The sequence below is a fragment of the Parvibaculum sp. genome (assembly GCF_019635935.1).
Taxonomy (GTDB): Bacteria; Pseudomonadota; Alphaproteobacteria; order Parvibaculales; family Parvibaculaceae; genus Parvibaculum.
The window spans coordinates 1,660,144-1,770,749 of sequence record NZ_JAHBYN010000001.1 but is presented as its reverse complement, the minus strand read 5'-3'; the positions used below and the strand labels follow the sequence as shown (position 1 = coordinate 1,770,749).

General features: G+C 64.4%; 113 protein-coding genes and 1 tRNA gene (2 of these 114 only partly in view). 50 read left to right on the top strand and 64 right to left on the bottom strand.

Features of this window, described 5'->3' with window-relative positions:
* A protein-coding gene (locus KF719_RS08845; protein WP_293508351.1) for a nodulation protein NfeD crosses the window boundary here: on the bottom strand, positions 1–976 show its 5' portion. Its footprint begins 461 nt before the window's first position; only the first 976 of its 1,437 coding nucleotides appear in the window; it begins with the start codon at positions 974–976; the stop codon falls past the left edge of the window.
* A 192-nt stretch (positions 977–1,168) separates the two neighbouring features.
* Between KF719_RS08845 and KF719_RS08840 the strand changes: the two genes are divergently transcribed.
* Positions 1,169–1,375 carry a dodecin gene (locus KF719_RS08840; RefSeq protein ID WP_293508350.1) on the top strand — a complete coding sequence of 69 codons (207 nt, stop codon included), beginning with the start codon at positions 1,169–1,171 and terminating at the stop codon, positions 1,373–1,375.
* Positions 1,376–1,399: 24 nt separating this feature from the next.
* Here KF719_RS08840 and KF719_RS08835 read toward each other — a convergent pair whose 3' ends face one another.
* Positions 1,400–1,627 (bottom strand): hypothetical protein, encoded by a 228-nt coding sequence (locus KF719_RS08835; RefSeq protein WP_293508349.1) that lies wholly within the window; start codon positions 1,625–1,627, stop codon positions 1,400–1,402.
* A gap of 193 nt (positions 1,628–1,820) precedes the next feature.
* On the opposite strand from KF719_RS08835, the gene KF719_RS08830 reads away from it, so the two are divergent.
* On the top strand, positions 1,821–2,600 hold the full coding sequence (locus tag KF719_RS08830; RefSeq protein ID WP_293508348.1) for an SDR family NAD(P)-dependent oxidoreductase: 780 nt from the start codon (positions 1,821–1,823) through the stop codon (positions 2,598–2,600).
* A gap of 142 nt (positions 2,601–2,742) precedes the next feature.
* On the opposite strand, the gene KF719_RS08825 is transcribed toward KF719_RS08830, so the two are convergent.
* On the bottom strand, positions 2,743–3,993 hold the full coding sequence (locus KF719_RS08825; RefSeq protein WP_293508347.1) for a TIGR03862 family flavoprotein: 1,251 nt from the start codon (positions 3,991–3,993) through the stop codon (positions 2,743–2,745).
* 52 nt (positions 3,994–4,045) lie between these two features.
* Here KF719_RS08825 and KF719_RS08820 point away from each other — a divergent pair, with 52 nt between their 5' ends.
* Positions 4,046–4,504 carry a YaiI/YqxD family protein gene (locus tag KF719_RS08820; protein WP_293508346.1) on the top strand — a complete coding sequence of 153 codons (459 nt, stop codon included), beginning with the start codon at positions 4,046–4,048 and terminating at the stop codon, positions 4,502–4,504.
* On the opposite strand, the gene msrB is transcribed toward KF719_RS08820, so the two are convergent.
* Together msrB and msrA are read right to left on the bottom strand one after the other, a co-directional pair.
* Positions 4,482–4,988 carry a peptide-methionine (R)-S-oxide reductase MsrB gene (gene msrB / locus KF719_RS08815; protein ID WP_293510618.1) on the bottom strand — a complete coding sequence of 169 codons (507 nt, stop codon included), beginning with the start codon at positions 4,986–4,988 and terminating at the stop codon, positions 4,482–4,484. The genes KF719_RS08820 and msrB overlap by 23 nt on opposite strands.
* Before the next feature lie 12 nt (positions 4,989–5,000).
* The gene (msrA, locus tag KF719_RS08810) at positions 5,001–5,600 is read right to left on the bottom strand and encodes a peptide-methionine (S)-S-oxide reductase MsrA (RefSeq protein ID WP_293508345.1); all 600 of its coding nucleotides are present in this window, start codon (positions 5,598–5,600) and stop codon (positions 5,001–5,003) included.
* 160 nt (positions 5,601–5,760) lie between these two features.
* Here msrA and KF719_RS08805 point away from each other — a divergent pair, with 160 nt between their 5' ends.
* On the top strand, positions 5,761–6,549 hold the full coding sequence (locus KF719_RS08805) for a DUF2189 domain-containing protein (protein WP_293508344.1): 789 nt from the start codon (positions 5,761–5,763) through the stop codon (positions 6,547–6,549).
* Between the two features lie 4 nt (positions 6,550–6,553).
* Here the strand turns inward: KF719_RS08805 and ccoS are convergent, their stop codons facing one another.
* The 8 genes from ccoS to ccoN are packed head-to-tail and all read right to left on the bottom strand — an operon-like array spanning position 6,554 to position 14,548.
* On the bottom strand, positions 6,554–6,757 hold the full coding sequence (gene ccoS, locus KF719_RS08800) for a cbb3-type cytochrome oxidase assembly protein CcoS (RefSeq protein ID WP_293508343.1): 204 nt from the start codon (positions 6,755–6,757) through the stop codon (positions 6,554–6,556).
* Positions 6,754–8,979, bottom strand: a complete 2,226-nt coding sequence (locus KF719_RS08795) for a heavy metal translocating P-type ATPase (RefSeq protein WP_293508342.1) — start codon at positions 8,977–8,979, stop codon at positions 6,754–6,756. The genes ccoS and KF719_RS08795 overlap by 4 nt, the downstream gene beginning before the upstream one ends.
* Positions 8,976–9,500 carry a FixH family protein gene (locus tag KF719_RS08790; protein ID WP_293508341.1) on the bottom strand — a complete coding sequence of 175 codons (525 nt, stop codon included), beginning with the start codon at positions 9,498–9,500 and terminating at the stop codon, positions 8,976–8,978. The genes KF719_RS08795 and KF719_RS08790 overlap by 4 nt, the downstream gene beginning before the upstream one ends.
* Positions 9,497–11,029 carry a cytochrome c oxidase accessory protein CcoG gene (gene ccoG, locus KF719_RS08785; protein WP_293508340.1) on the bottom strand — a complete coding sequence of 511 codons (1,533 nt, stop codon included), beginning with the start codon at positions 11,027–11,029 and terminating at the stop codon, positions 9,497–9,499. Before ccoG ends, KF719_RS08790 begins: the two co-directional genes overlap by 4 nt.
* A 40-nt stretch (positions 11,030–11,069) precedes the next feature.
* Complete coding sequence (gene ccoP / locus KF719_RS08780; protein ID WP_293508339.1) at positions 11,070–11,960, bottom strand: cytochrome-c oxidase, cbb3-type subunit III; 891 nt, start codon at positions 11,958–11,960, stop codon at positions 11,070–11,072.
* Positions 11,957–12,163, bottom strand: coding sequence for a cbb3-type cytochrome c oxidase subunit 3 (locus KF719_RS08775; protein ID WP_293508338.1), 207 nt, complete (start codon positions 12,161–12,163; stop codon positions 11,957–11,959). The genes ccoP and KF719_RS08775 overlap by 4 nt, the downstream gene beginning before the upstream one ends.
* Positions 12,164–12,171: 8 nt before the next feature.
* Complete coding sequence (gene ccoO, locus KF719_RS08770) at positions 12,172–12,903, bottom strand: cytochrome-c oxidase, cbb3-type subunit II (protein WP_293508337.1); 732 nt, start codon at positions 12,901–12,903, stop codon at positions 12,172–12,174.
* Positions 12,904–12,913: 10 nt separating this feature from the next.
* Positions 12,914–14,548: a cytochrome-c oxidase, cbb3-type subunit I gene (ccoN, locus tag KF719_RS08765; protein WP_293510616.1), complete on the bottom strand. Its 1,635-nt coding sequence runs from the start codon at positions 14,546–14,548 to the stop codon at positions 12,914–12,916.
* A 630-nt stretch (positions 14,549–15,178) separates the two neighbouring features.
* On the opposite strand from ccoN, the gene KF719_RS08760 reads away from it, so the two are divergent.
* From KF719_RS08760 to KF719_RS08730, 7 genes are all read left to right on the top strand, one after another.
* Positions 15,179–17,542 carry an efflux RND transporter permease subunit gene (locus KF719_RS08760; protein ID WP_293508336.1) on the top strand — a complete coding sequence of 788 codons (2,364 nt, stop codon included), beginning with the start codon at positions 15,179–15,181 and terminating at the stop codon, positions 17,540–17,542.
* Between the two features lie 158 nt (positions 17,543–17,700).
* Entirely contained in the window at positions 17,701–18,372 is a 672-nt protein-coding gene (locus KF719_RS08755; protein ID WP_293508335.1) for a helix-turn-helix domain-containing protein, read from the top strand.
* Between the two features lie 10 nt (positions 18,373–18,382).
* Complete coding sequence (locus KF719_RS08750) at positions 18,383–19,303, top strand: VOC family protein (RefSeq protein ID WP_293508334.1); 921 nt, start codon at positions 18,383–18,385, stop codon at positions 19,301–19,303.
* A gap of 27 nt (positions 19,304–19,330) precedes the next feature.
* On the top strand, positions 19,331–20,206 hold the full coding sequence (locus tag KF719_RS08745; RefSeq protein WP_293508333.1) for a fumarylacetoacetate hydrolase family protein: 876 nt from the start codon (positions 19,331–19,333) through the stop codon (positions 20,204–20,206).
* Positions 20,207–20,228: 22 nt separating this feature from the next.
* The gene (locus tag KF719_RS08740) at positions 20,229–21,722 is read left to right on the top strand and encodes a bifunctional 3-(3-hydroxy-phenyl)propionate/3-hydroxycinnamic acid hydroxylase (protein WP_293508332.1); all 1,494 of its coding nucleotides are present in this window, start codon (positions 20,229–20,231) and stop codon (positions 21,720–21,722) included.
* A 72-nt stretch (positions 21,723–21,794) separates the two neighbouring features.
* Positions 21,795–22,586, top strand: a complete 792-nt coding sequence (locus KF719_RS08735) for a DUF2189 domain-containing protein (RefSeq protein WP_293508331.1) — start codon at positions 21,795–21,797, stop codon at positions 22,584–22,586.
* A gap of 163 nt (positions 22,587–22,749) precedes the next feature.
* Positions 22,750–24,258, top strand: a complete 1,509-nt coding sequence (locus KF719_RS08730; protein WP_293508330.1) for an NAD(P)/FAD-dependent oxidoreductase — start codon at positions 22,750–22,752, stop codon at positions 24,256–24,258.
* Between the two features lie 70 nt (positions 24,259–24,328).
* On the opposite strand, the gene KF719_RS08725 is transcribed toward KF719_RS08730, so the two are convergent.
* Positions 24,329–25,585: a cytochrome P450 gene (locus KF719_RS08725; RefSeq protein WP_293508329.1), complete on the bottom strand. Its 1,257-nt coding sequence runs from the start codon at positions 25,583–25,585 to the stop codon at positions 24,329–24,331.
* 282 nt (positions 25,586–25,867) lie between these two features.
* On the opposite strand from KF719_RS08725, the gene KF719_RS08720 reads away from it, so the two are divergent.
* The 3 genes from KF719_RS08720 to KF719_RS08710 all read left to right on the top strand — a co-directional run bounded on the left by KF719_RS08720 (position 25,868) and on the right by KF719_RS08710 (position 28,763).
* On the top strand, positions 25,868–27,040 hold the full coding sequence (locus KF719_RS08720) for an acetyl-CoA C-acetyltransferase (protein WP_293508328.1): 1,173 nt from the start codon (positions 25,868–25,870) through the stop codon (positions 27,038–27,040).
* A 114-nt stretch (positions 27,041–27,154) separates the two neighbouring features.
* Positions 27,155–27,892 (top strand): DUF1003 domain-containing protein, encoded by a 738-nt coding sequence (locus KF719_RS08715; RefSeq protein ID WP_293508327.1) that lies wholly within the window; start codon positions 27,155–27,157, stop codon positions 27,890–27,892.
* Between the two features lie 142 nt (positions 27,893–28,034).
* Positions 28,035–28,763: a MerR family transcriptional regulator gene (locus KF719_RS08710; RefSeq protein WP_293508326.1), complete on the top strand. Its 729-nt coding sequence runs from the start codon at positions 28,035–28,037 to the stop codon at positions 28,761–28,763.
* Between the two features lie 6 nt (positions 28,764–28,769).
* Here KF719_RS08710 and KF719_RS08705 read toward each other — a convergent pair whose 3' ends face one another.
* The 4 genes from KF719_RS08705 to KF719_RS08690 all read right to left on the bottom strand — a co-directional run bounded on the left by KF719_RS08705 (position 28,770) and on the right by KF719_RS08690 (position 32,916).
* Positions 28,770–29,858 carry an ABC transporter ATP-binding protein gene (locus KF719_RS08705; RefSeq protein ID WP_293508325.1) on the bottom strand — a complete coding sequence of 363 codons (1,089 nt, stop codon included), beginning with the start codon at positions 29,856–29,858 and terminating at the stop codon, positions 28,770–28,772.
* 27 nt (positions 29,859–29,885) lie between these two features.
* Positions 29,886–30,740 carry an ABC transporter permease gene (locus KF719_RS08700; RefSeq protein WP_293508324.1) on the bottom strand — a complete coding sequence of 285 codons (855 nt, stop codon included), beginning with the start codon at positions 30,738–30,740 and terminating at the stop codon, positions 29,886–29,888.
* Positions 30,737–31,654: an ABC transporter permease gene (locus KF719_RS08695; RefSeq protein ID WP_293508323.1), complete on the bottom strand. Its 918-nt coding sequence runs from the start codon at positions 31,652–31,654 to the stop codon at positions 30,737–30,739. Before KF719_RS08695 ends, KF719_RS08700 begins: the two co-directional genes overlap by 4 nt.
* A 170-nt stretch (positions 31,655–31,824) precedes the next feature.
* Positions 31,825–32,916, bottom strand: a complete 1,092-nt coding sequence (locus KF719_RS08690; protein ID WP_293508322.1) for a spermidine/putrescine ABC transporter substrate-binding protein — start codon at positions 32,914–32,916, stop codon at positions 31,825–31,827.
* A gap of 383 nt (positions 32,917–33,299) precedes the next feature.
* Here KF719_RS08690 and KF719_RS08685 point away from each other — a divergent pair, with 383 nt between their 5' ends.
* Positions 33,300–33,986, top strand: coding sequence for a glutathione S-transferase N-terminal domain-containing protein (locus tag KF719_RS08685; RefSeq protein ID WP_293508321.1), 687 nt, complete (start codon positions 33,300–33,302; stop codon positions 33,984–33,986).
* A gap of 69 nt (positions 33,987–34,055) precedes the next feature.
* Positions 34,056–34,409 carry an endonuclease domain-containing protein gene (locus KF719_RS08680; protein WP_293508320.1) on the top strand — a complete coding sequence of 118 codons (354 nt, stop codon included), beginning with the start codon at positions 34,056–34,058 and terminating at the stop codon, positions 34,407–34,409.
* A gap of 165 nt (positions 34,410–34,574) precedes the next feature.
* Here the strand turns inward: KF719_RS08680 and KF719_RS08675 are convergent, their stop codons facing one another.
* On the bottom strand, positions 34,575–34,823 hold the full coding sequence (locus tag KF719_RS08675) for a plasmid stabilization protein (RefSeq protein WP_293508319.1): 249 nt from the start codon (positions 34,821–34,823) through the stop codon (positions 34,575–34,577).
* Between the two features lie 365 nt (positions 34,824–35,188).
* Here KF719_RS08675 and KF719_RS08670 point away from each other — a divergent pair, with 365 nt between their 5' ends.
* The gene (locus KF719_RS08670) at positions 35,189–35,413 is read left to right on the top strand and encodes a DUF2061 domain-containing protein (protein WP_293508318.1); all 225 of its coding nucleotides are present in this window, start codon (positions 35,189–35,191) and stop codon (positions 35,411–35,413) included.
* Positions 35,414–35,416: 3 nt separating this feature from the next.
* Here KF719_RS08670 and KF719_RS08665 read toward each other — a convergent pair whose 3' ends face one another.
* On the bottom strand, positions 35,417–36,037 hold the full coding sequence (locus KF719_RS08665; protein ID WP_293508317.1) for a CoA pyrophosphatase: 621 nt from the start codon (positions 36,035–36,037) through the stop codon (positions 35,417–35,419).
* Between the two features lie 271 nt (positions 36,038–36,308).
* Here KF719_RS08665 and ald point away from each other — a divergent pair, with 271 nt between their 5' ends.
* The 3 genes from ald to rpmF all read left to right on the top strand — a co-directional run bounded on the left by ald (position 36,309) and on the right by rpmF (position 38,559).
* Positions 36,309–37,427: an alanine dehydrogenase gene (gene ald / locus KF719_RS08660; protein WP_293508316.1), complete on the top strand. Its 1,119-nt coding sequence runs from the start codon at positions 36,309–36,311 to the stop codon at positions 37,425–37,427.
* Positions 37,428–37,580: 153 nt separating this feature from the next.
* On the top strand, positions 37,581–38,195 hold the full coding sequence (locus KF719_RS08655; protein ID WP_293508315.1) for an SPOR domain-containing protein: 615 nt from the start codon (positions 37,581–37,583) through the stop codon (positions 38,193–38,195).
* A gap of 181 nt (positions 38,196–38,376) precedes the next feature.
* A complete protein-coding gene (gene rpmF / locus KF719_RS08650) occupies positions 38,377–38,559 on the top strand; it encodes a 50S ribosomal protein L32 (protein ID WP_293508314.1) in 183 nt (60 codons plus the stop codon).
* A 62-nt stretch (positions 38,560–38,621) separates the two neighbouring features.
* Here the strand turns inward: rpmF and KF719_RS08645 are convergent, their stop codons facing one another.
* The 6 genes from KF719_RS08645 to KF719_RS08620 all read right to left on the bottom strand — a co-directional run bounded on the left by KF719_RS08645 (position 38,622) and on the right by KF719_RS08620 (position 44,246).
* On the bottom strand, positions 38,622–39,704 hold the full coding sequence (locus KF719_RS08645; protein ID WP_293508313.1) for a M14 family metallopeptidase: 1,083 nt from the start codon (positions 39,702–39,704) through the stop codon (positions 38,622–38,624).
* Between the two features lie 14 nt (positions 39,705–39,718).
* Positions 39,719–40,150 carry a hypothetical protein gene (locus tag KF719_RS08640; protein ID WP_293508312.1) on the bottom strand — a complete coding sequence of 144 codons (432 nt, stop codon included), beginning with the start codon at positions 40,148–40,150 and terminating at the stop codon, positions 39,719–39,721.
* Positions 40,151–40,300: 150 nt separating this feature from the next.
* A complete protein-coding gene (locus KF719_RS08635) occupies positions 40,301–41,152 on the bottom strand; it encodes an aminotransferase class IV (protein WP_293508311.1) in 852 nt (283 codons plus the stop codon).
* Positions 41,149–41,745, bottom strand: coding sequence for an aminodeoxychorismate/anthranilate synthase component II (locus KF719_RS08630; protein ID WP_293508310.1), 597 nt, complete (start codon positions 41,743–41,745; stop codon positions 41,149–41,151). Before KF719_RS08630 ends, KF719_RS08635 begins: the two co-directional genes overlap by 4 nt.
* Complete coding sequence (gene pabB, locus KF719_RS08625; protein ID WP_293508309.1) at positions 41,742–43,139, bottom strand: aminodeoxychorismate synthase component I; 1,398 nt, start codon at positions 43,137–43,139, stop codon at positions 41,742–41,744. The genes KF719_RS08630 and pabB overlap by 4 nt, the downstream gene beginning before the upstream one ends.
* Before the next feature lie 30 nt (positions 43,140–43,169).
* Positions 43,170–44,246 carry an alpha/beta fold hydrolase gene (locus KF719_RS08620; RefSeq protein WP_293508308.1) on the bottom strand — a complete coding sequence of 359 codons (1,077 nt, stop codon included), beginning with the start codon at positions 44,244–44,246 and terminating at the stop codon, positions 43,170–43,172.
* Between the two features lie 195 nt (positions 44,247–44,441).
* Between KF719_RS08620 and KF719_RS08615 the strand changes: the two genes are divergently transcribed.
* The 3 genes from KF719_RS08615 to KF719_RS08605 are packed head-to-tail and all read left to right on the top strand — an operon-like array spanning position 44,442 to position 46,467.
* Positions 44,442–45,245 carry an SDR family oxidoreductase gene (locus KF719_RS08615; protein WP_293508307.1) on the top strand — a complete coding sequence of 268 codons (804 nt, stop codon included), beginning with the start codon at positions 44,442–44,444 and terminating at the stop codon, positions 45,243–45,245.
* 34 nt (positions 45,246–45,279) lie between these two features.
* A complete protein-coding gene (locus KF719_RS08610; RefSeq protein WP_293508306.1) occupies positions 45,280–46,101 on the top strand; it encodes an enoyl-CoA hydratase-related protein in 822 nt (273 codons plus the stop codon).
* A gap of 15 nt (positions 46,102–46,116) precedes the next feature.
* A complete protein-coding gene (locus tag KF719_RS08605; protein ID WP_293508305.1) occupies positions 46,117–46,467 on the top strand; it encodes a helix-turn-helix transcriptional regulator in 351 nt (116 codons plus the stop codon).
* A 3-nt stretch (positions 46,468–46,470) separates the two neighbouring features.
* Here KF719_RS08605 and KF719_RS08600 read toward each other — a convergent pair whose 3' ends face one another.
* Complete coding sequence (locus tag KF719_RS08600; RefSeq protein ID WP_293508304.1) at positions 46,471–46,815, bottom strand: hypothetical protein; 345 nt, start codon at positions 46,813–46,815, stop codon at positions 46,471–46,473.
* Positions 46,816–47,120: 305 nt separating this feature from the next.
* Here KF719_RS08600 and KF719_RS08595 point away from each other — a divergent pair, with 305 nt between their 5' ends.
* The gene (locus KF719_RS08595) at positions 47,121–48,887 is read left to right on the top strand and encodes a GGDEF and EAL domain-containing protein (protein WP_293508303.1); all 1,767 of its coding nucleotides are present in this window, start codon (positions 47,121–47,123) and stop codon (positions 48,885–48,887) included.
* Here KF719_RS08595 and phaR read toward each other — a convergent pair.
* Positions 48,850–49,467, bottom strand: a complete 618-nt coding sequence (gene phaR, locus KF719_RS08590; RefSeq protein WP_293508302.1) for a polyhydroxyalkanoate synthesis repressor PhaR — start codon at positions 49,465–49,467, stop codon at positions 48,850–48,852. The two genes, KF719_RS08595 and phaR, sit on opposite strands and share 38 nt — an antisense overlap.
* A 260-nt stretch (positions 49,468–49,727) precedes the next feature.
* Between phaR and KF719_RS08585 the strand changes: the two genes are divergently transcribed.
* Positions 49,728–50,918: an acetyl-CoA C-acetyltransferase gene (locus tag KF719_RS08585; RefSeq protein ID WP_293508301.1), complete on the top strand. Its 1,191-nt coding sequence runs from the start codon at positions 49,728–49,730 to the stop codon at positions 50,916–50,918.
* A 55-nt stretch (positions 50,919–50,973) separates the two neighbouring features.
* Entirely contained in the window at positions 50,974–51,699 is a 726-nt protein-coding gene (phbB, locus tag KF719_RS08580; RefSeq protein ID WP_293508300.1) for an acetoacetyl-CoA reductase, read from the top strand.
* A 57-nt stretch (positions 51,700–51,756) separates the two neighbouring features.
* Here phbB and KF719_RS08575 read toward each other — a convergent pair whose 3' ends face one another.
* The 4 genes from KF719_RS08575 to gloB all read right to left on the bottom strand — a co-directional run bounded on the left by KF719_RS08575 (position 51,757) and on the right by gloB (position 54,622).
* Positions 51,757–52,389 carry a DUF882 domain-containing protein gene (locus KF719_RS08575; RefSeq protein WP_293508299.1) on the bottom strand — a complete coding sequence of 211 codons (633 nt, stop codon included), beginning with the start codon at positions 52,387–52,389 and terminating at the stop codon, positions 51,757–51,759.
* Between the two features lie 12 nt (positions 52,390–52,401).
* On the bottom strand, positions 52,402–53,310 hold the full coding sequence (locus tag KF719_RS08570) for a polysaccharide deacetylase family protein (RefSeq protein ID WP_293508298.1): 909 nt from the start codon (positions 53,308–53,310) through the stop codon (positions 52,402–52,404).
* A gap of 99 nt (positions 53,311–53,409) precedes the next feature.
* A complete protein-coding gene (locus KF719_RS08565) occupies positions 53,410–53,829 on the bottom strand; it encodes a cupin domain-containing protein (RefSeq protein WP_293510615.1) in 420 nt (139 codons plus the stop codon).
* Positions 53,830–53,851: 22 nt separating this feature from the next.
* Complete coding sequence (gloB, locus tag KF719_RS08560) at positions 53,852–54,622, bottom strand: hydroxyacylglutathione hydrolase (RefSeq protein WP_293508297.1); 771 nt, start codon at positions 54,620–54,622, stop codon at positions 53,852–53,854.
* 148 nt (positions 54,623–54,770) lie between these two features.
* Here gloB and KF719_RS08555 point away from each other — a divergent pair, with 148 nt between their 5' ends.
* Complete coding sequence (locus KF719_RS08555) at positions 54,771–55,526, top strand: class I SAM-dependent methyltransferase (RefSeq protein WP_293508296.1); 756 nt, start codon at positions 54,771–54,773, stop codon at positions 55,524–55,526.
* Here KF719_RS08555 and metW read toward each other — a convergent pair.
* Together metW and KF719_RS08545 are read right to left on the bottom strand one after the other, a co-directional pair.
* Complete coding sequence (gene metW / locus KF719_RS08550) at positions 55,523–56,161, bottom strand: methionine biosynthesis protein MetW (protein WP_293508295.1); 639 nt, start codon at positions 56,159–56,161, stop codon at positions 55,523–55,525. The genes KF719_RS08555 and metW overlap by 4 nt on opposite strands.
* Positions 56,158–57,342 carry a homoserine O-acetyltransferase gene (locus tag KF719_RS08545; protein WP_293508294.1) on the bottom strand — a complete coding sequence of 395 codons (1,185 nt, stop codon included), beginning with the start codon at positions 57,340–57,342 and terminating at the stop codon, positions 56,158–56,160. The genes metW and KF719_RS08545 overlap by 4 nt, the downstream gene beginning before the upstream one ends.
* Positions 57,343–57,539: 197 nt before the next feature.
* Here KF719_RS08545 and KF719_RS08540 point away from each other — a divergent pair, with 197 nt between their 5' ends.
* From KF719_RS08540 to KF719_RS08530, 3 genes are read left to right on the top strand one after another with little or no spacing between them, the layout of a single operon-like run.
* Positions 57,540–58,439 carry a chorismate mutase gene (locus KF719_RS08540; RefSeq protein ID WP_293508293.1) on the top strand — a complete coding sequence of 300 codons (900 nt, stop codon included), beginning with the start codon at positions 57,540–57,542 and terminating at the stop codon, positions 58,437–58,439.
* 7 nt (positions 58,440–58,446) lie between these two features.
* Positions 58,447–59,553 carry a histidinol-phosphate transaminase gene (gene hisC, locus KF719_RS08535; RefSeq protein WP_293508292.1) on the top strand — a complete coding sequence of 369 codons (1,107 nt, stop codon included), beginning with the start codon at positions 58,447–58,449 and terminating at the stop codon, positions 59,551–59,553.
* Positions 59,550–60,500, top strand: coding sequence for a prephenate/arogenate dehydrogenase family protein (locus KF719_RS08530; RefSeq protein WP_293508291.1), 951 nt, complete (start codon positions 59,550–59,552; stop codon positions 60,498–60,500). Before hisC ends, KF719_RS08530 begins: the two co-directional genes overlap by 4 nt.
* Here KF719_RS08530 and KF719_RS08525 read toward each other — a convergent pair.
* Positions 60,494–61,585: a DUF2125 domain-containing protein gene (locus KF719_RS08525; RefSeq protein WP_293508290.1), complete on the bottom strand. Its 1,092-nt coding sequence runs from the start codon at positions 61,583–61,585 to the stop codon at positions 60,494–60,496. The genes KF719_RS08530 and KF719_RS08525 overlap by 7 nt on opposite strands.
* A 41-nt stretch (positions 61,586–61,626) precedes the next feature.
* Between KF719_RS08525 and KF719_RS08520 the strand changes: the two genes are divergently transcribed.
* Positions 61,627–62,172 carry a gamma-glutamylcyclotransferase gene (locus KF719_RS08520; RefSeq protein ID WP_293508289.1) on the top strand — a complete coding sequence of 182 codons (546 nt, stop codon included), beginning with the start codon at positions 61,627–61,629 and terminating at the stop codon, positions 62,170–62,172.
* Here the strand turns inward: KF719_RS08520 and KF719_RS08515 are convergent.
* From KF719_RS08515 to ftsE, 7 genes are all read right to left on the bottom strand, one after another.
* A complete protein-coding gene (locus KF719_RS08515; RefSeq protein WP_293508288.1) occupies positions 62,114–63,325 on the bottom strand; it encodes a crosslink repair DNA glycosylase YcaQ family protein in 1,212 nt (403 codons plus the stop codon). The two genes, KF719_RS08520 and KF719_RS08515, sit on opposite strands and share 59 nt — an antisense overlap.
* Positions 63,325–63,762 carry a VOC family protein gene (locus tag KF719_RS08510; RefSeq protein ID WP_293510613.1) on the bottom strand — a complete coding sequence of 146 codons (438 nt, stop codon included), beginning with the start codon at positions 63,760–63,762 and terminating at the stop codon, positions 63,325–63,327. The genes KF719_RS08515 and KF719_RS08510 overlap by 1 nt, the downstream gene beginning before the upstream one ends.
* A gap of 13 nt (positions 63,763–63,775) precedes the next feature.
* A complete protein-coding gene (locus KF719_RS08505) occupies positions 63,776–66,109 on the bottom strand; it encodes an adenosylcobalamin-dependent ribonucleoside-diphosphate reductase (RefSeq protein ID WP_293508287.1) in 2,334 nt (777 codons plus the stop codon).
* 120 nt (positions 66,110–66,229) lie between these two features.
* Complete coding sequence (locus KF719_RS08500; RefSeq protein WP_293508286.1) at positions 66,230–66,979, bottom strand: lysophospholipid acyltransferase family protein; 750 nt, start codon at positions 66,977–66,979, stop codon at positions 66,230–66,232.
* 28 nt (positions 66,980–67,007) lie between these two features.
* The gene (locus tag KF719_RS08495) at positions 67,008–67,631 is read right to left on the bottom strand and encodes a YdcF family protein (protein ID WP_293508285.1); all 624 of its coding nucleotides are present in this window, start codon (positions 67,629–67,631) and stop codon (positions 67,008–67,010) included.
* A 144-nt stretch (positions 67,632–67,775) separates the two neighbouring features.
* Positions 67,776–68,735, bottom strand: coding sequence for an FtsX-like permease family protein (locus KF719_RS08490; protein ID WP_293508284.1), 960 nt, complete (start codon positions 68,733–68,735; stop codon positions 67,776–67,778).
* Complete coding sequence (ftsE, locus tag KF719_RS08485; protein ID WP_293508283.1) at positions 68,728–69,387, bottom strand: cell division ATP-binding protein FtsE; 660 nt, start codon at positions 69,385–69,387, stop codon at positions 68,728–68,730. Before ftsE ends, KF719_RS08490 begins: the two co-directional genes overlap by 8 nt.
* Positions 69,388–69,593: 206 nt before the next feature.
* On the opposite strand from ftsE, the gene KF719_RS08480 reads away from it, so the two are divergent.
* The 3 genes from KF719_RS08480 to KF719_RS08470 are packed head-to-tail and all read left to right on the top strand — an operon-like array spanning position 69,594 to position 71,414.
* Entirely contained in the window at positions 69,594–70,481 is an 888-nt protein-coding gene (locus tag KF719_RS08480) for an MJ0042-type zinc finger domain-containing protein (RefSeq protein WP_293508282.1), read from the top strand.
* 4 nt (positions 70,482–70,485) lie between these two features.
* Positions 70,486–71,031 (top strand): hypoxanthine phosphoribosyltransferase, encoded by a 546-nt coding sequence (hpt, locus tag KF719_RS08475; RefSeq protein WP_293508281.1) that lies wholly within the window; start codon positions 70,486–70,488, stop codon positions 71,029–71,031.
* A 2-nt stretch (positions 71,032–71,033) separates the two neighbouring features.
* Positions 71,034–71,414, top strand: coding sequence for a response regulator (locus KF719_RS08470; RefSeq protein ID WP_293508280.1), 381 nt, complete (start codon positions 71,034–71,036; stop codon positions 71,412–71,414).
* Between the two features lie 98 nt (positions 71,415–71,512).
* Here the strand turns inward: KF719_RS08470 and KF719_RS08465 are convergent, their stop codons facing one another.
* Genes KF719_RS08465 through argH form a run of 4 tightly spaced genes read right to left on the bottom strand, consistent with a single transcriptional unit; the run spans position 71,513 to position 77,005 of the window.
* Complete coding sequence (locus KF719_RS08465; protein ID WP_293508279.1) at positions 71,513–74,059, bottom strand: TIGR02302 family protein; 2,547 nt, start codon at positions 74,057–74,059, stop codon at positions 71,513–71,515.
* Positions 74,060–74,095: 36 nt separating this feature from the next.
* Positions 74,096–75,364, bottom strand: a complete 1,269-nt coding sequence (gene lysA / locus KF719_RS08460; protein WP_293508278.1) for a diaminopimelate decarboxylase — start codon at positions 75,362–75,364, stop codon at positions 74,096–74,098.
* A 10-nt stretch (positions 75,365–75,374) separates the two neighbouring features.
* Positions 75,375–75,599, bottom strand: a complete 225-nt coding sequence (locus KF719_RS08455; RefSeq protein ID WP_293508277.1) for a lipoprotein — start codon at positions 75,597–75,599, stop codon at positions 75,375–75,377.
* A 23-nt stretch (positions 75,600–75,622) separates the two neighbouring features.
* On the bottom strand, positions 75,623–77,005 hold the full coding sequence (argH, locus tag KF719_RS08450; RefSeq protein ID WP_293508276.1) for an argininosuccinate lyase: 1,383 nt from the start codon (positions 77,003–77,005) through the stop codon (positions 75,623–75,625).
* A 53-nt stretch (positions 77,006–77,058) separates the two neighbouring features.
* Here argH and KF719_RS08445 point away from each other — a divergent pair, with 53 nt between their 5' ends.
* Positions 77,059–77,676 (top strand): TlpA disulfide reductase family protein, encoded by a 618-nt coding sequence (locus tag KF719_RS08445; RefSeq protein WP_293508275.1) that lies wholly within the window; start codon positions 77,059–77,061, stop codon positions 77,674–77,676.
* Between the two features lie 37 nt (positions 77,677–77,713).
* Here KF719_RS08445 and KF719_RS08440 read toward each other — a convergent pair whose 3' ends face one another.
* From KF719_RS08440 to KF719_RS08395, 10 genes are all read right to left on the bottom strand, one after another.
* Positions 77,714–78,262: a PAS domain-containing protein gene (locus KF719_RS08440; RefSeq protein WP_293508274.1), complete on the bottom strand. Its 549-nt coding sequence runs from the start codon at positions 78,260–78,262 to the stop codon at positions 77,714–77,716.
* A gap of 68 nt (positions 78,263–78,330) precedes the next feature.
* Complete coding sequence (locus KF719_RS08435) at positions 78,331–79,206, bottom strand: 3-hydroxybutyryl-CoA dehydrogenase (protein WP_293508273.1); 876 nt, start codon at positions 79,204–79,206, stop codon at positions 78,331–78,333.
* A 157-nt stretch (positions 79,207–79,363) separates the two neighbouring features.
* Complete coding sequence (locus KF719_RS08430; protein WP_293508272.1) at positions 79,364–80,305, bottom strand: FAD-binding protein; 942 nt, start codon at positions 80,303–80,305, stop codon at positions 79,364–79,366.
* Positions 80,302–81,051 (bottom strand): electron transfer flavoprotein subunit beta/FixA family protein, encoded by a 750-nt coding sequence (locus tag KF719_RS08425; protein ID WP_293508271.1) that lies wholly within the window; start codon positions 81,049–81,051, stop codon positions 80,302–80,304. Before KF719_RS08425 ends, KF719_RS08430 begins: the two co-directional genes overlap by 4 nt.
* A 244-nt stretch (positions 81,052–81,295) precedes the next feature.
* Positions 81,296–81,886, bottom strand: a complete 591-nt coding sequence (locus KF719_RS08420; protein WP_293508270.1) for a cob(I)yrinic acid a,c-diamide adenosyltransferase — start codon at positions 81,884–81,886, stop codon at positions 81,296–81,298.
* Position 81,887: 1 nt separating this feature from the next.
* Positions 81,888–82,397: a cytochrome b gene (locus tag KF719_RS08415; protein WP_293508269.1), complete on the bottom strand. Its 510-nt coding sequence runs from the start codon at positions 82,395–82,397 to the stop codon at positions 81,888–81,890.
* A gap of 77 nt (positions 82,398–82,474) precedes the next feature.
* Positions 82,475–83,368 (bottom strand): haloalkane dehalogenase, encoded by an 894-nt coding sequence (locus tag KF719_RS08410; RefSeq protein WP_293508268.1) that lies wholly within the window; start codon positions 83,366–83,368, stop codon positions 82,475–82,477.
* A 112-nt stretch (positions 83,369–83,480) separates the two neighbouring features.
* Positions 83,481–84,026 (bottom strand): acyloxyacyl hydrolase, encoded by a 546-nt coding sequence (locus KF719_RS08405; protein ID WP_293508267.1) that lies wholly within the window; start codon positions 84,024–84,026, stop codon positions 83,481–83,483.
* 144 nt (positions 84,027–84,170) lie between these two features.
* Positions 84,171–84,365, bottom strand: coding sequence for a twin transmembrane helix small protein (locus KF719_RS08400; RefSeq protein ID WP_293508266.1), 195 nt, complete (start codon positions 84,363–84,365; stop codon positions 84,171–84,173).
* A gap of 72 nt (positions 84,366–84,437) precedes the next feature.
* On the bottom strand, positions 84,438–86,147 hold the full coding sequence (locus tag KF719_RS08395; RefSeq protein ID WP_293508265.1) for an acyl-CoA dehydrogenase family protein: 1,710 nt from the start codon (positions 86,145–86,147) through the stop codon (positions 84,438–84,440).
* A 162-nt stretch (positions 86,148–86,309) separates the two neighbouring features.
* Here KF719_RS08395 and KF719_RS08390 point away from each other — a divergent pair, with 162 nt between their 5' ends.
* From KF719_RS08390 to KF719_RS08380, 3 genes are all read left to right on the top strand, one after another.
* A complete protein-coding gene (locus KF719_RS08390) occupies positions 86,310–87,758 on the top strand; it encodes a TrkH family potassium uptake protein (protein ID WP_293508264.1) in 1,449 nt (482 codons plus the stop codon).
* Positions 87,759–87,844: 86 nt separating this feature from the next.
* The gene (locus KF719_RS08385; protein ID WP_293508263.1) at positions 87,845–89,581 is read left to right on the top strand and encodes an alpha/beta fold hydrolase; all 1,737 of its coding nucleotides are present in this window, start codon (positions 87,845–87,847) and stop codon (positions 89,579–89,581) included.
* 141 nt (positions 89,582–89,722) lie between these two features.
* Positions 89,723–93,034, top strand: a complete 3,312-nt coding sequence (locus KF719_RS08380; protein WP_293508262.1) for an autotransporter domain-containing protein — start codon at positions 89,723–89,725, stop codon at positions 93,032–93,034.
* A gap of 37 nt (positions 93,035–93,071) precedes the next feature.
* Here the strand turns inward: KF719_RS08380 and KF719_RS08375 are convergent, their stop codons facing one another.
* Positions 93,072–93,962: an MBL fold metallo-hydrolase gene (locus KF719_RS08375; protein ID WP_293508261.1), complete on the bottom strand. Its 891-nt coding sequence runs from the start codon at positions 93,960–93,962 to the stop codon at positions 93,072–93,074.
* A 122-nt stretch (positions 93,963–94,084) separates the two neighbouring features.
* Here KF719_RS08375 and KF719_RS08370 point away from each other — a divergent pair, with 122 nt between their 5' ends.
* The 3 genes from KF719_RS08370 to KF719_RS08360 are packed head-to-tail and all read left to right on the top strand — an operon-like array spanning position 94,085 to position 95,749.
* On the top strand, positions 94,085–94,396 hold the full coding sequence (locus KF719_RS08370; RefSeq protein ID WP_363318011.1) for a metalloregulator ArsR/SmtB family transcription factor: 312 nt from the start codon (positions 94,085–94,087) through the stop codon (positions 94,394–94,396).
* A 20-nt stretch (positions 94,397–94,416) separates the two neighbouring features.
* Complete coding sequence (locus tag KF719_RS08365; protein WP_293508260.1) at positions 94,417–94,938, top strand: rhodanese family protein; 522 nt, start codon at positions 94,417–94,419, stop codon at positions 94,936–94,938.
* Positions 94,939–94,954: 16 nt separating this feature from the next.
* The gene (locus KF719_RS08360; RefSeq protein ID WP_293508259.1) at positions 94,955–95,749 is read left to right on the top strand and encodes a sulfite exporter TauE/SafE family protein; all 795 of its coding nucleotides are present in this window, start codon (positions 94,955–94,957) and stop codon (positions 95,747–95,749) included.
* A gap of 206 nt (positions 95,750–95,955) precedes the next feature.
* Here KF719_RS08360 and ccrA read toward each other — a convergent pair whose 3' ends face one another.
* Positions 95,956–97,221 (bottom strand): crotonyl-CoA carboxylase/reductase, encoded by a 1,266-nt coding sequence (gene ccrA / locus KF719_RS08355; protein ID WP_293508258.1) that lies wholly within the window; start codon positions 97,219–97,221, stop codon positions 95,956–95,958.
* A 202-nt stretch (positions 97,222–97,423) separates the two neighbouring features.
* Between ccrA and KF719_RS08350 the strand changes: the two genes are divergently transcribed.
* Positions 97,424–98,515, top strand: coding sequence for a ferritin-like domain-containing protein (locus KF719_RS08350; protein ID WP_293508257.1), 1,092 nt, complete (start codon positions 97,424–97,426; stop codon positions 98,513–98,515).
* Positions 98,516–98,607: 92 nt separating this feature from the next.
* Here KF719_RS08350 and KF719_RS08345 read toward each other — a convergent pair whose 3' ends face one another.
* On the bottom strand, positions 98,608–99,855 hold the full coding sequence (locus KF719_RS08345; RefSeq protein WP_293508256.1) for an acyl-CoA dehydrogenase family protein: 1,248 nt from the start codon (positions 99,853–99,855) through the stop codon (positions 98,608–98,610).
* Positions 99,856–100,040: 185 nt separating this feature from the next.
* On the opposite strand from KF719_RS08345, the gene KF719_RS08340 reads away from it, so the two are divergent.
* The 5 genes from KF719_RS08340 to KF719_RS08320 all read left to right on the top strand — a co-directional run bounded on the left by KF719_RS08340 (position 100,041) and on the right by KF719_RS08320 (position 105,350).
* Positions 100,041–102,044, top strand: coding sequence for a protein meaA (locus KF719_RS08340; protein ID WP_293508255.1), 2,004 nt, complete (start codon positions 100,041–100,043; stop codon positions 102,042–102,044).
* Positions 102,045–102,257: 213 nt separating this feature from the next.
* The gene (locus KF719_RS08335) at positions 102,258–102,548 is read left to right on the top strand and encodes a hypothetical protein (RefSeq protein WP_293508254.1); all 291 of its coding nucleotides are present in this window, start codon (positions 102,258–102,260) and stop codon (positions 102,546–102,548) included.
* Positions 102,545–103,636 carry a hypothetical protein gene (locus KF719_RS08330; protein WP_293508253.1) on the top strand — a complete coding sequence of 364 codons (1,092 nt, stop codon included), beginning with the start codon at positions 102,545–102,547 and terminating at the stop codon, positions 103,634–103,636. The genes KF719_RS08335 and KF719_RS08330 overlap by 4 nt, the downstream gene beginning before the upstream one ends.
* Positions 103,637–103,641: 5 nt before the next feature.
* Entirely contained in the window at positions 103,642–104,322 is a 681-nt protein-coding gene (locus KF719_RS08325; RefSeq protein WP_293508252.1) for a hypothetical protein, read from the top strand.
* A 74-nt stretch (positions 104,323–104,396) separates the two neighbouring features.
* Positions 104,397–105,350, top strand: a complete 954-nt coding sequence (locus KF719_RS08320) for an AEC family transporter (protein ID WP_293508251.1) — start codon at positions 104,397–104,399, stop codon at positions 105,348–105,350.
* Here KF719_RS08320 and KF719_RS08315 read toward each other — a convergent pair.
* Together KF719_RS08315 and gluQRS are read right to left on the bottom strand one after the other, a co-directional pair.
* Positions 105,347–106,399, bottom strand: coding sequence for an acyltransferase family protein (locus KF719_RS08315; protein ID WP_293508250.1), 1,053 nt, complete (start codon positions 106,397–106,399; stop codon positions 105,347–105,349). The two genes, KF719_RS08320 and KF719_RS08315, sit on opposite strands and share 4 nt — an antisense overlap.
* 112 nt (positions 106,400–106,511) lie before the next feature.
* Entirely contained in the window at positions 106,512–107,414 is a 903-nt protein-coding gene (gene gluQRS / locus KF719_RS08310) for a tRNA glutamyl-Q(34) synthetase GluQRS (protein WP_293508249.1), read from the bottom strand.
* A 76-nt stretch (positions 107,415–107,490) separates the two neighbouring features.
* On the opposite strand from gluQRS, the gene KF719_RS08305 reads away from it, so the two are divergent.
* Positions 107,491–108,168 carry a dienelactone hydrolase family protein gene (locus KF719_RS08305; protein ID WP_293508248.1) on the top strand — a complete coding sequence of 226 codons (678 nt, stop codon included), beginning with the start codon at positions 107,491–107,493 and terminating at the stop codon, positions 108,166–108,168.
* A gap of 106 nt (positions 108,169–108,274) precedes the next feature.
* On the top strand, positions 108,275–108,835 hold the full coding sequence (locus tag KF719_RS08300; RefSeq protein WP_293508247.1) for an HNH endonuclease: 561 nt from the start codon (positions 108,275–108,277) through the stop codon (positions 108,833–108,835).
* Positions 108,836–108,840: 5 nt separating this feature from the next.
* Here the strand turns inward: KF719_RS08300 and KF719_RS08295 are convergent, their stop codons facing one another.
* Both KF719_RS08295 and KF719_RS08290 read right to left on the bottom strand, forming a co-directional pair.
* Entirely contained in the window at positions 108,841–109,437 is a 597-nt protein-coding gene (locus KF719_RS08295; RefSeq protein WP_293508246.1) for a demethoxyubiquinone hydroxylase family protein, read from the bottom strand.
* Positions 109,437–109,958: a disulfide bond formation protein B gene (locus KF719_RS08290; RefSeq protein ID WP_293508245.1), complete on the bottom strand. Its 522-nt coding sequence runs from the start codon at positions 109,956–109,958 to the stop codon at positions 109,437–109,439. Before KF719_RS08290 ends, KF719_RS08295 begins: the two co-directional genes overlap by 1 nt.
* Positions 109,959–110,089: 131 nt before the next feature.
* On the opposite strand from KF719_RS08290, the gene KF719_RS08285 reads away from it, so the two are divergent.
* Positions 110,090–110,175, top strand: a tRNA-Leu gene (locus KF719_RS08285).
* Positions 110,176–110,220: 45 nt separating this feature from the next.
* Here the strand turns inward: KF719_RS08285 and KF719_RS08280 are convergent.
* A protein-coding gene (locus tag KF719_RS08280; RefSeq protein WP_293510611.1) for a GNAT family N-acetyltransferase crosses the window boundary here: on the bottom strand, positions 110,221–110,606 show its 3' portion. Its footprint extends 106 nt past the window's final position; only the last 386 of its 492 coding nucleotides appear in the window; the start codon falls outside the window, past its right edge; it ends in the stop codon at positions 110,221–110,223.

Below are 110,606 nucleotides of genomic sequence, written 5' to 3'. Positions count from 1 at the left end.
TGAGCGCATAAAGTCCGAGCAGCAGGCAGATGGCGCCGATGACGCCGGGGCCGATCGTGCCGGGGTTCGAGAATTCGAAGATCAATCCGTAAATGCCGATCAGCATCAGGATGAAGGCGACGTTCGGGTTGCTGAGGATGGCCAGCACCTTGGTCATCGCGCCGGGCTCGATCTCGACGATGGCCGCGCCCTCGGTGTTGAGCACGCGCTTGCCTGCTGCGGTCGCGACCTCGCGGCCATGGATCAGGCGCAGCAACTCGCCCATGTCGGCGGCAATGAACTCGACGACGCCTTCCTCCACCGCGGCCCGCGCCGAAAGGCTCGCGCCTTCGCGCACCGCCTTTTCGGCCCAGTCGGCGTTGCGGCCGTGCATTTCGGCAAGGCTCCTGATATGCGCCACCGCGTCATTGGTCGCCTTCGCGGCCATCGCGTCCTCGTTGGAGCGTTGGGGGGCGCGCGCCGGCGCTTCGTCCTCGCCGCCTTCCTTTTTGGGTGCCGCGTCTTCCGGCGAAGGCAGCCCCGGCATCCCGCCGCCGATCGTCACCGGCGTCGCCGCACCGATATTGGTGCCGGGCGCCATCGCGGCGATCGCGGTTGCATAGATGATGTAGGTGCCGGCGCTGGCCGCATGTCCGCCGGCCGGGGCGACATAGCCCGCCACCGGCACCTGCGATTCCAGGATCGAGGAAATGATTTCGCGGGTCGAGGTCACAAGCCCGCCCGGCGTGTCGATTTTCAGGATCAGCACATCGGCGCGCCGCGTTTCCGCTTCCTCCACCGCATCCGCCACCTGCTTTGCCGTGGCCGGGCCGATTGCGCCCGCGATCACCGTCAGCATCGCCAGCGGCGGCGCCTTCGCCGTTTCGGCGGGCGTTTCCGGTGTGGCCGTCTCCTGGGCCGTGCCGGCCGCGCCGAACAGCGCGGCGCCTGAAACCGCCAAAATGGCGTAGATCGTTTGACGCAGTCGAAGGGTCACGGGGGGCGTCCTCCTTCTTCGCGGGCTTCTTCGCGGGCCGTCGTTTTTCTCGTTCCCGACAGTCTGCCAAACCGGGGCGGCCAAAGCCAGTTTTTGCGGCGGCTTTTATGTCGCGCCGCGGTCCTTGCCGCATGGCACAATCGCTCCACCTTCCTTGCGGAGCAAACTGACACGCCAACGGAGGAACATCCGATGTCCGAGCATGTCTACAAGGTCGTCGAAATCGTCGGCTCCTCGCCGAAAAGCATCGAAGATGCGATTTCCGCCGCCGTCGAAAAGGCGTCCAAAAGCCTGCGCGAGCTGCGCTGGTTCGAAGTCGTCGAAACGCGCGGCCATATCGAAAACGGCAAGGTCGGTCACTACCAGGTCAAGCTCAAGATCGCCTTCACGCTGGAGTGAGGGTGCCCGCGCGCGTCTTCGTCATCACGGACAGGAGATGCGCAATTCCTTGCGGTTGAAGCCAGCATCTTCGGACAGCGTCGTATAGCCGTTCGGGCAGGTTTCGTTGGCTTGATTGTAGCAGATGTTCCAGCCGACGGCTGCGCCGCAAGCGATGATGTACTCATCCGGTCCGTCCGGCCGCTGGACTTTCTGGGTTGTTGTGCAGGCTGCGAGAATCAGGCCAGCCGAAACGGCGATCGTGATCGTCATGCGCATAGTGTCATTCCCCCCTGTAAAGCCCGCCGACTTTGCGTCCCGGCGCTTCCTCTGCTCCCGAGTTTACGCATGGGTAGCGGCGCCTGTCGCTCCTTTTTGCGGTCCGCGGCGGACTGGCCGCTCGCACCCTGGCTGTTTCCTTTGTTAGTCTCTCCGCCAACGAAATCAAAACGGGGAGACGCAATCCATGGAACCGATCAGGAAACTCAGCCGCTCGATCAGAGGCAAGGTGGCGCTCATTACAGGCGCGGCGAGCGGCATGGGGCGGGCGACCGCGCATGTCTTTGCGGGCGAGGGCGCGAAGGTCGCGGTGCTCGATCTCCGGCAGGAGCGCGTCGATGCGGTGGTCGCCGAAATCAAGGCCGAGGGCGGCGAGGCGCATGGCTGGGCGCTCGATGTCGCGGATGCCGAAGGGATCATCCGTGTCGTCAAGGAAATCGAGGCGCGGTTCGGCGGGCTCGACATTCTCGTCAACAATGCGGGGCTTTCGACCTTTTGCGGCATTGCCGAAGAAGGCTACGAGGAAAGCTGGGCCCGCGCCCTCGATGTGATGCTGACGGCGCATATGCGTTTCGCGCGCGCGGCGCTTCCGTCGTTGAAAAAATCCGGCGAGGGGCGCATCGTCAATGTGGCATCGACGGAAGGCTTCGGCGCGACGCCCGGCAATTCGACCTATGTGGCGGCCAAGCATGGCGTCATCGGCCTCACCCGCGCGCTCGCCGTCGAGCTCGGCCGCGAGGGCGTCACCTGCAACTGCATCTGCCCCGGCCCGATCCGCACCGGCATCACCGCCGACATTCCCGACGAGCACAAGGAAATCTTCGCCAAACGCCGCGTCCCGCTCAGGCGCTATGGCGAACCCGAAGAAGTCGCGCATGTGACGCTCAGCGTCGTGCTGCCGGCGTCGTCCTATCTCAACGGCGTCGCCATTCCGGTCGATGGCGGCATGCTGGTCAAGAATGCGTGAGGCGCGACGCAAAACAAAAAATGATCGAATCATGCCGCGGCCTTTGCAGGCGGGGACAAGTCGCGATGTTTTGCGGGACAAGTTGCGGGATAAACCCGGGGACAAGCGGGCTTGAGACAGATTTTTGACAGTCCGGTGACAGTCAGCGCTTTTCGGCCAGCCATTCCCGCGCGCCGTCGCCCGCGGCGCGGCCGGTGCCGAGGCAGGCGGTGATCAGATAGCCGCCGGTCGGCGCTTCCCAGTCGAGCATCTCACCTGCACAAAAGATGCCCGGCAGTTTCCGCAACATGAATTTTTCATCGAGCTCGTCGAGCGCGATACCGCCGGCGCTGCTGATCGCCTCTGCAATCGGCCGTGGACGGATCAATGTCAGCGGCAGCGCCTTGATCGCAACGGCGAGCAGCGCCGCATCGTCGAAGACCAGACTGTCGATGCATTCGCGCAGCAGCGCGGCCCTTGCGCCGTCGATGCCGGCTGCCTTGCGCAGATGATTGGCCAGCGAATTTTTTCCGCGCGGGCGGGAAAGTTCGCGCGTCAGTCTTTCGATGTCGCGGTCGGGCGCGAGGTCGAGCGTCAGCACCGCCCGGCCGTCGCGCTCGGCGGCCTCGCGCAGTTCCGCCGACAGCGCATAGATCGCGCTGCCCTCGACACCGTATTTCGTCACCACGAAGTCGCCGCGCAACGCGCGTTCGCCGAATGACAGCGTCACCGATTTCACGGGCACACCGGCAAAGCGCGCCGCCATGTGCGGGCTCCAGGCAACGTCGAAGCCGCAATTGGAAGGCCGCAACGGGTTGACGGTCACACCATGTGCGCGCAGCAATTGCGTCCATGCGCCGTCGCCGCCGAGCCGCGGCCAGCTCGCGCCGCCCAGCGCCAGCACGGCTGCGTCGGCACGGAAAGGCAGTTCGCCGTCCGGCGTTTCGAACTTCAATTCGCCTTCGGAGGTCCAGCCGTTCCATTTGTGACGCCGATGAAAGGTCACGCCGGCGTCCGCCAGCCGCCGCAGCCAGGCGCGCAGGAGCGGCGATGCCTTCATCGCTTTCGGGAAGATGCGGCCCGAGCTCCCGGCAAAAGTTTCGACGCCGAGTTCCGCCGCCCATTGCCTTATGTCGCCGGGCGTGAAGCCGCGCAGCGCCGGTTCGAGTTTTTCGCGCGCGGCGCCGAACCGCGTCAGGAAGGTTTCGAAGTCTTCGCCATGCGTGATGTTGAGGCCGCTCTTGCCGGCGAGCAGGAACTTGCGCCCGAGCGAAGGCATCGCGTCGAAGACATGCACCTCCGCGATGTCCGCCAGACGTTCGGCCGCGGCAAGGCCCGCCGGCCCGCCGCCGACAATGGCCACGACGGGCGCGGCGGCCGGTTGTGCCGGATTGCTTTTTGCGCTTGTGTTCACCGGCGGCACGCTATCATCGTGCGGCGATGAAATCATCCGGCGAAAAGAAGCGATGACCGAAATCTATGTCGATGCCGATGCCTGCCCCGTAAAGGACGAAGTGGTGCGGGTCGCCGAACGCCACGGCCTCACGGTTCATATCGTTTCGAACAGCGGCATGCGGCCGACCGGCCATCCGCTGGTGCGGCCGGTCGTCGTCGCCGCCGGTCCCGATGCCGCCGACGACTGGATCGCCGAACGCGCCGGCATCGGCGATATCGTGGTCACCGGCGACATTCCGCTGGCGGCCCGGGCGCTGGAGAAGGGCGCTGCCGCGATCGGCCACAATGGCAATCCGTTCACGCAATCGAGCATCGGCATGGCGCTTGCGATGCGCGACCTGATGCGCGAGCTGCGCGAGACCGGGGATGCGAAAGGCGGTGGGCCGCCCTTCTCGCGCGCCGACCGCTCGCGCTTCCTGCAGGCGCTTGAGGATGCGGTTCAGGCGGTCAAGCGGGCGACGAAGGCCTGAAAGTCATCGCGACGCCGTTCATGCAATAGCGCAGGCCCGTCGGCGGCGGCCCATCCTCGAAGACGTGGCCCAGATGTCCGCCGCAGCGGCGGCAATGCACTTCCGTCCGCACCGTGAAGAAGCTTTTGTCTTCCGATGTGCCGATGGCATTGTCGAGGGGCGCGTAGAAACTCGGCCAACCGGTGCGGCTGTCGTATTTCGTTGCAGAGGCAAAGAGCGGCAGGTCGCAACCGGCGCAATGATAGGTGCCGATGCGCTTTTCCTGGTCGAGCGGGCTTGTGCCGGCGCGTTCGGTGCCGTGGTCGCGCAGCACGCGATATTGCACCGGTGTCAGTTGCGCGCGCCATTCGGCTTCGCTCTTCGTCACCTCGAAAACCGTCGACGCCGCTTCGTCGGCTTCGGCGCTCTTGCCGCGTAGCGTCAGGCCGGCCGCCGCCAGCGCCGCGGCGACCGCCGTTCCACCCAGAAAATTTCGTCTGGACATCATGCTCATCTCCTAATGCCCGCCCGCTTCGTCGCCCCAGATTTCCTTCAGCCGCTGGTCGCGTCCGCAACCCCAGCGGTAATAGGCGTAGCGCGCGGGATTTTTCAGATAGTAGTCCTGATGATAGCTTTCGGCGGGATAAAAGGGAGCGGCTTCAAGAATCTCGGTGGCGATGGGCAGATGAAGCCGGCCCGACGCTTCGAGTTCAGCTTTCGAGGCTTCGGCGCGTTCGCGCTCGCTTTCATTTCCATAAAAGATGGCGCTGCGATATTGCGGACCCACGTCGCAGAATTGCGCGTTCGCGCGCACCGGGTCGATGTTGCGCCAGAAGACGTGGAGCAGTTTCTCATAGCTCACGACCGCCGGATCGTAGACGACCTCGACCACCTCGATGTGGCCGCTCCTGCCGGACGAGACTTCCTTGTAGGTCGGGTTCGGCTTCTCGCCGCCGCTATAGCCCGATGTCGTGCGGATCACGCCGTCGAGCTTGTCGTAGGGCGGTTCCATGCACCAGAAGCAGCCGCCGGCGAAAATCGCCATGGCTTCTTCGGCCGCGGCGGCGGGCGCGATCAGCACGGTCCAGAGGCCGAGCAGGACGGCGAAGCGTTTCAATCGATGTCTCCCTTGAATTTCATATGCAGCTTACGCCGCTCCTCCAACCGGCGGATTCAACTCTCTGTCACGACTTCGCGAGCATAAACCACATGGACGGCGTGGGTATTCACGGCTAGCATCGGCCCGTTGGGCGGTTTGATCGGGAGGAGAGGCTGCCATGAGCGATGTGTCGTCGGCGACGAACGGCGGTATGCGCTTTCCGCCGGTGCGGAAGGTGCGGTCCGATGCGCCATGGGTCTGGCTTGCGCGCGGCTGGGCCGACATGTGCGCCGTTCCGGCGGTCAGCTTCACCTATGGCATTTTCTTTTTCGTGCTGTCGCTGTTGCTGGTCAGCACGCTCTTTCTTTTCGATCTCGGCGCGCTGGTGCCGGTCATTGCGTCGGGCTTTTTGCTTGTCGGACCGCTGCTTGCCGTCGGCATGTACGAGGCGAGCCGGCGGCTCGAAGCCGGACTGCCGGTGCGGCTTGCCGATGTTGCCCTGGTATCGGCGCAAAGCCCCGCGCAGCTTGCCTTTCTCGGCGCGATGCTGATGGGCGCCATGCTGATCTGGGTGCGGATCGCGACCTTGCTGTTTGCGTTGTTCTTCGGTTCGCAGACGATGCCGCAGCTCGGCGAATTCGTGCCGGCGCTGCTGTTGACGCCGCACGGGCTCGGCCTGCTCGTCGTCGGCACGGCGACGGGCGGCGTGCTGGCGCTGATCTGTTTTTCGATTTCGGTCGTGTCGGTGCCGATGCTGATGGCGCGCGATATCGATGCGGTGACGGCGGTGCTGACCAGCATCGAGACGGTGCGGCGCAATTTCTGGCCGATGATGATCTGGGGCTGGATCATCGCCTTCCTGACCGCCTTCGGCATAGCGACGCTGTTTGTCGGGCTCGTCTTCGTCTTCCCGCTGCTCGGCCATGCGACGTGGCATGCCTATCGGGATCTCGTATCCGGAACCTGATGGCTCACGAAGCGGTTCTGTCGTCGTCCGGCCCGCCATCATCCGGCCTGCCTTCATCCGGCCTGTCATCCTCATCGTCGAAAAGGATGCGCTCGGCGGCGCCTTCGAGATCGTCATACTGTCCGCTCTTCAGCGACCAGAGAAAGGCGCCAAGTCCGAGCAGCCCGAGCAGCAGCGCCGCCGGTATCAGGAACACCAGAATGTTCATCGGTTTGCCGCGGCGGCGTTCCGCCGGCTCAGACGCATCGCATTGGCGATGACGGTGATCGAAGAACTCGACATTGCGATGGCCGCGATGAGCGGCGTCACGAAGCCCGCGACCGCCAGCGGAACGGCGACCGCGTTGTAGGCGAGCGCCAGGCCGAAATTCTGGAACACGAGGCGGCGCGACTTCATCGCGACATCGACCGTTTCGACAAGCGGGGCAAGACGCGCGCCCTGAAAAATGAAATCGGCGGCCGTCTGACTGACATCGGCGGCGTCCGCCGGCGAGATCGAGACATGCGCGGCGCGCAACGCCGGTGCATCGTTGAGCCCGTCGCCCACCATCAGCACCTTGCGGCCTTCGCGCGCCAGCTCTTCCAGCCGGGCGATTTTTTCGGCGGGCCGGGCGGCGGCGCGCCATTCGGCAATGCCCAGCGCCTCGGCGGCGGCGCGCACCGCCGGTTCGCGGTCGCCCGACAGAAGCTCGACCGCAAAGCCCCTTTGCCGCAATGCCTCGATCGTTTCGCGCGCGTCGGGCCGCAGCGTGTCGGCGAAGCGCAGGCAGATCGTCTCGCCGCTTGCGCGGCGAAGCCAGAGTTCAGGTCCGGCATGTTGCGTCTTGTCCGCGCGGTCACGGACACCGGCGAAATCCGCATTGCCGAGACGGACCGTGCCGGATTCGAACCGCGCTTCAAGCCCCATGCCGGGCACTTCGGCTGCGTCCGTTGCTTTCGGTGTGGCGATGGCGGTATCCGCTTCGGCAAGCGCGCGCGCCAGCGGGTGACGGCTCAGCCGCGCCAGCGCAACGGCATGCGCGAAGTCGCCGGGCGCGATTTCGGCGCCATTGACGAGTTGCGGCCGGCCGAGCGTCAGTGTGCCCGTTTTGTCGAAGACGATGGTGTCGGCCTGCGCCAGCCGTTCCAGCGCATCCGCCGACTTCACGAACACGCCCTGACCGATCAGACGTCCCGTCGCTACCACCTGCACCACGGGAACCGCGAGGCCGAGCGCGCAAGGGCAGGTGATGATCAGCACGGCAATCGCATGCGTCAGCGCGGTTTCCCAATGGGCGCCAAGCCAGAACCAGAGGATCATGGTCGAAAACGCCATGACATGGACGGCCGGCGAATAAAAACGTGCGGCGCGGTCGGCGATCCGCACATAGCGCGCGCGCCCCTGCTCGGCCGATTCCATCAGCCGCACGATTTCGGCGAGCAGCGAATCGTCGTCGCGTTTCGTCACGCGCATGGTCAACGGCGCGCCGATGTTGAGCGTGCCGGCATAGACGGCCGAGCCGGGCTTCACGGGCTCGGGCAGGCTTTCGCCGGTGACAAGACTGGTGTCGACATCGCTGATGCCGGTCAGGATTTCGCCGTCGGCCGGAATGCGCGCGCCGGCGGCGATCGCCAGCCGCATGCCGGGCTCGACGTTTTCGACCGCGACCGAACGCTGCATGCCGTCGGGTCCGATCACAGTTGCCGCCGTCGCGCGAAGGCCGAGGAGGTTTTGCGCCGCCGAGCAGGCGCGGGCGCGCGCCTGCATGTCGAGATAGCGGCCGATCAACAGGAAGAAAAGCAATGTCACGCTGGCGTCGAAATAAACGTGCCGCGCGTTGACGATGGTCTGCACCAGGCTCATCGCCGTCGCGAGGATCACGGCAAGCGCGATCGGCACATCCATGTTCATGGTGCGGGATTTCAGCGCCTTCAGCGCCGAACGAAAGAAGGGCTGCCCGGCATAGGCGACCGCCGGCAGTGCGATCAGCGCCGATACCCAATGGAAGAAGGCGCGCGTCGTCTCGTCCATATCGGTCACGAGGCCGGACCAGACCGACACCGAGACCAGCATCACATTGGCGGCGGCAAAGCCCGCGACACCCATCGCCCGCAACAGCGATTTCATTTCATTGTCGTCGAGGGCGGATGCGAGGCGGGAATCGAAGGGCACGGCGGCGAAACCCACCTCGGCAAGCCGCGCGACGATTGCGCCGGCCTTGAGCTTTTCGGGGTCCCAGCGCACGGCGACGCGTTTGGTCGACAGATTGGCGCGCGCATATTCGACGCCGGGCAGTTCGTGCAAGCCCCGTTCGACCTTGCGCAGGCAGCCGGCGCAATGCATGTCCTGCACGACGAGGTCGAGACGCGCGTGGCCGCCGGGCGCCTCGCGGACGAAAAGGCCGGGGTCAGGCCTTGCGGGATCGAGCGTCGTGGCGGCGGTGTCGTTCATCGGCCTGCGCTTACGATGACGCGTTCTTCCTGCACGAAGGTTTCGCCGTCCGGTCCCGCCGCCGCGATGCGCACCAGCCAGTTGCCGTCATGGGCGAGATCGAAAACCGATTCGTAGATGCCGGGCGCCGTCTCGGCGAGCGGCAAGCGCATGTCCGCGCCGGCGGCGACCGGACGCCAGAATGTGCCCTCGACATTGAGGCCGGTCAGGGCCGCGCCGTCGGCCTTTGCGAAGGTCACGCGCAGGCGCGTGCCGGCCGGCGCCTTGCCGGTTGCGATTGTCGCCTGCCAGCCGAGGCGGCGCTGTTCTTCCATGCGTTCGAGAAGATGATTATAGGCGCGCCCCTTCTGGTAGGCGCCGTCGACCTCCACGCCGTCGAACGTCGAAAGCGCCTTGTAGATGAAGAAGCCGTTGACCGCGAAGACGACGCCGAAAAAGCCGACAAAGGCAAAGAGAACGCGGCGGCCGGTCAGCGCGCCGAAGCGGTTTGTGGGGCGATAGTCGCCGTTACCGATGGTCATTGTGCCGGGCCTCTGAAGCTTGCCGTTCTCTCGGCTCTCGTGCCGTCCTCGAGATCTGTCGCGACGAAAGTCAGCATACCCTCGCCGCCGCGAAGCCTGTCCAGCTTGTCGGCCGGCAGGCTGACGAAGAACTTCACCGTCCGCAGCGTATCGATGCCGACGATCACCGTCGAGCCCTCCTCGCCCGCAAGCGCCGGCCGCGTCAGCGCGGCGCCTTCGAGCCCTTCGATGTCGATGCGGAAAATGCGCTCGCGATGCTCCTTGTTGAGGATCTTCAACTCGTAGCCGTTGCGGATGCTGCCGTCGGCGAGGGTGACGAAAAGCGGATTTCGGTCGGGCAGGGCGCTGATTTCGAGGGTTGAGCGGTTGACGAGCGCGACCAGCATGATCAGCGCAACCAGCGCGATTGCGGCCATATAGACGATCGTACGCGGGCGCAGGATGCTGAGGCGCTGCGGCTCACCGGCCTTGCGGCGCTGCTGGTTGCTCAGCGTGTCGTAGGCGATCAACCCGCGCGGCCGCTCGACGCGGTCCATGATGGCATCGCAAGCGTCGATGCAGAGCGCGCACTGGATGCACTCAAGCTGCATGCCGTCGCGAATGTCGATGCCCATCGGGCAGACGGCGACGCATTGGCCGCAATCGATGCAGTCGCCGCGACCTTCCCAGCTCGTGCCTTTTTTGTGCGGTCCGCGCTTTTCGCCACGATCGTCCTTGTAGGAGACCAGCAGCGATTCCTCATCGAACATCGCGCCCTGGATGCGCGGCCAGGGACACATATAGATGCAGACCTGCTCGCGGGCGATGCCGCCCAGCAGATATGTCGTCGAGGCGAAAACGGCAATCGAGATATAGGCGATGGCGGGCGCGTCGAAGCGCATGAGGTCGGCGGCGAGCGTCGGCGCGTCGGCGAAATAGAAGACCCAGGCGCCGCCGGTCGCCAGAGCAATCAAAATCCAGACCGCGTGTTTCGCCGCCTTGCGCGCCAGCTTGGCGATCCCCCAGGGCGAACGGTCGAGACGGATGCGCGCCGAACGTTCACCTTCGAAAAAGCGTTCGACGTGAATGAAGAGATCGGTCCACACCGTTTGCGGGCAGGTATAGCCGCACCAGACGCGGCCGGCGACGCTCGTCACGAGGAAAAGACCGAGCGATGCGAGGATCAGCAACCCGGTGATGTAGTAGAATTCCTGCGGCCAGATTTCGAGGAAGAAGAAATAAAAACGCCGCGCCGGGAAATCGAGCAGCACCGCCTGGTCCGGCAGGCTCGGGCCGCGATCCCAGCGCAGCCAGGGCGTGACGTAGTAGATCGTCAGCGTCAGCGCCATGACGATCCATTTCAGGCGCCGGAACGTGCCCCCGACGAGCTTCGGGTAGACCTTGACGCGGCTCGCATAGAGCGGCCGGTTCTTCTCCGAATTGACGGCGGTCACCCGTTCGCCGTCGGCCCCGTGCGGATCGGCGGCTGCGCGAACATTGCCCGCCGCTTCCGCGGCGAGGCGCTCAAGGCTGGTGGCGCTATCGGCCATTATTTCACTCACATGACGCGCGGGCTCGGGAAGCGCGCGTCTACTCGCCGCCTCCGAGAGAATGCACATAAAGTGTCAAGGCGTTGATTGTGCTCGCATCGAGCCTCTCGCCCCAAGCCGGCATGACGCCGCTGCGTCCGTTTGACACGGATTCGATGATCGAGGCGCGGTCGCCGCCATAGAGCCAGACGGCGTCGGTCAGGTTCGGCGCGCCGAGCTCGCGGTTGCCTTTGCCGTCGGCGCCGTGGCAGGTGACGCATTGCTCGCCGAAGGTTTCGGCGCCGCGCGTCGCCGCATCGGCATCGTGGTCCCGGCCCGATAGCGCCAGCACGAATTCGGCAACGTCGGCCACCTCGCGGCGCGTCAGGATGCCGTCCCGGCCGTAAGCCATCATGACGTTCTGGCGGGTATCGCTGTCGGCTTCCCAGCGGATGCCGTGCGCCAGCGTGGTGCGGATGTCTTCAAGCGTGCCGCCCCAGAGCCACACGTCGTCGTTGAGGTTCGGAAACCCCCACGAGCCTTGTGCGCCGGAGCCGTGGCAGGGCGCGCAATTGTCGCCGAAGGCGGCCTTGCCGGCTGCGAGCGCCACTTCCATCAGCGCGGCGTCGGCCGCGACGTCCTCAAGCGCCAGCGTGGCGATTTGCTTCATCTCGTCGGCACGCCCTTCGGCGACGGCGCCGAGCTCCCGCGCCACGACTTCGCGCTGGTCATAACCGATCACGCCCTTCGTATAGGTCCATCCCTCCGTCGTGAGGTAAGGCCAGGCAGGCATCACGATCCAATAGGCGAATGACCAGATGATGCAGGCGTAGAAGGTGTAGAGCCACCATTTGGGCATCGGGTTGTCGAGTTCGCGGATGCCGTCCCATTCGTGTCCGGTGGTTTCGACGCCCGTGACGTCGTCAATTTCGTTTTTCGGGCTATCGGTCATTTCCTTGCCTCCATGCGGTCACCCGCCTTGTCGTCGGGGCCGTCGCCGTCCTGGAGCGGCAAGCGCGCCAGACGGTCGAATTTCTGCTTGTTGCCGGGCCGCAATGCGTAGACCAGCGCCAGAGCGAAGAGCACCATCATCAGCACCAGGCCGCCGGCGCCCGCCCATGTCCGTACCAGTGAATAGGTTGTTTCGGGTTCCATCTGGCGGCCTATTGCTTGAAGTCGGAGGTTTCGTAGGCGTTGAAATCGACCAGCGTGCCCAGCATCTGCAGATAGGCGACCAGCGCATCGAGTTCGGAAATCATCGCGGGATTGCCGTCGAAGTCGCGGGCGATGGCCTTCGGGTAACGCTGCATCAGGCCGTCGGTGTCGGCGAAGGGCGTGGCCTGGGCTTCGAGATCGGCCTTGGCGTTCTCGATTGCCTCGGCGTCATAGGGAACGCCGGCGATCGAAAGGGCCCTCAAGGCGCCCTCGATGTTGCGGTAATCGAGCGGCGTCCTTTCGAGGAAGGGATAGCCGGGCATCACGGATTCAGGCACCACGGAACGCGGATCCGCCATGTGCAACCGGTGCCACTCGTCGGAATACTTGCCGCCGACGCGCGCCAGATCGGGGCCTGTGCGCTTCGATCCCCACTGGAAGGGATGATCGTATTTGCTCTCCGCCGCCAGCGAGTAATGTCCGTAGCGTTCGACTTCGGCGCGCAGCGAGCGAATCATCTTGCTGTGGCAGGCGTAGCAACCTTCGCGGATATAGATGTTGCGGCCGGCAAGCTCGAGCGGACTGTAGGGGCGAACGCCCTTGACGTCTTCGATGGTGCTCTTGATCAGGAAGGTCGGCACGATTTCAACGAGACCGCCGATGGCGACGACGACCAGAGTCAGCACCAGCAGCAGCATCGGGCTCTTTTCGATCGTGGCGTGTGTGAACTTCTTTTTCATCGGATCCCCCTCACTCGGCCGGTTGCGCGGCGGCGCGGACGGGAACCGGCAAGGGCTCGCTCTCGCGGACGCGGCCTTTTGCGGTCATCCAGCAGTTGTAGACCATGATCAGCGCCCCGGTCAGGAAGAGCACGCCGCCCAGTGCGCGGATCACATAGAAGGGATGCATCGCCTCGACGGTTTCGACGAAGGAATATTCGAGGAAGCCCTGCGCGTCATAGGCGCGCCACATCAATCCCTGCAGGATGCCCGACACCCACATCGAGGTGATGTAGAGCACGATGCCAAGCGTCGCGATCCAGAAATGCCAGCTCACCAGCGCCAGCGAGTAGAGCCGTTCGCGCTTCCAGAGCCACGGCACCAGGCAATAGACCGCGCCGAACGACACGAAGCCGACCCAGCCCAGCGCGCCGGAATGCACATGGCCGACGGTCCAGTCGGTATAGTGCGACAGCGAGTTGACGGCCTTGATCGACATGACCGGACCTTCGAAGGTCGACATGCCGTAGAAGGCGACGGAGACCACGAGCATGCGGATCACCGGATCGGTGCGCAGCTTGTCCCAGGCGCCCGAGAGCGTCATCAAGCCGTTGATCATGCCGCCCCATGAAGGCATCCACAGCATGATCGAGAAGGTCATGCCGAGCGTCTGTGCCCAGTCGGGCAGCGCGGTGAAGTGGAGATGGTGCGGGCCCGCCCAGATGTAGAGAAAGATCAGCGACCAGAAATGGATGATCGACAGGCGGTAGGAATAGACCGGCCGCTCGGCGCGTTTCGGGATGAAGTAGTACATCATGCCGAGGAAGCCGGCGGTCAGGAAGAAGCCGACCGCGTTGTGGCCGTACCACCACTGGATCAGCGCGTCCTGCACGCCGGGGAAGAGCGCGTAGCTCTTCGACGAGGTCCATGTCTCCGGGATCGCCAGATTGTTGCCGATATGCAGCATCGCGATGGTGACGATGAAGGCGAGGTAGAACCAGTTGGCGACATAGATATGCGGTTCGCGGCGGCGCGCCAGCGTTGCGAGGAAGACCAGCAAATAGACCACCCAGACGATGGTCAGCCAGATGTCGGCATACCATTCGGGTTCGGCATATTCCTTGGACTGGGTGACGCCCATCAGGTAGCCGGTCGCGGCGACGACGATGAAAAGCTGGTAGCCCCAGAAGACGAACCAGGGCGCGATGTCGCCGGCGAGGCGCGCGCGGCTGGTGCGCTGCACGACATAGAACGAGGTCGCGATCAGCGCGTTGCCGCCGAAGGCGAAAATCACCGCCGATGTGTGAACGGGGCGCAGGCGGCCGAAATTGACGAAGGCGGTGTCCAGATTGAGCGCCGGAAAGGCGAGCTGCAAGGCGATGACGACGCCGACCAGAAAGCCGGCAATGCCCCAGAAAAGGGTGGCGATCACGCCGGCCTTGACGACCCCGTCATTATAGGAGGCCCCGGCATCCGCGGCGGCCGGTCCGCGCTCGAGCGCATTGAAATGGCGTTGTCCGATGGCCAGCGCGCCGGCGGCAAAGGCCAGCGCGAAGAGCCAGGAATGGGCTGCCATGGGCGCGTCCTGTGCCTTTGCGGCAACGACGATGAAGAGAAGTGTGCCCGCGATCAGCGCTGCGACGACCCCCCAGGCCGCCGTCGTCATCGTGCCGGGAATATGTTGCCCCGGCGCCCCAGTTGCCGCCATTTCCGATGCCCCTCGTTCGTTGCCTCCGGCCCGCCCGACGCGCTCGGATGCGCCGGGTGCCGAACCTCAGAAACCATAGCATTACTGAGGACTTTTTTCGAATGCGCGTTTGCGCCGCTGCATCACCGTGTCGCATCGCGGCGTCGCGGCGGGTTGCAGGCGATGCGCGGGCGGGTGCGCCGGGCGCCGGATCGTTAACCATGGCAGGCATCGCCGGCCGGGTTCCGGATTGCGGAGCGGGGATACGAACATTTGAAAAAAGCGCGAATTGCATGCATCCGTTTTCGGTTGCGGTTCTTCGCAACGCATATTTATGACTGTGCCAATCCCGACCGGCGTGATAGATAGTGCGGCCTGTGCGCCCGGCGTTTCGACGATGCCGGATGCAGGGGGGACAGCCTGGCCGGGTCATCGCGATACCGGTCCGCGGCCGGTTTTGTCCGGACATCCGTCCAGATCAAGCCCACCGCAAAGACCCTTCCGAAGGGCGCGGTCGCCAAGACAAAAATAGCGGGAAATTCCGCAATATCCTGAGCACTCCGATGCAGTCTCCGCAAAAAGACTGCACGTCCTGAAGGGGAGGTTATTTTGCAGCGTCTTGAAAATCTCGTATTCGGTTTGCGTTTGCCGATACTTGTTATTCTTTTCTTCTTCACCCTGGTCATGGGTTACTTCGCCGCCCAGCTCAAGATGGACGCCGGCTTCACCAAGATGTTGCCGATCGGCCATTCCTACATCGAAACCTTTTTCGAATATTCGGAAAGCTTCGGCGGCGGCAACCGCGTGCTTGTGGTGCTGGAGAACAAGGAAGGCGACATCTTCCAGCGGGACTTTCTCTACACGCTCAACGATGCAACCCAGGATCTCTTCTACATTCCGGGCATCGCGCGTCACACGGTGACATCGCTCTGGACGCCGAACACGCGATTCATCGCCGTAACCGAGGAAGGCCTCGAAGCCGGCGACGTGATCCCGGCCGATTTTGCGGGCACCGATGCCGACATCAACACGGTAATGCAGAACACGTTGCGCGCCGAACTTGTCGGCCGCCTCGTTTCGAGAGATTTCAAGGCCGCGATGATCCGCGCCGAGCTGCAGGACTTCAATCCCGAAACGCGCCAACGGCTCGACTATTTCGAAGTGGCGCGCAAGCTTGAAGCCGACCTGCGCGACAAATATGTTTCCGACACGGTCGATGTGAAGATCGTCGGATTCGCCAAGCTGACCGGCGACATCGCCGACGGCGCCGGTTCGGTCGTCCGGTTCTTCACCGTGGCGTTCGTGCTCACCTGCTTCATGATGTGGCTCTATTGCCGCTCGTGGATCCTGACCATGGTGACGGTCGGCGCCTCGCTCTGTTCGCTCGTCTGGCAATTCGGATTGCTGCACATTCTGGGTTTCGGCCTCGATCCGCTCGGTGTGCTGGTGCCGTTCCTCGTTTTTGCCATCGGCGTCAGTCACGGCGTTCAACAAATCAACATGGTCGGCGCCGAAATGGCCGCCGGCCTCGACAAGATGAAGGCCGCCCGCGCGACCTTCACCTTCCTGTTCCGGCCGGGCGTTGTCGCGCTGCTGACCACGCTCACAGGCTTCGCCACGCTCTACATCATTCCGATCGGCATGATCCAGGAACTGGCGATCACGGCTTCGATCGGTCTTGCCTTCAAGATCATTTCCAACCTCGTCATGTTGCCGCTGCTCGTCTCCTATGTCGCGCCGCCGGAAGATGAATACGGCGCCAAGGTTCGCCGCGCGATGGAAACGCGTGCCAAGCTCTGGCCGGGGCTGTCGAAGCTGGCGAAGCCGGGCCTTGCATTTCCGTTTGTCATCGTTTGCTTCTGCATCGCCATGGCCGCCATCTACGGCGCGCGCGACAAGCAGATTGGCGACGTGCATGCGGGCGCCGGCGAGTTGTGGCCGGACTCGCGCTACAACCAGGACAGCCGCTATATCGCCGAGGCCTTCAATCTCGGTCTCAACGTGCTGACGGTGATCGTCGAATCGGACAGCATTGTCTGCATCGACTACGAGAAGATGCACCATCTCGAAAACTTCAGCTGGTACATGCGCAATGTCGACGGTGTGCAATCGGTGATCAGCCTGCCGATCCTGGCGCGCGCCATCAACAGCATGTGGCAGGAAGGCAATCCGAAATGGCGAAACCTGCCGCGCAATTCGTCGGCGCTCGCGCAGGCGACGTCGAGCATCTCCAGCGCATCGGGCATCGTGAATACCGATTGCTCCACGGCGGCGGTCGCCATTTTCATCGCCGATACCAAGGCAAAGACCGTCAACCATGTGCGGCACGAGCTTGAAACATGGATGGCGGCGCCCGAAAATCAGTATGACGGCCTCGTTCTGCGCGTCGGCACCGGCAACGTGCCGATCGTGGCGGCGACAAACGAAATCGTGCACAAGTCCGAGCTTCCGATGCTCCTCTATGTGTATGCGGTCGTGATGACGCTGGTGATCATTACCTACCGCGAATGGCGCGGCGCGCTGTGCTGCGTGTTGCCGCTCGTTCTCGCCACGCTGATCGGCGACTGGTTCCTGACCGCCTTCGGCATCGGCCTCAAGATATCGACGCTGCCGGTGCTCGCCATCGCGGTCGGCATCGGCGTCGACTACGGCATCTACGAGTACAACCGGATGCAGCGCTACATGCGCATGGGCAAGACGCCGCACGAGGCCTATCTGCAGGCGCTCTACGACGTCGGCTCGGCGACGATGTTCACCGGCTTCACACTCGCCATCGGCGTGTCGACCTGGGCGTTCTCGGCGCTGAAGTTCCAGGCCGACATGGGCCTGCTGCTGACCTTCATGTTCATGGTCAACATGCTGGGTGCCGTGACGCTGCTGCCGGCGCTGGTCGCGGTCTTCGAGTACATCTGGCCGCTGAAGCGCAAGCCGCTTTCGGAGGAAGAAGCCCGCGCCGTGATGCGCGGCCACTGAGTTTCGTCTCATCGCGAACGCCGAAAGGGCGGCCCTCCCATGGAGGTGCCGCCCTTTCTTTTTGGCGGATTTCTGCGGGTTTTCGGTGTCTCTCGATCTGATATTGACTAATCGGTCATTTTATGACCAGATAGTCAGATCAGGATCGGGAGGGTCTTTTGGCCGGCAGGGCAGCAACGGATAAATCGGAAGACGCGGGGTCGCGCCGGCGGGCGCAGATGCGCGCGGTGCTGGTCGAGGCGGCGATGCAGCTCTTTGCGCGGCAGGGTGTCGACGCCACCACCATCGACGAGATCGTCGTGCTGGCCGGCGTGGCCAAGGGCACCTTCTACAATTACTTCACCGACCGGACCGAAATTGCGCGCGCCGTCGCTTCCGCCATCCGTCACGAATTCAACGCCGCCGTTGCCGAACTCAATGAAGGCATCGACGACCCGGCGATCCGCGTGTCGCGCGGCGTCCGGCTGTTCATGGCGCTGGTGGCGCGCGATCCCGTCAAGGCGTCGATGCTGGCGCGCATCTACGAAAGCGGTGCCGCGGTCGACGCGCAAGGCAACGAACATCTGCTCGGCGACATTCGCGACGGCGTCGCCAAGGGCCGCTTCGTCATTCCGGGCGAGGCGGCGGCCGTGCATCTTGTCGTCGGGCTCGGCACGACAGCCATGCGTCATCTGCTCGATGCCGGTGCGGACGCCCGGATTCTCAAGGGCGAGGGCTATGCGCGCGACATCGTCATCGTGATGCTGCGGGGGCTCGGCGTTCCGGAAGCCGACATCGCCGCCGTTCTCGCACATCCGTTCGACGTGTCGCAGATTTCCGTTTTCAAATGAGGACAGTGTCATGATCAAGGTCACCGACATCGCCTATGTGCGCTTTCGCGCGCCCGATCTCGACGCGATGGAAAAATTCCTGATCGAGTTCGGTCTGGTGCGCGCGGCGCGCCTCGGCACGCAACTTTTCATGCGTGGCACCGACCCGCTCGCCTTCGCGCATGTGACGGAGGAGGGCGAGCCCGGCTTTGCCGGTCTCGGCTTCTATGCCGACAGCGTCGCCGATCTCGAAAAGCTTGCCGCGGCTTACGGTCTGCCGGTCGAGGAGAGCGACGCGCCGGGTGGCGGCAGGATCGTGCGCTTCACCGATCCGAACGGCTTTCCCGTCGATGTCGTCGCCGGCCAAAAGGCGCCGCCCGCGCTCCCGGTTACGCGCCACCTCGTTCACAATGATGGCGAGGCGCGACCGCGGCGCGGCGAGACGCTCCGTGTTGAGCCCGGTCCCTCGCAGGTGAAGCGCCTCGGCCATTGCGTCATCAACGTGAAAGACTTCCGCGAGACGGAAGCCTGGTACAAGGAGCGCTTCGGCCTCGTCACGTCCGACGAGATCGAAATCGCGCCCGGCGCGCCCATCGGCGCCTTTCTGCGCTGCGATCGGGGTGCTGCCCATGTCGATCATCACACGCTCTTTCCCGTCGGCACCGGCACGCCCGGCTTCAATCATGCCGCCTTCGAGGTCGCGAATTTCGACGACCTGATGGCCGGCCGCGAAGTGCTCGTCGAGGCCGGACGCCGGCATGAATGGGGCGTCGGCCGCCACATCCTCGGCAGTCAGATCTTCGACTACTGGCGCGACCCCTGGGGGCACACGGTCGAACACTGGACCGATGGCGATCTCTTCAACAATGAAACGCCGCCCAATGTGGTCGGCATCGACCAACTGATGGGCAATCAATGGGGCCCGCCCGCGCCGCCGAATATGGGCTCCTGAGAAGAACTTGGAAGAAGGAAACGGACCATGAAGCTTGCAACCTTCACGGAAGGCAATTCGACGCGCGTGGGCGTTGTCCGCGACGACGGCATTGTCGATCTCTCGGCGGCGGCGCCTGACCTGCCGCGCGACATGGTGGCGCTCATTTCGAGCGATACGGCGATGGCCAAGGCGCGCGCGGCGGCCGCAAAGGGCGCGGCGCTTCCGCTTTCAGGTGTGACGCTCGAGGCACCCGTGCCGCATCCCGGCAAGGTGCTCGCCATCGGCCTCAACTACCGCGACCATGTGGAAGAGTCCGGCCAGCCGATGCCCGAGCATCAGGTCTGGTTCAACAAGCAGCACAATTGCATCACCGGGCCTTACGCCGATGTGGCACTGCCCTCCGTCTCGGCCTTTCTCGATTACGAAGCCGAGATGTGCTTCGTCATCGGCAAGCGCTGCAAGCATGTGCCAGCGGACCGCGCGCATGAGGTGATCGCCGGCTATTTCGTCGGCAACGATGTCAGCGTGCGCGACTGGCAACTTCGCACCAATACCTGGCAGATCGGCAAGTCGTTCGACACGCATGGACCCATCGGTCCGTGGATCGTGACGCCCGACGAAGTCGGCGATCCGCATGCGCTCGACATCAAATGCTGGGTCAATGGCGACCTTCGGCAGAACTCCAACACGAAGCACCTGATCTTCAACTGCTTCGAACAGATCGCGCATCTGACGCAGGCCTTCACGCTCGATCCGGGCGACGTGATCTTCACCGGCACGTCCTCGGGCGTCGGCGGCGCGATGAAGCCGATGCAGTTCCTGAAGGAAGGCGATGTCGTCAAGGTCGAGGTCGAGAAGCTCGGATATATCGAAAACCGTGTCGTGCCCGAAAAGGCCGAGACGGTGATCGAGGCCGCCTGAGGCTCAAGAAAGCGGGGGGAAGATGAAACGCGAGGAAACGGAAGTCCTGATCGTCGGGCTTGGGCCTGTCGGCGCGGCGCTTGGCGTCTATCTCGGGCGCATGGGCGTTTCGGCCATCGCCATCGAGCGCGATGCCGAGGTCTACCCCTTGCCGCGTGCCGCGCATCTCGATCACGAGACGATGCGGCTGCTGCATCTTGCCGGCGGGGCGGAGGCGGTCGCGCGGGCGAGCCAGCCGCTTTCCTCCTACGAGTTCCGCAATGCGGCGGGCGAACTGCTGCTGGGCTTCAAGCCGACCGGCGATCTCGCGCCGACCGGCTGGCCTTACTCATCCATGTTCCACCAGCCGACGCTCGAACATGCGCTGCGGGCGCGTCTGGCGGAGATGCCGACGGTCTCGATGCACCTTTGTCACGCGCTCAAGACTTATGAAACGGTGGGCGGCGGCATCGTCGCGCAGGTCGAAAGCGGCGACGGCGTTTACGAAATCGCCGCGCGCTTCATTGTCGGCTGCGACGGCGGCAACAGCACCGTGCGCCGCAAGGCCGGCATCGCGCTCGACGATATGGGTTTCGACGAACCCTGGCTCGTCATCGACACGATGTTGAAGAACGGCGTGACGCGTCTTTCGACCATCGGCTTCCAGCATTGCGATCCCGCGCGCCCCGTCACCTCGATGCCGATGGCGCCCGGCCGCCATCGTTTCGAAATCATGCTGCGGCCCGGCGAGAAGCCGGAAGACGTCGTATCTGATGAAGCGATCTCGGCGATGATCGCGCCCTATGCCGACGCATCGGCGCTCGACATCGAACGCCGCGCCGTCTACCGCTTCCACGCCGTCATCGCAAAGACGTGGCGCGCGGGGCCGGTCATCCTCGCGGGCGATGCCGCGCATCAGATGCCGCCTTTCTTGGGGCAGGGCCTCTGTTCGGGAACGCGCGATGCGGCCAACCTCGCCTTCAAGATCGAAGCCGTGCTGCGCGGGCGCGCGAATGAATGCCTCCTCGACAGCTATCAGGCCGAGCGCGAACCGCATGTGCGCATGATCACCGAAATGGCGGTCGCGATGGGCCGGGTCGTCTGCACGCAGGATGCCGAAGCCGCGCGCCAGCGCGACGAACAGATGCTGGCGGCGCCCGAGGCGTCGCGCATGAGCCCCCTGCTTTCGCTCGACGGCATCCGGTCCGGCATTCTCGAAAGCGGCGGCGGCATCGCGCCCGATCCCGGCTTCGATGACGGCCGCCTTGACGACGCGGCGGGCTATGTGGCCCTCCTGATCGTCCGCGCCGAGGACGACGCCTCGCGCGCTTTCGCGGGCGCCGGCGGCTTCGTTGCCCGGCTCGATGCGCTGCCGGACAGCGCCGGTCATCTCGCCGCCGCGCTCGGCGACCGGCCGGCCATCCTGATCCGGCCCGACCGCTATGTCTTCGGCACCGGCGAAGCGGCGGCGCTCACCGGGGCCTGGGCGGCCTATCTCGCGAGCGGCAAGGCGGCGGCGTCCGCCGCTGCGGCATGACGCCACGGGTGGCGCGCGCCGGCTTCCGGTCATAATCTTCCCCATCGGTCTCGACGGGAGGGGAGAGGCAGGATGTCGGAAGCACCGTTTGATCCATCCGCACCGGGCGGCGGGGCCCCACGTATTCACACCATCGGGGTGGGCGATCTCGCGGCGGCGCTGAAAGCGGGGCTTCGCGATTTCCTGCGCGCACCGCTTTTCGGGCTGGTCATCGGCGGGGTCTTCGCGCTGATCGGCGCGGTCATCGTGCTGTCGCTGACGATCTGGGAATTGCCCTGGCTGATCTATCCCTTCGCCATCGGCTTTCCGCTGGTCGGGCCCTTTGCCGCCGTCGGCCTCTACGAAGTAAGCCGGCGTCTCGCCGAGGGCGCGCGCCCCTCATGGCGCGACGTCTTTGCCGTCATCTGGGCGCAGCGCCGCCGCGAAGTGTCGTGGATGGCCTTTGTGATGCTCTTCGTCTTCTGGGTCTGGATGTATCAGGTGCGGCTCCTGATCGCGCTCTTTCTTGGCCTCGTCTCCTTTGCCTCTTTCGCGCAGTTCCTCACCGTCGTCTTCACGACGCAGCACGGGCTGATCTTCCTTGCCGTCGGCCATGTCGTCGGCGGGGTGCTGGCGCTGGTGCTGTTCTCGATCACGGTCTTTTCGATCCCGATGCTGCTTGAGCGCGAGGTCGACATCGTCACCGCCATGATCACCTCGGTGAAGGCCGTGTTTCAGAGCCCGGTCGCGATGCTCGGCTGGGGCGTCTTCGTGACGCTGTCGGTGCTGGCGGCCTCGCTGCCGCTTTTCCTTGGATTGCTGGTCGTGCTGCCGGTTTTCGGCCATGCGACCTGGCATCTTTACCGCCGCGCGCTGCCGCAATAGGCCCCCGGCCGCCTTTCCCGGCATTTCGGCCCCTGCGTCAATTTGATCGGCGCCGGACGGAATTAGGGCGTTGACCCTAGATTTCGGAGGGCCAGAATAGAAAGATCGAAATAGGGAAAATCCGGCGCCATCCAGAAGCGCCGGCCAGGGAAAGAGACGGGAAATGCCAGACACAGCAACGCTTACCAGACCGGCTCCGGCCGCCTCGCAACACGCCGAGCATTTCGATGTGCTGATCGTCGGTGCGGGCATCTCGGGCATCGGCTCGGCCTATCATCTCCAGCAGCAGAGCCCGGACAAGAGCTTCGTCATTCTCGAAACGCTCGAGACCTTCGGCGGTACTTGGCACACGCATCGCTATCCGGGCATCCGCTCCGACAGCGACCTCTATACGTTCGGCTACCGCTTCAAGCCCTGGACGGGCGACCCCATCGCGTCGGCCGACAAGATTCTGAAATACATGGAAGAGGTGATCGAGGAGAACGATCTCAACCGCCACATCCGCTACGGCCACAAAATCGTCTCGGCCGACTGGTCGGCGAAGGATGCGCTCTGGACCGTCCATGCGGTGCGCGTCGACACCGGCGAGGAGCGCCGCTTCACCACCAGCTTCCTCTGGATGTGCCAGGGCTATTACCGCCACGATCAGGGCTACACGCCCGAATGGCCGGACATGGAGAAGTTCAAGGGCCGGATCGTCCATCCGCAAACCTGGCCCGAAGACCTCGATCTCAAGGGCAAGAACGTTCTGGTCATCGGCTCCGGGGCGACGGCCGCGACGCTGGTTCCCGCCATCGCCGGCGATTGCGCGCATGTGACGCTCTTGCAGCGTTCGCCGACCTATTTCATTCCCGGCCGCAACGCCAACGAGCTTGCCGACCGTCTGCGCGAGCTTCATATCGACGAGGAATGGATCCACGAGATCACGCGCAAGGAAATCCTGCACAATCAGGCCGAGTTCACCCGGCGTTCCTTCGAGGAGCCGGAAGAGGTGCGCAAGGAACTGCTCGACGCCGTGAAGCTCTTCCTGCCGGAAGATTTCGTCGAGAAGCACTTCACGCCGCGCTACCGCCCGTGGCGGCAACGCATCGCCTTCGTGCCGGACGGCGACATCTTTCAGGGCATCGCATCGGGCAAGGCCTCGGTCGAAACGGACGAGATCGAACGCTTCACCGAAAAGGGCATCCTGCTCAAATCCGGCAAGGAACTTGAAGCCGACATCATCATCACGGCGACGGGCTTTCATCTCTCCGTTCTCGGCGACATCGCGTTCAGCAAGGAGGGCGAGCCCATCGACTTCGCCGACACCGTCACCTGGCGCGGCATGATGTTCACCGGCGTGCCGAACATGGCCTGGGTTTTCGGCTATTTCCGCGCGAGCTGGACGCTCCGTGTCGATCTGATGGGCGATTTCGTCTGCCGCTTGCTCAACCACATGGGCAGCCATCAGGCGAAGTCCGTGACGGTCGAAATCCCGGAGAAGGACAAGAACATGAAGCTCCTGCCCTGGATCGACCCGGAAAACTTCAATCCGGGCTATCTGATGCGCAGCATGCATCTCCTGCCGAAGCGCGGCGACAAATACGAGTGGCAGCACACGCAGGATTACTGGCGCGAAAAGGATGAACTTCCGGCCATCGACCTCGACGGCGACGAATTCGTCTACGCGTAAGGCGCGGCCTCACGGCAAACAAAAAAGGCGGCTCTCGCGAGCCGCCTTTTTCTTTCTCTTGTTTGCTCCCTCACGCCGCCTTGCGCTTCATCGAATAGCGCACGGGAAGCCGCTTCAGCCCGGAAACGAAGCTTGCCTCCACCCAGGCCGGGTCGCCCGCGAGTTCGATATGGTCGAGCCGCGCGAGCAGCTCCTTGTAGAGGGCGCGGATTTCCATTTTCGCCAGATGCTGGCCGAGGCAGAGATGCGCGCCATAGCCGAAGGCGAGATGCTTGTTGGGTGAGCGTTCGATCTTGAAGGCGAAGGGATCGTCGAAGGCGTCCTCGTCTCGATTGGCCGACCAGTAGCACATCAGCAGGTTGTCGCCCGCCTTGATCTTCTGCCCGCGCAATTCGTAGTCGACGGCGGCGGTGCGGAAGAAATGTTTCACCGGCGTCGTCCAGCGGATCATTTCGTCGATGGCGCCGTTCAGCAGTCCTTCTGGATTGGCGCGCAGCTTGGCGAATTCTTCCGGGTTCTGCATCAGCGCCAGCAGCCCGCCGGCCGCCGTCGAGCTTGTCGTGTCGTGGCCGGCGGTGGCGACGATGATGTAATAGGAAATCGCTTCCAGATGGCCGATGGGCTGACCGTCGATGGTCGCATTGGCGATCACGGTCGCCACATCGTCTTTCGGGTTCTTGCGGCGGTCCTCGGTCATCGCGGTGAAGTAGTTGAAGAACTCGGTCACCGTGTTCACCGTCTCGGTCGCGTCCGGCCGCTTCATGTCGGGGTCGGTCGAGCCGAACAGCTCCTGCGTCAGCTTCAGCATGATCGGTTCGTCTTCCGCCGGCACGCCAAGCACCGTCATGATGACGCGAAGCGGATACCAGACCGCGACGTCGGCGACGAAGTCGCATTCGCCGCCTTTCGCTTCCAGGCGGTCGACATATTTTTCCGCCAGCGCATCGACGCGGGCCGAAATCGCCTTCAGGTTCGGCGGCATGAACCAGGCCTGCGTCAGCCCGCGATAATTGCGGTGATCGGGATTGTCCATGTCGACCAGCGAGCGGATCAGCTTCGAATTGCCGCCGGTGAACTTCCGTACCTCTTCCTCAAGCTCGATCGACTGCAGCGTCAGGCGCGGATCGTTGAGGAATTTGTCGTTCTGCCGCTCGACTTCCATGATGTCGGCATGTTTCGACACGGTCCAGAAGGGGCGAAAGCCGTCCGGCTCCGTCCAGCGCACCGGCTCTTCCTTGCGCAGTTGCGTGAACAGCCTGTGGAACGCGTCGACATGCGCATAGGTCTTCGGGTTGACGATCGCATTGTCGATGCTCTTGTCGGTCATGTCCGTCCTCCTCCGCCGTCTCCGGCCTGTTCCTTTTTCGCGGCTCGCGGTGCGTTTCCGCTCAGCGCCGCCGAATGCCGCCGTGACGTTGCGTAAAGCGCTAAATCGTTGCGGCACAAGGCTTTCCGCTAACTCTGCGCGGAGTTTTGGCGGCTTGCAAGCGCCGCGTTTCCGGCTGGACAAGGCCCATTGCATGGTCAAGATGGCGGCCAGATATATGTGTCATCGGCAATCGGGACCGCGCGCGTCGCGCGGGGCCCGCATGTTTCAAGGAGAATTCTCATGGCGGAAGCCTATATCGTTGCCGCGGCGCGCACCGCGGGCGGCCGCAAGGGCGGCAGGTTGAAGGACTGGCACCCGGCCGATCTCGGCGGCAAGGTCATCGACGACCTGATCGCGCGCACCGGCGCCGATCCGGAACTGGTCGAAGACGTGATCGTCGGCTGCGTCGATCAGGCGGGCGAGCAGGGCATGAACATCGCGCGCAATGCGGTGCTGGCCTCGAAGTTGCCTGAAAGCGTTCCGGCGACCTCGGTCGACCGTCAGTGCGGTTCCTCGCAGCAGGCGCTGCATTTCGGCGCGCAGGCCGTCATGTCGGGCGCGATGGATGTGGTCATTGCGGCCGGCATCGAAAGCATGACGCGCGTGCCGATGGGCATGCCGATCTCGCTGCCGTTCAAGAACGGCTTCGGCATCTACAAGAGCCCCAACATCGAGGCGCGCTATCCGAACATCCAGTTCAGCCAGTTCGCCGGCGCCGAAATGATGGCGAAGAAATACGGTCTGACGAAGGACCAGCTCGACGAATATGCCTACAACAGCCACCAGAAGGCGATTGCCGCCACACAGGCCGGCCTTTTCGATGCCGAAATCGTACCGCTCGAAGTGACGCTGGAAGACGGCACCAAGGAAATGCACAAGGTCGACGAGGGCATCCGCTTCGACGCCAATCTCGACGCCATCAAGAGCGTCAAGCTGCTGGTCGAAGGCGGCGCGATCACGGCGGCGTCCTCCTCGCAGATCTGCGACGGCGCGTCGGGCGTCATGATCGTCAACGAAAAGGGCCTGAAGGCGCTCGGCGTCGAGCCGCTCGCCCGCATCCACCACATGACCGTCGTCGGCGGCGATCCCGTCATCATGCTGGAAGCGCCGCTTCCCGGCACCGAGCGGGCGCTGAAAAAGGCCGGCATGAAGATCGACGACATCGACCTCTACGAAGTCAACGAAGCCTTCGCCTCGGTGCCGACCGCCTGGTTGCAGGTGCTGGGCGCCGATCCCGACAGGCTCAACGTGCATGGCGGCGCGATCTCGCTCGGCCATCCGCTCGGCGCGTCGGGCACCAAGCTGATGACGACGCTGGTCCATGCGCTGAAGGCGAAGAGCAAGCGTTACGGCTTGCAGACCATGTGCGAAGGCGGCGGGCTGGCCAACGTGACCATCGTCGAGCGCCTCTGAGCCTCGACCGGGTCGATATGGGGGGCGGCGCATCGATGCGCCGCCCCTTTTTTCATGCACCTTTTCCCGCGCGGCTTTGCTTATAATCCGGCCGGAAGGGCAAGGAGAAAAGCCATGTCGATCTCACACGAGGCGGAGCGGAACGGGCGCCATGTCTGCATCATTTGCGGGCCGTCGCACCGGCGCAGCAATCTCGTGCCGCTGTCCTCGATCCGGGAACCGATCCTTGCGCTGATCCGTGCCGATCGCGGCGAATTTCCGGCGGATGCGCGGATCTGCCGCGACCATCTCAACACCTATCGCGATCTCTATATCCGCCGCGCCATTGAGGCCGACAAGGGCCAGCTTGACGAACTCGAAACCGAAGTGCTCCGCAGCTTGAAGGAGAACGACATTCTTGCCGAGAATGCCGAAGAGGTTTTCGAGGGCGGGTTGACCTTCGGCGAACGGCTGTCGGACACGATTGCAAGTTTCGGCGGCAGCTGGAGATTCATCATCGCTTTCGGCGTTGTCCTCGCATGCTGGATCGCGCTCAATATCGTTGGTCTCCTTGCCCGGCCTTTCGATCCTTACCCCTTCATCCTGCTCAATCTGGTTCTTTCCTGCCTCGCGGCGCTGCAGGCGCCCATCATCATGATGAGCCAGAACCGCCAGGAGGCGCGCGATCGCATCCGCTCCAAGAACGACTACAAGGTCAATCTCAAGGCCGAACTCGAGATCCGCCACCTGCACGAGAAGCTCGATCACCTGCTGATCCATCAGTGGCAGCGGCTGATGGAAATCCAGCAGATTCAGGTCGAGCTGATGAACGAAATCGCCCGTGGCGGGCCGTCGCGGCGCGGGGATGGCTGACGCGCGCGGCGGGATCGGCGCTTCCGGTCCCGAATTCGTGCCGCGTATTCGTGCTACGTATTTTTGGAACGACTCTGCTAGACTTGATTCCAAGCCGTGACGCAATCGGGGCGAACGGCGCCATGACAACGAAGCCGAATCCATGAAGATGAAGGAACTCGAGGCCGCGACGGGCATCGGCCGCGAAACCATCCGCTACTACATCCGCGAAGGCCTGCTGCCCGAGCCGGTGCGGCCGAAGCGCAATGTCGCCACCTATGGGCGCGAGCACGTCAAGCGGCTCAACCTGATCCGCCGCTTGCAGCATGAGCGGCATTTGCCTTTGTCGGTCATCAAGGCCGTCGTGACGTCGGAAACCGGCGAGCCGGCGGGCGGATTCGAATCGCTGATCGGGCTCGAAGTGGCAATGGGGCCGCTCCTCAATGACGGCCGCAATCTTGCGCCGAAAACGCTTGCCGGCGTGGCGCGCGACACCGGCCTCACCGCCGACGAAATCCGGAAGTTCGCCGAAATCGGCCTCATCCATATCGACAGTCGCGACGGGGCTGAGTGGCTCAACCAGCGCAATGTTCGCATCATGGAAATCATCGCGCAGACCCGCGCCGAAGGCTTCACGCCCGAGATCGGCTACACGGCCGAGAGCTACGGCATCTATCCGCAGATGATCGAGCTCCTGGCGCGGCGCGCCGTTGTCGGCTTCTATTCGCGCCTCGGCGACAAGCTCGACCAGCCGGCCGCCGCCAAACTCGCGGTCAACGGCATCCGCACCTTGAGCGAAATGGTGCCGCTGATGCTGATTGAAAAGATCGTCCGCGAAGTCGAGAAGATCAGCGCCAGCGGCGTCCTGCCGACAGCCGAAGACGATGTGTGAGGGGGTTCAGTCCCCGAGCACCAGCGTGTCGGCCTTGCGCCAGTAGATCCAGTATTCCTCGCCGGCCTTGAAGGTGAACTCCTCGACATCGCTGGTGACGTTGGAGATGTCGGCCTGCAATGGTGCGGGCAGGCCGATGTCGAAGAAGACGTTCGAGTAGCTGCCGAAATAGGCCACTTCGCCGACCTTGCCCCTGATGGCGATGACGCCGGGATCGGTCGGCTGCTTGTCGGCGACGAAAATCTTTTCCGGCCTGACCGCCAGCGCCACCTTGCCTTCCGCCGTTCCCTTCAGCGTCACCTCGCCGATCTTCGGCGCGCTGACCTTTACCTCGCCTTCGCCGGCGCGCGTCGCGGTTGCGTCGATCAGGTTGATCTTGCCAATGAAGTCGGCGACGAAGCGGCTGGCCGGGGCTTCGTAGAGGCCGGTCGGCGGCGCCACCTGCTGCACCTTGCCCTGGTTCATCACCGCGATGCGGTTGGCCATCGACAGGGCTTCCGACTGGTCATGCGTCACGATGACGAAGGTGATGCCGACGGTCTTTTGCAGCCGCACCAGTTCGAGCTGCATCGCCTCGCGCAGTTTCGCGTCGAGCGCCGACAGCGGTTCGTCGAGCAGCAGCACCGAGGGGCGCTTCACAAGCGCGCGGGCGAGCGCGACGCGCTGGCGCTGGCCGCCCGACATTTCGTCGGGCATGCGCTTGCCGAGGCCGCCGAGCTTCACCAGCTCCAGCGCTTCAGCGACGCGCTTTTTTATTTCGCCGGACGGACGGCGGTCCATCTTCAAGCCATAGGCGACGTTCTGTTCGACCGACATATGCGGAAACACCGCATAGGACTGGAACACCATGTTGACCGGGCGCTTGTTGGGCTGGACCTTGGCCATGTCGTGACCGTCGATAATCACCTGGCCGCCGGTCGGGACTTCGAAACCGGCCAGCATCCGCAACAGCGTGGTCTTGCCGCAGCCCGACGGTCCCAGCAGCGCGAAGAACTCGCCGCGATGAACCTCGAGGTCCACCTCGTCGACCGCCTTGACGCTGCCGCCATAGACTTTCGAGACGTTCTTGATCTGGATGATGGGTGCTTCGGACATATACTTTTCCGGTTTCGGGAAAGGGCGTTAATGGGCGGACTTGCCGATCATGTTGTTGCGGTTCTGCAGCCACAGCGCGATGGTGGTCACGACGAGCGTCAGCAGGATCAGGATGGTCGAGGCGGCGTTCACTTCCGGCGTCACCGAGAAGCGTACCATCGAGTAGATCTTGACCGGGAAGGTCACGGTGTCGGGCCCGGCGGTGAAGAAGGTGATGACGAAGTCGTCGAGCGACAGCGTGAAGGCGAGCAGCGCGCCGGCGATCAGGCCGGGCTTCATATGCGGCACCACGATGTCTCGGAAGACGCGGTACTCGCTGGCGCCGAGGTCGCGCGCGCATTCGGCGAGTTCGCGGTTGAAGTTCTCGAGCCGCGCCCGGATCACGATGGCGGCGAAGGGAAAGGCGAAGGCGATGTGGGCAATCGTGATCGAGCCGAGATTGATCGGCCAGGGCAGGCCCACCGGCCAGCCGATGCGGGCGAAGAACACCATCATCGCCACACCCATGCAGATTTCGGGAATGACGATCGGCAGCGCCATGCCGCCTTCATAGATCGCCTTGCCCGGAAAGCGGTAGCGCCACAGCACATAGGCGGTCAGCGCGCCGAGGAACGTGGCCACCACCGTCGTCATCAGCGCGATGGTCAGCGAGTTGCCGAAGGCCAGCATCAGCGAATCGTTGTTGAAGAAGCGCACGTAATAGTCGGTCGTGAAGCCGCGCCACACCACGTTGCGGCGGCTGTCGTTGAAGCTGAAGGCGATAAGGCCGAGGATCGGCGCATAGAGGAAGAACAGGGTCAGCGTGACGATAGCGCGCAGCCAGAAGCGCCGCGCATAGTCGAGCGGGCCCATCGGGTCGGGGTTGCGGCGGAAGAGCCTCATCTTTTGTCTCCCCGGCCTTCCTTGCGCATCAGCACGGCGCGGAGCGCCAGCGCAAAGAATGTTGCATACATCAAGAGGAAGCTCAGCGCCGCGCCGAAGGGCCAGTTGTTGGCCTGCTTGAACTGGCTGGCGATCACATTGGCGATCATGTAGCTGTCGGTGCCGCCCAGAAGGTCGGGCGTCAGGTACGAGCCCATCGCCGGAATGAAGGTGATGACGACACCGCTCGCGATGCCCGGCAGCGCCAGCGGCACGACGATCGAAAAGAAAGTGCGCGTATGGCCGGCGCCGAGGTCGAGGCTCGCTTCCAGATAGGAGCGGTCGAGCCGGTCGAGCGCGGCGTAGAGCGGCAGCACCATGAAAGGCAGATGCACATAGACAAGGCCGATCACGACGGCGGTGTTGTTGTAGAGCAGCTGCAAGGGCGTGAAGGGACCGATCAGCATGTTGTCGCCGAGGCCGACAAGGGAGAGCGCCCAGTCGGCATGATCGACCAGCCATTCAAGGCCCCAATTGACGAAGCCGTTGGTGCGCAAGACCGCGATCAGCGCATAGGTGCGGATCAGGAGGTTGGTCCAGAAGGGCAGGATCACCAGCAGCAGCAGCCACATCCGCATCGTCGGCTTTGCGAAGACGATGGCGATGGCGACGGGGAAGGAAACAACCAGACAGACGAAGGTCGTCGCCGCCGCCATCCAGATCGACTTCCAGAAGATGCCGAGATAGACCGGCTCCAGCGCGCGCATATATTGCTGCAGGTTCCAGTCCAGCGTGATGTCGACGACGCCGGTCTTGGTGCTGAAGCTGTAGAGCCAGATCAGCGAAAGCGGAATGATGAAGAACGTGACCAGCCAGAAGGTCGGCGGCACGATGACGGTCCAGAAGGTCCGAACCGAGTTCTTCCAGTTTTCCATATAGCCAGCCCCCCGACGGGCGAACGAATATCGAAACGCATTGGTCACACGGGCCGCGACGCCCATCCGCCGAAAATATCATGCGCCGCAATCGGCCGGAAATACAGATGTCATGCGCGATGCGGATAAGAAAAAGGGCGGGCAGTTTCCTGCCCGCCCCGGCGCCGCCCTCAGGCGGCGTTGATCTTGGTGCAGAGGTCTTCGCGCATCTGCGTGACGTCCTCGCCCAGATATTCGGCAAATTCCGACACGGCGATCACGTCGTCCGGCGGGAAGATGTCCTCGTTCGACTTGTAGTCGTCGTCCATCAGCTCGAAACCGGCCTTGTTGGCGGTCGCGTACTGGATGTAGTCGGTGATCAGCTGGTTGGGCTCGGCCTCATGGATGTAGTTGATCAGCGCATGGGCGTTGTCGACATTCGCCGCGTTGGCGGGGATCGCCATCACGTCTTCCCACAGGATGCCGCCTTCCTTCGGAATGACGTAGTCGACATCGTCGTCTTCCGTCATCAGCTGCACGATGTCGCCGTTATATTCCATCGTCAGGTCGACTTCGCCGGCCGCCAGCAGGTCCTGGCCGTTATCCTCGGCAAAGGCCTTGATGTGCTTCTTCTGCTTGATGATCAGCTCGGCCGCCGCCTCGTTCTCGGCCTTGTCGGTCGAGTTCAGCGAGTAGCCGAGATATTTCAGCGCGCAGCCGAGCATCGTGCCGCAATCGGAAAGCAGCGCGATCTTGTTGGAATATTCGTCGCTGTCATAGAGATATTTCCAGCTGTTCGGCTCGCTGCTGACCGCCGACTTGCGGTAGCCGATGCCGACCGTGCCCCACATATAGGGCAGCGAATATTTGCGGCCCGGATCGAAGGGCTCGTCCATGAAGCGCGGGAAGATGTTCGAAATGTTCGGGATCTTCGAATGGTCGAGTTCCTGCAACATGTTGGCCGCGACCATGCGGGGCAGCCAGTCGTTCGACGGCATGATGACGTCATAGGCGACATTGCCGCCGCGCATCTTTGCGAACAGCTCCGACACGTCGGCAAAGGTGTCGACCGTCACGCGAATGCCGGTTTCGGCGGAGAAGTCGTCCAGCGTCGTTTCGCCGATATAGGTGTCCCAATTGGCGAACACCACGTTGCCCGCGCCCTGGGCGCGCGCGAATTTGGGCATCGCGGTCAGGCTGATGCCGACCGCGGCCGTTCCCGTCATGAACTGCCGGCGCGAAAGCGCCTTGATCAGTCCGGCCATGCCTTTTCTGCGATTCATGCTTGTCGTCCTCCGGTTTTCCATTGCTGGCGGTTGCCGCATCTGGCGTCGTGCCGCTCTTTCGGTGTCTGGACCCCTCCCCGCCGGATTGGCGCGGGGGTCCCGCGTCCGTTGGGTTAATCAGTGTTCATCGGTTTTCCGGCCAGTGCAAGCAAAGCCGGGTCATTTCGCACCGGCCCAAGTGCCGGTGTCGAGAATCCTAAACAGTGGATCGTGGCCGGATCGTGGCGGCTTTCGGCGGTGCAAGATGAAAAATCGGTCATGTTCGCGCCGCCGCCCTTGCGCCCGGCCCGCCGCCACCCAAGATAGCGGTGGCTGCATCAAATGGCATATGCCATGCCGTAACTTCATCAAGCCGGCATTTCAGTGAAAGCGGAAAATCCATGATCGACCTTTACACCGCCTCGACGCCCAATGGCTGGAAAGCCTCCGTCACGCTCGAGGAGCTCGGCCTTCCTTACAATGTCCATGCCATCGCACTGCAAAAGAACGAGCAGAAGGAACCGGCTTTCCTGAAAATCAATCCCAACGGGCGCATTCCGGCGATTGTCGATCGCGACGAAGGCGATTTCGCGGTCTTCGAGTCGGGCGCGATCATGCTCTACCTTGCCGAGAAAACGGGCAGGCTGATGCCGGCCGATGCAAAGGGCCGCTCGCGCGTCGTGCAATGGCTGATGTTCCAGATGGGCGGCGTCGGTCCGATGATGGGCCAGGCCAATGTCTTCTTCCGCTACTTCCCCGAAAAAATCCAGCCCGCCATCGACCGCTACCAGAACGAATCGAAACGTCTCTTCACCGTTCTCGACGGCCACCTCGCGGACAATGAATATCTCGCCGGCGACTATTCGATCGCCGACATCGCCAACTGGTGCTGGGTGCGCACACATAAATGGTCGGGCGTCGAGATCGACGACCTGCCGCATCTCCAGCGCTGGCTCGACGCCATCGCCGCACGGCCCGCCGCGCAAAAAGGCATCGCGGTCCCCGTCGACCTCGCGGCGTTGCAGAAAGGCGATGGCGAGGAAGCGAAGAAGTTCGCGGAAGAGGCGCGGAAGATGGTGCAGCGGTAGAATTCCCTCTCCCCGTCGGGGAGAGGGAGGGAGCGCCGAAGGCGCGGAAGGGTGAGGGGGAGCCACACATTGAAGCGCCAGAACATCCCCCGCGCGCGCTCCCTGCGCGTCAGTCAGACAGACGCCGAAGCGCGCTTATGGTCGAGGCTGCGCAACCGCATGCTCGGCAACGCCAAATTCAGACGTCAGGTTCCCGTCGGTCCCTATATCGCCGACTTTCTCTGTGCCGGGCACATGCTGATCGTCGAACTCGATGGCGGTCAGCATGCGGACAATCCGGCCGATATGCGCCGTACACGTTTTCTGGAATCGAAGGGCTATCGCATCATCCGCTTCTGGAACCCCGATGTGCTGGCGAATACGGAGGGTGTGCTGGAGATGATCCTCCTCGAACTGGACAAGACCCCTCACCCTTCCCGTTGACACGGCTGACGCCGCATCAACGGGCCCCTTCCCTCTCCCCGGAGGGGAGAGGGAAAGAAAGGTCGCACTTCAATTCCCTCTCCCCAACGGGGAGAGGGAGGGAGACGCCGCAGGCGTCGGAAGGGTGAGGGGGTGTCCGGGTTCCACCACTTCCATTTGCTCAGTCTACGAATTAATCCCGGCCGACCCCCCGAATTCCCGCGACCCGCCCAGCGCCTCCAGCCGGTCGAGCAGCGCCTCGAACAGCAACGGCGGCACGTCGTAGAACTCGACGCGGTTGCGGCTCAGCACGGCCAGCGTATCGCCCTTTGCGCCGGCCAGATGGCGGACGGGGTTCTTGCGGAAATCGGTCACCGAAATGGTGCGCCGGGCGCGCATCGGCGAGATCGGGCGCGCGGTCGGATTTGGGAGCATGGGCGGTCTCCTTGCGGGGTGCGACGATGAGAGACGGCGGCGTACCGCTTCGGCGGTTTCGTGCAGGTGGTTGCACATCCGCCGTCTTCTCGCCTGTCATCTTCGCTGCCTCCCGGCCCCCGGGGACAAGTCGGGAAGGGCCGCACTTTCTTGCGTGACAGTTTTTTGACAGTTCGATGACAGTCGCGCGGTCCCGGGCCGAAACCCGCGGGAATCCGCCGATTTTCGTTTTATGACAGTTGAATGACAGTTCGATGACAGCGCCGCCCGGAAAACGGCGGAAAGCCTCGGCTTCTTGACAAGTGCCGATCTTTTCCTTAAATAAGAATAAGTCGCAAGAGCGACTGGAAACAGGAACCACGATCATGCGCGATCTCGCCAAGACCATCAGCTACGGGACGCTCCACTTCACGGTCGGCTTCGGCGTCGTCTATGCGCTGACCGGCGAAGTGACGATCGCGGCCGGCGTGGCGCTGATCGAGCCCGCGGTCAACACGGTGGTTTTCTATTTCCATGAAAAGGCATGGGCGCGCTATCCGGCGCACGCACTCAGCCGCTTCGGTCTTCGCGCGCCGCGGCAGATGGCGTAAGGACTAGCGCCAGGCCCAGACCGGCTGTTCGAGATGGGCGACGCGGGTCGTCCGTCCACGGAGCGCCACCTCGCCGAACTGCCAGAGCAGCGCCGCCGTCGGCGCGTGAATGTGATCGTCACCGATGTGAAGGCGGATCACCGGCTGGTCGCTTTCGGGGATCGACAGGAATTCCGGCGAGCCCTCGCGCGTCAGCTCGGCAAGCGCAAACGAATGGATCGAAGCAACCTCGGCCGGGTTCGGCGTCATGGCGCTTGTGTCTTCGACCCAGGTCACGACCGGCGTGATCAGATAGCCCGAACGCGTCGGGTAGTCGTCGAGTATTCCAATGACTTCCGAGGGCCTGAGCTTCAGCGCCACTTCTTCCTCGAGCTCGCGCAGCGCCGCTTCCACCGGCGTTTCGCCGGCGTCCATCCGCCCGCCCGGCAGCGCCCACTGGCCGCCATGCGCGTTGAGGCGGGCGACGCGCCGCGTCAGCAGGAAGGCGGCTTCATCCTTATGCGGTGCAATGGCGATGGCGACCGCGGCGCGCTTCAGGCCCGCGTCGTCTCGCGTCTCGCGCGGGAAGGCGGCGAGCCTTGCGGTCAGCCGCGATCTCAACGCGTCGTCGAAGCGGTGTGTCATGGCCCCGCGTTTCTAGCATGGGCGCCGGGGTATCCGGGTGTTTAAAATCCGGTGTCGGCACGCGGGCCGGCGGATTTGTTCCCGCCGCCGGAGAAGCGCAATTATCAATGAGACCAAGGCCTTGGGCGCATTTCGGGGGCCGCGCGTCCCGCGCGGCCGGTGTTTACGATCCTCGACACCCGTCCCCGATTGGCCCCCCGCCTCAGCTTGGAGTTGGCCCCGCGCGAGGCTACAATTTTTGCAAGCCCCCTCCCGCCCCCAAGAGGCCATCATGCGCATCGGCGTTCCCAAGGAAATCAAGGTCCACGAATACCGCGTCGGCATGACGCCGTCCGCCGTGCGCGAGGCGGTTCATCACGGCCACGAGGTTCTGGTGCAGCAGGGCGCGGGCGACGGCATCGGCCTTTCCGATCTGCAATACGAGGCGGCGGGCGCGAAGATCGTTGCGACGGCGCCGGAGATTTTTGCCGCCGCCGACATGATCGTGAAGGTCAAGGAGCCGCAGCCGGTGGAATGGAAGATGCTGCGCGAGGGCCAGATTCTCTTCACCTATCTGCATCTCGCACCCGATCCCGAGCAGGCGCGCGGATTGATGGAATCCGGTTGCGTCGCCATCGCCTACGAGACGGTGACGGATGCGCGCGGCGGTCTGCCGCTGCTCGCGCCGATGTCGGAGGTTGCGGGCCGCATGTCGATCCAGGCCGGCGCGCATTGCCTCGAAATCGCGCAGGGCGGGCGCGGCATGCTGCTCGGCGGCGTGCCGGGCGTGCCGGCCGCCAAGGTCGTCATTCTCGGCGGCGGCGTCGCCGGCACCAATGCGGCGCGCATGGCGATGGGGCTTGAAGCGCATGTCACCGTCATCGACATCAACCTGCACCGCCTCTACGAGCTCGACATGCAGTTCGGTCCGAGCCTCAACACGATCTATTCGACGGTCGACGCAATCGAGCAACATGTTCTGGGCGCGGATCTTGTGATCGGCGCGGTGCTGGTGCCGGGCGCCGCCGCGCCGAAGCTCGTGACCGAAGACATGGTCAAGCATATGCAGAAGGGTTCGGTGCTGGTCGATATTGCGATCGACCAGGGCGGTTGTTTCGCGACCTCGCATGCAACGACCCATGCCGATCCGACCTATGTGGCGCACGATGTCGTTCACTATTGCGTCGCCAACATGCCGGGCGCCGTGGCGCGCACCTCGACCTTCGCGCTCAACAACGCGACGCTGCCCTTCACGCTGGCGCTGGCGGACAAGGGCTACCGAAAAGCGCTTGCCGACAATCCGCATCTGATGGCCGGCCTCAATGTCCATCGCGGGCAACTGACCTACCGCGCGGTCTCCGACGCGCTGGGCGAGCCCTATCACGAGGCCGGAAGCGTGTTGGCGGCCTGATTTCAAGCCTTTGAAATTGCAGGGATATTTCCGCGGCCGGGGATAAATGTGCCAATCCGGGGCGGATTTTAAACTGCAATTAACCACGACCGGGCGAGTCTCCTCACGTGCCGGTGCGGCTGCGCGCTTCGGTGATCGAGGGGGAAGACGTCCATGTTCGACAGGGTTCAACGCGACCGTTTCTGGCTGCTGCTCGGGGCAATTCTGATTGCCCTGTTTGTGATTCAGACCGAGCGGGGCATTGCCGAACCGCACCAGGCCTCGCAATACGACCGGAGCGGCATGACGCGGCTGGTCGAGAAAACCATCGAGATTCCGGTGCATGCGGCGCAACCCGCCGCGCGGCCGCCGCTGCCGCGCCCGCAGGTCGTGCAGACCGCCTGGAACGATCCCCATGCCGATCTGATCACCGGCTCGCTTCGCGCCTCGGCGCCGCGTCCGCTCGCCCGTCCGGGCAGCAGCAGCGCCGTCACCACGGCCTCGCTCGCGGCGCCGGCCACACTGCGGCCTTCGGGCGGCCAGCGCTATTACGTGCAGCTTGGCACCTACACCGCCATCGACCGCGCCAGCCGCCGCTATTTCGACATTCTGGGCCGTGAGCCCGACCTCAGGGGCGAGGAGCGCGTTTCGATCGACAGCGCCACGGTCGGCGGCGAACAGGTCCACCGGGTCCGTATGGGCGCCTTCGACAGCGAGGCCTCCGCGCGCGCGGCTTGCGCCCGGGCCGCCGTTCCGGCCGATGAATGCGCGGTTATCCTGCTCAATTGAGGCTGGCCGATCGGGAATCCCGGCTCCTTATGGACTTTCGCGCCGGTTTCACTGTATAAGGCCCGCCAAAGGCCGTGCCCCACGGACCCCGTGTCCAAGCCGGGAGCGGCCAATCTTTTGTTTTCAAAGCCTTTTTCGTAAGGCGAGGGCCCGTTGAGGTCCCAACCGGAGCGTGAAGCCCATGGCCGTCCCCAAGAGGAAAACCACCCCGTCGAAGCGCGGCATGCGCCGTTCGGCCGATGCGCTGAAGCAGCCGGCCTATGTCGAGAACCCGGATTCGGGCGAGCTGCACCGTCCCCATCATGTCGACCTGAAGTCCGGCATGTATCGCGGCAAGCAGATCCTGAAGCCGAAGGCCGACTAAGCCTTTCACGGCACATCGAATTCGAGACGCCGCCTTTCGGGCGGCGTTTTCGTTTGCGGGGATCAGTCCTTGAGGCCGCGCAGCGCCGCCGCACAGACATCGCGCGTCTGCGCCGTCACCATGTTCTTCCAGTCGTCGGCATCGACGTAAAACGCATCGCGGATCAGCTTGCCGACTTCGCGCGCCTTCGGATTTTTGTGGCCACCGTTCTGATGCAGCCAGTTGTCGGCCTGCAGCGCCACCGTCACTTCGCGGATCGGCACGGTGCCGAATTCGAGGCCGCCGGCGGTCACTTCGCGGCCTTTCAGCTCCTCGGCGAAACAGACCGGGATCGAGCCCGGCACGTTCGATGAAATGGAATCGCCATCGACCGTCGAGCGGACGATCCCGCCCCACCATTCGCGCATCCGCTTGAAGCTGCCGCTTGCCTCGGAATCCGTGCAGATCATCTCGCCGGCGCCCCGCGCGCCGAGGCCGGAATGGATGTCGACGAAGATAACGCGGTCGGCCCGGCCCATCTCGTCGCGGATGATCGCGCGCAGTGTGCGGTTCGACCACACAGGCTCCAATCCGCCAAATTGCACCCCGTTCGGATGCGTGTACTGGCCGGCGCTCAGCGCATGCTGCATGGCGCCAGCCCCGTGCTTGTCCGCATAGGCTTTCAGCTTTTCCCGGCTTTCGGCCAGTGCCCTGGCCGAGATGTCGGGCGGGTTGATGGCGTCGAAGAGCTCTTCATAGCCGGGGTTTTCGGGATGCGGCTTTGTGTGATCGAGGAAATTGCGGTTGAGATCGACATTGTCCTCGTTGACGCGGCGGTCGAAGGCAAAGCCGTAGGGATTGATCGCATGAATGAAAACGACCGCGGTGTCGTCGGGCCGTTCGCGCGCGAAGCCTTCGCTCAGGAGTGCCGTCTGGACGCCCGAGCCGCAATAACCCTCGACGCCATGCGTACCCGAGCCGATGCCGAGGATGCGGGTCGCGCCGGCCGGTCCGAGGCGGGCGATGTCGGTCGCCAGCGTTTCGCCCGATGGTCCTTTCAGCGGATGCTCGCGGGCGCTCAGCGTCGCGCCCGCCGCGCGCGCCGCCTCGAGAAATCGGCGGCGCGCTTCGGCGTAGCTCTGCGAGAAATGTTCCGCCGCCGGCATCGGTGCCTCGCGGCCTATTTCATGATCACCATGTCGCTGGCGAGCTTGTTGAGCTTCAGGCCCATCCAGGTGTTGATCACCACATCGGAAACCGCAACGGCACCGAAGAGCCAGAGAATGCCGGCCAGATGATAGGGAAGTTCGCTGGCTCCGTTGATATGCTGGACTGCGGCATAAGCGACCAGCGCCAGCGGAACCAGTGACAACATGATGTCGACCAGAAAACGGGTTTCCTGTCCGACCGGCTGATTGACGACCGCCAGTGCCTGCAACGAAAGGTAGCCAATCGCAATCAGTCCGGCGAGGACCGCCAGATTGAAAGTCTGTTCGGGCGTTTCGAGCGCCGGCGCATATCCGCCCCAGAAGACAAACCAGATCAAGGCTGCAAAAATCAGCGACGAACCCTCGCGAATGAGCAATGCGAAGGTTCCAAATATCCGCGCCATGGCCGTAACTCCCCGAGTTTTTACGGCCATGCCCGGCCGCGTCTTCCGGACCCGCCCCCCGGTGGGCCGCTACTCGGCAAAGCATCGTGCCATTCCGGGAAAAAGTCCAGAAGTCAGAAATTGCTTCGATTATGCGTGGTTAACGGCAGGTCAGCCGTTCCGGTCGGCGGAATCCAGCAACAATTCGTAAGCGGCCGCGAGCCGGGCGGTCAGTGGATGCGCCGCCGGCAGCGCGCGTTCGCCGATGCGCGTCAGCGGCACGACGCCGATCAGACTGTTGGTCAGGAACGCGCCTTCGATGCGGGACAAGCGCGACGCCGCGATCCGATCCTCGAGCGTCTCGACACCCAGACCCGGCGCCAGTTCGAGGATCGCGGCGCGGACAATGCCCGGCAGGATGCCGCAATCGGCAGACGGCGTCAGCAACCGGCCGTTCTCCCAGATGAAGATGTTGGCGGCGCTTGCACAGGCCAGATGCCCGTCATTGTCGAGCATCAGCGCTTCCTCGGCGCCGCGCGCGCGCGCTTCCTCTTTGGCCAGAACATTGTCGAGATAGGCAATCGCCTTCAATTGTGCCGAGGGCGAGCGATTGTTGCGGCGTGGCGTCGCCACGATCGCCGTGAGACCTGCGGGTGGCGGGGCCGCCGATGCCGCCGCGATCATCAGTGTCGGCGCGGGTTCGGGCGGCAATGCGAGGCCGCGCGGGCCGGGTCCGCGCGTCAGCGTCAGGCGCAAGGCTGCGCGCGGCGCATCGGCCAGTCCGTTCGCTTCGAGGAGCTTCACGCAGGCGGTGGCGATCCGTGCCGGATCGAGCGGCAGCGCGAGACCGATTGCCTCGGCACCGCGCGCGAGCCTCAACAGATGCGCGTCAAGAAAGGCCACCCGTCCGTGCCGCGCCATCATGGTTTCGAAAAGCCCGTCGCCCAGCAAAAAGCCGCGATCGGCAGGGTCGATCCGTGCTTGCGATGCGGGGACAAGTTCGCCGTTGAGCCACAGGATCATGCGCGCATCTTCTCGCGAGGTTTTGCGTCCGCCAGTGCGAGGAAATTCGCCAGCAGCGCATGGCCGTATTCGGTCAATACCGACTCGGGGTGAAACTGCACGCCGAAAACCGGCAGCGTTTCATGCGCCAGCGCCATCAGCGTGCCGTCATCGGCGAAGGCAGTGGCGTGCAGGGGTCCGCCTTGCGGCAGTTCGGCGATCAGCGAGTGATAGCGCGCGGCTGTGAAGGGCGACGGCAAACCTTCAAACAGGCCGGTGCCGTCATGGGAAATGCGGGAAGGCTTGCCATGCACCGGCTTTGCGGCACGCACGATGTTGCCGCCGAATGCCGCCGCGACCGCCTGATGACCGAGGCAGACGCCGAGCAGTGGAATACCGCGCTCGGCCGCGGCCTTGACCAGCGGCACCGAAATCCCGGCCTTGTCGGGCCCGCAAGGCCCCGGCGAGAGGACGATCGCTTGCGGCTCCAGCGCGAGGGCATCGGCGACCGTGATCGCATCGGTGCGGATGGTGCGGCGTTCATGGCCAAGTTCGCCGATATAGCGGGCGAGGTTGTGAACGAAGCTGTCGAAATTGTCGATGACGAGGATCATGCGCGTGCTCCGGCCGCGGCAGATGTCGCGACGTCCGCAGCGCCTTCAAGTACATGCCGCATGTCGCGCGCCTTGGCGAGCGTCTCGTCGTATTCGGCGGCCGGATCGGAATCCGCGACGATGCCGCCACCGGCCTGAAACGTCACGCGACGGCCCTTGACGACCATGGTGCGAATGGCAATCGACGTGTCCATCGCACCGTCGGCGCCGAGATAGCCGATGGCGCCGCAATAGGGCCCGCGCGCCGCAGGCTCCAGTTCGGCGATGATTTCCATCGCGCGCAGCTTCGGTGCGCCGGTGATCGAACCGCCGGGGAAGCAGGCGGCCAGCAGTTCGGCGGGGGTTGCGCCCGGCCGCAATTCTCCGCGAACCGTCGACACCAGATGGTGGACATTGGCGAAGCTCTCAAGCGCGCAGAGCTTTTCGACCGTCACCGATCCGTCGGCGCAGACGCGCGAAATGTCGTTGCGCAATAGATCGACGATCATCACGTTTTCGGCGCGGTCTTTTTCGGATGCCATCAGTTCGGCGGCGAGACGGCGATCTTCTTCCGGGGACGACCCGCGCGGTCTTGTGCCCTTGATCGGCCGCGTTTCGACCGCGCCGTCGCGGCAGGCGAGGAAGCGTTCGGGCGAAGAAGAGAGGATCGCACCCGCGCCGAAATTGAAAAAGGCGCCGAAGGGCGCGGGGCTTGCGTCGCGCAGCCGCAGGTAGAGTGCGTAGGGCGTGTCGCCGTCTGCAAGCTGTGCCTCGAAGCGCTGCGCGAGATTGGCCTGGAAGATATCCCCGGCATGAATGTATTCGATCACACGCGCGACGGCCGCTTCATAGGCAGCGCGTGTGAAGTTCGATGTAATTGCCGCGGACGCAATATGCGGCGTTTGCGGCAACCGCGTCGCCGCTTCATATCGCGCACGCAAGCGGGCGGCACGTTCGGAGGTGTGTGTCGCGATGAGCAGGGCGCGGCGTTCGACCATGTCGAAGGCCAGTACCGCATCGTAGAAACCGAGCGCCATGTCGGGAAGGTTCTGGTCGTCGGTGGCGAAAGGCGGCGCTTCGGCAGGCAGGCGTTCCAGCGTTCGGCCGAGCCCATAGGCAAAAAATCCGGCCGCGCCGCCGATAAAGGGCGGTAGGCCGGGCGACGGGGCGACGGCGGGCCATGCCGCCAGTTTGGCCTTCAAGGTCGCGAATGGCGCGGGATCGTCCGCGATGCGCAAGCTGAGCCTGTCGAGAGGATCGGTGGCGATGAAGCTCCAGCGGCCATGCAACGCCGGGTCACGATCCGGCCTCGCCGTCGCGCTGTCGAGAAAAAGCGCGAAGGGTTCGTCCGCAAAGGCGTGGAATGCCTCGTGCGGCGCATGCCACGCCAGTTCCTGAACGAGCGGTTCGGTCACGTCGACTTCGCTTTCATCAGATGGCCCTTGTCAGGGCAGTGTCGGTTCGGACGGGCCCTCGTCGCCGGGGCCGCAACTTGCGCATTGACGCGCCTCCATGCGGGCAAGCGGTCCGCGCGGCTTGCCGGCGGCGCCGCCCGATGTAACGCGCGTACCCTGCACAGCCAGAAAATCGGTCAGCAGGCGGCTCACCAGCGGCGCCTGGGCGAAGGTAATGTTGTGCCCCATGCCGGGATAGGAGCGAAGCTGCGCCTGCGGCATCAGTTCGATCAGTTGCGTTGCATGAGAAAAAGGCACGGTGTCATCCGCCTCGCCCCAGATGACGAGAACCGGGCGCGGCGAGCGGCCGGCGGCCGCGAATGCCTCATGCGCGGCGCCGAGCGGATAGTGGCGCAGCGTCGAGAGCAGCGCGTCGCCATAGCCGCGATATTCGAGCTGGCGGTTGAAATTGGCCAGAAACGCACCGGGATTGGGGGCGCTTTTCGCTTCCACGGCAGCGGCGTTATAGGCAATCCGCGCATCGAAAAGCCGCATGATCCAGTCGCCGATCAGTGGACGCAACACCAGGTTCACATTGCCGCTGCCTTCGACGCCGAGGCCTGCGGGTGCAATCAGCGTCAGCGAACGGACACGCTCGGGGTGGCGCGCGGCGAAGATCGTCGCAATGGCGCCGCCCATCGAATAGCCGACGAGGTCAATCCGCCGGTTGACGCCAAGTGCGTCCAGTAGTTCGTCGAGCTGCCGGTCGAAGAAATCGGCGTCGTAAACCGCGGCGGGACGGTCGGACAGGCCGCGCCCGAAATTGTCATAGGCAAGGACGCGGTAGCCGGCGTCGGTCAACGGGGCGATATAGTCGTTCCAGACAAATGACGGCGTCGAGAAGCCGTGAACCAGAACGACGAGCGGCGCATCCACGCGGCCTTCGAGGCGGTAATGGACGGTGCCGCCGGGCAGTTCGATGAAATCGTATGCCGCGCCTTCGGCCGTCAGTGCGGCGCGCGCCGCCGCGTCGAGCGCGGGGCGGGCCTTGCCTGCCGCCCAATAACTCATCGACATGATGAGTAGCACGGCGGCTGCCAGTATTCCGAAGCCCTTCACGAAAGCCATGATGCCGCAATCTTTCCGATATGCCGCCGGTCCCAGTCTTCCGTTGCGGAAGGCCTTGCCGGTGCGTCAGTCTAGTGTGTCGGCGAGGCGGCCACAAATGCCGCGCGGGCTTGCGGGGGCGGTCAAATAAGGGCTTGATGCGGGCGCGCGATCGGCAATCGCGCGCAGGCAAAGCGTTGAATTACGGAGATTTCCATGCAGGACGCGTTCAAGAAAAAAGTGCTGGCGGGCAAAACCGCATTCGTTGCCGGTGCGTCCAGCGGCATCAATCTCGGCATCGCGCAGCATTTTGCGCGGGCGGGCGCCAAAATCGCGTTGATCAGCCGCAGCCACGAAAAAATCACGACCGCCGCGCAGACGATCAAGGATGAAGGTTTCGAGGCGATCGGCATGGCGGCCGATGTGCGCGATTTCAATTCGGTCGATATGGCGATGAAACAGGCCCATGACCGTTTCGGCAAGTTCGACATCGTGATTTCGGGCGCCGCCGGAAACTTCGTCGCGCCGGCGCTGGGCATGTCCTCCAACGGCTTCAAGACCGTCGTCGATATCGACCTCATCGGCACCTTCAACGTGCTGCGCGCGTCCTTCCAGTATCTCAATCGTCCGGGCGCCTCGCTGATTTCGATCACGGCGCCGCAGGCGGTCAATCCGTCGCTCTTCCAGGCTCATGTCTGCGCGGCCAAGGCCGGAATCAACATGCTGACCAAATGCCTTGCGATGGAATGGGGTCCGGCCGGCGTGCGCGTCAACGCGATTTCGCCGGGGCCGATCGCCGATACGGAAGGCATGGCGCGGCTGGCGCCGTCGGTGGAGGCCGAAAAGCTGATCAAGTCGCGCATTGCGTTGCGCGACTACGGCACCAAGACCGATATCGCCGACACGGCGCTTTTCCTTTCGACCGACAACGCGAAATATATCACCGGCACTATCGTCGATTGCGATGGCGGCTCGAAGCTCGGCGATGCCGGCGCGGATGCGCTGGGCGATTTCAAGTAATTGCCGCGCATATAACGAGGCACGGGAGGACAGGATGGCGAAGGCGGAACGGATTTTACCGGCGGATTTCACCTGCGTTCTCTACGAAGTTCGCGATCATGTTGCGATCGTCACGATCAACCGCCCGGAACGGCGCAATGCGCTCAATCGGCGCGCCTATGACGAGGTGGAGGCGGCCTTTCGGGCGGCCTCGGCCGATCCGGATGTGCGCTGCGTCGTCGTCACGGGCGCCGATCCGGCCTTCTGTTCCGGCGAGGACGTCAAGGAGATGATGACGGGCGAGCAGCGCGACAAGAGCGTCGCGCGGCTGACGGCCGTTCGGCCCGAGCCGACGCCGGCCGCCGTTGCGGCGCTTGAATGCGACCGTCCGGTGATTGCCGCCGTCAATGGTGCGGCCGTCGGCTGGGGTATGGAGCTGACGCTATTCGCCGACATCCGCATCGCATCGGAACAGGCAAGGTTCGGCGAGATATTCATCAAGCGCGGGCTGATCTCCGATGTCGGCGGCTTGTGGCGGCTGCCGGCGATTGTCGGTCCGGCCAAGGCAGCCGAGCTCCTCTTCACCGGTGACGTCATCGACGCAAGCGAGGCGCTGCGCATCGGGCTTGTCAGCGAGGTGGTGCCGCATGAGAAGCTGATGGAGAGTGCGCTGGCGCTTGCGGGTCGCATCGCGGTCAACGCGCCGCTTGCGCTTCGCTATATGAAAGACGGTCTGCGCCGCACCTCCTATGGCGATCTACGCGAGATCGGCAGCTGGGTCAGCGCAACGCTTGGGCGATTGTTCGAAACGGAAGATCATCGCGAGGGCGTGCGCAGTTTTCTCGAAAAACGCGCGCCCGAATTCAAGGGACGCTGAGGCGGAATACCGGCGATGGCGCTTTTCTTCGATCAGCAATGGTTCGACGACCGATTGCAGGCAACCGGCCTGACGCGCGACGACGTGGCCGCAGCGCTCGGGCTTTCGCGACCGGAAGTCGATGAAATCTGGAAGGATCAGCGCGAGGTCACACCCAATCAGGTGGCGATGCTGGCGCGCTTGCTCAGCGCGCCGGCCGCCGAAATCGTCAACAGGGCCGGCGTCGCAACGCCGTCGCCTTCTCAACCGCCGGCCGGCGATGCGGCGCTCGCCAGCCGGCTGGCCGACATCGATGCGCGGCTGACGCGCATCGAACGCGCGATTGCCGATCTGCAATCGCTCGTTCTGGCAACGCGGGGAAACTGAAGCTCAGAGTTTGCGTTCAAGCCTCGGCAGGCGCAGGGCCTCGACCAGGAGGTCGGGCAGCGTGTCGGCGTCGATATAGGCCGTCGCGGCGCGTTGGCGCTTTTCCTGTTTGCGGGACGGCGAGTAAGGCCAGTGCCAGTGCTGGTCGACATATTGCGCGAGAAAACCCGCAACGGGCCGTGTCGTGCCGAGCGGCAGCCGGCCGAGCGCGGCATGAGACTGGCGCGGCGCGCGGGCGTCCGGTGAACGCACCGGTTCGACAGTTCGAGAACGCGCTGCCGTATCCACCTGCCTTCGCGGCGCAGGCAGCGTCGTCTGCGAATTCGCCATGCGCTCGATCTTCGTCATCCGCCGTCTTGCTTTCCCACAGGCTGTCTTGTTGCTGGCTGCACTTTTGCGGTTTGCAGCTCATCAACGATGCAGCAAGAAGTCTGCCACGAGATTCGCGCCGGCGGGAGGCGCGGGCGCACCGAAACGATACAAAATCGTCGAATTAACCAATATAATTAAAGCTTTAGTTGTTAAAACGCTTCTCGAAATCTTAACCGCCGCTGCGCGATTATCGGCTGTTCCGGACGTCCAGAAGGGCGCTATCGGGAAACGGCGACGATGCCCGGGATGTCCGGGCAATTGGGTGCGGCGGGAGTGGTGTTGTGGACTCGAAGACGCAGGATGCGCGCAGAGTCGGTGGGACGTCGGGCTTCAACGGCTATGAAGCGCAAACGGACGATCTGCTGAGAGGTGCCGTGACGGCGGTGGGCGATGCCGCCTATCGCTGGTCGATCGACGATGACCGGATCGATTGGGGTCCGGGCGTCGGTGTGCTTTTCGGAATTTCCGATATATCGGCGATTGCGACGCATCGCGACTTCACGTCGCGGATCGCGCTTGAAGGCCCGAGCCGCTACGAGCGCATCTGCCTTTCGCGCGAAGGCGATGCCGGCCAGGGCGTTCCCTACGAACTCGAATATCAGATTCGCGACGATTTCGGCGGGATGCGCTGGATCGAAGATCGCGGCCGCTGGTTTGCCGGCGAAGATGGAACGCCGGCGCATGCCATTGGCGTCATGCGGGCGATCGACGAGCGCCACAACCGCGAAGCGCTGCTGGTGCGTCTTTCGACCTATGATGAGCTGACAGGTCTGCTCAATCGTGTGCGGTTGAAAGAGGCGCTTGGCGAGGCGCTGATCGCGGCGCAGCGCGGCCGCCAGAATTCTGCCTTCCTTCTGCTCGCGGTCGACAATCTGGCGCTCATCAACGACGCATTCGGCTTCGACGTCGCCGACGAGGTGATCGTCTGCATCGGCGAGCGGTTGACCGGCCTTGCCCGGCGCGGCGACTCGCTCGGGCGCTATGCCGGCAACAAGTTCGGCCTTGTCCTCAACAATTGCAGTGAAGAACGCCTCAGCGACGTTTGCGAAAGGCTTCTCGCCGAGGTGCGCGACCGTGTGGTCGTCACGGCGCGCGGGCCGGTCGCCGTCACCGTGTCAGCCGGTTCGATCGCGCTTCCGGGGCACGCGTCCAGTGTCGACCAGGCGCTGGCGCGCGCCGAAGAGGCGCTTGTGTCGGCCAAGCAGAAGCTGCGCAATTCGCACGTCATTTACGCGCCGTCACGCGAGCGCGAAAAAACCCGGCTGCGCAACATCAACGTTGCCGACGAACTCATCACCGCGCTCAACGACCGGCGCATCCGCATCGCCTATCAGCCGATCGTCGATGCCCGCACCGGCGAGCCTGCGTTGCATGAATGTCTTGTGCGGATGGAGCGGCCCGACGGCACCATCGTTCCGGCGGGGCATTTCGTTCCGGTGGCGGAGAAGCTCGGGCTGATCGGGTTGCTCGACTATCGGGTGATGGAACTGGCGGTCGATACGTTGCGCGAGCGCGGCGACGTCAAGCTGTCGCTCAATATTTCGGGCCGGACCATTGGCGACAGGTTGTGGCGCGATACGCTTGCTGCGCATCTTCATGCGGCCCCCGGATTTGCCGAGCGTCTGGTCATCGAGATTACCGAGACGGTGGCGATCCACGAGATCGGGGAACTGACCGAATTCGTTGGCGGGTTCCGCGATCTCGGCTGCCAGATCGCCATCGACGATTTCGGCGCCGGTTACACTTCGTTCCGCAATCTCAAGACGCTGGATGTCGATCTGGTCAAGATCGACGGCTCCTATGTGATCGACCTGGTGAACAATCGCGACAACCAGTTCTTCGTGCGCACGCTGGTCGACCTGGCGCACAACTTCAACCTGCCGACGGTCGCCGAATGGGTCAGCAATGCAGAGGAGGTCGAGATGCTGCGCAATCTCGGCGTCGAATATTTGCAGGGCTTCTATCTGGGTGAGCCGGCGTTGGCTCTGCCGGCCGCGCGGGGCTCGGGCGTTATTTCTTCGACAAGGCTTCGAGCTGCGCCTGCATGAGCGCGATTTGACGTTTCAGTTCGTCGAGTTCGCCTTCGCGCGCGCCAGCTTTTTCTCCCGGCTTTTCCGACTTGGACGGCTCCTTCGCCTCGCGTTCGGCATTTGAGCCGCCGCGTCCGAAGGGCGAGAACATGCGCATTGCATTGTCGAAGACTTCGAGGTTCTGGCGAATCTGGTCCTCGAACTGGCCGAGCCGCTCGCGGCCGCCCAGAACGCCGACGACACGGTTGCGCAGCTTCTCCTGCTCCTTTGAAAAGCTGTTCATGCTCATTTCAAGGTAGGAGGGAATGAAGCTCTGCAGGCTGTCGCCGTAGAAGCGGATCAACTGACGCAAAAAATTGATCGGCAGAAGGTTCTGGCCCTTGCCTTCCTCCTCGAAAATGATCTGGGTCAGCACCGAGCGGGTGATGTCTTCGCCGGTCTTGGCGTCGCGAACCACGAACTCCTTGCTCTGCTTCACCATTTCGCAAAGATGCTCGAGCGTCACATAGCTCGATGTCGCGGTGTTGTAGAGGCGCCGGTTTGCGTATTTCTTGATGACGATGACGTCATCGTCCGTGGATGATGTCTTTTTGGCCACGGTTTCCACTCTCTCGCTTAGGTGTTGTTGCGCCGGGGCTGTTTTTATCCCGGACGGCCGCCGTTGGGCGCCGCCGGGGCCCCTGACCCCCTGTCATTCGGCATTGTGACGCGGTATTGTTGCGCTGCGCAAGCCCCGCATTGCGATGCAAAGAAATCGGCGATCCGGCCGCGGCAGGCAAGCTGCCCTGTGGCGGCGGCGGATCGGAGGCCTATTATTTTTCCCGGTCGTTTTTCCGGCAGGGGTTCAGGGAGCCAATGATGAGCAAATCCGGTACCGAGGTGGTGATTGTCGGCGCGGCGCGTACGCCCGTCGGCGCGTTTAACGGCTCTTTGTCCGGCTTGCCGGCCCATGAGCTTGGCCGCATCGCCGTCGCCGCGGCGATCGAGCGCGCCGGCGTCGACAAGGCACAGATTTCCGAAGTCATTCTGGGCCAGATCCTGCAGGCCGGTCAGGGGCAGAACCCCGCCCGTCAGGCCGCGATCAATGCCGGGCTGCCGGTCGAAGTGCCGGCCTGGAGCGTCAACCAGCTCTGCGGTTCGGGCCTGCGTGCCGTCGCGCTCGGCTTTCAGGCGATCGTCAATGGCGACAGCGAGATCGTGGTCGCCGGCGGGCAGGAGAGCATGAGCCAGGCGCATCACTCGGCCTATTTGCGGGCCGGGCAGAAGATGGGCGCGCTCGATTTTGCCGATACGATGATCAAGGACGGGCTGTGGGATGCGTTCAACGGCTACCACATGGGGCAGACGGCCGAGAATGTCGCCGCGCGCTGGCAGATCACGCGCGAGGAACAGGATGCCTTTGCGGTCGCCTCGCAGAACAAGGCCGAAGCCGCGCAGAAGGCCGGAAAGTTCAAGGACGAGATCGCGCCTGTCACGATCAAGACACGCAAGGGCGACACGATTGTCGACACCGATGAATACATCAAGTCCGGCGTCACGCTCGAGGGTATCAAGGGGCTGAAGCCGGCATTCCAGAAAGAGGGCGGGTCGGTGACGGCGGCGAACGCCTCCGGCATCAATGACGGCGCGGCGGCGGTGGTGCTGATGAGCGCCGAGCGCGCGAAGAAGGAAGGCCGCAAAGTGATGGGGCGGATCGTCTCCTGGGCGCATGCCGGCGTCGATCCGGCGGTGATGGGCACGGGCCCGATCCCGGCCTCGCGTGCGGCGCTGAAGCAGGCCGGCTGGTCGCCCGACGATCTCGATCTCGTGGAGGCCAATGAGGCGTTTGCCGCGCAGGCGCTGGCTGTCAACAAGGACCTCGGTTGGGATGTTTCCAAGGTCAACGTCAATGGCGGCGCCATCGCCATCGGCCATCCGATCGGTGCATCGGGCGCGCGTGTGCTGGTGACGCTGCTGCATGAGATGGAAAAGCGGGACGCCAAGAAGGGTCTTGCGACGCTCTGCATCGGCGGCGGCATGGGCATTGCCATGTGTATTGCGCGCGACTAACGCCCGGGCGCCCGGGCCGGAATTCGATCTGTTATGACGACAAGGATCTGAAACGATGACAAAAGTTGCGCTGGTCACGGGCGGTACGCGGGGCATCGGTCATGCCATTTCGCTGGCGCTGAAGGCGGCCGGCTATGAGGTCGCGGCCAATTATGCCGGAAACGACGAAGCGGCCGCCGCCTTCACGAAGGAAACCGGCATCAAGGCGTTCAAATGGAATGTCGGCGACTACGAGGCTTGCGTGAAAGGCATTGCCGAGGTCGAGGCGGCGCTCGGGCCGGTCGATGTGCTGGTCAACAATGCCGGCATCACGCGCGACGGCATGTTGCACAAGATGACGCCGGCGCAATGGCGCGAAGTCATCAGCGTCGATCTCGATTCGATGTTCAACATGTGCCAGCCGCTGATCGCCGGTATGCGGGATCGCGGTTTCGGCCGCATCGTCAATATCTCGTCGATCAACGGCCAGAAAGGCCAGATGGGCCAGACGAACTATTCGGCCGCCAAGGCTGGCGTCATCGGCTTCACCAAGGCGCTGGCGCAGGAAGTGGCGCGGAAGGGCATCACGGTCAATTGCATCGCGCCCGGCTATATCGACACCGACATGGTGGCCGCCGTGCCCGAAAAAGTGCTCGACGGCATCATTGCCACGATCCCGGTCGGCCGTCTCGGTAAGGCGGAGGAAATCGCCCATTGCGTGACGTTCCTCGCCGACGAAAAAGCGAGCTTCGTCACCGGCGCGACGATCACGGCCAATGGCGCGCAATTTATTGCGGGATAGATCGGGTCTGACGTGCCGGTGAAAATGCCCCGGACGATTTCCGGGGCATTTTCGTTTTCAGCCTGTCTGCGTTTCGGCCTCGGCCCGCAACCGGTCATATTCCTCGTCGCGGCCCGGCCGGCCCGGCGCCGGATAGACCCAAGCGTCGACGGGCCCGACATCGACATGCGCGTAAGGCGTTTTTGTTGGATAGAAGCCGGCGCCGCCGCGACCGAGCTTTTTCGCCACGCGGTAGACTTCCTCCGGGTCGTGAAAATCCTGCGTGATGTCGATCGCCATGCCGCGCATATGGAAGCTGCCGGGGTCGACGCCGTTGCCGCGCGCATCGAGCCAGGCGTTGGTGCGTTCGGTGCGGTAGCCCGACATGGTGTAGATCGGGTTTTTCGAGCGCGTGTTGGCGTCGATGTCGTGGAGAAGATCGAGCAGGCGCGGATCGGTCGGTGCCGCCTTGTTCTCGCGCAGGTCGCGCATGAACCAGTCGACGCGCATGATTGCGTCCGGCAGGTAGTCGCCATCCGCCCAATAGACGATGTTGAGTTTCTCGCCGGAATTGAGGCTCTGCAGGTTGAGCACCCGCTTGTGCGGCGCATCGGCGCGCAGGATCGACGGCGCGGCGAGCAGCGCACCGGCACCGGCCGTCAGCGTCAACGCCGTGCGGCGCGTTATCGATTGCGATGTATTTCTTTTCATCACCTCGAAATCCTAGTGAAGTGCCGCATCGGGCTCAAGCGAAGGTTCCGCGACAGCGGTTGCTGGCCGAATATCGGCAACCGCCAGCGGTTCCACGGCGCCGATCAGTGCATCCGAAACGGCGGCGGCGCGGATGCGGCTTTCCGGCTCCGGCGCGAGCTGGACGAAGCTGTAGCCCTGCTCGCGCATCGTCACGATGAAGGATGACAGCATGTCGGCGGTGCGCGGCTTGGTGTCGTGCAGGATCAGGATGCCGCGCCCGACCGAGGCGATGTTGCGGATGGCGCGGCGGCGGACTTCGGCCGAGCCGATCGGCTTCCAGTCATCGGCGCCGAACTCGCAGGAAAATGTCGCCACATGCCGTTCGCCGAGCCAGCGAATGAGCGCGGCGCTGTCGTTGAGGCCCGGAAAGCGGAAAAAGGGCGCGAGGCGCTGACGGTCTTCCGCGGGTGCACTCGCGAGCGCGGCTTCAACGGCTTCGAAGCCGCGGCGGATTTCGCGTTGCGCCTGGGCAAGCGAGTAGCTGCGCAGACTATTGGGGTGAAGCCATGTATGCGTGCCGATGATGTGACCGCGCGCGGCGACCTCGCGCACGATTTCGGGATGCCTCGCGGCGTAGTAACCGACCATGAAGAAGGTCGCCTTGACGCAGTGACGATCCAGCGTATCGAGAATGCGCAGGGTGCTTTCGGGGTCCGGTCCATCGTCGAAGGTCAGGACCACTTCCTTCGGGCCCAGCGGCACGGTCTGCGGATATTGCATGTTGCCATAGGCGGGCCCGCCGGTCGTCGGCACCGTTACGACGCGGGTCTCCGCGGCATAGCCGGGATCGCCCGGGCAGGTATTTTCGTTTGCATATGCAGCGGTGGCGGCGAACAGCGCCACAACCACAATTCCCGCCAGTGTCGAAATGCGTCCCACGCCGATGCCCCTGCCTTCGCATGCCCCCGGCAAATTCTAGCGCAGGCCGCGCTGCCGGCCAGCGCAAACGGGCCACAGGCCGGGCAAAAGAGATCAGCGTTAACGGCGCGGGCTCCAGCCTGGCGGCGCCATTTCAAAGCCCGAGAACTCGAAGCCGGGCGCGACGGTGCAGCCGACAAGGGTGAAATCGCCTTGCGGCTCCGCCGCCTGCCAGTGACCTTTCGGAACCACCAGTTGAGGCCGCTGACCGCCCGCGAGATCGGGGCCGAGTATCCATGTTTCGTGCATCTTGCCGTCGGCGCTGATCGAGAGCGACAAGGGCCCGCCCGCATGCCAGTGCCAGATTTCGGCGGCATCGACGCGATGCCAATGCGAGCGTTCGCCGGCCTTCAACAGATAGTAGATGGCCGTCGAACGGGCGCGACCGCTGCCGGCGGCATCGCGAAAAGTCTCGACGAAATATCCGCCTTCGGGGTGCGGTTCGAGGCAGAGCAGCGAGATGATCTCGTCGGCCGTCATCTTCGCATCGGCCGAAGACATTTCAGAAATTGTCCTTGCGCTTGCGTGTCTCGGCAAAGACCTCGACATCCGAAGCGCTCTGCATGCCGACGGTCAGGCGCAGATCGGGGCTCGCCGCGCGCAGGAAGGGGTTGGTCGCCTTTTCGAGACCGATGGTCGTTGGGACCGTCCATTCGCCGCGGGCACGTTTTTCGTCGATTTCCCGCGCACGGGCGACAAGCGCGGCATTCTGCGGCTCGACGCTGAGCGCGAAGCGCGCGTTCGACTGTGTGTATTCATGCGCGCAATAGACCGTCGTGTCGTCAGGCAGCGCCATCAGCTTGTTGAGCGAGGTCCACATCTGTTGCGGCGTTCCCTCGAACAGGCGTCCGCAACCAAGCGCAAACAATGTGTCGCCGACAAAAGCCACCTTGTCGTCGGCAAAGCTGTAGGCGATATGGCCACGCGTGTGGCCCGGAACGTCGATGACGCGGGCCTTCGCCGCGCCGAGTTCGACGATGTCGCCTTCGCCGACGGCGCGATCGATGCCGGGGATCAGGTCCTTCTCGCCCCGCGGACCGATCACCATGCAGCCGGTTTTCTCCTTCAACGCGGCATTCCCGCCGGCGTGGTCGAAATGATGATGGGTATTCAGGATGTGCGTCAGCTTCCAGCCCCTGTCGGCGAGTGCCTTCAGGATCGGCTCGACTTCGGGCGTGTCGATCGACGCGGTGGCGCCGGAGGACGGTTCATGCACCAGATATCCGTAATTGTCGCTCAGACAAGGGATCTGATGGATCTGGAGGCCGGTCATATTGCTTCCTCGCATTGGTTCGTCGGGCGGCGTCGAAGCGCGCGTTCCGCCTTGGTGCCGGGTTGCGTCGTTACATCTAACCTAGTGCGATCGGGGCCCGGGGTGAACCCTTCGCCGGAAATGCACGAAATCTGCTAGACTTGCGCCCATGCCCATGGATGTCATCGATCTCCGGGATTTTTACGGACGCCGCCTCGGCCGCGTTGCACGCCAGCATATCGGCCGCCGCATTCAGGCGGTGTGGCCGGATGTGACCGGGCTCAATGTGCTCGGCCTTGGCTTTGCGACGCCTTATCTCGGTCCGTTCGCGGCCAAGGCGCAGCGTGTCATCGGTCTTATGCCTGCGCGGCAGGGCGTGCTGCACTGGCCGTCGGAGGGAAAATGCCTGAGCGGTCTTGTCGACGAGCGCGAATTGCCGCTTGAGGACGAGAGCATGGATCGTGTTCTGGTTGTGCACGGACTTGAGGCCAGCGAGGCGCTGCGCGTCATGCTGCGGCAAATCTGGCGCGTGTTGGCGCCGGGCGGACGCCTGTTGATTGTCGTGCCCAACAGGCGGGGCCTCTGGGCGCGGCGCGAGGCGACGCCGTTCGGTCATGGACAGCCTTTTTCGCGCGGTCAGCTGACGCAGTTGCTGCGTGAATCCATGTTCAGCCCGTCGACATGGGAGGTTGCGCTTTTTGCGCCGCCTTTCGACTGGCGTCCGCTGCTGCGGTCGGCGGGCGCCTGGGAGCGGGTCGGTCACATGCTCTGGCCGCGCTTTTCGGGCGTCATTCTGGTCGAGGCGACCAAGCAGATTTATGCAGCCACGCCCTTGCCCGTCTCGCAAAAGGTCGCGCAGCGCGTTCGGGCGCTTGCGCCGCTTCCGGCGCCGGCGCGATCCGTACGCAGCTTCGACGAGAGCTAGAGCGCGCGTGCGTCGTGGCGCGACAGCAGGAAGACGGCGTCTCCCGCCAGCAGGTTGGCAATGGCCCCCGGCCGCGACACGCGCCGCGCCGTGTCGCCGGTCACGATCACCGCGTCCTCGATCGCAAGGCCCAGCTCGTCGCAAAGCGACGTGAAATCGAGCAGCGTGCACAGGTGAATGTTGGGCGTGTCGTACCATGAATGTCCGAGCGACGGCGTTTCGGGCATGCGGCCGCTGAAAAGGAGCTGCAGCCTGACCCGCCAATGTCCGAAATTCGGGAACGAGACGACGACATGGCGGCCGATGCGCTTCATCGCGCGCAGCACTTCCCGCGGATTGCGTGTGGCCTGGATCGTCTGGCTGAGAATCACATAGTCGAACGCATCGTCCGGATAATCCGCAAGGTCGGTGTCGGCATCGCCCTGAACGACCGATAGTCCGCGCGCCACGCAGGCGTTGACACCTTCCTGACTCAGCTCGACGCCGCGTCCGTCGACGTTCTTCTTGCGCGTCAGCAATTCCAGCAATTCTCCGTCGCCACAGCCGACATCGAGTACGCGGCTGCCGGGTGCGATCATCTGGGCAATCAGGTCGAGGTCAACGCGGCCCGTCGAATAGCCGTTGCCGTGGCTCATGCGCCGAGCCCCCTTGTCCGGGCGGCGCTGTCGACGAAGCCGCGCAATGTCGCGAACATTTCCGGCTCGTCCAGCAGGAAGGCGTCGTGGCCCTTGTCGGTCCTGATTTCGACAAAGCTCACATTTGCCGCGACCGCGTTCAGTGCATGCACGATCTGGCGGCTGTCCGATGTCGGGAACAACCAGTCGCTGGTGAAGGAGACGACGCAGAAACGTGCCTTGGTGTTGCGGAAGGCATTTGCCAGCACGCCGCCGAAATCGTCGGCTAGGTCGAAATAGTCCATCGCGCGCGTCAGATAGAGATAGGAGTTGGCGTCGAAGCGGTCGACGAAGGTCGAACCCTGATGGCGCAGATAGGATTCGATCTGGAAGTCCGCGTCGAAACCGTAGGTCACGGTGTCGCGGTCTTGCAGGTTGCGGCCGAATTTGCGGTGCAGCGCCGTTTCCGAGAGATAGGTGATGTGCGCAGCCATGCGCGCGACCGCGAGCCCCTTGGCGGGGGTCGTGCCTTCGATCAGATAGGCGCCCTGCTTCCACTCCGGGTCGGCCATGATCGCCTGGCGACCGACCTCATGGAAGGCGATGTTCTGCGCCGAGTGGCGCGCTGCCGTCGCAATCGGGATGGCTGAAAAAACGCGGTCGGGATAGGCGGCCGCCCATTGCAGCACCTGCATTCCGCCCATCGAGCCGCCGACAACGCAGAAGATGTCGCCGATGCCGAGCCGGTCGAGCAGCATCGCCTGGGCGCGCACCATGTCGCCGATCGTAATGACCGGAAATTCGAGGCCGTAGGGCCGGCCCGTCGCGGGGTCGATGTCGCGCGGGCCGGTGGTGCCCATGCAACCGCCGACGACGTTGGGGCAAATCACGAAAAAGCGGTCGGTGTCGATGGGCCGTCCCGGACCGACCATGAAGGGCCACCAGCCCGCCTTGCCGGTGACCGGATGGGCACTCGCCGCGTATTGGTCGAGCGTCAGGGCGTGGCAGATCAGGATCACATTCGACTTGTCGGCATTGAGGGTGCCATAGGTCTCGTAGGCGACGGTGAACGGGCTCAGGCTGATGCCGGAATCGAGCGCGAGCGGCTCGCCGGCGCCGAAAGTCGCGGTGGCGCTCTGCGCCCCGACCCTGCCGCCGTCGTCCGGACGCTCCTCGTCCCCAGCCCTGTCAATCGTGTTCATCGCGCCCCTGCGCCGGTCCTTTTTGCCTGCCGGAAGCCTCCTTGGACCCCTTCAGGCGAGGGTGCATAGCTAGAGATGCACCCCCCAAAATGTCAATGTTTTCTTTGATTTTAGGGGGTTTGGCTCGTATGAATACCGCTCTTGCGGACCGGGGAGAGGGGCCCGCCGCGAGGGGGCCTCCCCGCCGAGAGACGCGCATGACGACCGAGACGACCAGCCCTGAGAAAGCGCTTGCCGATGTCCGCAAGGAGATCGACGCAATCGATGACGCCGTTCACGACCTGCTGATGAAGCGGACGGAACTGGTCGTCGAGGTCGCGAAAGCCAAGGCGCGCGAGGCGAGCGCGGCCGGTGCGGGCAGTTTCATCGCGTTCCGGCCCGGCCGCGAGGCGGAGGTTCTGCGCCGGCTGGCGGCGAGGCATAGGGGCGATTTGCCGCTTCGCGTCGTCTTCCGGCTTTGGCGCGAGATCATCGCCGCCATGACGCGCATTCAAGGTCCGTTCCGGGTCGAGGTTTTCGGCGGCGAGGGCGGTGATGCGCTCGGCAACTGGGATCTCGCGCGAAGCTATTACGGATCGTCGACGCCGATGGAATTGCACGAGACCGCGCGCGACATGTTGCGGCGGCTCGGAAACGACCGTTCGGCGGTCGGCATTCTGCCCGAACCCGGCGGCTATCCGGGCGGCGACTGGTGGACGGCGCTGGCGGTCAACGGCCAGCTCGGCCTGCGCGTCGTTGCCCGCCTGCCTTTCATCGAGGTGGTGCGCGACGAAGACGAATTGCGCGCCTATGTGGTGGCGCAAGCGGATTTCGAGGCGACGGGCGACGACACAAGCCTGCTGACTTTGTTGACGAGCGAGAGCGTCAGCGAGGCGCGCGCCGTGGCGCTGGCAAAGGCCGCCGGCCTCGATGGCGTACGCATCGGCCAGGCGCGGGTCGCCGATGGCGCGAAGGCTTATGCCAATCTTCTCGCGGTCAGCGGATTTGTCGGCGAAGACGATCCGCGGCTCGCCGCGCTGTCCGAGGGCGGGGTTGCCGAAGCGCGCATCATCGGCGGCTACGCCAATCCGTTGCGCCGCGAAACGGATGGCGAGTGAGGCGACCATGACACGCCCGACGCCCCAGAAGGGCATTCTCGAAATCGAACCTTATGTCGGCGGCCGCGCCGGCGCGACCGGCGCCGCAAAGGTCTTCAAGCTGTCGGCAAACGAAACGCCGCTGGGCGCGAGCCCGCGCGCGCGCGAAGCCTTTCTGTCCGCCGCCGAGAGCATGGCGCTTTATCCCGATGGCGGCGCCGACGAATTGCGCGCCGTGATTGCCGCACGTTACGGGCTCAATGCAGAGCGGATCGTATGCGGTGCCGGTTCCGATGAGTTGCTGCATTTGCTGGCGCAGGCCTATCTCGGCGAGGGCGATGAGGCGATTGCGAGCGAACACGGTTTTCTCGTCTACCCGATCATCACAAAGGCGGCCGGGGCGACCTGCATACAGGTGAAGGAAAAAGCCCTTCGCACCGATGTCGATGCAATTCTTGCGGCGGTTACGCCGAAGACGAAGATGATCTTTCTGGCCAATCCGAATAATCCGACAGGCAGCTACCTGCCCGCCGACGAGATGCGCCGTCTCCATGCCGGATTGCGGCCCGACATTCTCTTCGTCGTCGACGCGGCCTATAGCGAATATGTGAGCCGCAACGACTACGAGGCGGGGATCGAGCTTGTCGCGACGTCGGAAAACGTCGTGATGACGCGCACCTTCTCGAAGATATACGGCCTCGCCGCGCTCCGGCTCGGCTGGATGTATGCGCCGGCGCATGTCGCCGATGTGATCAATCGTATCCGCGGACCGTTCAATGTATCGGTTCCGGCCATGAAAGCCGGCATCGCCGCGATGCGCGACACGGGCCATGTCGATATGGCGCGCGCCCATAACGACACATGGCTCGCCTGGCTGACGGAGGAGATCGGCAAGCTCGGCCTCGACGTCGCGCCGAGCGTCGCGAATTTTCTGTTGATCGGATTCCCGGATGAGCCGGGCCGCCGCGCCGTCGATGCCGATACTTTTTTGATGCAGCGCGGTCTCATCCTGCGCCAGATGGCGGCTTACGGCCTGCCCAACCATCTGCGCCTTTCCGTCGGCACCGAAGAGGCAAACCGGCTGGTTGTCGCCGCGCTTGGTGATTTCATACGCCGCAAGGGAGGTGCGGCATGAGTGCCGAACCCCATTTCAACCGCGTGGCGCTGATCGGGCTCGGGCTCATCGGCGGTTCGCTCGGTCATGCCATGAAGCGGCGGGGTCTTGCCGGTCATGTTTCCGGCTATGCGCGTTCGGCCGCGACGCGCGCGCGGGCGCTCGAAATCGGTTTCATCGACAGCGCGCATGAGACGGCGGCGGCCGCCGCCGCGGATGCCGATCTCGTTATCATCTGTACGCCGGTCGGGGCGCTGGCTGAAATTGCCGGCGGCATCGAACACGTGCTCAAGAAAGGCGCCATCGTCACCGATGTCGGATCGGTCAAGGTTGCGGTCCTGCGTGATGTCGGACCGCATATTCCAGACGGCGTGCATTTCATTCCCGGTCATCCGATTGCGGGAACGGAAGAGTCAGGGCCCGATGCGGGCTTTGCCGAACTTTTCGACGGCCGCTGGTGCATTCTGACGCCGGTGCCGGGCACGGACCCGCAAGCTGTCGAAAAGCTGACCGCGTTCTGGACCGCTTGCGGATCGAATGTCGACATCATGGAGCCTCGGCATCACGATCTCGTGCTGGCGATCGTCAGCCACCTGCCGCATATCATCGCCTACAACATCGTCGGCACCGCGAGCGATCTCGAAACGGTGACGCAATCGGAAGTCATCAAGTATTCCGCTTCGGGTTTTCGCGACTTCACGCGTCTGGCCGCGTCCGATCCGACGATGTGGCGCGACGTCTGCCTCAACAACAAGGAACCGATCCTCGAGATGCTGGCGCGTTTCTCCGAGGATCTGACGGCGTTGCAACGGGCGATCCGCTGGGGCGACGGCGATGTGCTGTTCGATCTCTTCACGCGCACCCGCGCCATTCGCCGCTCGATCATCGATGCGGGGCAGGATTCGCCGATGCCGAATTTCGGCCGCAATCCGACCCATGCCAAGCCGGACGGCAAGGGCGGTCAGTAGAGCGGCGACAATTGCGCGACCGCGAGTGGGCCGAGATAGAGCTTGCCGCCGGTCATGCTGATCGGCACACGAACACGTCCCGGTTCGCTTCCCTGAAACTGTGAAACGAGCACCAGCCCGGCCAGCGCAATGCGCGCGTCGCGCTCGCGCACCAGCCCGTCGCGCACCATCGCGTCGATAAGGCCCTCGAAATCGGCGATCTCGGCATCGAAGCGCCCCTCGGGGCGGTTTGCGGCATCGAGCGTCAGTTCGCCGAAGGCCGTCATGTCGAGCGGGCCCCATTTCACAACGAGGTCCGAAATCGACAATGCGCCGTCCGCGTTGCGCCAGCGTTCGAGCAGCTCGACGGCGCTGACACGCTCAATGTGGGGCAGATTGCGGGCGCGCGCCTGCGCCATGATTTTTTCAATCCGATGCCCGAGGACCGGTATGTGCTGCCCCAGACCGAGCGCGATCTCGTCGCCCCGGAGTGCGATGTCGTAGCCGGTGGCGTCGCTCGCCGTGTCGGCGGCCGGGCGTGTGTGAAGTTGCAAACGGGCCGCATCGACGCGATCGACCGCCGCGACGACGCCCCGGACATGTTGTGCCTCGACATTCTCGATGTCGACGGCAAGGCGGCCGAAAGCGGCGTTGTCTATGTCGACATAGCTCGCCCAGGCGCCTTTCATCGTCCAGCTCAACACGTTTTCGATTGGCCGTGCCGTCGACAGGTCGCGATAGCGCAGTTCCTGCGCGCCGCGGAGATTGACGATGATGTGGCGAAGATTATGCGGCATCAGCGCGATTTCGGCGGCCTCGCCCTTCCAGGCCCATGCCTCCGGTGCCGCCGGCGCGCCGGCTTCGGGCGCTGCAAAGCGTGCCTCGATGCGGTAGGGGAAGCCGCCCATCGACAACTCATGCCAGCCGACAACAAGGCCGCGTTCGGGGGTCGACGCGAAGCCCTCGAGCGCCGCCCGTATCTCGCGCGAGACGGCGGTCCAGTAGACAGCATAGATTGCGACCGCGATCACGATGGCGATTGTCGGCGCGAAAATGTGCCAGCGGCGGGGCCGGGACGGGCCCATGTCGGTTGTCGGTTCTGTCATCTTGCTTCTAGAGTGTGGCCGCGCGATGGAGTGCCGCCAGCATGCAGGATTTGTGGGTCTTTGGATACGGGTCGCTGATGTGGCGGCCGGGCTTCGAGCATGAAGAGAAACACCCGGCATTGTTGCACGGTTATCACCGGGCTTTCTGCGTCTACAGCCATGTTCATCGCGGGACGCCCGAGAAGCCCGGCCTCGTCTTCGGGCTCGACGCCGGCGGCGCCTGCCGGGGCGTTGCCTTCCGCGTCGCTGCCGCACGGGCCGAGGAGACGCGCCGTTACTTGCAGGCGCGCGAACAGGTGACGCTGGTCTACAAGGATGTGGTGAAAACGGTCGAGCTTGCCGGCGGCGGGAAGGTCGCTGCCCTTTGCTTCGTCGTCGACCGCGCCCATGCGCAATATGCCGGGCGCTTGCCGTTCGAGGCGCAGGTGCGGCTGATCGCCGAGGGCGAGGGGCGCTCGGGCAAGAATCCCGATTATCTGGAAAGCACGGTGCGCCATCTCGATGAGGCCGGCGTGCCCGACGCGCAGCTCAGCCGGCTCTGGCGCGCCGTAGAGCAGCGTCTGCATCGATCTCCGGCGTCCCGGTGAAGCGTGCGAGCCCCGTCAGGGCGCGGCGGATGCCGGCTTCGCGGGCCTTCGTCAGCTTGATGCCGGGCTCGCTCCAGAAACCCTTTACTTCCAGTCTTCCCTCGGCGCGATGCGCCTTCACGTCGGCGCGGCCGATGAAGCGGTCGCCCTCGAGCAACGGCAGAACGTAGTAGCCGTAGCGGCGTTTCTTTTCGGGCACGAAGACCTCGATGCGGTAATCGAAGCCGAAGAGCCGCGCTGCGCGCGCGCGGTCGCGGATCGCCGGATCGAAGGGCGAGAGGAAGCGCAGTGTTGCGGGCGGTTCCGGCGCCTCGGCGATATGCGCCTCGATGTCGGGCAGGGCGAGGGCCTTGCGGGTCGCGCCTTCCACATCCTCGATTGCGACTTCGATGACAGCGCCCCGTTTCAGCGCCTGTGCGGCCCATGCCCTGACGCGCTCGATCGGCATCAGGCGCCAGAAGGCGGCAATCTCCTGCGGCGTCGCGAACCCGAGCCGTGCCAATGCCTCACGGCAGAGAAAATCGGTCGAGGCCGTGAGGCTCGGCCGCTCGCGGCGAATGTCGTCGGGGATCACGCGTTCGGCGAGGTCGTAGACTTTCTCGAAGCCTTCGCGCCGCGCGATGGCAAGCTCGCCGGTACGCCACAGCGTTTCGAGCGCGGTCTTTGATGGGCCCCAGCCCCACCATGATCCCTTGCCCTTGTCCTCGAAGTCGCGCGCCATTGCGGGCCCGTCGCGGCGGATGCGGGTGCGCACCTTGCGGATGACATTCGCGCCGTCGGCGCCGATGCGCTCCTGCCAGCGCGGATTGTCCGCGAGCTTCGCCTTCGCGGCGGCGAAGCGATGCCGCCAATGCGGGTAGAATTCCATCGGGATCAGCGAGGCGTCATGCGTCCAGTGCTCGAAAAGATCGCGGCGTTCGTGATGAAGGTCGGCGAGGTGGTCGCGGCTGTATCCGGGCGCGCGCGAAAAGAGGATCAGATGATGGGCGCGCTCGACCGTATTGATCGAATCGAGCTGCACAAAGCCCAGATGCTTCACCAGCGCGAGCGTGCGGTCGGCGCAGAAATCGGGAGATGCCGCCATGCTCAGCGCGTGGCGTTCGAGAAAGAGCCGCCGCGCATCGGCGTTGGAAATGAGGAGCGGTGCCGGCATCAGATATGCGAAAGGCCGGGCTTGTCGCGCGGCTCGTAGACGAGTTCGAGTTTCAACCCGTCGGGATCGGCGAACATCACGGCGTAGTAGCCGTCGCCATATTCGGGGTAGTCGGCGGGCGGATCGAGAACGGTCGCGCCGATTTCGATCAGCAACGCATGCAGCCGGTCGACATCGTCGCGGCTTTCGGCGATCCAGGCGACGTGGTGCAGGCCCGGCGAATAGCGGTCATGGATGCGGGCGGCGTTCGGCCCTTCGGCCTTGAAGATGCCGATACTCGGCAGCCGGTCGGGCGCCTCCGTATGCTCCCAGTCGAAGCCGCGCTCATCTTCGCGCAGGCGGCGATAGCCCATGTAGCCGAGCACCGCGTCGTAGAACCAGGCGGATGCCCAGGGGTCCTTCACCGTCAGGTCGATGTGATGGATGAAACCGCGCATCGTCACACGCGTCTCAACTGCATTTCGAGAAGCCGCAGGCGGTGCAGGTTTCGCAGCCTTCCTGCCGCACCATGCCGCGCTCGCCGCAGCGCGGGCAGCCCTTGAGCCGTGTCACCGTCGGGTCGCCGCCTTCGCTCGGCGGGCGCTCGCCGGCCACCGCGCGCAGGGCTTCCGTTACCGGCCGGCCGTCCTTCGCCGCAATGAAGCCGGTGTCGATCATGTGCTGCTCGATCACCTCGCCGATGGCGGCAAGCAAGCTCGGCACATAGCGGCCCTTCATCCATGAGCCGCCGCGCGGATCGAACACGGCTTTCAATTCCTCGACCACGAAGGTCACGTCGCCGCCGCGGCGGAAGACGGCCGAGATCATGCGCGTCAGCGCCACCGTCCAGGCGTAGTGCTCCATGTTCTTCGAGTTGATGAAAATCTCGAAAGGACGCCGCCTGCCATCCTGCAATATGTCGTTGATCGTAATGTAGATCGCGTGGTCGCTTTCGGGCCATTGCAGCTTGTAGGTGAAGCCCGGCAGTACCGTTTCGCGCTCCAGCGGCTTCGACATATAGACGACGCCGTCCTTCTCGTAGATTTCATGCGCGGCGGGCGCGGCAAGCGGCAGCGCCGGTTGCGCGGCTTCCGTTGTCTCGGGCTTCGGCGCTTCGTCGAGCGCCAGAACCGAGCCGCGCACATCGCTCGGGCGATAGGTCGTGCAGCCTTTCAGGCCCATCTCATAGGCGGTCGTGTAGATATCCTTGAACGCATCGAAGGAAATATCGGCGGGCACATTGATCGTCTTCGAGATCGAGCTGTCGATAAAGTCCTGCACAGCAGCCTGCACGGCGATGTGGTCGGCGGGTGCCAGTTCCTGCGCGTTGACGAAATAATCCGGCAGCGCCGTCTCGGCGCCGAAAATCTCGTGGAATTTTTCGACCGCATAGTCCTCGACGCGTTCCTCGCGCCGTGTGCCGTCGGGCAGCAGCACTTTTCGCGTGTAGCTGTAAGCGAAGACCGGCTCGATGCCCGACGAGACGTTGCCGGCGAAAAGCGAAATCGTGCCGGTCGGCGCGATCGAGGTAACGAGCGCGTTGCGGATGCCGTGTTTTGCGATGGCGTCGCGCACATCCTTGTCGAGCGTTGAAACGGTCTCGCCGGCGAGATAGGCGTCGGCGACGAAAAGCGGGAAGGGGCCTTTTTCCTTCGCGATGTCGACCGAAGCGAGATAGGCGGCGCGCGACAGCGCTTTCATCCAGGTCCGGATCAGCTTCAGCGATGCCTCCGAGCCGTAGCGCGCGCGGCACATGATGAGGGCGTCGGCGAGCCCCGTCACGCCAAGGCCGATGCGGCGTTTGGCCTGCGCCTCGTGGCGCTGCCCGGGCAGCGGGAATCGCGACACGTCGACCACATTGTCCATCGCGCGCACGGCCACATGCACCAGATCGGCAAGCTCCACCTCGTCGATGCGCGCCTTGTCGGTAAAGGGCGCCTTCACCAGCGCGGCGAGATTGATCGAACCGAGCAGGCAGGCGCCGTAGGGCGGCAGCGGCTGCTCGCCGCATGGGTTGGTCGCGTGGATCGTCTCGGCGTAGTAGAGATTGTTGCGCGCATTGATGCGGTCGATGAAAATGACGCCGGGTTCGGCCCAGGCAAAGGTCGCGGCGGTGATCTTGTCCCACAGCGCGCGCGCCTTCAGCGTCTTGTAGACCGTGCCGCCGAAGGCGAGATTCCAGTCGGCATCCGCCTTCACGGCCGCCATGAAGGCATCGCTGACCAGCACCGAAAGATTGAACATGGTCAGGCGTCCGGGCTCGCGCTTGGCGTCGATGAAGGCCTCGATGTCCGGATGGTCGCAAGCCATCGTCGCCATCATCGCGCCGCGCCGCGCGCCCGCCGACATGATGGTGCGGCACATCGCATCCCACACATCCATGAAGGACAGGGGGCCGGACGCGTCCGCGCCGACGCCGAGCACCGGCGCGCCTTTCGGGCGCAGCGTCGAGAAGTCGTAGCCGATGCCGCCGCCCTGCTGCATGGTCAGCGCGGCTTCCTTCAGGTTCTCGAAAATGCCTTCCATCGTGTCGGGGATTTCGCCCATCACGAAGCAGTTGAAGAGCGTCACGTCGCGCCCCGTCCCGGCGCCGGCGAGGATGCGGCCGGCCGGCAGGAAGCGAAACCCGGCCATCGCCTCGCGGAAGCGCGCGGCCCAGGCCTCGCGCATTTCCGGCGCCTCGACCTCGGCCAGCGCGGTGGCGACGCGCGCCCAGCTGTCCGCCAACGTCAGGTCGGCAGGCGTCCCGTCCGCCTTGTGCAGGCGGTATTTCATCTCCCAGATCTGTTCGGCGATGCTCTTCATGGGGGCAGCCTAGGCGCGGCTCGGGCGCAAATCAATGTTCTTGGTTTGTACGTAATTTATCCACAAGTCAGCCTAAACCAGGATATTGAAAAACATAATAAATCGGCGTTTTCCCCGGTTTCAGCCTGTAGTGACGGGATGTTTTTCCACAAGGGCTCCGGCGCGTCCGGATTCAGCGAGAAGACGTGCCGCCGCCGCTTCGACGCGGGTCTCCAGCGTCTCCATGAAGCTCTTGCGGTCGAGGCCGGCCGGGATCGGCTCCAGAAACTCGACAATGATGGTGCCGGGGTGGCGCAGGAAGCCGCGCCGGCCCCAGAAGAGGCCGGAATTGACAGCGGCCGGCACGCAGTCAATGTCGAGCTGCCGGTAGAGCGCGGCGACGCCCGGCTTGTAGTCGAGCTTGCTGCCCGGCGCGCTGCGTGTGCCTTCGGGGAAAATCACGATCGGGCGCTTTTCGGCGAGTGCCGCCTTGCCCTGCGCGATCAGGCGGCGGATCGCTTGCGATGCGGCCCCGCGGTCGATGGCGATCATGCGTGCCTTCTGAGCGTACCAGCCGTAAAAGGGAATCCACAGGAGTTCGCGCTTCAGCACCATTGCGGGGCGGTCGAGGATCGCCGTCATGGCGATGGTGTCCCACATCGACTGATGCTTGGAGGCGACCAGCACCGCGCCCTCCGGCAGTTTGCCCCGCACCTCGTAGTTCGTGCCGGCGAGGACGCGCAGCAGCCAAAGCGTCGTGTGCGACCACCAGCGGATCGCGCCATGGGTGAAACGGCGCGGCAAGAAGAGGGCGGGCGTGGCGGCGATCACGGCGACAACCGACATCGCGTAGAAGGTAAGATTGAAGGCGGCAGACCGGAGCCAGAGCAAGGTCGGGATCCTCTATGCGGAAGGCCGTTCAGGACGGCATGGAAGACTGGCGATAGGCCAGCGCGAGCAGAAACTTGGTGTATTCGGAGACCAGCAGCCGTGTGGTGCCCGGATAGGCCCACCAGCCGTCGAGATGCAACGTGTCCTGGAAAACCGGATAAGCGACGATTTCGACCGCCGGCATGGCGCGGCGCAGTTCCAGCCGCGCGCGGGGCAGGTGGTAGGTGCTGGTGACGAGGATCACCGAGCGGTAATCGTTTCGCCGGACCCAGTCGGCGGTCTCGGCGGCGTTGCCGATGGTGTTCTCGGCCATGCGCCCGAGATCGACGCAGCAGTCGAATTTTTCAGCGTCGCCCGGTACGATGTTCTTCAGCGATATGGGCGTCACGTCGGGATGCACACCGGTGATCAGCAGCCGCATGCCCTTGCCCTCGTCGAGCAACCGGTAGGCGACGGTAATGCGGTCGGGTCCTCCGGTCAGCGCGACAATGCCGTCCGCCACGGGCACATCGGCGGGCGGTGTACGATCGAGTTCGGCGGTGAAGAGAAAGAAGCCGCCCGCATAGGCAACCGCGAGCAGCGCCGCAAGACCCGCCCCGATGCGGACAATGCCCCGGTTCCTGTCATCTCGTGGCGCGTCGCCGGCCTTCATGCCCGTACCCGTCTCATCGGTTGCGCTGTCTGGTTTTGCGTGCCGGCCGTTGCCGCCGGCGCCATGTCGAAAATGGCAGCCTAGCATACCCGCTTGGGGCCAAGGTATGGCAAGGCGAACACGGGAGCGCCCTCAAATGTCCGTTCAGAGCATCCGTTCGAGGCTGCGCATGACCGTTATCCGCGCCGTCGCGACGGCAACGGCCGCAGCTGCGAAAGGAACGGCGGCCAGCACCGGATAGTGCTCGGGCTGAAGCCCCGATATCGGGACCATGAACAACCCGTCGCCGCTGCCCGTCAGGTTGAGGACCAGGAAAGTCGCGACCGAAAGCGCCAGCCCGATCAACCCGCCGCGAAAGCCGAGATGCAGGAAGTGCCGCTGCACTTCTGCGGCGATAAATCTGTCGCGCGCGCCGATCAGGTGCAGGACTTCCACGACCTCGCGGTTCGCCGACAGCCCGGCGCGCGTCGCAAACGTCACGATGGCGATTGTGGTCGCGGCGACGGCGGCGAGAATGCCGTAAGCGAGAAAAATGGCGGCCCGCGCCGCGCGGCGCAGCTCGGTGCGCCATTGCCGGTGTGTGTCGAGCGTTGCGCCCGGCGCGGCGGCGGCGATGACGTCGGCGAGCGCGGCGAGATCGGGCGGTGCCGCGGCATCGATGCGAATGTCGACGAGGCGCGGCAGCGGCAGGTCGCCGGTCACATTGCCTGCGCCGAGCCAGGGTTCGAGCATTGCCTCGGTGTCGGCGCGGGAAAGCGCGGTTGCCGAAAGAACGCCCGGCGTTCCGTCGAGCACGGCCATCACGGCGTCGATCTGTTCCTCCGGCGGCGTGTCGGGCGAGGGCTTGATCTGCACGGTGAGCGCGCCGGCGAGATCGCTCGTCCAGTCGCTGGCCACACGTTCGACCGAGAGCGCGGCGCCGAGCGCGAGGCTGGCGAGGAAGCACATGGCCGCGATGACCAGCACCAGCGAAAGCCCGGTCGCGCCGGCGGCCGGCATCACGCTTCGGGTCTCGACCAGCAGGCCGGCAAGGGCGGCGCCGAAACCACGCGGCTCGCTGTGAAAGGTCGGCGCCGGGTCTGGGCGGCGGGGGGTATCAGCCACGGATCGTCAGCCCTCCCTTGTGCAGCACCAGTTCCGGCGCGCCCGCCGTTTCGACCAGCGCGCGATCATGGGTTGCGATCAATACCGACGTGCCGAGGCGGTTGAGTTCGACGAAGAGGCGCAACAGGCGCTGACCCATTTCGGGGTCGACATTGCCGGTCGGTTCGTCGGCCAGCAACAGGTCGGGTTGCGCGACGACGGCCCGCGCGATGGCGGCGCGCTGCTTCTCGCCGCCCGAAAGCGTCGGCGGCCGGGCGCTCATGCGGTCGCCGAGTCCGACCCATGCGAGGAGTTCCTCGACATCGGCCCTGTAGCTTTCCTCGCCCCGGCCCTGGATTTTCAGCGGCAGCGCCACGTTCTCATAGGTCGTCAGGTGATCGAGCAGCCGGAATTCCTGAAAGACGACGCCGATGCGGCGGCGCAGCGGCGGCAGCTCGGCGCGTGGCAGCGTCGCAATGTCCTTGCCGAACATCGTGATCAGGCCGCGCGAGGGCCGCGTCGCCAGAAACATCAGCTTCAGCAGCGAGGTCTTGCCGGCGCCCGACGGCCCGGTCAGGAAATGGAAGGAGGCCGGCGCGAGGTGAAAACTCACGTCGCGCAACACTTCCGGCCCCATGCCGTAGCGCATGCCCACATTTTCGAAGCGAATCATGGCAGCGACGGTATCATGGAACCGCGGCGCCCAAGCAGACCGGCGACGCGAAAAACGGCGTCCTGCCTCGCCTTTCGAGCTTTTGACCGCATCTTCTTAACGCGCCTTTAACCATGGTGCGGCTTTCAATAGGCTTGTGGAAATGCGGATCGTGGCCGGGCGCGCTACGCTCCGATCGCGGCCTGTTTTCTTCAATGCCAAATCGAATGTCCCGGATGATCATTACCTGCCCGTCCTGCTCGACGCGATACCCGGTGGAGGCTTCGTCCTTCGCACCGTCGGGACGGAAAGTGCGTTGCGCCAAATGCGGCCAGAGCTGGCATCAGGCGCCGCCCGCCGATCTCGATGATAGCCCGCCCGCCGCGGTCGAGCCCGTTCCGGCCGCTGAGCCCGCGCCGGTCTTTGCGGCGGCTGCGTCGCGCAAGAAGATTTTCGGCGAGAAGGCCGCGCCTGTCGCAGACGCCCCCGTGTCGGGCAAGGCGGCGGGCGAGCCGCCCGCGCCCGACAGCGACGACGATGTGGTTTTTGGCGATGCGCCCGCGGTTGCGCCCGTCAGCGCCACGGCCGATATCGGCAACCGGTTCCGCGCCCAGGTCCGGCGCGCGGCCTCCATGCGGCGCGGCAAGGTGCTCAATGCCGCCGGCTGGGTCGTGCTGGTGCTGTTCGCGGGCGCCACGCTTGCGGGCGGCTATCAATGGCGCGCCGACATCGCCTCGTTCTGGCCCGCCACCACAAAGGTCTATGCGGCCGTCGGTGCGCCGGTCAATTTGCGCGGCCTCGAATTCCGCAATGTCGCTTATGAGCGGCAGGAAGAGGAGGGGCTCCCGGTGCTGGCCGTCTCCGGCGAAATCGTCAATGTCAGCGGCAAGACGGTGGCGCTGCCACGCTTGCGCGTCGGTCTGCGCGATGGCGCGCAACGCGAACTTTATCATTGGACGCTGGCGCTCGGCCAAAACGAGCTGCCACCGGACGAAGCGACGAATTTCATCACCCGTCTCTCGAGCCCGCCCGTCGAGGCGCGCGACATCGAGGTTCGTTTCGTCCGCGAACAGGACGATGCTGCGCCCAATGGCGGCGCGCCTGCGGCGGAATAGCACCTTGAGCCGCATCGCGCCGCCGGGCGCCCGTATCTCCGTTCTTTACCCGGCGGAAGAAATCGGCAAGCGCGTTCATGCGCTGGCGGGCGAGATCGCCGCCGCGATGGGCCGCGAACCTCTCGTCGTTCCGATCCTCAAGGGCAGTTTCATTTTTGCCGCCGATCTCCTGCGGGCGCTGCATGACGCGGGCGCCGAACCCGACATGGATTTCATCGGCCTGTCGAGCTATGGCGCGGGCACGTTGTCGCTCGGCGAGGTTCGGATCGTGCGCGACACCGAGGCTGAGATCGCGGGACGCGATGTGCTGATCGTTGACGACATTCTGGAATCGGGACGCACGCTTGCCTTTGCCACCGACCTGATGGCGGCGCGGGGCGCCCGCTCGGTCAGGAGCTGCGTGCTGCTGCGCAAGCCCGGCAAGCTTGCCGTCGACTTCACCGCCGATTTCGTCGGCTTCGATTGTCCCGATCGTTTCGTCGTCGGCTACGGCATGGACATGGCTCACGCGTATCGCCAGTTGCCGTTTGTCGGCTTTGTGGAGCGCTGAGGATGGCCCGCATTCTTGTCGTCGAAGACGAACCCGATGTCAGAACTTTCGTGATGCGCGCGCTCAAGGGCGCCGGTCACGATGTCGATATCGCGGGCGACGGCAGCGCCGCGCTCGAAGCGTTGTCGCAGGCGCGCGGCGCCGGACGGCCTCACGATCTCTTGCTGACCGATATTCTGATGCCCGTCATGGACGGCGTGTCGCTGGCGCTTGCCACCGCGCGCGACGCACCGGCGCTGCGCATCATGCTGATGACCGGCTATTCTGACCAGCGCGAGCGCGCACATGGTCTCGAAGCGATCATCCACGACATTCTGCTGAAGCCGTTCACGCTCGATGAGCTGGTGATGCGCGTCGCCTCGGTGCTCGACGGTGGCCGCTAGAGCGCTTCTCGGAAAAGTGGAATCCGGTTTTCCGAAAAGAAGTGCGACCAAACAACAACCTGGAGTCTTTCGGTGTTTCCACGAAACACTGAAAGACTCTAGAAACGCTGCAGCAGGCGATCGAGATAGTCGAGTTCGATCCGCGGCCGTCCGAGATCGGCGGCGCGACGGCGCAACTCTTCGAGAATTTCCCGCGCGCGCTGCATGTCGATCTTGTCCGGCACGGCGACGTCGGCGCCCATGTCCGGGCCCGATTGCCGCATCGGCCGGCCGAACGGGTCGGTGCGTGCCTGACCGCGTCCTTGTCCCTCCTGGCGTCCTGCCATGCCCTGCATCAGCTTGTCGGCGAGCGCCTGCGCGCCGGCGCGCATTTCGTCGATGGCCTGGCCTTGCGAACCGGCGGCGCGGTCGGGACGTCCGTCGCCCAGTCTTTCCTCGGCGTCGCGCATCGATCTTTCGGCATGACCGAGTGCACCCGGCACCTCGGCGCCGCCCTCGTCGAGACCCCGGAGGATCTCGCCGAGTTCGTCGCGTAATGCGCGTTGCGCTTCGGCCAGTGCGTCGAGCGACGGCGTCGATCCGGCGGCGCCGTCATGCGGCGTCTGGCCCGGTGCGCTGGCGCCGGGGCCTTGCCCCGTCATGCCGTCCTGGCCGTCGCTGCGTTCGCTTTCGCCGAACGTCCGGTCCATCAGCTCGCGCTGCTTCGCGATCATTTCGCCCATCCGGTCGATCGCCTGCGCCATTGCCTGTTCGCCGGGCGCCATCGGGCCGGCCTGTCCGGGCAGTTGCAGGTTTTCGAGAATCGCCTGGAGCTGCTGCAGCATCGCCTGCGCCTGGTCGCGCGCGCCGCTCTGGGCAAGTTCGCCGATCGCATTCAGCATGTCTTCGAGCTGCTGGCGCTCGACCATCTGTGCGTCCGACATCGCGTCGCTCATCTGCGACATGTCGGGCATCTGCCCCTGGCTTGCCGTCAGCGCATCCATGTAGCGGTTGAAGGCGTCTTTCAGTTCCGACATCAGCCGCGCGATTTCGTTTTCGCCGGCGCCCTGGCTCAATGCATCGGCCAACGCCTTCTGGGCATTGCGCAGATCGCGTTCGGCCAGCGACAGGTCGCCATCCTCGATATGCAGCGCCACCGACCACAGAAGATCGAAAATGCCGGTCAGGTCGGCGTCGCGCCGCGCTTCGGTCAACCGCCAATAGGCGGCGCGCAGCGACAGATAAACGACCTTGTCGTCGATATAGCGGTCGGCGTCCTGCGTGAAATTGTCGATGAAGCGCGCGACGCTGGCGCCCGAACGCGGGTCGAGCGCGAGGCGGCGGCGCTGCTCGACGATGGCGCGCGCCAACGGATCGGTGAATTCGCGCGCCGGCAATATCGTCTCGACAGGCTCGCTCCTTCCTTCCTGGTTTGCGTCGTCGCGCGCCACCAGCGTGATCGTTACCGGAAGCCCGGCCCAGGGGTGCGGCGTCAGATCGGCATAGGTTTCGCTCTCGGCTTCGCGCGGCCGCAGCGTCGGCAGCGTCAGCTGCACATGCGGCGCGGTCACGCGCGGTTCGGCGGCGGGCCGCGCTTCTTCCATCTCGGGACCGGTGCTGCGATCGAGTTCGATATGTGCTTCCGCGACGGCAACGCCGTAATCGTCCGACGCCTTGTAGGCAAAGCGCAGGGCGCCGGATGCCGATTGCGCCAGCGGCTCGCGCAGTTCGATCGTCGGCGCTTCGTCGGGCGTCACCTCGATGCGCCAGCCGCGAATCAAGCGGCCGCCTTCGGTCAGCGCGAGATCGGTCGTTTCGGCCAGTTCCGCGTCGATGGAGTGATTTCCGTCGCTGACGGTTTTCAACGCCTGCGGGCGTTCGCGCGTTTCGCCGCCGTGGCTTTCGAGAACCGGCGCGTTGCGCAGCCCGTGAACGCGCAGCGCCAGGACACTTCCCTGCGGCGCCACGATCGCGGTCTGCGCGGCCGGTGCCTCGTCGCCGCGGCGGTCGAGATAGAGCGGCGGCTTGCCGGTATAGGAAGGCGGCGTGATCCAGGCTTCGATGGTGGCCTGCGCGCCGGCGCCGGCGCCCGGCAGCAATGCGGCGGCGATGCGGTCGGTGCGGCCGGGGCCGGTGCCCGCGACCGCGACCACGAGCAGCAGCAACACGCCGGCCCGCAGCGCGCGCGGGTCATGCGCGGCGAGGTTTGGCTGCGGCAGGCTGAGGCGAAGCCGGCGCAGCCTTTCGCTCACCCATTTGCGGTGTGCGGACCACAGCGCCGGGTCGCCGGTTGCTTCGGCGGCAACATCCTCATAAGCCGCAAGCGGCGAATGGGTCAGGCCGGAAGATCTTTCGAGATGACGAAAGGCGTCGGCGCGCGTCGGCCATTTGAAGCCGCGAAAGCCGCGCCACAGCGCCCAGACGATCAGCGTGCCGAAGCCCGCAAGCGCCGCCCAATGCAGCGGCAGCGGCAGATAACCGAAAACGCCGAACAGGGCCAGCACCAGAAACAACCCGGCGACGGCGCCCGCCGGCCAGAGCGCCGGCCAGAAAGCCTGCCATGTCAACAGCGCGCGCGCGATCCGCACACGCCGTTCGATGCGCGGGGGCAGCCGCGTGGCTTGCGTTTCCTCGGGGTTCCGTTCGTCTTGTCCGGGGCCGGTCAAAGCTCTCCGCCCTCTTGTCGTCGGCCGGCGGCGCGGTCAGTCCAGCCAGGCCGGGATCATATCCTGTTTCAGGATTGCGTCATAACTGGGGCGTGCGCGGACCTCGGCGAAGTCGCCGCCACGCACCATCACTTCGGGGATCAGCGGCCGCGTGTTGTAGGTCGAGGCCTGCACCGCGCCATAGGCGCCGGCCGACATGATGGCGACGAGGTCGCCCGCCTTCAGGCGCGGAAGATCGCGGCCCTTGGCGAAGAAATCGCCGGTTTCGCATACCGGACCGACGACATCGTAGACGATGCGTTCCGCGCCGTCGGCAGGCTCGGCCACCGGGCGAATATCGTGAAAGGCGTCGTAAAGCGTCGGCCGGATCAGATCGTTCATCGCCGCGTCGAGAATAAGGAAGGCGCGGTCGTCGCCGAGCTTTTCATAGATCACGCGCGTCACCAGAATGCCGGCATTGCCGGCGATCAGGCGGCCCGGCTCGAAGGTCAACTCGCAGCCGAGATGTCCGACAGTGTGCTTCACCATCGCCGCGTATTCATCCGGATGCGGCGGCACGTCATTGTCGCCGCGATAGGGAACGCCCAGGCCCCCGCCAAGGTCGATGTGACGTATATCGTGACCTTCGGCCCTCAGCGCTTCCACCATGCCGGCCACGCGTTCGAAGGCGGCGGCGAAGGGTTCGAGCGTCGTCAACTGGCTGCCGATATGAACGTCGATGCCGCTGGCGTCGATGCCCTTCAGCGCGCGGGCGCGTGCATAGACGGCGGGCGCGCGCTTCCAGGAAATGCCGAACTTGTTTTCGGCCTTGCCGGTCGCGATCTTCTCATGCGTCTTCGCGTCGATATCGGGATTGACGCGCAGCGCGACGCGCGCGACCAGGCCGCGCGCTTGCGCCAGCGACGCCAGCATCTCCAGCTCGGGTTCGGATTCGACATTGAAGCGGTCGATGCCCGCCTCGAGCGCAAACGCCATTTCGCCTTCGGTCTTGCCGACGCCCGAGAAGACGATCTTGTCCGGTGTCACGCCGGCAGCCAGCGCGCGGCGCAGCTCGCCCTCCGACACCACGTCGGCGCCCGCGCCCTGCCGGGCCAGCGTCGCGATCACGGCGAGATTGGAATTGGCCTTGACCGAATAACAGACGCGCGCCGGCTGACCCTTGAAGGCGGCGGCAAAGACGCGGTAGTGGCGTTCGAGGGTCGCGCTCGAATAGCAATAGAAGGGCGTGCCGACCGCCGCCGCGATGTCGGGGATCGCAACGTCCTCGGCATGCATGATGCCGTTGCGGTAGTCGAAATGATGCATGGCGCGGCGATCAGTCTTGGGCGCCGCGGGTCGTGCGCGTCGCGCCCATGCCGTCATCCGTCGCGCGCAGGTCGATCGGCAATTCCTCGTCGTCGAAACCCTTGCTCGTCTCGGCAGCGGCCGGCGGGGGCGTCGCGCCGGGCGGCAGTTCGAGCGATCCCTTCCGGCCGCAACCGGTGACGACGGCAGCGAGGACGAGGCCCAGAACGGCCATCTGCAGATGTCGCATCGTCATATCCCGTTTTCCTTCCGTCCGTCTCATTGGCCGAGTTCGCCGCGCCACCACTTGGCGGCGGCGCGCACATTGGCGGGCGCCGTGCCGCCGAAGCTCACACGGCTCGCCACCGAATTGTCGACGCCGAGCACCGAATATACCTCATCGGTGATGCCGGGCTCCACTTCGCGCATTTCCTCAAGCGTCAGCTTGTCGAGGTCGACGCCCTTCTTTTCGGCCTTCGCCACCAGCGCGCCGGTCGCATGATGCGCTTCCCGGAAGGGCAAGCCAAGCGTCCGCACCAGCCAGTCGGCAAGGTCGGTTGCGGTCGAAAAGCCGCGCGCCGCCGCCTCGCGCATCGCCTTGTCGTTGACGGCGAGCGTCTCGACCATGCCGGTCATGGCGGCCAGCGACAGCGACAGCGCGTCGAGCGCGTCGAAGGCCGCCTCCTTGTCTTCCTGCATGTCCTTCGAATAGGCGAGCGGCAGGCCCTTCATCACGATGAGCAGCGCCGTCAGCGCACCGACGACGCGGCCGGTCTTGGCACGCACCAGTTCGGCGGCGTCGGGATTGCGCTTTTGCGGCATGATCGAGGAGCCGGTCGTAAAGCTGTCGGGCAGGTGCACGAAGTCGAAGCCCGGCGTCGACCAGATGACGATTTCCTCGGCCAGCCGCGAGAGATGCGTGGCGCAGATTGCCGCCGCCGACAATGTTTCGAGCACGAAGTCGCGGTCCGACACGCTGTCGAGCGAATTGCGCGTCGGCGCATCGAAGCCGAGCGCGGCCGCGGTCTTTTCGCGGTCGATCGGAAACGACGTGCCGGCGAGTGCGGCGGCGCCCAGCGGCGATTCATTGAGACGCCGCCGCGCATCTGCGAGCCTGCCCCGGTCGCGCGCCGCCATTTCGACATAGGCGAGGCAGTGATGGCCGAAGGTCACGGGCTGCGCGGTCTGCAAATGCGTGAAGCCCGGCATAATGGTTGCCGCATGCGTCTCGGCCTTTGCCACCAGCGCAAGCTGCAGGTCCCGGAGCTGTCTGTCGAGATGGTCGATCGTGTCGCGGATATAGAGCTTGAAGTCGGTCGCCACCTGGTCGTTGCGCGAGCGCGCGGTATGGAGCCGCCCGGCCACAGCGCCGATCAGCTCGGCCAGCCGCGCCTCGACATTCATGTGGATGTCTTCAAGCTCGCGCTTGAACGAGAAGTTTCCCGCCTCGATCTCGGCCAGCACCGCGTCGAGACCTGCGACGATTTTATCGGCATCTTCGCTTGAGATAATTCCGGTTTCGGTCAACATGGCCGCATGCGCCTTCGAGCCCCGGATATCCTGGGCGAAGAAGCGCTTGTCGAAGCCGATGGAGGCGTTGATTTCCTCCATGATCCGGTCGGGGCCGGTGCCGAAGCGGCCGCCCCACATCTTGTTGCTCATTGTCTTTCTCCGGGCGGCCGCGGGCCCGAACCGGGGTGGAAGCGGACTGTTCCATGGCTCAGGTCGGACCGAAGTCTATCGCCATTCTGGCCGGCGCCGCCCTTTTGATCGTCGGGGCGGTATACTTGATCGTGCAGGGGGGCGGCAACCCGGACGATCCTGGGGCGCCCGCCGCGCCGCCGGCCCTTCAGGCGCTGGCGGTCGGCGACATGGCCAATTTCAGGGCCGCGGCCGAGCCGGCGCCGGTGCCGGCGGTCATTTTCGAGGGGGGCGAGGGCGAGGCACTCACTTTCGACGATTTCAAGGGCCGGCTCGTCCTGCTCAACCTCTGGGCGACCTGGTGCGGGCCCTGCCGGGAGGAGATGCCGGCGCTCGACCGGCTGCAGGCGGCTTTGGGGAGCGCGCAATTCGAGGTTGTGGCGCTCAGCGTCGACAGCAAGGGCCATCCGCTTGCGCGGGCGTTCTTCGCCGAGCACGGCCTCGACAATCTGGCCTTCTATATCGATCCGACGGCGCGGGCGAATGTCACGCTCAAGGCTTTCGGCCTGCCGACGACGCTGCTGATAGCGCCCGACGGTCGCGAGATCGGCCGTCTGGTCGGCCCGGCCGAATGGGACGGCGACGACGCGAAGCGGCTGATCGAGGCGGCGCTCAATCCCTCCGCGCCCTGATCGAACGGTTGCACGGAATCGACGGCGCGCCGTTCGCTCAGTCCGGCTGGGTTTCGGCGCGGCTCACGAACATCGCGCCGATCGTCTGGGCGGGTTCGGTGCCGCCGGCGGTGATCGGCACCGAGATCGCGTGGCCGACCAGATAGAGCCGGTTCGAGGCGGCGAAGGGAACGCGCAGGAAGATCGGCTTGCGGCCGAAGAAAGCCTTGCGCGTGACATGGAGCCAGCGCGTCTGGACTTCCTCCGGGTTGGTCGGAATGGTGTTTTCCTCGGCGAATTCCGACAGCAGCTTGCCGGTTCGTTCCTCGCCGAGCAATTCGACAAGCGCGGTGCCGAAAAGCCGTGTACGGAAATCCTCGCCGCCGTTCATCGCCTCGGCGATGATCATGTTGGGCAGGAAGCGCGTCAGCTCGGCGGGCGAAATGTCGGCGCGGTCCGGCATTTCGCGGGTGCCGCGCTTTCTCTCGATATAGTCGAAGAACTCGATGACGAGCGGATGCTCCGGCGCGTCGATGAATTGAGGTTCATGCGTGATCTTGCGCGCCCGCTCGCCCGCTCCGAAACTTCCCGCCGCTTGTTCAGCCATGCTTCCGGCTCCTTGCCCTTATTGCGGCAAGTTTCGCATGAGACGGTTAACGAATTGTCGGTGCGGATCTAGCGCGTCGGGACCGGCTTTTCGCCGCGATAATCGTAGAAGCCGCGCTGGGTTTTGCGGCCGAGCCAGCCGGCCTCGACATATTTGACCAGAAGCGGGCAGGGCCGGTACTTCGAATCCGCCAGCCCGTCATAGAGCACCTGCATGATCGAGAGGCAGGTGTCGAGGCCGATGAAATCGGCAAGCTGCAGCGGCCCCATCGGGTGATTGGCGCCGAGCCGCATTGCCTTGTCGATGCTTTCCACCGAGCCGACGCCTTCGTAAAGCGTGTAGACCGCTTCGTTGATCATCGGCAGCAGGATGCGGTTGACGATGAAGGCCGGGTAGTCCTCGGCATTGGCGATCTTCTTGCCGAGCGTTTCGGCAAAACCGCGCACCGTCTCGAAGGTCGGATCGTCGGTGGCGATGCCGCGCACCAGCTCGACGAGCTCCATCACCGGCACGGGGTTCATGAAATGCATGCCCATGAAGCGTTCCGGGCGGTCGGTCGAGGCGGCCAGCCGGGTAATCGAGATCGAGGAGGTATTGGTCGCGATCAGTGCGTCCTCGCGCAGATGCGGGCACAGCTCGGCGAAAATCTTGCGCTTCACTTCCTCGATTTCGGTCGCCGATTCGATCACGATGTCGGTGTCGTCGAAACTTTCCATCGACGCCGCCGCGACGATGCGCGCGATCGCGGTGTCGCGATCGGCTTCGGTGATGCGGCCGCTGGCGACCTGCCGGGTCATGTTGCCGTCGATGGTGGCGAGGCCGGCCTCGACGCGCTCCTTCGAAATGTCGAACAGCGCCACGTCATAGCCCGCCAGCGCGCAGACATGCGCGATGCCATTGCCCATCTGGCCGGCGCCGATCACGCCCACTTTGCGAATTTTCATCACGTTTCATCCCGGCTGGCGGGCCCGGTTACGCATGGCCCGCGAAACAAAGGTAGCAAAGATTTGAACGCATTGCGTCAGATAACGAAACGGCGCCAGCCCGTTTTCGGGGCGGCGCCGTTTCTCGTGGTCGCGAGGCCCTGGGCCCGCGGGCGGTTCAGAGACCGGCCTTGGTCAATTCCGCTTCGAGTTCCGGCACCGCTTTGAAGAGGTCGGCCACGAGGCCGTAGTCGGCGACCTGGAAGATCGGGGCCTCTTCGTCCTTGTTGATGGCGACGATGACCTTGGAATCCTTCATGCCGGCGAGATGCTGGATCGCGCCCGAAATGCCGACGGCGATATAGAGGTCGGGTGCGACCACCTTGCCGGTCTGGCCGACCTGGTAGTCGTTGGGCACGAAGCCCGCATCGACGGCGGCGCGCGAGGCGCCGACGGCGGCTCCGAGCTTGTCGGCGATGGTTTCGAGCATGGCGAAGTTCTCGCCGTTCTGCATGCCGCGGCCGCCCGAAATGATGATCTTGGCGGATGTCAGTTCCGGACGGTCGGATTTCGTCAGCTTCTCCTCGACGAATTCCGAAAGTCCCGGATTGTCGCCGGCGCCGATCTTCTCGACGGCGGCCGAGCCGCCCTGTCCGGCGGCCGGGAAGGCCGTCGTGCGTACCGTGATCACCTTCTTCGCGTCGGTCGCCTTCACCGTCTGGATCGCGTTGCCGGCATAGATCGGACGCTCGAACGTGTCGGCGCCGTTGACGGCGGTGATTTCCGAAATCTGCGCCACGTCGAGCAGGGCGGCCACGCGGGGCATGAAGTTCTTGCCGACGGTGGTGGCGGCGGTCACGATCGCGTCGTAATCGGCGGCGAGTTTCACCACCAGCGCGGCCAGCGGTTCGGCAATCGGATGCGCGTAGAGCGCGTCGTCGGCAACCAGCACCTTCTTGACGCCGTCGAGCTTGGCGGCCGCGTCGCCGGCGGCGCCGCAATCCTGGCCGATCACCAGCACATGCACGTCGCCACCGAGCTTGGCGGCGGCCGTCACGGTTTTCGCGGTGGCGTCGTTCAGCGCCTTGTTGTTGTGGTCTGCAATAACAAGCGTGGTCATCCGATCACTCCCGCTTCCTTGAGCTTCGATACGAGCTGTTCAACCGATTCGACCTTGATGCCGGCCTGGCGCTGCGGCGGTTCGGTCACTTTCAGCACTTCGAGGCGCGCCTTCACATCGACGCCGTAATCGGCCGGCGACTTCTCGTCGATCGGCTTCTTCTTGGCTTTCATGATGTTGGGGAGCGAGGCGTAGCGCGGTTCGTTGAGGCGCAGGTCGGTGGTTACAACGGCCGGCATGTTCAGCATCAGCGTCTGCAAGCCGCCGTCGATTTCGCGCGTCAGCTTCAGCTTGCCGCCTTCCAGTTCGACCTTCGAGGCGAAGGTGCCCTGCGGCCAGCCCAGAAGGGCGGCCAGCATCTGGCCGGTCTGGTTGCAGTCGTCGTCGATCGCCTGCTTGCCGAGAACGATCAGGTCGGGCTTTTCTTCTTCGGCGATGGCTTTCAGGATTTTCGCCACGTTGAGCGGTTCGACCGTTTCGTCGGTCTTCACCAGAATGCCCCGGTCGGCGCCCATGGCGAGCGCGGTGCGGATGGTTTCGGTCGTCTGCTGGACGCCGATCGAAACGGCGACGACTTCCGTCGCCGTGCCGGCTTCCTTCATGCGAACCGCTTCTTCGACGGCGATTTCGTCGAACGGGTTCATCGACATCTTCACATTGGCGAGATCGACACCGGTCTGATCCGACTTGACGCGAATCTTGACGTTGTAATCGACCACTCGCTTGATCGGGACGAGGACTTTCATTGAGGCGAACTCCCTGCGCGTTGCCGGGGACGGTGGAAATCCGGGGGTGTGACCCCGGCCCCTTGAAACCCTGGCGCCGGTCTTGGTGTGGGTCTTTCGATGCGGCGGGCGGTCCGCGAAATGGCTGTTTCCTTGAGGAAATTCCGCCTGCCAGCAAAAGCGACGTAAAGCTGCTGCTGCGGTGCGGCAACCTAGTGGCCCCGTCCCCTCCTGTCAACGCGACCGGGGGCGGCTTTCCGGGCCCTCAGCGGCTTGCGCCGGGGGTCCAGAGCACGTCGCCGGGGCCTTTGCCGTCCACGCCCTTGTTGACGTAGCGGGCAGCCACGAAAAGGAAATCCGACAGCCGGTTCAGATAGTGCAGGGCCGGGGCGCCGACCCGTTCTTCGGGCTTTTCGGCGAGCGCCGCCACCAGCCGTTCGGCGCGGCGGCAGATGGTGCGGGCAAGGTGCAGATGGGCCGCGGCCGGAACGCCCGCCGGCAGAACGAAGGAGCGCAGGGGCTCGAGCCCGGCGTTCAGTTCGTCAATCTCGGCCTCAAGCCGCGTCACCTGCCCCTCGACGATGCGCAAGGGTTCGTAGTCGAGCTTTTCGCCGCGGTCGGGCGTCGCGAGGTCGGCGCCGAGATCGAAGAGGTCGTTCTGGATGCGGGCCAGCATGGCGTCGAGTTTTTCCATGCCGGCGGTGTGGAGCCGCGCCACGCCGATCGCCGAATTGGTTTCGTCGACGGTGCCGTAGCTCTCGATCCTCAGCGCGTGTTTCGGCACGCGCTCGCCGCTCGCAAGCGCCGTCGTGCCCTTGTCGCCGGTGCGTGTGTAGATCTTGTTCAGCGTGACCATGTCAGCCTTTTGCGAAGGGCAGCATCCGTTTCAGCACATTGTCCTTCAGGACGAAGTGATGATAGAGCGCGGCGGCAATGTGGATCAGCACCAGCGCCAGCAGCAAGCGGCCGTTGACGCCATGCAGGAAATTGCCGATGCCGTTGATCGTGTCGTTCTGCGCGATCTTCAGCGGAATGACGCCGAAGGCGACCGGTTCGCGCTTCGAGGTCGTCACCATCATCAGCCCGAAAATCGGTTGCAGCGTCACGCACAGCATCAACAGGTGATGAACCGACTTTGCCGAAATCTCCTGCCAGCGCGGCATCGGCGGCAGGGCGGGACGCGGCTTGCTCATGCGCCAGCCGAGCCAGAACACCATCACCGTCAGCACGATCAGCCCGAAGCCGAAATGCCATGTCGCCGTTTCGCGGCTCAGGTTGAAGCCGCCATAGAGCATCAGCAGCACAAGCACCGCCGCGACCCAGTGAAACGCCTTGGAACCGCCGCTGAAAGTTTCGGTCTGCGACATCGGAGCCTCCCCCTTGTTTGCAATCCCGCGCAAGCCTCGCCCGGGCGGCGCCGGGGATCAACCCTTCTTCGCGCGCCTTATTTTTTCCAGCCCTTGCGCCATTTGGCGATGGCCTCGCCGATTTCGTGGGGGCTGTCTTCCTGAATGAAGTGGCTGCCCTTCACAGTCACTTCGGTCTGGTTCTTCCAGCTCCGGCAGAACTCGCGCTGTGCGCCGATCAGGATGGCGCCCGGTTCGGCATTGACGAAGAGCTTCGGCAGGCCGTTTTCGGACATCCAATGCGCATAGTCGGCGGCGATCTCGACGACATCGGCCGGCTCGCCGCCGAGCGGGATCTGGCGCGGCCAGGTCAGTGTCGGCCGGCGGTCCTCGCCCGCTTCGCGGAAGGGGCGGCGATAGACGTTCATCTCTTCGTCCGTCATCTTGCGGATCACCGAGCCCGGCAGCACCGCCTCGATGAAGAGGTTCTTGTTCAGGATCATTTCCTCGCCGACGTCGGAGCGGAAGCCCTGGAAGATACCCTTGGCCGCCTCGCTCCATTCGCTCCATTCGAGCGGCCGCACGATGCCTTCCATATAGGCGATGCCTTCGACGAGACCGCGATGCCGGTTCGCCCAGTCGAAACCCAGCGCCGAGCCCCAGTCGTGTATGACCAGCGTGACATTCTTCGTTGCGCCGACTGCTTCGAGGAAGGCGTCCAGAAAGCGCCGGTGCTCCCGAAACGTGTAGCGTTCCGGGCCCGAGGGTTCGAGCTTGTCGCTGTCGCCCATGCCGATCAGGTCGGGCGCGATGCAGCGGCCTTGATCCCGCAGATGCGGCATCACATTGCGCCACAAATAGGACGATGTCGGATTGCCGTGGAGAAAGACGATCGGGTCGCCTTCGCCCATTTCGACATAAGCCATGGAACGTCCCGAGATCGTTACCGATTTCTTCGGGTGTTCGTGCGGCGAAATTTCTTTATTGGTCATCGGCGGCCTCCACGATGCAAACCGGCATGATACGCCGGGCCGCCGTCAGGCCCAAACGGCAAAAAGGGCGCCCCTTGCAGGCGCCCTCATGACCATTTCCCCACGCGTTTGCCTAGAAGGTGTAGGCGTAGCGGATGCCGGTATTGGTCAGGCCTTCATTGCGTTTGCACAGACCGCCATTCGACATGTGCTCGACTGTGAGCATCAGCGCGTTCGACTTGTCGAAGCGATAACCGATCGAACCGCTCTCGTGGAACTGCGCCCGGCAGCCATAGTCTTTGCTGGTCGCGGTCCTGCCCTTGGTCGAACCGTCATGCACAGCGCCGCCGAATGTCAGGTCGATGAAGAAGGCGTCGGTGAGGTCGAAGGTCCAGCCGAGGCCGGCATAACCGAAGCTGGTGCCGTTGCCGGTGTTGACGGTGCCGCCGATCAGCGGACGCGGCGCAAAAGCCCAGGCGAGAAAATCCGGCGACACGAATCGGATTTCGGCGTTGATGTCGGGATCGCTCGTCTCATGCGAGTCGTGGAACATGCTCGAGTCGTGATCCATGACGCCAAGGCGCACTTCGCTGATGAAGCCTTCGGCCGATGCCGGAACGCCGGCACAGATAAAGGCGGTTGCCGCCATGGCGGCAAGCAGACTTGTCTTTTGCTTCACGATGAAACCCCTGATCTAAGACCCCCGGTCGCCAAGCAATCCTACAGGATGTCCGCGGCGCTCGCGACGATCTGAATGCGTCTCCTGGCGCGAATATACGCGATTGTGGCAGGCAAGCGTCGGTTTTTGGTTAACAAGGGGTACTCACCGGTTGGCGAGATAAAGCCCCAGCATGATGACGATAACGGCCAGAAACTGCAGGCCGACGCGCCAGCGCATCAGCAGTTGCGAGCGGTTGGCCGAGCCGCCGCGCATCATGTTCCACAGGCCGGCCAGCAAGACCGCCAGCACCGCGATCAGCGCGATCGGCGCCAGCCAGGTAACGACGAATTCAGACATGGTTGTGTTCCTGGTTGCCGCCTTCGAGCAGGCGGAATTTCTCAGTTGCCGCCTTCAAGCAGGCGGCATTTTTCAGTTGCCGCCTTCGAGCAGGCGGCGGGCAATCACTTGCGCCTGGATTTCGGCGGCGCCCTCGAAAATGTTCAAAATGCGTGCGTCGCAGAGCACACGGCTCACCGGATATTCGAGCGCGAAACCGTTGCCGCCATGGATTTGCAGGGCGTTGTCGGCCGCCGCCCAGGCGATGCGCGCCGCCAGCAGCTTGGCCATGCCCGCTTCGAGGTCGCAACGTCTGCCGCCATCCTTCTCGCGTGCCGCAAAATAAGTGAGCTGGCGCGCCACCATGATCTCGACGGCCATCGTCACCAGCTTGCCGTTGACGCGCGGGAAATCGTAGATCGGCTTGCCGAACTGGATGCGCTCCTGCGCATAGCGCAAACCGAGTTCCAGCGCCGATTGCGCGACGCCGACGGCGCGCGCCGCGGTCTGGATGCGGGCGCTTTCGAAGGTCTGCATCAATTGCTTGAAGCCCTGACCTTCCTCGCCGCCCAAGAGGTTTTCGGCCTTCACTTCGAAATCGTCGAAGCCGATCTCGAATTCCTTCATGCCGCGATAGCCGAGCACCTCGATTTCGCCGCCCGACATGCCCTTCGCCGGAAAGGGATCGGCGTCGTCGCCGCGCGGCTTTTCCGCCAGCAGCATCGACAGGCCCTTGTAGCCCGGCGCGTCGTTGGTGCGGCAGAGCAGCGTCATCACGTCCGCGCGCGCCGCATGGGTGATCCAGGTCTTGTTGCCGTTGATCTTGTAGACGTCGCCCTCGCGCTTCCCGCGGGTGCGCAGGCTCGCGAGGTCGGAGCCGGTGTTCGGTTCGGTGAAGACCGCCGTCGGCAGCACTTCGCCGCTCGCGATCTTCGGCAGCCATTTGTCTTTCTGTTCCTTCGTGCCGCCGCCGAGAATGAGTTCGGCGGCGATTTCCGAACGCGTGCCGAGCGAGCCGACGCCGATGTAACCGCGCGACAATTCCTCGGAGACGACGCACATCGATTCCTTGCCGAGGCCGAGGCCGCCGAATTCTTCCGGGATCGTCAGCCCGAAGACGCCGAGTTCGGCCATCTGCTTGACCACCGGCATCGGGATGTAGTCGTCCTTCAGGTGCCACTCATGCGCGTGCGGGATCACTTCGGCATCGGCGAAGCGGCGCATCTGGTCGCGGATCGCGTCGTAGGTTTCTTCGAGCCCCGTATCGCCAAAGGTCGCGGCGCCGGCATTGGCGGCGATCAGCTCGGCCAGCCGCGCGCGCACCGCCGTCGTGAAGCCGGCGCTTGCGAGCCGGCGCACCGCCGGCGCGGCACGAAATGTAGCGACATCTTCCTCCGTCAGCCCGAGATCGGCGGGACGCACCGTCTCGCCCTGGCTCATCGGAATGCCGCCCGCAAGCTGGTTCAGATATTCGCCGAAGGCGGCCTGCACCAGCAGCGCCTCGAACTCGCCGAGGCGCTTCTCGCCGCTCATGCGCGCGGCATAGGCCGCCATCTGGCGCAAGGCTTCCACATAGGTTGCCATCCAGGCGAAGCCATGCACCGCGAATTGCTCGCGCTCGATCGCTGCAGCCGAGACCTTGCCGTCCTTCGCCACCAGCGCGAAGACCGACGCCCGCGCCTTCGCCAGCAGCGCGTCGGCGTCGTCGACGGCTTGCGGCGTCAGCGCCAGCAGGTCGGCGCGTTGCAGCGCCTCTCCGGGTCGGGCGGGCGATTTGGCGGCGGCGCTTTCGGCAGGGCTCATGGGGTGAACTCGTCTCGATGACTGTGTAAAAAGGCGGGAAGCGGCGGGTTCGGCGGCATGGCGCCGCCCTCTCGATGTCTATATATCTCGAACACCCCCGTCCGGCCAGCCGGGCGGGGCGGATGCGGCGAAGGGCCCCGGCGGCCCGCAAACGGGGGTTCGATGGACAACACCAAGGTTGTCGGCCTTGTGGTCGGGGCGCTTCTGGTGGCGCTTTCGGTGCTGATGCTGGTGCCGATCCTTGCGGAGCTTGTCGCCAATAGTGGCGACTGGCAGGCCTTTCTGGGAAGCGCCGTCATTACCGGCTTTGTCGGCGGCGCGCTGATGCTGGCCAACCAGACGGAAGACCGCGATCTCGGCCACCGCGCCACCTTTCTCGTCACCGTGCTCTCCTGGCTTTCGGTCGGCGCCTTCTCGGCGCTGCCCTTCGCGCTGTCGCGCGTCGGCATGTCCTACCCGGACGCCTTTTTCGAAGCCATGTCGGGCTTCACGACCACCGGGGCGACCGTGATGACCGGCCTCGACATGACGCCGCCCGGCCTTCTCCTCTGGCGCTCGCTGCTGCAATGGGTCGGCGGCATCGGCATCATCGTCACCGCGGTCGCCATTCTGCCGTTCCTCCGCGTCGGCGGCATGCAGCTCTTCCGCACCGAGAGCACCGACCGTTCCGACAAGGTGCTGCCGCGCCCCGGACAGATCGCGGTCGCCATCGGCGAGGTCTATCTGCTGCTGACGCTTCTCTGCGCACTTGCCTATATGTTGGCCGGCATGCTGCCGTTCGACGCGCTCAATCACGCGATGACGACGGTCGCCACCGCCGGCTATTCGACGCATGACGCCTCGTTTGCGCATTTCGACAGCGCCGTGATCGAGTGGATCGCCATCGTCTTCATGATTTCCGGCGCCGTGCCGCTGGTGCTTTATGTCCATACCGCGCGCGGCACCGGCGAAACGCTGTGGGGCGATCCGCAGGTGCGCGGGTTCCTCGTCATTCTCGCCAGCGTGTCGATCGTCATGGCGCTGTGGCTGGCGGCGCGCGGCGACTATTCCTTCTTCACGGCGCTGCGCTACACGGCCTTCAACGTCACCTCCATCGTCACCACCACGGGCTTTGCCAGCACCGACTACACGGCCTGGGGTTCGTTTGCGGTCATGGCCTTCCTCTTCCTGATGTTCATCGGCGGCTGCACCGGCTCGACCTCGGGCGGCATGAAGATCTTCCGCCTGCAGGTGCTCGCTATGCTCCTGCGCACGCAGATACGTCAGACGCTTTATCCGCATGTCGCGCAGACATTGCGCTACGGCAACCGAACGGTCAGCCGCGACATCGTGTTTTCGGTCGCCTTGTTCGTCTTCGTCTATCTGGCGTCGATGGTCGTCGTTGCAATGGCGCTTGCGGCCTTCGGGCTCGATTTCATCACCGCGCTTTCTTCCGCCATCACCTCGATCGCCAATGTCGGCCCCGGCCTCGGCCCCATCGTCGGCCCCGCCGGCAATTTCGCGCCGCTGCCCGACGGCGCCAAGATCGTCATGGCGCTCGCCATGCTGCTCGGCCGCCTCGAACTGCTGACGGTGCTGGTCATGTTCTCGAAGGATTACTGGCGGGAGTGAGGGTGAATTTGCCAATGGCCGGTCTTCCGGGGATGGCGTAGCATCCCGCCTGGCCGGCCGGAGTGCCGTGCGTCGGGGGTACGGCGATGAAGGTTTCGGGGGGCGACGTGCCGGCCGGCGAGCCGGCGGGGCTGGTCGATCAGGTCTATGCGACGGTGCTCGAACCCGGCCGTTACGACGAGTTGATGGCCGCCTGGGAGCGGCATATCGCCGACGCCATCCGCGAACTCGACGGGCCGGAAACCGAGGGACGGGCGCCGTCCGACCGCGACGAAATCGAACGCCATTTTCTCAATGCCTTCACCATTCTCGAACGCCTCGGCCGGCCGCTCGAGGACCGGCGTCCGATCGAGGCACTGGTCGATGCCGATCCCCGTCCCGCCATGCTGCTCGCCGCGAGCGGGCGCGTCGCCGCGGCCAACGCCGCCGCCGCCGAACTCTTCGCCGCCTCCGCCGGACAATCGCTCGACGCATTGCCAGTCGATGCCGACGGCATGCGCCAGATCCGCGAGGCGCTGTCGCGGATGGGCGCCGAGCCGCCGGGGCGGCTGCTGGCGGTGGCGCGTGCCTTTTCGGCGCGCGACGGTTCGGCCTTCATCGTTGCGCTGACATGCGCGCCGGTGCGCGAGGGCGATGCGCCGCTCGGTCTACTCAGCGTCGCCGACCTTGCCTGGAATGACCGCATCGGCGCCGTGCTGCGTCAGGCGTTCGGGCTCAGCGAGGCCGAATGCGACATCGCCCGCGCGTTGATGGCGGGCGCCTCGGCGCGCGACATCGCCGATGCGCGCAAGAGCTCCATCGAAACGGTTCGAACACAGATGAAGGCCGTGCTGCGCAAGACCGAAGCGCATTCGCAGGGTGAGCTGATCCGCATGACGGCGGCGCTGGCGCAGTTCGACATGGGCGGCGAGGGCCGCATCATGGCGCGCGGCCGGCGGGCTTCGGCGCTGTTCGACATATTGCGGCGCGGGCCGCGCAAGCTTGTCTACACGCGGATCGGCGCACCGCAGGGCCGGCCGGTGCTCTTCGTCCACGGCATGCTCGACGGCTATGCGGCGCCGCTCTTCAACCGCGAGGCGCTTGTTGCGCGCAACATCAGTCTCATCGTCCCGGCGCGTCCGGGTTTTGGCGGGTCGGATCATGACGGCGAGGCGGAAGGCGCGCCGGACCGTTTCGCCGCCGATGCCGAGGCGCTGCTCGATCATCTCGGCATTGCGCGCTGTCCGGTGCTCGGCCATCTCAGCGGCGCGCTTTATGCCTATGCGATCGCGGCGCGCATGGGATCGCGCATCCCGCATATTCTCAACGTTTCGGGCACGGTGCCGGTCACGTCCGGCGCGCAGATATCGGCATTGGCGCCGCGCCAGCGCATTGTCGCCTATACGACGAAATATGCGCCGCGCTTCTCGCGGCTGATCCTGCGCGCGGCCGTGGCGCTGATCGACAGCGGTGGCCATCACGCCTTCATGAAGGCGCTTTACGAAAGCGCCGTCGCCGACTGGCCGGTCGCACAGCGCGGCGATGTGCTGCCGCATTTGAGCGACGGTTACGACTTCATGGTGGCGCAGGGCTACAAGGCCTTCGAGATCGACGCCCGGCTGTTGATGCAGGACTGGAGCCGGTATGTGGCGCCCGTCACCCAGCCGGTGACGCTGCTGCACGGGCCGCACGATCCGGCGGTGCCGGTCTGGTCGGTGCGCGATTTCGCCGGCCGCTACGCCAATGTCGCGCTGCATGAGGTCGCGGATGCCGGGCAGCTCATCTTCTTCGCCCGGCCCGAACTCGTGCTCGACCGGCTGGAATCCGCGCTCCGGGCACCCTGATTCCATCCCTTTGCCGTCCCGTTCCGCGCATACCCCATCCGGGGTATGCGGGCCTTGCCGCTCCCGGTCCTTAATCCGCCCATCGAAATTTCCGTGAGCGGGCGCCTGTCGCGCCCGCGCGGCTGGTGGGGGTTGTGAAAGATGGGCAAGACGGTCGAACGGCAAATGGCGGCGTCGCGGTGCAACCGGCGCGGCATGTTGATGGCAACCACAGCGGTGCTGGCGCTGATGTCGGGACCGGCGCTCGCGGTCGACGGGCAATGGCTCGCCAATCCCGGGACGGGAAGCTGGAATTCGGGCGCCAACTGGTCGAGCAGTCCGAGCGTTCCCGATGGCGCAGTCACCTTCGGAAATTCGAGCGAGACCACCATCGGCGTCAACGGCGTTCATACGCTCGACAGCATCACCTTCGGCAACCCGTCGGATGCCTTCACCATCAATCTGAATGCGAGCGCCCGGTTCTTTTTCGACGGCGACGGCATCGTCAACAATGGCGTCCAGACGCAGACTTTCAACATCGCGACGGGTCTGAGCACCGGCATCGGCTTCCGCAACGACTCGACCGCCGGCACCGACACGCAATTCAACATTCTGGGGTTCGTCATCTTCCAGGATAGCAGCTCGGCCGGTGGCGGCTCGTTCAGCAACGAAAATGTGCTCGAATTCGACGAAACCTCGACCGCCGGCAATGCCACCATCGTCAACACCGCGCTCGGCTCGCTGCTTTTCTACGGCGACTCAAGCGCCGGCGCGTCCACCATCACCAATGACGGCTACATGGTGTTCAACGGCAGCAGCACCGGCGGCACGGCTGCGATCGACAATACCGTCACGCTGAACTTCGCCGAGGACGCCAGCGCGGGCGACGCTTCGCTGACGCTTCAGGCCGGCAGCACGACGTATTTCCGGGACAATGCGACCGCCGGCACCTCCGACATCGCCGTTGATGGCGAGCTCAATTTCTCAAACGATGCCACGGCCGCCACGTCCGAGATCGACAATTCGGGCGAAGTCAATTTCGAGGGCGACAGCACCGCGGGCGACGCCACGATCACGACCCGCAATGGCGGCGTCCTCAACTTCATTTCCAGAGCGATTGCCGGTACCGCCGAGCTGATCTTCGAGCACGGCGCGACGGGCGTCTTCGACGATGACGGTTCGGCCGGCGATGCCGACATCGACGTCCAGGGCAACGGCGTCAACTATGCCGAACTCTATTTCCGCAGCTTTTCGAGCGCCGGTTCGGCGATCGTCCAGGTCGGCGGCTATATCGACTTTGAGGACAATTCGACGGCCGGCACCGCCGAAATCACCAACACCGTCGATGGCAGCACGCGCTTCTACAATTCATCGACGGCGGGCAGCGCCAGCTTCATCAACAATGGCGGTCTCCACTTCAGGGACGACAGTTCGGCGGATGAGGCGAGCATCGAAAACAACGATGTTCTGACTTTCGGCGACGCGGCCAGCGGCGGCACCGCCGTCATCGTCAACAACAGCATGGCCGAATTTGCCCAAAGCTCCACGGCCGGCAGCGCCGAAATCGAGAATGGAGGCGATCTCTTCTTCCGCGATACGTCTTCGGCGGGCGATGCCGTCATCACAACGACAAATGGCGGCACGGTCGATTTCCGCAACGCGGCGACGGGCGGCACGGCGCAGTTCATCGTCGAGGCCGGCGGTATCTTCACGACTGAAAATCTTGTGGCGGGGAGCCTCGAAGTCGGTTCGATCGCCGGCGCCGGCGATTTCACGCTCGGGCTCGGCAAGGAACTTGTCGTCGGCGGCAACAACCAATCGACCGAGGTTTCGGGCGTCATTTCGGGCATCGGCGGTTCGCTGACCAAGACCGGCACCGGCATATTGATCCTCTCGGGCATCAATACGCTGACCGGCGGCGCCTCGGTTCAGGAGGGCGCATTGCTGGTCAATGGCGTCCTGCCCGACGTTTCGGTGTCCGGCGACGGCACACTCGGCGGCAGCGGCACCGTCACCGGTTCGATCAATGTGATGATCGGCGGCGCGGTCGCGCCCGGCAATTCGATCGGCACCCTGCAGGCCGACAATGTCACCTTCGCCGCCGGCACCTTCTTCGATGTCGAGGTGGATGCGGACGGCAACAGCGATCTGCTTCAGGTCGACAACGAGGCAACGATCAACGGCGGCACGGTGCGCGTCTTCGCCGGAGCGGGCGACTATGCGGCAAGCACGCTCTATACGATCCTCACCGCCAACGATGTCGTCGGCACTTTCGACGGCGTGACGTCCAACTTCGCCTTCCTGTCGCCGACGCTCACCTACGACGTCAACACGGTCTTCCTGACGCTTGACCTTGCGGCGGACTTCCAGGAGGCGGCGCTTACGCCCAACCAGTTCAATGTCGCTGGCGCTGTGCAGGGGCTGGGCGCGGGCAATGTGCTCTACGACGAAATATTGTCGATGACGGAGGAAGAGGCGCGTGCCGCCTTCGATGCGCTGTCGGGTGAGGCACATGCCGGCGCCTCGACGTCGTTTCTCCTTACCGCGCAGCAAATCCGCGATCTGCTGTTCGCGCGGCTTCAGGGCCTCATCGGCGGCGGCACAGGGTCGGCGGCGCTTGCTCAGGCGCCCGCGGCCGGCGACGGCCGGCCCGGCGGCGACACGACGCTTTGGGGCCACGTCTTCGGCGCCTGGGGCAAAACCGACGCCAACAGCAAAACGGCGGCGCTCGACCGCACGGCGTCGGGCTTTCTCGGCGGTGCCGACAAGGCGGTCGGCGACAATGCCCGCATCGGCGTTGCGCTCGGCTACAGCCGCTCCACCTTCGATGTCGATACGCTCGCCTCATCGGGCGCGAGCGACAACTTCCACATCGCCGGCTATGCCGGCGCAAAGCTCGGCGCGGTCGATCTCGGGGGCACGCTTGCCTATGCCTATCAGCAGGCGGATACCGATCGCACCGTCGTTGTCGGCGGCATCACCAACCGCCTGAAGGCGGACTACGACGCCCATGTCATGCAGGCCGCCGCCGAAATCGGCACCGACCTTGCGCGCGGCCCGGTGGTGTTCACGCCCTTTGCCGGACTGGCGGTTGTTCATGTCGAGACCGATGGCTTCACCGAGACCGGCGGTCCGGCGGCGCTCACGGTCGCCGGCTCCAGCAACACGACCGGCATTTCAACACTCGGCCTGCGCGGCCGCCGCGAAAGCGATGCCTTCGCGCTCACCGGTTCGCTCGCCTGGCGTCATGCTTTCGGCGATGTCGACCCGTCGTCGCGTGCGGCCTTTGCCTCGGCGCCCGCCACCAGCTTCACCGTTCAGGGTGCGCCGATCTCGAAAAATGCGCTCGCGGTTGAGGCCGGTATCGGCCTGACGCTCGGTCCGCGCACCGTACTCTCGTTCGGCTATGCCGGCGAATACGGTTCCGATGCAAAGGACCACGGTCTGAACGCGCAGCTCAGCGTTCGCTTCTGAGGGGCTACTTCCGAGGGGGAAAAGGTGGAGGAGAGCCCTAAAGGCTCTCCTCTGCTTCCGCCGGTACCGTCAGCGGGATTTTCAGGTAGCGCTTGCCGTTGTCTTCGGCCGGCGGCACGTGGCCGGCGCGGATATTGACCTGGATCGAGGGCAAGAGCAGCACAGGGGCCGCCAGCGTCGCGTCGCGCTTTTCGCGCATGGCGACGAAGCTCGCTTCGCCCACGCCTTCATGGACATGGATGTTTGCGGCGCGCTGTTCGCCCACCGTCGTTTCCCACACATAGTTGTCGCGGCCCTCCGGCTTGTAGTCGTGGCACATGAAGAGCCGCGTCTCGGGCGGCAGTGCCAGCAGCTTCTGGATCGAGCGATAAAGCGTGCGCGCGTCGCCGCCGGGGAAGTCGGCGCGTGCCGTGCCGTAGTCGGGCATGAAGAGCGTGTCGCCGACGAAAACCGCGTCGTCCACCTTGTAGCTGATGCAGGCCGGCGTATGCCCCGGCGTCGCGATGACCTCCACCGTCAACTCGCCGATGTGAAAGCGCTCGCCCTCCTTGAACAGGTGGTCGAATTCGCGGCCGTCGGTCGGGCCGTTCTGGTTGAAGACCGGCGTGAAGATTTTCTGCACATCGTTGATCTGTGCGCCGATACCGATTTTCGCGCCCGTTTTCGCTTTCAGATATTGCGCGGCCGACAGATGGTCGGCATGGGCATGGGTTTCGAGGATCCATTCGATCCGCGCCTTCGCCTTTTCGGCGGCGGCCAGCAGCCTGTCGGCGCTCGCGGTCGAAACCTTGCCCGATTTCGGGTCGAAATCGAGCACCGGATCGACAAAGGCGGCGGCGCGGCTCGCCGGATCGACCACCAGATAGCTCACCGTATTGGTGGCCTCGTCGAAAAAGCCCTGTATTTCCGGCTTTTTTGCGTTGTTCATGGGGGTTCTCCTTCTTCGTTTCCGGCCCGGCTTTCGCCTCGGACCCGTTCGTCTCTTGACATATATATTAGCAATCACTAATTTAGCAAGAGCTAAAACGTCACAGGGCCGGAGGCCGGACGATGCGGATGATGAAAAGCGATATTTCGAAGCTCGCCGAAAGCGCCGGCGAGGCGGCGCGGATGCTGCGCCTGCTCGCCAATGAAAAGCGACTGCTGGTGCTGTGTGCGCTGGCGGTGAAAGGCGAGGCGAGCGTCGGCGAGCTCGCGGCCGAAGCCGATCTCGGCATGTCGGCGCTCTCGCAGCATCTGGCGAAGCTGCGCGAGGACGGCCTCGTCGCCACGCGCCGGCACGCCCAGACCGTCTACTACCGGATCGACGATCCCGACGCGGCCCGGATTCTCAAAACCCTGAAAGACATCTATTGCGCTTAAGCGCCAAAGGAGAAGACAAGATGACCCTCAAGACCATCACCCCCGAAGAAGCCAAGGCGCTCGGCGCGCGCGGCGCCGCCATTGTCGATGTGCGCGACGCCGACGAATTCGCCCGCGAACATATTCCCGGCGCGCGCAATGCGCCGCTCGCCGCGCTCGGGCCAGGCGCCGCCCCGCAAGGCGGCATCCTCGTCTATCACTGCAAGTCCGGCATGCGCACCAAGGCCAATGCGGCAAAGCTCGCCGAGGCCGCCGGTCTCTGCGAGGCCTATATTCTCGAAGGCGGCATCGAAGCATGGAAGGCCGCCGGGCTCCCTGTCGCCGCCGACGCCTCGCAGCCCATCGAGTTGATGCGCCAGGTGCAGATCGCGGCGGGGTCGCTCGTCGTGCTCGGCGTGGCGCTCGGCGCTGTCGTCCATCCGGGCTTCTATCTGCTCTCCGCCTTTGTCGGCGCGGGGCTGGTGTTCGCCGGCGTTTCCGGCTTCTGCGGCATGGCGCGGCTGCTTGCCGTGATGCCGTGGAACCGCGCGCTGCGGGCGTAAACGGAAGGGTGCGGAAATGGAATTCGCCGCCGCCGATCTCGTCGCGCTCGCCGCGGGCGCGCTTGTCGGGCTGACGCTCGGGCTGGTCGGCGCCGGCGGCTCCATTCTCGCCGTGCCTCTGCTCGTCTATGTCGTCGGCGTCGCCTCGCCCCATGTTGCGATCGGCACCGGCGCCATCGCGGTCGGCGCCAATGCGCTGGCCGGCGTCTTCCTTCATGCGCGCGCAAAGACCGTCAAGTGGCCCTGCGCCCTTGTCTTCGCCGCCGCGGGCGTCGTCGGCGCCTTCGGCGGTGCGCGGCTCGGCAAGATGGTCGATGGCGAGCTGTTGCTGGCGCTGTTCGGTCTCGTGATGATCGCCGTCGGCGTCTCGATGTTCCTGCGCCGCGGCGATGGTGGCAATGCGGAGGTCCATCTCGACCGCGCCTCGGCGCGCAAGCTGCTGCCGTCGCTGATCGGCTACGGGCTTGCCGTCGGTTTCCTCTCCGGGTTTTTCGGCGTCGGCGGCGGCTTTCTCATCGTGCCCGGCCTCATCGGCGCCACCAACATGCCGATCCTCTTTGCGGTCGGCTCGTCGCTGGTTTCGGTTTCCGCCTTCGGCTTCGCCACCGCTTCCTCCTATGCGCTGGCCGGACTTGTCGACTGGCATGCGGCCGCGCTGCTGCTCGCCGGCGGTCTCGCCGGCGCCGTGCTCGGCGCGGCGCTCGCCCGCCGCCTCGCCGCCCGCAAGGCGCTCCTTACACGGATATTCGCCGCGACGGTCATCGCCATCGGGCTCTATGTCGCGGGGCAGGGGGCGCTGGTGTTTTTGTGAAGGGGTCCGAAAACCGGGGATTACTTTTTTTCAGCCACCCTATCGCGGCCGCGAAACGGAATCGGGGATAAGGAACGCCGTTTGTGCGCCGCAAACCGGGGACAAGTTCGACTTATCCCCGGGGCCGAGCCGGGGACAAGTGCCTCCCGAAACCGCGCGTGACAGTTTTTTGACAGATCGATGACAGAAGGCCCTTTTCGGGGTCCTCAGGCGGCCTTCTTACCCGCCTCGATCGTGTCCTCGAAGGTGCGCAGGCCCGGCCGCGCGGCCGACACCAGCACCGCCATGTTGCCCGGCAGGTGCTCGTTCTTCCACATCTTGTCATGCGCCAGTGGAATGTCCGCCCACGGAAAGACTTCCGACATGCCGGGGTCGATGCGCCGCTCGATCACGAGCTGGTTGGCCGCCGATGCCTGTTTCAGATGCGCGAAATGCGAACCCTGGATGCGTTTCTGCCGCATCCAGACGAAGCGCGCGTCGAATGTCAGGTTGAATCCGCTGGTGCCGGCGCAGAAAACCACCATGCCGCCGCGCTTCGTCACCATGCAGGAAACGGGGAACGTCGCCTCGCCCGGATGCTCGAACACGATGTCGGGGTCGATGCCCTTGCCGGTGATGTCCCAGATCGCCTTTCCGAATTTGCGCGCTTCTTTCATGAAGTCGTTGAACTCGGCCGAGTTGACCTTCGGCAACTGGCCCCAGCAATCGAAATGCTTGCGGTTGATGACGCCTTTCGCGCCCATCGACATCACGAAATCATGTTTGCTGTCGTCGGAAATGACGCCGATGGCGTGCGCCCCCGCCGTCGCGCAGAGCTGCACGGCGAAGGAGCCGAGGCCGCCGCTCGCGCCCCACACCAGCACGTTCTGTCCGGGCGCCAGAATATGCGGCGCGTGGCCGAACAACATGCGATAGGCGGTCGCCAGCGTCAGCGTGTAGCAGGCGCTTTCCTCCCATGTCAGGTGTTTCGGGCGCGGCATCAACTGCTGCGATTGCACGCGGCAGAACTGCGCGAAGGAGCCGTCCGGCGTTTCGTAGCCCCAGATGCGCTGCGTCGGCGAGAACATCGGATCGCCGCCATTGCATTCCTCGTCGTCGCCATCGTCCTGATTGCAGTGGATGACGACTTCGTCGCCGACCTTCCAGCGCTTCACCTTGGCGCCGACCGCATAGACGATGCCCGACGCATCCGAGCCGGCGATATGGTAGGGCTGCTTGTGAACGTCGAAAACCGAAACCGGTGTGCCGAGGCCGGCCCAGATGCCGTTGTAGTTGACGCCGGCCGCCATCACGAGGACGAGCACCTCGTTACTGTCGATTTCCCAGGTGGGCACCGCCTCCACCTGCATTGCCTGTTGCGGCGGACCCTCGCGGTCGCGGCGGATCGTCCAGGCATACATCTTCTCCGGCACATGACCGAGCGGCGGTATCTCTCCGATTTCGTAGAGATCTTTTTTGTCCGTATGCGTCATAACTCCACCTCGTCCGCCGTTCGATACCGCTCGATGGCGCGGATCATTGGCATTTGACGTCACGGATGCAAGGAAATTTTGCACTGCAATATCAGCGGTTTATGGCGGAAACGCTGGAATCCCGCGGCTTATTTGACGTGGCGGAACCCGGAATACGGAGTTATGCTCCGCATAGAGGATCTTTTTGGGAGGAGAGAGCCGGATGAGTTTCAGCAAGCAATATGCGATCGAGCTCGAAGACAGCCATTGGGCCGTGCCGCAGGGTTTCGACGTGATGTTCAATTGGGAGTACGACCCCGAGCGTGCGGCGATGATGGGCCTCTATCGCAAAGGCGTCGAGATGCAGTGGGATGCCAATACGCGCATCGACTGGAGCCAGGAGCTCGACGAAGACAATCCCGAACAATTGCCCGACGAGATGCTGCCGATCAATGGCATGGCGCAGTTCGAGAAGATGTCGCGCAAGGAAAAAGCCAATGTGCGCAAACATTTTCAGGCCTGGCAATTGTCGCAGTTCATGCAGGGCGAACAGGGCGCGTTGATCTGCACCGCCAAGATCGTCACGCAGGTGCCGGACATCGATTCGAAGTTCTATGCCTCGACGCAGGTGATCGACGAGGCGCGGCATGTCGAGAGCTACAAGCGCCTGCTGGAAAAGTTTGCAATCGTCTATCCGATGACGAAGCCGCTGCAGGACCTGATCGAACAGACCCTGCGCGACAGCCGCTGGGACATGACCTATCTCGGCATGCAGGTCGTGATCGAGGGGCTGGCGCTCGCCTCCTTCGCGCAGATTCGCGACAATGCACAGAACCCGCTGGCGGCCGCCGTCAACGCCTATGTGATGCAGGACGAAGCGCGCCACGTAGCCTTCGGCCGTCTGGCGCTGCGCGACTTCTATCCGAAAATCTCCGAGAAGGAGCGCGACGAGCGCGAGGAGTTCCTGCTCGAAGCCAGCTATCTGATGCGCGACCGTTTCGATGCGGTCGAGGTCTGGAAGAATCTCGGCCTCGATCCGGTCGCCTGCGGCGAGCACATGTATCACTCGGGCTTCATGCAGACGTTCCGCAACTCGCTGTTCCAGCGCATCGTGCCGATCGTCAAGGATGTCGGCCTCTGGGGTCCGCGCATCCGCAAGGGCTATGAGGAAATGGGCGTGCTCGCCTATGCCGATCAGGACGTCGATGCCATGCAGCAGGCCGACGACAACATCGCCCGCGAATTCGATGCGCGCCGCAAGCATATCGAGCGCATCGCCGCGCGTGCCGGCGGACAGGCAACGGCCGCCGAGTAGGCTTCGCTCGCCGGTCCGGTATCGATAAAAAACCGCCGCGCGGATTGTTTCCACGCGGCGGTTTTCATTTAAGTGCCGAATATATGCAGGTTCTACCAGAGACCGTGCCGTTGCACTTCGGCGCGGCCGACGACCATGTGATGCACTTCGTCGGGACCGTCGGCAAAGCGCAGATGGCGCATGTCGGTGTACATGTCGGCGAGCGGCGTCCATTGCGAGATGCCGGCGGCGCCGTGCATCTGGATCGCCTGATCGATGATCAGGCAGACCTTCTCCGGCACCATCGCCTTGACCGCGCTGACATAGACGCGGGCTTCCTTGTTGCCCAGCACGTCCATCGCTCTTGCGGCCTGCAGCACGGCGAGACGCATCGCATTGATTTCGATGCGGGCGCGCGAAATGATCTCGAGGTTGCCGCCGAGCTTGGCGATCGGCTTGCCGAAGGCTTCGCGCGTGGCCGAGCGCTTCACCATCAGTTCCAGCGCCTTTTCCGCCTTGCCGATCGAACGCATGCAGTGATGGATGCGGCCGGGGCCGAGGCGCACCTGGCTGATTTCGAAACCGCGGCCTTCACCCAACAGGATATTTTCCTTCGGCACGCGCACATTGTTGAAGCGGATATGCATGTGGCCGTGGGGCGCGTGGTCCTTGCCGAAGACCTTCATCGGCCCGAGAATCTCGACGCCGGGCGTGTCGATCGGCACAAGGATTTGCGATTGCTGTTTGCTCGGCGGGGCGTCCGGGCTCGTGCGCACCATCACGATCATGATCTTGCAGCGCGGGTCGCCGGCGCCGGAAATATAGAACTTCTCTCCGTTGATGACCCATTCGTCGCCGTCGAGCACAGCGCTGGTGCGCACATTCTTGGCATCGGAGCTCGGTACATCCGGCTCGGTCATCGCATAGGCAGAGCGGATTTCGCCGTTGAGCAGCGGCTCCAGCCACTTCTTCTTCTGCGCGGGCGTGCCGACGCGCTCCAGCACTTCCATGTTGCCGGTGTCGGGCGCGCTGCAATTCAGCGTTTCGGACGCAAGCGGCGATTTGCCGAGCTCGACCGCGATATAGGCATAGTCGAGATTGGTGAGGCCGGAGCCGATTTCGGAATCCGGCAGGAAGAAGTTCCACAGGCCCGATTCCTTGGCCTTGTTCTTGGCGCCTTCCAGCAGCTCAAGCTGGCGCGGATGCCAGCTCCAGCGGTCGGTCTTCTCGTCGTGGAGGCGGAAAAATTCTTCCGTGATCGGCTCTACATTTTCGGCGATGTGCTTCTGCACGGCCGCCATCAGCGGGCGCGCCTTCTCCGACATCGCAAGCTGAAACAGGTCCTGGTCGAGGTCTGACATCAAATTCCATCCATTGTGTTTTCAGTTTCGGTGCGCGCAGGTTAACGCGTCCGGCCGCGGCGCGATATCCATTGTGGTGTGCGCCCCCGATTGAGGGGGCAAACGGTGCCGCAACACCTCTTTTGCAGCGCAGCAAAGCCTGTGATAATGGGTCTGCGGAAGGTCGGTTGACGCGAGGGCAGGCAATGAGCAAGGGCAGTGAGGGCGGCGGGAACGTTCCGGCAAAGGACAATCCCTGGATTTTCCGCACCTATGCCGGCCATTCGACGGCGAAAGCCTCGAACGCGCTTTACCGCACCAACCTCTCGCGCGGCCAGACCGGTCTCTCGATCGCCTTCGACCTGCCGACACAGACCGGTTACGACAGCGACCATGTGCTGGCGCGCGGCGAGGTCGGCAAGGTCGGCGTTCCCGTTTCGCATATCGGCGACATGCGGGCTCTCTTCGAGGGCATTCCCATGGAGCAGATGAACACCTCCATGACGATCAACGCGACGGCGGCCTGGCTGCTGGCGCTCTATATCGCGGTGGCGGACGAGCACGGCGCCGACCGCAAGAAACTTCAGGGCACGGTCCAGAACGACATCATCAAGGAATATCTCTCGCGCGGCACTTATGTGTTTCCGCCCGAGCCGTCGATGCGCCTCATCACCGACATCGTTTCCTATACCTATCGCGAAGTGCCGAAGTGGAATCCCACAAACGTCTGCTCCTATCATCTGCAGGAAGCGGGCGCGACGCCGGTGCAGGAACTTGCCTTTGCGCTGGCGACCGCGCAGGCGGTGCTCGACCGGCTGAAGGCGAGCGGTCAGGTGCCCGAAAAGGACTTTCCGCAGGTCGTCGGCCGCATCAGCTTTTTCGTCAATGCCGGTGTGCGCTTCATCACCGAGATCGCCAAGATGCGCGCCTTTGTCGATCTCTGGGACGAGATCTGCCGCGACCGCTATGGCGTCGAGGACGCAAAGCTCCGCCGCTTCCGCTACGGCGTGCAGGTCAATTCGCTCGGGCTCACCGAGCAGCAACCGGAAAACAACGTCTATCGCATCCTGCTCGAAATGCTGGCGGTGACGCTGTCGAAGAATGCGCGCGCCCGCGCGGTGCAGCTTCCGGCCTGGAACGAGGCGCTCGGCCTGCCGCGTCCCTGGGATCAGCAATGGTCGCTGCGTGCGCAGCAGATCCTCGCCTATGAAACAGACCTTCTCGAATATGGCGACATCTTCGACGGCTCGAAGGTCATGGACGCCAAGGTCGAAGCCCTGAAGGCGGAAGCGCGCGAGGAACTGGCGCGGATCGAGGAGATGGGCGGTGCGGTCGCGGCCGTCGACAGCGCCTATATGAAAGAACGCCTCGTCGAATCCAATTCGGCGCGGCTCGAGGAGATCGAGGCCGGGCGGCAGGTCGTGGTGGGCGTCAACCGCTATGTCGAAACGGCGCCGTCGCCGCTTTCGACCGGCGCAGGTTCGATCCATGTCGTCGATGCGGGTGTCGAGGCCGAGCAGGTCGCGGCGCTCGAAGCCTGGCGGGCGGCGCGCGACAACGACGCAGTGGAGGCCACGCTTGCCGATCTCCGCCGCGCCGCCAAGGAAGGCCGCAACATCATGGGGCCTTCCATCGTGTGCGCGAAAGCCGGCGTCACCACCGGCGAATGGGGCACGGCGCTCCGGCAGATTTTCGGCGAATATCGTGCGCCCACCGGCGTTTCCCGGGCCGCGCGCAATGCGCCGGGCGATCTCGACCCGGTGCGCGCGATGGTCGATGCGGTCTCCTCGAAGCTCGGCCGCCGCCTGAAGTTCCTTGTCGGCAAGCCCGGCCTCGACGGTCATTCGAACGGCGCCGAGCAGATCGCGGTGCGCGCGCGCGATTGCGGCATGGATGTCGTCTATGAAGGCATCCGCCTGACGCCCGAACAGATCGTTGCGTCGGCGCAGGAAGGCGACGTGCATGTCGTCGGGCTGTCGATCCTGTCGGGCAGCCACGTGCCGCTGGTCGAGGATGTGATGAAGCGGATGCGCGAGGCGGGGCTTGCCGACATCCCGGTCGTCGTCGGCGGAATCATCCCCGCGGATGACGAGGAAAAGCTCCGCGCCGCCGGCGTCGCCGCGATCTACACACCCAAGGATTTCCAGATCACCGACATCATGGCCGAGGTCGTGCGGCTGGTGGACTACAACACGGACGAGGCGGCGTGAGGCGGCTGCCGTTTTAGCGGGCAGTCATCACATTCTTGCCATATTCCCATAATCTTTCCGCCGCATTGGAGTCCTTCAATGAGACACCTTGTTAAGGTGTGGCGGGCGTCCTTTCATCTCGACGATTTGATTTTTGCAGACTCCGCCTGCCTGTCGACCGGTGTTACGCTTCCAAGGTGTTAACGCCGGTTGTGTCAGAAAAGGATCGGGCTGATGAGCGACGGTTTCGAAACGGGGAATGCGCCGGGCGGCGCGCAGGGCAAGGGGCAGACGGCCTATCACTATGGCCGCGCCGCGGAGCCGCTTCCCGAGCTTCATGTTTTCTCCCGGCTTTCCGAACTCGACGCGGCCTATGCCGCCGAGCTGGCGCGGCGGCGCGCGCGGCAGGAAACGCTGGAGCGTGAAGTCGTCGAGCTTGCCAAGCGCCTTTCCGCACCGCTTGAAAGCGCCGCTGCCGAGGCGCCGAAGCGCAAGGGCTTTTTCAGCCGGAGGGCGAAATCATGAGCGCGGCGACACTCATTCCCGAAGACACGCGCGCACAAATTTCGCGCAACTATGTCGCAAGCGAGCGCGAGGCGCGGTTCGCTTCGTTTCATTTCTTCGCCTTCATCCTGATCGGGCTGATCGCGGCCGGCGCGCTTGTCGTCGATTATGCAATCGTCAGCGAATTCTGGACGCGGGCGCTCGCCAATGAGTTCCTCGAACTGCCGGGCGCGCTCGGCGCGTCGGTAGCCTTCAAGTCGATGCAGGTGCTTTTCGCCACCGTCGCCGCCCATATCCTCTACGAACAGCTCGGCGCATTCGGCAAGGCGGTCTTCGTGCGCATCGTTTTCGTGCTGGCGCTCGCCATGCTGCTCGGCGTCGGCGTGTTGCTGGCGCTGATGTCGCTGCCGAACGGCATCGCGGCGACAAGCGACGGCAGCGTCGGTTCCTCGCTCGGCAATGCGCTGGCCGGGCTCGGCATCGCCTCGACGGCAACCCAGGAAACGGTGCGTGTCGCTTCCGAGGTCGACCAGATGCGCGGCTGGCAGCCGCTCGCATGGCTCGCCTCGCTCGGGATCGTCTTTCTCGTCGTCACCGGCGTTGCCGCGCTCTGCATTCACTATGCGGTCACGGCGCTGCGCCGCGTCTTCCATGCGCGCGATTTCAAGCATCGCCGCACGGCGATGGAGCGGCTGGCCGCGCTCGAGGCCGAGTATGACAGCAATCGCCATGCGCTGGCCGAAATGGAAGGCCCGGAGAACCGGCGCCATCTTCTGTGGACGGGTCTGATGCGCGAATGCCGCGCCTACGAGCAGGGCCTCGACGATGCGCGCCGCAACGGCATTATCGTGGCGCCGCGACGCGGCTTTCTCGGCATGCGCAAGGAGAAGGTGCTGTTCAACGGCCATGCCAGCGACCGGGTCAAGGCCTGCGAGGATTCGCGTCATCTCGGGCGCTACGAAAAGCTTTTCGACGATTGGTGGGAACGCCGCTCGCGCAACGCGATGAAGGCCGGACCGTCACGGATGGAAGCCGTTCGCGAACCTTTCGGCGAAATCCTGCCGCCGCGCGGTTCGCGCCGCATCTCTATCGGCCGGGCAGGCGAGTGAGCGGCATGCGCACCTTTGCCCCACTCGCTCTCGCCGTGGCTTTTCTGTCGGCGCCGTTCTTTGCCGCTGGCGCAGCGGCGGTCGATGCGCCGGCGCGGGCTCAAACCGTCATCATCGGGCTCGATCTGTCGAAGAGCAATCCGCTGGTCGAGGACGAGGCTTATGCGGCGCGCGTCGCGGCGCGCATGGTCGCGGAGATCGACAAGCTGCCGGTGCGCTCGCGCGTCATGGTGCGGACCTTCGGTGCCTATGATTCTTCCGAGAACCCGTTGAAGATCGACGAAGTCATCTCCGCGCGCGCCCGGCCGGAATCGGTGGCCGAAGGCATCTCGGCGCTTGTCGCGGCGATGCCGCAGCTTGTCGCCGAAGGCAAGCTCAAGGCGCAGCAATGGACTTACATTGTCTCCTTCATGGAGACGATGTCGCATCAGGTCGATTGCGCGGCCGGCGATGTGCGCGTCATTTTGCTGACGGACGGCTTCGAGGATTCCGAGCAGGCCCGCATGTTGCGCGGCGGCGCGTTGCCGAAGCCGGAGCCCTATTATCAAGGTTGCACCGAACTGATGATGCTTGGCGTCGGGCAGGGCGGCGGCAGCCCGGCGGTGACGAAGCGCGCGCGCGAGCAATGGGAACGTTGGGCGCAAGCGGCCGGCTTCCAGCGCTTCACGGGTCTCTACGACTGGTAATCCCCACCTGCTTTGACGGCAAGGCGCGGCCTCTATAGGTTCCGCCGCGGGTTTTCTCTCGCGCGGTCCCCGTCATGGAAGTCGCTCTCGGTCTCGTTCTGCCGATCTTCGGCGTTATCGGCCTCGGCTATGCGGCGGTGCGCTCGAAGCTCCTGGGCGCCAGCGTCATCGACGGGCTCGACGCCTATGTCTTCACGCTTGCCATGCCGGTGCTGCTCTTTCGCAATCTCGCGCATACCGAGTTTCCGGCGACGTTGCCCTGGGGCCTTTGGATCTCCTATTACGGCGCCATGCTGGCCGTCTGGGCGGTGGGCTCTCTCATCGCGCTTTATGTTCTCCGCCGGCCGGCGAAGGACAGTGTCATGCTCGGGTTCGGCTGCGGGCAGGGCAACACCATCATGCTCGGTCTGCCGATCATCCTCACAGGCTTCGGCGAAGCGGCAGGTACGCCGGTTTTCCTGATCCTTGCCTTTCACGGCATCATTCTTTTCACCATCGCCACCTTTCTGCTCGAGCTCACGCGCGTTCGCGATGGCGTGGCGCAGCCGCGTTTCCAGGCGATCCTCAAGGAAGGACTGCTCAACACCGCGAAGAACCCCGTCATCATCGGCATTGCAGGCGGCGTCGTGTACGGCCAGCTCGGGGTTCCGCTGCCGGCTGTTGTCGACAACGCGCTTGAAATGGTGGCGCGCTCGGCCATCCCATGCGCGCTTTTCGTGCTTGGCGGCATGCTGACGCGATACGCGATCCGCCGTTCGATCGGCGCGGCGTCGATGACGAGCCTCTTCAAGCTCGTCGCGCATCCGGCGCTGGTGTTTGTGCTGGCGCAGTTCGTGTTCGGGCTGGAGCCGCTCTGGGTTGCGGCGGCGACGGTGCTTGCCGGCATGCCGACCGGCGTCTATTCCTCGATCCTCGCCAACCGCTACGGTGCGGCGCCAGGTGCTGCGTCGAGCGCCGTCATGCTCTCGACGGCCGCCAGCCTCGTCACGTTGACGGTGCTTCTCGGCTTCTTTCTCGCGCCGGCCTAGTCGCCGGCGGCGACCATGATCTTCGGCGTGTGCGGACGGGGCGATGTCAGACGGAACATGTCGGGCCTGACGAAGAAGACGTCGAGCGGCGTATTGAGGACGAGGCGGTAGGCCACGATCGGCGTCACCACGGCGAAGGCGGTGGTGAGAAGCGTCACGAGATCGCCATTCTCGACGCCCAGATGCACAAGCGCAGTGCGCATGGCCGCCATCGGCAGGAAGAATGCCAGGAAGATATAGAGCGAGTGGCGACCGACATAAGCGAGCGGTTCGCCGAGCCGCGCGGCGGCCAGCAGGCTCACCAGCATGACGGCGCTGCCGGCGCCGGCAATACCCATCAGCAATTCGAGGCCGCGAATTTCCACAAGGCGCGAGAAGACGACGGCGGCGACGCTTGCAAGCATGACCGAGGCGAGACCGATCGCGTGAAGCGGCTTCTCCCGCGCCCAGTCGGCGAGTTCGAAAATCTGTTTTGCGCCATAGATGCCGGCGACGAACCAGATGAAACGCCAGGCGAATTCGTCGATCAGCATCCAGCCGGTTTCGATCTTTGCGAAATAGAGAGCCAGCGCAAAAAAGAACACGAAGACGGGCCGCGCATCGCGCAGGAGGCGCATGGTGACGAAGAACATCGCCAGCGAATAGATGAACCAGAGCACCGCGAAAGGCTGGATCGGGATCAGCAGCAGATCGACATAGGTCACCTGCCAGGCGCTTGCATGGGGGATCGCGATTTTCAGCCCGATCTGGATCACCGACCAGAGCAGGTAGAAATAGGCGAAGTGGACGATCTTGCCGTCGACGAATTTGCGGAGGTCGCCATAAAGCGCTTTGTAGGCGAAGAGGCCGGCGACTAGGAAAAAGAGCGGCATGCGGAAGGGCTTGGCGAATTCCGCCAGCGCGCCGAAAACGAGGGGCAGCTGTCCGAGCGCCGCGCCGACGCCGGCGGTCGTGTGTTCCATCACCACAAGGACGATCGTCAGGCCCTTGGCCATATCGATCCAGTCGATGCGCTGTTTCGAGACGTCAAATGCGGTATCGGCGGCCAATTTCGAAGCTCCCCGGCTCATGCGGGCCGGAAATCGTCCCTTTTCGGGATCGAACCGGCTGTCTGAAGTCAGGGAAGCAGCTTTCGCGCCAGTTGATGCCGGTGGTGGATGGTTAAAACCCGACCATGCGCCGGATGTCGGCCGGCGTCTTGCCGGCGGCGCGCAGTTCGCGCAGGCCCATGTCGCGGGCGGACTTCGAGAGCCGCCGTCCCGCATCGTCGCGGATCAGGCGGTGATGGCGATAGCGGGGCTCGGGGAGGCCGAGCAGCACCTGCAGGATGCGGTGTATATAGGTCGCGTGAAACAGGTCCTGGCCGCGCGTCACCAGCGTCACACCCTGGATCGCGTCATCGACCGTCACCGCGAGGTGATAGCTCGTCGGCACATCCTTGCGCGCGATCACGACGTCGCCGAAAAGCGCTGGTTTGACCGCGCAGGTTCCGGTCTCGCCGTTCGGACCTTCGCCGTCTTCCGAAAATGTCAGGGCCTTGCCCGCAATCGCCTCTGCCTTTGCAAGCGCGCTTTCGGTGTCGAGCCGCCAGGCATAGGTTCGGCCTTCCCACATCAGGCGGTTCATCTCGGCAGGCGCGAGGTCCTTGTAGATGCCCGGATAGATCGGCGCGCCGTCGGGATCGACGGGCCAGTTGCGCGCGTCGATGCCCGTTGCGGCGATGGCGTCGGCGATATCCTTGCGCGTTGCAAAACAGGGATAGACGAGGCCCATGTCGCGCAGACGTTTCAGTGCCGCTTTGTAGTCGGCGAAATGTTCCGACTGGCGGCGCACGGGCCGTTCCCAGTCGAGGCCGAGCCAGGCGAGGTCTTCATAGATCGCCTCTTCGTATTCGGGCCGGCAGCGGCCGACATCGATATCCTCGATGCGCAGCAGAAAGCGGCCGTTCAGTTCCTTCGCCGTTTCGTAGGCAAAGAGCGCCGAACAGGCATGGCCGAGATGCAGCCAGCCGTTCGGGCTCGGCGCAAAGCGCAGCACTTCCGTCGGTTCGCCGTTTTCCCGCATTGAACTTGCCGATCCATCCTTTAGTTTCGGACGCGCATTGTTATCGTGCGCGGCCATGTTGCGAAAGGGGAGGCGAATGCCGACAAGTCTGACCGGACCGAGCGTGGCGGCTGCCAGCGGCACGACGCGACAGCTTGTCGTGCTCTGTCATGGGTACGGGTCGGACGGCAACGACCTGATCGGCCTTGCCCCCTACTGGCAGCGGCTGCTGCCCGACGCCGCATTCGTCGCGCCGAATGCGCCCGAGCCTTGTCCGGTCAATCCGATGGGCTATCAGTGGTTTCCCATCGGCCGGCTCGACCCCGACGAAATCCTCCGCGGCGTCGAAGCGGCGGCGCCGGTCCTCGACCGTTTCATCGATGCACAGCTGGGGCTGCATGGCCTGGACGACGCCCATCTGGCGCTGGTCGGCTTCAGCCAGGGCACCATGATGTCGCTGCATGTCGGGTTGCGCCGCGCCCGTGCGGCGGCCTGCATCGTCGGCTATTCGGGCGCCCTTGCCGGGCCGGATCGCCTCCAGGCCGAGATCCGGGCCCGCCCGCCGGTGCTGATGGTTCACGGCGACAGCGACGACATGCTGCCGGTCGCCCGGATGCATCAGGCCGTGCAGGCCCTTGGGGAGGCTGGTCTGGCGGTGCAATGGCATGTTTCGGCGGGGCTCGGCCACAGCATCGACGAGACGGGCCTGATGCTGGGCGGGCGCTTTATCGCCGATGCCTTTGCGGGCCGTCACGGGGCTGCTGCGGCGCGCTGACGGCGACGAAATCTCGTACCTTCACAAAGTTGTCGCGCCGGATATAGTAGCTTCGCGGCTACAGGGGAGCGGCCACGGCAAGGGCGCGCCTCTTCAGGAGGACGGTGTGCACGGATCGTTTGCGAATCCGGATAGTTGTCCGGCGCTGGTGCTGAACGCGGATTACAGGCCGCTCAGCTATTACCCCCTCTCGCTCTGGTCCTGGCAGGACACGATCAAGGCGGTCTTTCTCGATCGCGTCAACATCGTCTCCAGCTACGACACCGCCGTGCGCTCGCCGACATTCGAGATGAAGCTGCCGAGCGTCGTCTCGCTGAAATCCTATGTGAAGCCGGCGCGGTTTCCCGCATTCACAAGGTTCAATCTCTTCCTGCGCGACCGGTTCACCTGCCAGTATTGCGCGGCGCGGCACGAGCTCACCTTCGATCATGTGATCCCGCGCTCGCGCGGCGGGCAGACGACATGGGAAAACGTCATCACGGCCTGCGCGCCCTGCAATCTCAAAAAGGGCGGCAAGATGCCGGCGGACGCGCATATGTTCCCGATGCATCCGCCGTTCCGCCCGACCGTCGGCGACCTGCATCGCAACGGCCGCGCCTTTCCGCCCAACTATCTGCACGATAGCTGGCAGGACTATCTCTACTGGGACAGCGAGCTGGAGCCGTAGGCGGCTCACGCCTTTTCGGAAATCCGTATCGCCAGCCGGCAGGCGGCCTTGATGGCGCCCGAGAGCAGCGGATAGGCCGGTGCTTCCGTCGCGCCCGCCGCTATCGCCTCGTCGCGGTGGCGCACTTCTTCGAGACGGAATTCCTCGATCGTGTCGCGCAGCGGCTTTTCGGCGTCGCCCATGCCGTCGAGCCGGCCGACCTGCGACTTGTAGTGCTCGTCAATCACTTCCTCGACGGCGGCCGTGCAGGCATGGGCGGCCTTTTCGCCGAGCAGCGCGGTCGCCGCGCCGAGCGCGAAACCCGCCACATGCCAGACCGGCGCGAAGGCCGTCGGGCGGACGCCGCGTTCGTTGACGATTTCGTTGAAGCGGGCGAGATGCACCTCCTCGTCCTTCGCCATGTGTTCGAGTTTTGCAACCAGGTCGCGCTTGTGCGGCAGGTTGCGCAGCACGGCAAGCTGGCCCTTGTAGATGCGTACAGCGCCATACTCGCCGGCATGATCGACACGGATCATTTCCTCGACGGCTTCGTCGCGCGCATGACCGGGCTGCGCCGACACACGGGGCGTCTTTCCGTCTTCTGTGTTTCCGGGTGACGACATCAGACTTCTCCGCGGCTTTCGCGGTAAAATCGCCAAAGGGGCAGCGCCGCCAGCGCGCCGAGGACAAGCGAGATCAGCAAGTTGAAGCCCGCCAGCGAAATGCCGAAAAGCGACCATGCCGCCTCGTCGCAACGCGGCGCGTGGACGCGGCCCTCAAGGGCGGCCTGCAATTCTTCCAGCGAACCCGCCACCAGGCCGCCCGAACCGCAGGCGACCGGACCTTCCCACCATTTTTGCTCGACGCCGATGTGGTAGCCGGAAATACCGACAGCGGCGGCGTAGGCCGCGACGCAGATCCCCAGAAACAGCAACACGCCGATGCCGATATTGGCTTCGCGGGACAAGACGCCGGCGATCAGCGCCGCGCCGATGGCGAAATAATGCGGAATGCGGCCCTCAAGGCAGAGCGAGCAGGGGATGTAGCCCAGCACATGCTCGAAAAACAACGCGCCGGCCAGCGTCGCGGCGCTGGCGCCCGCCAGTATCCAGGGAATGGCGTTCGAGGGGATGCGGTCCATCATGGGTGCTATTCAAGCACGGGGGCCCGCCGCCTGTCGCGCGCCTTGTCGCCGCAGCGGCGGCGCTGCCCGCGCCATTTCTTTTCGATTGAAGGGGCGGCCCCGGCCAGTATGATGCGCCCCGCGCTTCGGGAGCCCCTGTGGCGGAATGGTAGACGCGGCAGACTCAAAATCTGTTGTTGGCAACAACGTGCTGGTTCGAGTCCGGCCAGGGGCACCAGCCTTCGCACTTCGTGCTTCGGCTGGCAGGCCCGGCGCGGGACCCTCACCCCAGCATCCTCTGCATCAGCACCAGGTCGAGCCAGCGGTCGAATTTGCGGCCGACTTCGGGCATGCGCGCAACCTCGCGGAAGCCGAAGCGTTCATGCAGGCGGATCGAGGCGACGTTCTCGGCTTCGATCCCGGCGATCATCGCATGCATGCCGAGCTTCTCCGCCGCCTTGATCAGCGGCGGCATCATCGCGGCGGCGATGCCGCGCCCGCGCCGGTCGGCGCGCACATAGATCGAGTTTTCGACCGTGAAGCGGTAGCCTTCATGCGGGCGAAAATCGCCGAAGGTGGCGTAGCCCGCGACCTCGCCATTGTCGTCGGCGACCAGCACCGGAAAGCCGCGGCCCGTTCGTTCGGCCATCCAGCTTCTCCGCGCCTCCA

Excerpts from the sequence above, each read along its gene's own strand:
- phbB (WP_293508300.1), top strand. The coding sequence starts at position 50,974 with ATGACAAAAGTTGCGCTGGTCACGGGCGGTACGCGGGGCATCGGTCAT.
- KF719_RS08805 (WP_293508344.1), top strand. The coding sequence starts at position 5,761 with ATGAGCGATGTGTCGTCGGCGACGAACGGCGGTATGCGCTTTCCGCCG.
- KF719_RS08565 (WP_293510615.1), bottom strand. The coding sequence starts at position 53,829 with ATGACGGCCGACGAGATCATCTCGCTGCTCTGCCTCGAACCGCACCCC.
- KF719_RS08635 (WP_293508311.1), bottom strand. The coding sequence starts at position 41,152 with ATGATCCTGTGGCTCAACGGCGAACTTGTCCCCGCATCGCAAGCACGG.
- KF719_RS08690 (WP_293508322.1), bottom strand. The coding sequence starts at position 32,916 with ATGAATCGCAGAAAAGGCATGGCCGGACTGATCAAGGCGCTTTCGCGC.
- KF719_RS08750 (WP_293508334.1), top strand. The coding sequence starts at position 18,383 with ATGATCAAGGTCACCGACATCGCCTATGTGCGCTTTCGCGCGCCCGAT.
- msrB (WP_293510618.1), bottom strand. The coding sequence starts at position 4,988 with ATGTCCAGACGAAATTTTCTGGGTGGAACGGCGGTCGCCGCGGCGCTG.
- KF719_RS08840 (WP_293508350.1), top strand. The coding sequence starts at position 1,169 with ATGTCCGAGCATGTCTACAAGGTCGTCGAAATCGTCGGCTCCTCGCCG.
- KF719_RS08775 (WP_293508338.1), bottom strand. The coding sequence starts at position 12,163 with ATGGAACCCGAAACAACCTATTCACTGGTACGGACATGGGCGGGCGCC.
- KF719_RS08435 (WP_293508273.1), bottom strand. The coding sequence starts at position 79,206 with ATGAAAATTCGCAAAGTGGGCGTGATCGGCGCCGGCCAGATGGGCAAT.
- KF719_RS08630 (WP_293508310.1), bottom strand. The coding sequence starts at position 41,745 with ATGATCCTCGTCATCGACAATTTCGACAGCTTCGTTCACAACCTCGCC.
- KF719_RS08420 (WP_293508270.1), bottom strand. The coding sequence starts at position 81,886 with ATGGTCACGCTGAACAAGATCTACACACGCACCGGCGACAAGGGCACG.
- KF719_RS08370 (WP_363318011.1), top strand. The coding sequence starts at position 94,085 with ATGCGGATGATGAAAAGCGATATTTCGAAGCTCGCCGAAAGCGCCGGC.
- KF719_RS08620 (WP_293508308.1), bottom strand. The coding sequence starts at position 44,246 with ATGGCTTTCGTGAAGGGCTTCGGAATACTGGCAGCCGCCGTGCTACTC.
- KF719_RS08610 (WP_293508306.1), top strand. The coding sequence starts at position 45,280 with ATGGCGAAGGCGGAACGGATTTTACCGGCGGATTTCACCTGCGTTCTC.
- KF719_RS08725 (WP_293508329.1), bottom strand. The coding sequence starts at position 25,585 with ATGACCGACAAGAGCATCGACAATGCGATCGTCAACCCGAAGACCTAT.
- KF719_RS08290 (WP_293508245.1), bottom strand. The coding sequence starts at position 109,958 with ATGATGGACCGCATCCCCTCGAACGCCATTCCCTGGATACTGGCGGGC.
- KF719_RS08675 (WP_293508319.1), bottom strand. The coding sequence starts at position 34,823 with ATGCTCCCAAATCCGACCGCGCGCCCGATCTCGCCGATGCGCGCCCGG.
- gloB (WP_293508297.1), bottom strand. The coding sequence starts at position 54,622 with ATGACCGGCCTCCAGATCCATCAGATCCCTTGTCTGAGCGACAATTAC.
- KF719_RS08670 (WP_293508318.1), top strand. The coding sequence starts at position 35,189 with ATGCGCGATCTCGCCAAGACCATCAGCTACGGGACGCTCCACTTCACG.
- KF719_RS08305 (WP_293508248.1), top strand. The coding sequence starts at position 107,491 with ATGCCGACAAGTCTGACCGGACCGAGCGTGGCGGCTGCCAGCGGCACG.
- KF719_RS08530 (WP_293508291.1), top strand. The coding sequence starts at position 59,550 with ATGAGTGCCGAACCCCATTTCAACCGCGTGGCGCTGATCGGGCTCGGG.
- KF719_RS08410 (WP_293508268.1), bottom strand. The coding sequence starts at position 83,368 with ATGACCAATAAAGAAATTTCGCCGCACGAACACCCGAAGAAATCGGTA.
- rpmF (WP_293508314.1), top strand. The coding sequence starts at position 38,377 with ATGGCCGTCCCCAAGAGGAAAACCACCCCGTCGAAGCGCGGCATGCGC.
- ccoG (WP_293508340.1), bottom strand. The coding sequence starts at position 11,029 with ATGGCCGATAGCGCCACCAGCCTTGAGCGCCTCGCCGCGGAAGCGGCG.
- KF719_RS08340 (WP_293508255.1), top strand. The coding sequence starts at position 100,041 with ATGAGCAAGGGCAGTGAGGGCGGCGGGAACGTTCCGGCAAAGGACAAT.
- KF719_RS08495 (WP_293508285.1), bottom strand. The coding sequence starts at position 67,631 with ATGAAGGCCGGCGACGCGCCACGAGATGACAGGAACCGGGGCATTGTC.
- KF719_RS08735 (WP_293508331.1), top strand. The coding sequence starts at position 21,795 with ATGTCGGAAGCACCGTTTGATCCATCCGCACCGGGCGGCGGGGCCCCA.
- argH (WP_293508276.1), bottom strand. The coding sequence starts at position 77,005 with ATGAGCAACAAGATGTGGGGCGGCCGCTTCGGCACCGGCCCCGACCGG.
- KF719_RS08515 (WP_293508288.1), bottom strand. The coding sequence starts at position 63,325 with ATGCCGGCACCGCTCCTCATTTCCAACGCCGATGCGCGGCGGCTCTTT.
- KF719_RS08375 (WP_293508261.1), bottom strand. The coding sequence starts at position 93,962 with ATGAACAACGCAAAAAAGCCGGAAATACAGGGCTTTTTCGACGAGGCC.
- KF719_RS08415 (WP_293508269.1), bottom strand. The coding sequence starts at position 82,397 with ATGTCGCAGACCGAAACTTTCAGCGGCGGTTCCAAGGCGTTTCACTGG.
- ccoS (WP_293508343.1), bottom strand. The coding sequence starts at position 6,757 with ATGAACATTCTGGTGTTCCTGATACCGGCGGCGCTGCTGCTCGGGCTG.
- KF719_RS08745 (WP_293508333.1), top strand. The coding sequence starts at position 19,331 with ATGAAGCTTGCAACCTTCACGGAAGGCAATTCGACGCGCGTGGGCGTT.
- KF719_RS08385 (WP_293508263.1), top strand. The coding sequence starts at position 87,845 with ATGAAGGTTTCGGGGGGCGACGTGCCGGCCGGCGAGCCGGCGGGGCTG.
- KF719_RS08710 (WP_293508326.1), top strand. The coding sequence starts at position 28,035 with ATGAAGATGAAGGAACTCGAGGCCGCGACGGGCATCGGCCGCGAAACC.
- KF719_RS08350 (WP_293508257.1), top strand. The coding sequence starts at position 97,424 with ATGAGTTTCAGCAAGCAATATGCGATCGAGCTCGAAGACAGCCATTGG.
- KF719_RS08555 (WP_293508296.1), top strand. The coding sequence starts at position 54,771 with ATGCCCATGGATGTCATCGATCTCCGGGATTTTTACGGACGCCGCCTC.
- KF719_RS08335 (WP_293508254.1), top strand. The coding sequence starts at position 102,258 with ATGAGCGACGGTTTCGAAACGGGGAATGCGCCGGGCGGCGCGCAGGGC.
- KF719_RS08665 (WP_293508317.1), bottom strand. The coding sequence starts at position 36,037 with ATGACACACCGCTTCGACGACGCGTTGAGATCGCGGCTGACCGCAAGG.
- ccoP (WP_293508339.1), bottom strand. The coding sequence starts at position 11,960 with ATGACCGATAGCCCGAAAAACGAAATTGACGACGTCACGGGCGTCGAA.
- KF719_RS08330 (WP_293508253.1), top strand. The coding sequence starts at position 102,545 with ATGAGCGCGGCGACACTCATTCCCGAAGACACGCGCGCACAAATTTCG.
- KF719_RS08525 (WP_293508290.1), bottom strand. The coding sequence starts at position 61,585 with ATGACAGAACCGACAACCGACATGGGCCCGTCCCGGCCCCGCCGCTGG.
- KF719_RS08585 (WP_293508301.1), top strand. The coding sequence starts at position 49,728 with ATGAGCAAATCCGGTACCGAGGTGGTGATTGTCGGCGCGGCGCGTACG.
- KF719_RS08380 (WP_293508262.1), top strand. The coding sequence starts at position 89,723 with ATGGGCAAGACGGTCGAACGGCAAATGGCGGCGTCGCGGTGCAACCGG.
- ftsE (WP_293508283.1), bottom strand. The coding sequence starts at position 69,387 with ATGATTCGCTTCGAAAATGTGGGCATGCGCTACGGCATGGGGCCGGAA.
- KF719_RS08520 (WP_293508289.1), top strand. The coding sequence starts at position 61,627 with ATGCAGGATTTGTGGGTCTTTGGATACGGGTCGCTGATGTGGCGGCCG.
- KF719_RS08445 (WP_293508275.1), top strand. The coding sequence starts at position 77,059 with ATGGCTCAGGTCGGACCGAAGTCTATCGCCATTCTGGCCGGCGCCGCC.
- KF719_RS08430 (WP_293508272.1), bottom strand. The coding sequence starts at position 80,305 with ATGACCACGCTTGTTATTGCAGACCACAACAACAAGGCGCTGAACGAC.
- KF719_RS08425 (WP_293508271.1), bottom strand. The coding sequence starts at position 81,051 with ATGAAAGTCCTCGTCCCGATCAAGCGAGTGGTCGATTACAACGTCAAG.
- KF719_RS08715 (WP_293508327.1), top strand. The coding sequence starts at position 27,155 with ATGTCGATCTCACACGAGGCGGAGCGGAACGGGCGCCATGTCTGCATC.
- KF719_RS08295 (WP_293508246.1), bottom strand. The coding sequence starts at position 109,437 with ATGTCGTCACCCGGAAACACAGAAGACGGAAAGACGCCCCGTGTGTCG.
- gluQRS (WP_293508249.1), bottom strand. The coding sequence starts at position 107,414 with ATGCGGGAAAACGGCGAACCGACGGAAGTGCTGCGCTTTGCGCCGAGC.
- KF719_RS08470 (WP_293508280.1), top strand. The coding sequence starts at position 71,034 with ATGGCCCGCATTCTTGTCGTCGAAGACGAACCCGATGTCAGAACTTTC.
- KF719_RS08685 (WP_293508321.1), top strand. The coding sequence starts at position 33,300 with ATGATCGACCTTTACACCGCCTCGACGCCCAATGGCTGGAAAGCCTCC.
- KF719_RS08820 (WP_293508346.1), top strand. The coding sequence starts at position 4,046 with ATGACCGAAATCTATGTCGATGCCGATGCCTGCCCCGTAAAGGACGAA.
- hisC (WP_293508292.1), top strand. The coding sequence starts at position 58,447 with ATGACACGCCCGACGCCCCAGAAGGGCATTCTCGAAATCGAACCTTAT.
- KF719_RS08655 (WP_293508315.1), top strand. The coding sequence starts at position 37,581 with ATGTTCGACAGGGTTCAACGCGACCGTTTCTGGCTGCTGCTCGGGGCA.
- KF719_RS08705 (WP_293508325.1), bottom strand. The coding sequence starts at position 29,858 with ATGTCCGAAGCACCCATCATCCAGATCAAGAACGTCTCGAAAGTCTAT.
- KF719_RS08835 (WP_293508349.1), bottom strand. The coding sequence starts at position 1,627 with ATGACGATCACGATCGCCGTTTCGGCTGGCCTGATTCTCGCAGCCTGC.
- KF719_RS08395 (WP_293508265.1), bottom strand. The coding sequence starts at position 86,147 with ATGAGCCCTGCCGAAAGCGCCGCCGCCAAATCGCCCGCCCGACCCGGA.
- KF719_RS08345 (WP_293508256.1), bottom strand. The coding sequence starts at position 99,855 with ATGTCAGACCTCGACCAGGACCTGTTTCAGCTTGCGATGTCGGAGAAG.
- KF719_RS08795 (WP_293508342.1), bottom strand. The coding sequence starts at position 8,979 with ATGAACGACACCGCCGCCACGACGCTCGATCCCGCAAGGCCTGACCCC.
- metW (WP_293508295.1), bottom strand. The coding sequence starts at position 56,161 with ATGAGCCACGGCAACGGCTATTCGACGGGCCGCGTTGACCTCGACCTG.
- KF719_RS08440 (WP_293508274.1), bottom strand. The coding sequence starts at position 78,262 with ATGGCTGAACAAGCGGCGGGAAGTTTCGGAGCGGGCGAGCGGGCGCGC.
- KF719_RS08545 (WP_293508294.1), bottom strand. The coding sequence starts at position 57,342 with ATGAACACGATTGACAGGGCTGGGGACGAGGAGCGTCCGGACGACGGC.
- KF719_RS08400 (WP_293508266.1), bottom strand. The coding sequence starts at position 84,365 with ATGTCTGAATTCGTCGTTACCTGGCTGGCGCCGATCGCGCTGATCGCG.
- KF719_RS08695 (WP_293508323.1), bottom strand. The coding sequence starts at position 31,654 with ATGGAAAACTGGAAGAACTCGGTTCGGACCTTCTGGACCGTCATCGTG.
- KF719_RS08455 (WP_293508277.1), bottom strand. The coding sequence starts at position 75,599 with ATGACGATGCGACATCTGCAGATGGCCGTTCTGGGCCTCGTCCTCGCT.
- KF719_RS08600 (WP_293508304.1), bottom strand. The coding sequence starts at position 46,815 with ATGACGAAGATCGAGCGCATGGCGAATTCGCAGACGACGCTGCCTGCG.
- ald (WP_293508316.1), top strand. The coding sequence starts at position 36,309 with ATGCGCATCGGCGTTCCCAAGGAAATCAAGGTCCACGAATACCGCGTC.
- KF719_RS08615 (WP_293508307.1), top strand. The coding sequence starts at position 44,442 with ATGCAGGACGCGTTCAAGAAAAAAGTGCTGGCGGGCAAAACCGCATTC.
- KF719_RS08505 (WP_293508287.1), bottom strand. The coding sequence starts at position 66,109 with ATGAAGAGCATCGCCGAACAGATCTGGGAGATGAAATACCGCCTGCAC.
- KF719_RS08645 (WP_293508313.1), bottom strand. The coding sequence starts at position 39,704 with ATGCCGGCGGCGGAACATTTCTCGCAGAGCTACGCCGAAGCGCGCCGC.
- KF719_RS08720 (WP_293508328.1), top strand. The coding sequence starts at position 25,868 with ATGGCGGAAGCCTATATCGTTGCCGCGGCGCGCACCGCGGGCGGCCGC.
- KF719_RS08480 (WP_293508282.1), top strand. The coding sequence starts at position 69,594 with ATGTCCCGGATGATCATTACCTGCCCGTCCTGCTCGACGCGATACCCG.
- KF719_RS08390 (WP_293508264.1), top strand. The coding sequence starts at position 86,310 with ATGGACAACACCAAGGTTGTCGGCCTTGTGGTCGGGGCGCTTCTGGTG.
- KF719_RS08830 (WP_293508348.1), top strand. The coding sequence starts at position 1,821 with ATGGAACCGATCAGGAAACTCAGCCGCTCGATCAGAGGCAAGGTGGCG.
- lysA (WP_293508278.1), bottom strand. The coding sequence starts at position 75,364 with ATGCATCATTTCGACTACCGCAACGGCATCATGCATGCCGAGGACGTT.
- KF719_RS08605 (WP_293508305.1), top strand. The coding sequence starts at position 46,117 with ATGGCGCTTTTCTTCGATCAGCAATGGTTCGACGACCGATTGCAGGCA.
- ccoN (WP_293510616.1), bottom strand. The coding sequence starts at position 14,548 with ATGACGACGGCGGCCTGGGGGGTCGTCGCAGCGCTGATCGCGGGCACA.
- KF719_RS08360 (WP_293508259.1), top strand. The coding sequence starts at position 94,955 with ATGGAATTCGCCGCCGCCGATCTCGTCGCGCTCGCCGCGGGCGCGCTT.
- KF719_RS08790 (WP_293508341.1), bottom strand. The coding sequence starts at position 9,500 with ATGACCATCGGTAACGGCGACTATCGCCCCACAAACCGCTTCGGCGCG.
- ccoO (WP_293508337.1), bottom strand. The coding sequence starts at position 12,903 with ATGAAAAAGAAGTTCACACACGCCACGATCGAAAAGAGCCCGATGCTG.
- KF719_RS08640 (WP_293508312.1), bottom strand. The coding sequence starts at position 40,150 with ATGGCGCGGATATTTGGAACCTTCGCATTGCTCATTCGCGAGGGTTCG.
- KF719_RS08510 (WP_293510613.1), bottom strand. The coding sequence starts at position 63,762 with ATGCGCGGTTTCATCCATCACATCGACCTGACGGTGAAGGACCCCTGG.
- KF719_RS08700 (WP_293508324.1), bottom strand. The coding sequence starts at position 30,740 with ATGAGGCTCTTCCGCCGCAACCCCGACCCGATGGGCCCGCTCGACTAT.
- KF719_RS08740 (WP_293508332.1), top strand. The coding sequence starts at position 20,229 with ATGAAACGCGAGGAAACGGAAGTCCTGATCGTCGGGCTTGGGCCTGTC.
- KF719_RS08365 (WP_293508260.1), top strand. The coding sequence starts at position 94,417 with ATGACCCTCAAGACCATCACCCCCGAAGAAGCCAAGGCGCTCGGCGCG.
- ccrA (WP_293508258.1), bottom strand. The coding sequence starts at position 97,221 with ATGACGCATACGGACAAAAAAGATCTCTACGAAATCGGAGAGATACCG.
- KF719_RS08540 (WP_293508293.1), top strand. The coding sequence starts at position 57,540 with ATGACGACCGAGACGACCAGCCCTGAGAAAGCGCTTGCCGATGTCCGC.
- KF719_RS08575 (WP_293508299.1), bottom strand. The coding sequence starts at position 52,389 with ATGAAAAGAAATACATCGCAATCGATAACGCGCCGCACGGCGTTGACG.
- KF719_RS08325 (WP_293508252.1), top strand. The coding sequence starts at position 103,642 with ATGCGCACCTTTGCCCCACTCGCTCTCGCCGTGGCTTTTCTGTCGGCG.
- KF719_RS08730 (WP_293508330.1), top strand. The coding sequence starts at position 22,750 with ATGCCAGACACAGCAACGCTTACCAGACCGGCTCCGGCCGCCTCGCAA.
- KF719_RS08320 (WP_293508251.1), top strand. The coding sequence starts at position 104,397 with ATGGAAGTCGCTCTCGGTCTCGTTCTGCCGATCTTCGGCGTTATCGGC.